Origin of the sequence: Sporosarcina sp. FSL K6-5500 (genome assembly GCF_038005665.1) — a bacterium.
Classification (GTDB): domain Bacteria; phylum Bacillota; class Bacilli; order Bacillales_A; family Planococcaceae; genus Sporosarcina; species Sporosarcina psychrophila.
The window spans coordinates 1,702,672-1,818,014 of the sequence record NZ_JBBOTP010000001.1 but is presented as its reverse complement, the minus strand read 5'-3'; the positions used below and the strand labels follow the sequence as shown (position 1 = coordinate 1,818,014).

Below are 115,343 nucleotides of genomic sequence, written 5' to 3'. Positions count from 1 at the left end.
AAAATTTTGGAGGAGATTATAATGGCTTTGAAACTCACAGGAGAAAAGAAATGGTTGAAACTTGGTGCAGCAACAATCCTGTCTGTCGGGATGCTTGCAGCGTGCGGCGACGGTGAAGACGACGTCGACGTGGATGTTAATAACCCTGTAGAAGATGTCGATCCTAATGACGGTACAGATACAAATGTGGATGTAGATACTGACGATGGTACGGATGCGGATGTGGACGTAGATACTGACGAGGGCACAGATACCGACGCAGATACGGATGCGGATGTGGACGTAGATACTGACGAAGGTACGGATACTGATGCCGGCACAGATGGTTAATAGCAAAACCACTAAGCGCTGAGCTTATAAAAGGACTGAATGGCCAATGTGCCATTCAGTCCTTTTTTCTATTCAGAATATAATTTTCAAATGAACATCACTACGATTGTAGAACGCTCAACAATCATGGCAGACTTTAATCCAATTTAGTAAAAAACGATTTACATCCAGATCTCACTATTTTGACTGAATAGATGAGTCCAGGCAAACAAGTTTAAATTTGCTTGCGCTCTTCTAATAAAATCACAAAAACTTTTTTCACAACATTGTCCCCTAAACCTCAATTCCCTTCTATATAAAGAATAAAGGGGATATTCTTTATGACAACTTACCTAACGGAATACGCACACTTCACAAACAAACACGATTTAGACGCAGCGACAAGACAACACGTACTCACGAATTGGAACGACATGAATCAAACAGAGCGGGCTGTTCTCGATATGATTCGTCGTTACTCCGTTAAATACGGTGCTGCACATTTGAAACACGAAACAATCGAAAAGGCTATCAAGAAATCCAATGCAACTGTTCGACGCGCCATCCGTAAATTAGAAAAGCTAGAAATCATCGAAAGGATTCACTATATCCGCCCTGTTATGAGCGGTCTAGGCGCTAACATTTACGTCATTAAACCTACTAATGACCAGTCGAAATTGAACACCCCGAAGGATGACGAAAAGCCTTCTAGCAGTAAGTTTGAACCCGCTAATCTACAAACCGAAGCTTTTCTTTCTAAAGCGATAAAACCTAAAGACCTTAAAAGAACGTCTCCTACGGAAATTGTGCCTACTACACTTTTCGGTAAAATGAAATCTCTTCTTTCTTCAACAATCGGAGAAAGTAAATTAGCACGCAATTTTTACGGCGTCTACCGGAAACAGTCCCTGCAAATGCTAAAGTTCAGCATTCACGAAGACAAAGGAGAACTGTTCGAGCAATTAGCCATGCACGCCCTTCGTATTGCGGTTCAAACAACCAAACAGAAAAAAATCCGGAATCTGCCCGGCTATTATTCAGGCGTCTTGCGCGAACTCATCGGCAAGGCCTTATTCAGCGAGGCTTTCATGGATTATGACGTGCCAGTTGAGGGGTTTTTCTGCCGGTAGTTGTAAATCGATTGGAAAAATAATTGGGATTACTTATTTCCCCATGTTTTCACTTAGGTTTATGCATTGTTGTGTTGCGGGTAACGTTCTCGTAGTCTAATAAACATAAAAGCGCACTCCGAGAAGTGCGCTCAATGCAATTCCTTATTTGAAGTACCAGCATACAGCTACTCTTTCAGACGTTCCTGTTCTTCTAAATGCTTGCGAAGCCGGATTAAATAATCCGGTGCATCCATCGAGTCAGTGACAATCATTTCAATCATGCACAGCTGGCTCGTTTGCGCTTGTTCCGCTGCGGAAATTGCCTCATCCAACTCTTGGTTTGTGCGCACTTCAACCGTGAACGCCTTTCCGCCAAAGGCTTCAGCTAGCTGCGTATAATGCCAGTTTGGAATCTCGTTGTACTGCTGGTTAGACGTCTTGATATTTAAGTATCTTTCAATTGTGTAGCCGCTATTATTGAGGATGAACAGAATGGGTCGGCAGCCATTATCCAGCATCGTACTGATTTCTTGAACCGTCACCTGCAGCGAACCTTCCCCAGTAAACAGCAGCACACGTCTGTCCGGTTCCGCGATGCATGCCCCAAATGCAGCCGGCGTTGCATAACCGATGCTCTGCCAACCTTGCTGGCTAATATATTCGGCTCCTGCCGGCAGTCGCACTTGTGACATCCCATACCCAAAGGTTCCAGTCTCAACCACAACAATGTCTTTGTCCTTCAACATCCGCTGGAAGCGTGGATAATAAGATGCTGCTCGAATTGGCTGCTCCGGCTCACCAGATAGTTCATCATAAGGGAAGGAAACTTGAGGTAAAGCCCCGCTTTGGGTCCACCCGCACGTGTTTAAGGCAGCGACGAGATCTGCCGCCATCACCTGCTCGTACATGGATTCTCCGACCCGTACAAACTCAGGCTGAATGTCGATGAGACGAAACCGATGAAGCATTGCCGTTTCCTTCGCAGAATTCGTGTCGTTCCAAATCATACCAATCGCAATCACGTAGTCCGCGCTTTCAACGATTGTTCTGACCTGTTCACTTCCTAATGATCCGCCATACACACCGATATAATTCGGGTGCTGTTCGTCGAAGCTACTCTTGCCCATCATAAGCGAAGCAGCCGGTACGTTAAAATTCGATGCCAGCTGGTGAACGCTATCTCTAAGTCCATAGCGGAGCGACAGCATATCCGATAAAAGAACTACATTGTTCGTACCGTTCAACAATCTCGTTATATGCTGAATCGCAGCCTCAAGCGCTGGTTTGTATGTCGTGACTTTAGTGACTTCCGGAATACCCCGCTGAACGATGGGCTTCGTGACCAAATCCATAGCTACCATCAAATAGACCGGCTTGCGTTTTTGTTTAGCTATGCGGATTGCTGCTGAAATCTCCTGTTCGGCATTTTCCGGCGTAACGATTGCTGTATAGGCGCACAGATGCGTAGACACTTGCCGGAATACGTCAAAATCGCCGTCCAGTAGGGAATGGTGCGCTAATTTATGCGCCTGCTGATCCATTGATTTGGGAGCTCCGACGATATGTATGAGTGGCACATATTCACTGTTCGCACCCGCGATAGGATTGCAGGCACTCATCTCGCCAACACCAAAAGTTGTAATGAACGCTGACAAGCCATGAAGTCGTCCGTAGCCATCAGTTGCATATCCCGCCCCTAGCTCGTTGCGTGCATTTATGAAACAAATTCCATCATATTGCTCCAACGTATCCAGAAGGGTGAAATTATAATCGCCTGGAACGCCAAAAACTTCGGTAATACCCTCCGCTTTTAGACTGTCGAAAAGATATTGCCCGAGTGTGGGCGGGTGTGTTGGTATCGGCTGTTGCATTTTATCCATTTTAGTCTATTCCTCCTTTGCGTTTTTCAAAGGTTAGCTGTTTCCGAAACAATGGAGCGTTTCGGTAGCTACTCTATTATCTGAATTACCCCATCTCCCCCTACTTACTCCTAATTATTCGCCAGGTATTTCCGTTCATACGAAAGAAACACTACAGCAAGTCACTGTAGTGTTTCTTTCGTAATTTATCCCATGCTGTTTTTCATCCTATTTGAAGGGAAACACTAAACTAGGTACGTAAAACGAGGACTGTTTCTCCCCAAAAGCTTTACGAAACCTGTGGGGGTGATTGCCTCATTTTAATGATCTTTCACAATCCCATTGGCTTCGTTTAATTGCCCCTTTATCAAATCTAGCTGTTCTTTGTTTTGCTGGACTGAATTTGCTGGCTCATCCTGCTGTTCTGCATGTAAGCGTGCCTTGTCAGCCCGTGCTATCGAATTGAAAGCATGCTCAACTGCAATCTCTTCTGGGTGCGTCATGGCTTGCTTCACTGCACGATCCGCCTTTTGAACAGAGTTGCTTAAAAATGTGTTTGGATTATCCTTCTTCCAACTTGTTTCAGAACGCTTAGCCATTTATACCTCTTCCCTTCCTACAAATAAAATAAGTTACAGCGCACTTAGTATTGTGAAATATTCTAAAAGTATGCACGGCAGAGGCTATATCAATATAAAAGTAAGGAATTTATTTATCCTAAAAACAATGCATGCATGCCTTCCTCCGTCTCGCTAATACTACCTTCGAATAGGAGGGTACTAAATGGATGAAATAACTTATTCAGAAGCCGTATTACAGGAATACAAAGTTGGAATGGGCAGTTTCTCAGAAAAATTGCCGGAGGTGGCTAGGGCGTTTCATGCATTCACTGAGTCGTGTTTCGAAGACGGCAAATTGAATCTGAAAGACAAACAGCTAATCGCTCTCGCCATTAGCGTGCACGCAAATAACGAATATTGCATCCTCTATCATACAAAGGGTTGCCTGGATGCGGGTGGCACTGAGGAAGAAATGATGGAGGCAATTGGGGTGGCTGCGGCTCTAGGCGGCGGTTCCGCAATGAGCCAAGGTGTAACCATTTGGCAGGATGCACTCGAAGACTTTATAGGAATAGTTCAATAACATGGAACAGCCACCTGAATCAGGTGGCTGTTTTCTTGTTGCACTCAATCTATATCATCCATATTTCATACAAATCCCCGTAAAGCCCCGGTCTACCTGGGCCCTTATGCTTTTTTGGTGGCTCAAGTAAAATACTCCAACTTCGCATTCGGAAAGTACTTTTCCATGTAGCCGTATAAATATGATTTGATTTCATCCTCTTCGTCCTTTTGGTAAATATACTTACCGATTCCATACTTGCCCCACTTGTAGCGCCTTTTATCTTCATCTAACTCCAATTTTGTCTTCGGGTAGTTCTTTTCAATTACTTTTTTCGCAGGCTTCGTAAATCGGTGTTGAATGAATTCAAAAGTAATATCCTCTCTTGCATCTTGCGGCAATTCCTCGTCAAGTCGCTCAAACAAGTAGCGGTAGCCTTCCTCCCAGCCCTCATGAAGGTAAATGGGAGCAACTATAAAGCCTAGTGGGTAACCAGCTCTCGCGACTTTCCCTGCAGCCTCGATTCTTTTATCCAGAGGAGAAGTGCCGGGCTCGAAGTTCTTGATAACATAATCAGCGTTTACGCTAAATCTGAATCGCGTATTGCCATTATGCTTAGCATCCAATAGATGGTCTACAAAATGGAATTTCGTCACAAAACGCAGCCTACCTAATTCTGTTTGACCAATATGTTCAATTGCTCTTTTTAATGAATGTGTCAAATGGTCAATTCCTACAATATCGGATGTACACGCAGCTTCGAATCGGGTAATTTCAGGCGCACGTTCTTCGATGTAGCGATCAGCCGCTTCTAAAATCTCCTCCACGTTAACGTAAGTTCGAATATAGGGTTTGCTGCCCATCGTCGTTTGCAAATAACAATAATGACAATGCCCCATACACCCTGTCGCAAGCGGGATTGCATATTCGGCTGATGGTTTCGACGTCTCAAATTTTAACGTTTTCCGAATGCCTACGACCAAGGTAGATTTCGCGATACGGTATTTTTGAGCGTCCGTATCACCCGGCAAGTCCCGAATCTGATTATGTGAGGTCGTAAAGCGCGTTTCAATCCCCATTTTCTCGAACTTTTCCTTTAATTCTTTTCCAAGCGGATATTCAAGTGCATTAGGCTCAAAATAGACAAGCTGTGGTGTGAAGGGTTTATTCATACTGCGAACTACCTAATCCATAATTAATATCCATTTAATCACCTTTCTCCTTTTATATAGCTTGTCTTAAAAGCGAGAAATTATGAAAATGGAATTAATTTCAAAAAGGTACCCGATACTAATACAATTCGGAATTGCATCTGAACCAGGTACCTTAAATTACAGTGAATGAAGGTAATTCACCAATTGCAAGAAGCGTCAAGGAAATCGAGGAATACTGAATAAATCTCTTTTATTATTTTACCAATAATCTATTTGCTAGCTGGCGGTCTTCTTTATCTTTTGTCGTAATTGCAATATTTTTAATGCTTTTCTGCAAAGCAGGCTGTTGGGAAATCGATGGAGACCACCTTTCTAGCACACTGAGTGCATGGTATTGCAAACTCCCATTATCTGATGCAAGAGCAGCTTGAATCAGTGGTAATCCCACTCCTTCATACCCATACAAATCTTGAACAATGCATTGCAGACAATGTTGTTCTTCATTTGACAGACTTGATAACGATAAATGCGTTTCTGCAAATATGCAGATGTCTTCGATATACTTATGATTTTTTGTATCCATAACCACTACATATAGTTCCCTGTTTTCGGGATCTTTCTCTAGCATATCAAACAAATTCTGTGTAACGTCTACTTGATAAAAGAGAGCGATTTTAAGTGCTTTCATATTGTTTTCTTGCTGTAGTGCTTCCAATACAAGCTGTGACCATTTAGGTTCATTTATAATAGGTTGAATCGCTTGCTGAATGGAAGCGTACTCTTGTTGTTTCCACTGATCGTTAAACCGTTCTTCCCAAACCTCACTATCGGCATTTAAAAATTCACTTATTTTCATTAACGGATAAAAATCCTCAAGTGTTTTACAGTGAGTACGTGCATGGTAAACGAAGCGTGAAAGAACCGCGCTTGCATATGGATAATCTTCGATACTTTCTGGAGCACGCTCATTAAGAAGGGCTTGGATGATAAGACCTGCTCCATCATATAGCTCTTTCGAAATCGTTTCTTCATATAGAGCTACGTCAAGCTCTCCTTTTACGGCACAACTATAGGCTAAATACTCATCCATAACTTTATTTCTGCAGCCCTTTGTCAGTAACCATTGTTTTATTTCTGGCGTTGTTGCTTCCAGTTGGCCAACAGCCGCAATCTTCCCCCAACCATGAACGGATTGAGCAAGTTGCCAAACTTGGTTGTTTGCCCGCATTGTACCATTCTTCAATGCAAATAGGACATAGGGTGTAAACTCTTCATGCATACCCAATGTGAATAATAGCTCTTTATATTTTTCACAATCCGTACATCCAAGTACGGTGATTGAAAATTTTACAACCTCCCTATGTGCTGCATGCTCTAGAAGCCATAATGCCTCTTGTTGTACACGGGATTCGTCAAATTCGGCTTGCTTGAATCGTTCAATGAATTCATCACTGTAGTTGGCCATATTGTCAAAAATGATTTTTTCATATGTACCTTTTCGTGTTTTGGTAGAAGGACGATTTAGCTGCTCTTCAAAAAGCTTCAGTAGTTTTTTCACGTAAAATGGTGTAGGTATATCATCTGCAACATTATCGAACATACCTGAAGCCATTCGTGGATGATTTTCATCATACAAATATTCTTCATCTGGTAAATGATCATCTACTATTTTGTTGTGCGTTTGAATTTGTTGTTGAATAAAGGCCACAATTTTTTCTTTATTATCCCACGGAAGAAAATCTAACTTCAGGGAGTCGTCTAAAACCGTTTCATTATCTATTTTCACAATACAATTAAGTTTTACATAACCACCGAGTTTAACGGAAATGACATGCTTTCTGCCATCTTGCAGATCAAGTATGCCTGATAACTTGGAATACGGGATAATATGAGAAAGTAAAGATTTTCGTTTATTTCGATCAACTGTTACACCATCAATGATAAGTAACTCTTCTTTCATCTGGTTTATAACTTCAATCCGATGCCCTTTGTAATCCATCTCCCAGGTTTTATGTACTTCTTTTTCTACGTCTTTCTTTATGTTACGCATCTCACGTTTAAAATCGTCTTTAAAGCCCATAAAGTCCTCCTTGAAATAGGAATGGAATACAGTATAATTTGTACTCGTTTCCGATTCCTTTTTGCAATTCTATATTTATAAAGTTATGAAAGGTGCTAATGCAATCGCGAATTGTATCAGAACCAGGCACCTGAAGTTTAATACTATTACATGCAGTTTCCAGATGAATTGACTCCCTCGGCAGATTCATAGTCAACATGTGATTACATTGAAAAGACTCTCCATAATGGTACAAAGTGAGGTTATTTCAATGTAATAAGTAGTTCCTTCATAATTAAAAACATCACTCACTTTATAATTCCTATAAAATGTTTCAAAATCCTAGCCGTTAAACCCCAAATTGTATAGTTTTCATAATCAAAAAACCATTCTTCCATTGAACGAGCTCTCCATTGATACTGCGTACCATTCATTATTTTTTCATAGGGAAAGCTTGGCAAAGGCACTGGTTCAACGGATACTACATGCATATAAGGCTCATAATTCAATAGCCATTTAACGGGTATTGTAAATACCTCTTCAACTTCTTCTTTGTTATACGAATGAATAATTTGATTGTAATCAATGGTTGCTACAAATGGATAGATAACAAATGAAGAGGAAGCAATATAAGGACTTAATGTCCCTACGATCGTAACCGTTTTTGGGTCGACCCCTAATTCTTCATGCGTTTCTCGTAAAGCAGCAGCCATTGGGGATGGGTCTGTGGAGTCGATTCGACCACCAGGAAAACTAATATCACCGGGCTGTTTTCTCATAGTGAATGAACGTACTTCGAAAAGGATATGCCATTCTTCATCCACTTGTACTAGCGGTATTAGAACCGCTGAACGTAAAGCTGTTTCCTCCCCTATAAACAGGGGCTGATTTTCATTTAACTGGTTTTTTAGTTGATCTAGGAACATGAAATCCCCCTCTCCATAGTTGGTTATATTCTTTTTATCGTACCATGTAAAGATTGACAATTAAAGAATCCCATAGAATCTGCTGTGGTTCTCGATAATGAGAGAGTTGTAATTCGGGGTGTGGATTGCAGAACGTTTGGCACTTTGGGGATGCCTCAATCACGCCTCATATAATCGCAGTACGTTTTATGTACATTATCAAGATAAAATTCAATTGGCAGAAGACTTACTTGAATCGATGCTGAAAGGCTTAGAAAATTCAGTAGGAAAGCCATATATACCTGGTCAAAAATTTTATACAACAAAGCTAAATACACCATCTTTTAATATCATTTCTTACATATATGAAAACCGGAATTTTTTTGAGCTGATCAAATATGATGAGCCTTTACCTGGATTGCTTACAAGATTTCCTCAAACAATTTTAAAAATTTATCAAGAACAATTCATTTTCCAAACGATTAACAATATCCCTGTAAACTTGGATTATTTTAAACGTTATACTGCCTTTGGATTTTACGGACTTATTCTGAATTGGATTAACAGTGACTTCAAAGAATCTCAAGAAGAATTTATCGAAGAAGTTATTGCGTCAACGAAAACTCACATATTTCCAATTGAATATATTGGGGAATAATCGAACCACTACCCTATCAACTTCTTTAAAATATCATGCTTAAATTTTAGTACTTACCCCGATGCGATTACAAGTTGATACCAAATAAACATGTTACAATCAATGCATGAAAAACAGTTGGAGTGACGAAAATGAGTAAACGAGAACAACAAAAACAGCAACGTCGTCAAAACATCATCCAAATTGCAAAGGATTTATTTTTGGAAGAAGGTGTGCAAACTATACAAATGCAAGATGTTGCGACTTCTGCTGGTATTGGGATTGCAACGTTATTCCGCTATTTCCCTAAAAAAGAGTATTTAATGATTGCGGCGACGAATGCGATTACAGATGAAATGGCCACGGATATCGGGCAGATTGTCGAGCAGCCGGTGACGGCATATGAAAAAACCGAACAAATTTTGGAGTATTATATGGGCATAACGAAGGATCTACAACTGCGTTTAGCAAAATATTTCGAGTCCTTTAATTTATATGAAAAAATAGCAGAAGAATCGCCTGAAGACTATGCTGAATACTTATCTGTACGGAGCAAATTAGCTCGTATTTTATTAACAGTAAGTGAACAGGGCAAGCGAGACGGTTCGTTAAGATCGGATGTTGATTTGGATCTATTTATCATGACAATGGTACAAAATTTCAGCTTATTCACTTATAAATCAAGCCTAACAAAGCATGATACCAATCTTTCGACATTGCTTACTTCGGACAAGCAGCTGGCGATGATGAAGGATGTATTTTTACGCTATATTCAGCCATAAAATTAGGGCCATATGAATTGACATTCGCATGAGAAAGCTGTTTACTAGTAAGTATAAAAGTGATAGTCGGCTATCACCTTTTGCGAATCTATTCTAGGAGGAATTTTATATGAGTCGGTTATCAGGTAAAGTAGCGATTATTACAGGAGCAGCACAAGGTATGGGTGCATCACATGCAAAATTATTCATTGAGCACGGTGCAAAGGTTGTTTTAACAGATTTAAATGAGGAAAAAGGAAATGCATTCGCAGCTGAATTAGGTGAAAATGCACTTTTCATTAAACAAAATGTAGCATCTGAAGAAGATTGGGCGACAGTTATTGCGAAAACAGAAGAAACTTTCGGTCCAGTAAACGTATTAGTAAATAACGCCGGTATTACAATGGCGAAAAATATGCTTGATATTACAGTAGAAGAATACCGTCGTATCGTGGACATTAACCAAGTGTCAGTATTCTTGGGCATGAAGACTGTAGCAGCTTCAATGATAAAAGCTGGCGGTGGTTCAATCGTCAATATTTCTTCTATGAACGGCTTGGTTGCTGGCGCTGTAGGTTACACTGATACAAAATTTGCAGTACGTGGTATGACGAAAGCAGCTGCCATCAACTTAGCGCCAATGGGTATTCGTGTAAACTCTGTACACCCAGGCGTAATCGCCACACCAATGGTGGTTCAGGAAGATACAAAAGCAGCTGTAGAAGCATTCTCTAAACATATTCCACTAAAACGCGTAGCACAACCAGAAGAAGTATCTAACATGGTACTATTCTTAGCTTCTGATGAGTCTAGCTATTCAACAGGTTCAGAATTCGTTATCGATGGTGGATTAACTGCACAATAATATTAGTACATGAAAAATCCATATAAGGTTTGTAAAGGTCGATTTTCTATTAACATAGAAAATCGACCTTTGTTTTTCCGTAAATAAATAACCTCATTACTTATGATACGGTTCCCCGTAATGCACCTACATTAGTTACTTTTATTTTAACTTTCTTTATAGCCTTCAATTTTATCTTGAATCCATCTTTTATGCCTCAAAAGTTTAATTCCAGTTTAGCCCTTATTCATTATGGAAGTCACAGACAGGTTAGTTGCATGAGTTTTATTTGTAATGAGGAATGTTTTATATTTTGTCTAATTCATACTATAACAACAATAATATCGCTAAAGTTAATAAATATTTATTGATAAACAATAAATTATGCGTTAAAATGAAACATACAATATATATATGAATTGCTTTTCATGAAACCAGAAATGATTTAACGATATGCGGTGTAATCAATAGATAACCTTGCTATATTGAAAATATGGAAAGGCAAAACCCATTCGATTGTTAACTCTAGAGGCGATTCGTAAGGCTTTAGAATGTCACCTGGAGATATTTCAGAATACAAAAGTGACGAAGACATTTAAGTTTGTTTATATGCATCGTGGAGGAAAGTAGGACTTGTATGACAATTATTAGAGGAGGTATAACCGTGGAAATCGACAATTCGATTAGTAAAAATATTGCTAATCCACGTGAGCTGGAGAGAATGTATAGAGAAGACCCCAAAGCTTTTAAAAAGTCATTCTCACACGCCTGGGAACAAAACCCTGATTCGCCGGTTCTTGCTGCTTGGTATGAAAGATTGAATTTCAAGGAGGCGGCACATACAGAAAAAACTTCCTTGCTTCAGAAAGGTTTCTTGTTCATGGGCATTTTAGCCATTCTGGCGGGGATAAGCACCAGGATCATTTTCCATTTTGTCGAACAGGAAGCAATTGCCCCAATTAACCTTGCTTTTGGGATTCTTCCCTTCATTGCAGCTTATTTTGTATACAAAAATAACCCCCCAAAAAAGGTTCTTTACACCCTTGCATTGATGTTCCTACTCTCTGGGTTGTATCTTAATATGCTGCCATCAAATCATAATGACAGTATTATCCTTGCTTATTTACACCTTCCCATATTTTTATGGGGATTGATTGGGCTTGCATTTATAGGAAATGAATATGGTATGGGCAGCACAAGATTAGCCTATCTTAAATTTAATTTGGAATTTTGCATACTCTACGCCAGCATGGCAATTAGCGGAATGTTGCTAGCAGCATTAACCATGCAGTTATTTAGTTTTGTCGGTTTGGATATAGAAGACTTCTATTTTAGAAATGTCGTTTTATTCGGTGCTGCCGCTCTCGCTATTGTGGCTACATACCTGGTATCGATGAATCTTAAACTTGCTAAGAATATTACACCCTATATCGCTAAAATTTTTAGTCCTCTTGTTCTGGCCACATTGTTGGTCTATCTTATAACGGTTATTTGGGTCGGAAAAAATCCATTCTTGGATCGCAATTTCCTGCTAGTCTTCAACGGGATACTCTTTAGTGTATTGGCCGTTACCATATTTTCCATTACCGAAAGCGGTACAGACAAGAAAAAGAACATTTCTGATTATATAAGCTTCGCCCTAATTATTCTTGCTCTTATCATTGACAGTGTGGCTTTGTCAGCCATAGTGTTCAGACTTTCTTCTTATGGGATTACACCCAACAGAATTGCTGTTTTAGGCGTAAACATACTTATCTGGGGAAATCTAATCTGGATCATGGTCTCCTATATGCGTTTTCTACAAAACAAAACCGGGCCTTCAACCATCCAAGATGCGGTTACTAAGTATTTGCCGGTCTACGTACTTTGGGCAGCTTTCGTTACATTTACTTTTCCTTTAATTTTTAATTAGAAAGGCTTTACTATTGTAACGGATGCTGATCTTCCTTATAAATGCCAAAAATGAGCAAGGTTCTATTCATAACTTGTTCATTTTTGGCTTTTTATTTTTCTGAAAAAACCGCATTTACTTCTGATACGGTTCTCCGTGATGTAACTAAGTGAAGTTTTTTGTATAAAAATAATTTAAGTTCACTTAGCTTTATTAATAAGCTCGATATATTGCGAATCTCCGTATCCTATTGTGGGAAAAAGATCAAATAACCTATTAACTAATTCCGCTGTTGAAAGATCTTTATTTTTGGAAATATATTTTACTACTTCATTATTTTCTTTTAACATATCTAAAAATATATCTATTGCCTGATACATTACTGGGAGTAATTCAATCGATGGCTTTCTATGGTTTATCAATACTTCTTTGTATACAGATTCATAATCTCCTAATTGAAGCTCAGTTTGGCTGACTTTAAATTCATCCTCTCTAAAGCTATTTAATAATACTTTTCCTTTGTATCCGGACTGTTCAAAGTAAGTAAGAATTGTAAGAAGATTCATCTGACAAAACATGTCTTCACCAAACCATAGAACGATATATTTATACTCCTCCTTAAAAATAGTATTGAAGGGATAAATAACCTTCCTGATGTAGTTTTCTACTGACACATGATGTCCTAATGCTCTTGTTTGAATAAACTCGTCGTCAAAAACTTGTGCCGTCGTCGCATGTACACACATCGCCTCATTGAATGGTACATAATCAGAATCCCCCATCAGTTTTTCTGCTTTAAACTCTTCATACATAACTTGACCATTCAATACGTTAAGTACGTCTTTGTCAAACAGTTCTCTCTTCACTTTTTGTAACTGTTCAACCTCATTTTTTCTAGACATATACACGCTATCCCCATCCTCGCTTTGATCGACAGTAAGTTTAACAAATGACTGTACAGGCAACTTATTTAGTTGAAATTCTCTTGGAGTTACACCAAAAACCTTTTTAAAGGCTCTACTATAAGCCTCTTGAGATGAATAGCCATATTCAAAAGCTATTTCAATTACCTTCTGATTGCTCGACAAATCTGCTGTAGATAAATATAGCCTTCTTAAAAGAACATAGCGCCTAATACTGATCCCTGTTACCTGATGAAATTTAAAAGAACAGTAATAAGGGGAATAACCCAAGTAATTAGCCAATTCATCTAGTGAAAACTCTTTGTTTAAATGTTCTTCAACCCAATCTATCATAAGCTGTATATACTCATTCATTTGTCTCACTCCTGAATAAAATTATAAGTGATATCCTTTTCTTTCTTATGATAGTTCTTGTGATGTGAAAATCACTTTTCCATGTAAGCGTAAAATATTATTCGGTATTACTCTTTAATTCTTATTCTAAATATTAAATAGGAGAAATATCATGTATTAACACTAGTAAAGGGGGGACACATTTGAAAGGTTTTTTGAAAGCTATACCATTATCCTTACAGCATTTGTTTGCAATGTTTGGTGCGACAGTTTTAGTTCCAGCACTAACTGGTCTTGATCCAGGGAGTGCACTTGTTGCCAGTGGTGTAGGAACGTTAATTTTCCATCTTATTACACGAGGAAAAGTTCCTACTTATTTAGGTTCATCTTTCGCTTTCATTGCTCCTCTAGCATTGTATGTAGGTGAGTTAAATTCACCCGGTCAGGCGGTTGCAGGTCTTATCGGTGTTTCCATTGTTTATGCCATTGTATCTATTATCATTTCATATGTCGGTTTTGAAAAAGTTCGTAGAGCAATTCCTCCAGTTGTTGTTGGACCAGTAGTCAGTATCATCGGTCTTGCACTAGCAAGCACTGCGGTGAACAACATGGCTGCTGTCAATTGGGATGTAGCTATCGTCAGCCTTCTTGCAGCAATCTTTGCTACGCTTGCAGGTACTAAGATGATCCGCCTTTTCCCACTCCTCATTGGTCTTGGAGTAGGTTATGTCTATGCTGCGGTGCGTGGATTAGTTGATTTTGGTACCATTGCCAATGCACCAGTGTTTGCCCTTCCACAGTTCGTAATGCCAGAATTCACATGGGTCGTCATCTTGGGGATGGCGCCGATTGCCTTGGTTACCATCATCGAAGACCTTGGACATATGATGGTACTAAAAGAGATTACAGGTAAAGACGTAACAAAGGATCCTGGGTTTTCAAGAATCCTATGGGGGAATGGTCTTGCAACATTAGTCTCCGGTTTCATCGGCGGGCCTGCACAAACGACTTATGCGGAAAACCTCGGCGTTTTAGCCATCACACGCCAATTTTCCAGTAGAATCATTCAAGGTGCTGCTGTTATTGCGATTATTCTAGGTCTGTTCGGTAAAGTTGGAGCTGCTATCCAATCCATTCCAGTTGCCGTGATGGGCGGCATCTGTATCTTGTTATTCGGTATGATTGCAGGCATGGGGATCCGTCACATCATTGAGGAAAAAGTTAATCTGGCGAATATGAAAAACTTGGTCATTGTCGCAGTTATCTTTATCATCGGAGTTGGATATGCTCATGGTATCGCCTACGCGACGATCGCTGGATTGCTCATTTATTGGCTCGTCCCTGATTTTACGACAAAGAATGAAAGTTAATATGAAAAGGCTGCTCCACTCAACACTTTTGAGTGGAACAGCCTTTTACTTTTAAGTAAGCTAGCGGGCAAAGGCAAGCCATTTAAAACCTCATTTACTTATGGTACTAAGTGAGGTTTATTAATTTTCATAATCGGCGCTTCTTCAAGATTACAAGTTTCACTCACTTTATAATTCCTATAAAATGTTTCAAAATCCTAGCCGTTAAACCCCAAATTGTATAGTTTTCATAATCAAAAAACCATTCTTCCATTGAACGAGCTCTCCATTGATACTGCGTACCATTCATTATTTTTTCATAGGGAAAGCTTGGCAAAGGCACTGGTTCAACGGATACTACATGCATATAAGGCTCATAATCCAATAGCCATTTAATGGGTATTGTAAATACCTCTTCAACTTCTTCTTTGTTATACGAATGAATAATTTGATTGTAATCAATGGTTGCTACAAATGGATAAATAACAAATGAAGATGAGGCAACATAAGGGCTTAATGTCCCTACAATCGTAACCATCTTTGGGTCGACACCTAATTCTTCATGCGTTTCTCGTAAAGCGGCAGCCATTGGGGATGGGTCTGTGGAGTCGATTCGACCACCAGGAAAACTAATATCACCGGGCTGTTTTCTCATAGTGAATGAACGTACTTCGAAAAGGATATGCCATTCTTCATCCACTTGAACAAGTGGTATTAAAACCGCTGAACGAAGAGCTGTTTCCTCCCCTATAAACAGGGGCTGATTTTCATTTAACTGGTTTTTTAGTTGATCTAAGAACATGAAATCCCCCTCACCATAGTGGGTTATACTCTTTTTATAGTATCATTAGTGATCAAAACGGAAAACAATTCATCGCAGTCACTATTTATAAGGACCCCTTTACCTACTCATAAAATCAGACTATCCCTACGAATTGTTCCTGTACGGCAGACACTCTTTTCCTTGCCGAATGGTTGCTGTACCATTCGTTGTTGTATAAGGTGGGGTTTCCGGCAAAACGTTCATGACAAGGAGCCGAATCGAATGATCTTTATAAAATAGTTCATCAAATGAAGGAATAATATGTGGATCTGTATTTTCAAATACCCTTTTTTCTAATTCTTTTATGTCTACATCAAATGGGATCCCTATCAAAACATTGTCTATTCCCCGCACTTTGTCGGCCACGCCGAAAACAACGCTACCCCCGCCGCCATTCGCCATGCAAACAGCATATTTAATCATTTTATTGACATTTTCCTCCTCAGCACTATAATTCCATTGTTTAAAGTCTAGGTCCTGCGCTTCAAAATCATCTGCAATATGATGATCCAATTGCTGAATAATCGTCATGATTTCGCTTTTATTCTTCACTCGAATATCCTCCTTTCCAGCAAAATTAATCTATATCACATGTAATTACGTTAACCAATGCTTATACAAAAAAGGCAGTCCCTTATCACAAATGTACTTGTGGGAACTACCCCTTATTGTATCTATATGTTTGTTCCGTCATGGCTGTTTATTAAAACCTTTTAAAATTGCACGCTGGCTCCATACTTGCAGAAAGCCCTCCGTGGTTCATTGATCCATTCAATCGGCTTCATCATGCATTTGTCAGCACATATAATTCCCGAATTCCGCTAAACTGGTACCTAAAATAAGGTACCTTAGCTTGGTTAATACAGATATTCATTTGTTCAACGTATATTTTTGAAACTTCGCCTGCTTACTAAGCGCACTTTCACTATCAAGAGCTGATCTCTTCAGGTGCTTCCTTGCACCTAGGCTTTACTGTAGTTTATACAACATTACTCGCTTTTATCGATTGCAATCCTTTAAAATCCATTGCCTTTTTTCTAAAATAAAAAATGACGGCCATTAAACACGCAAGAATAAAGGTACATAATACAAGTGACCATAGGGTAACACTGATTGGGTATCGATCTATCAGTTCGCCAACAATTCTTGGCAGGAATGCACCGCCTAATCCCCCCATTGCCATCAGTATGCTTGTTGTCCATTCCTCTAATCCTTTAGACGTTTCATTAATAATCAAGAGACCAATTGAGAAAACCCCTCCCATTAATAAACCCGTTAAAAATATGGAGATAAAGCTAAACATGACGGTAGTTGAATAAGCAAACATCAAGAGGGTAAAAAACTGACCCACACAGCAAATAATAAAGAGCTTGCTGTAGCCTATTCTATCTATAATACCAGTCATACTGATACGTCCAAGTGTCATGGCTGCCCAAAAGACCGTAATGCTTAAGGCCAGCGTGGACGCATCTAAATTCGTTGTTTTGCTCATGATTGTCGGCAAGTAGTTTGGCAAAACCATTTCCGTTCCCACATACATAAAGAAAAACAACGCACCCGTCGCAATAATCGGTAATTGCCTTTTGGAGTAACGTTTTCTTTCAGGTTTATTCCCGTCTTCAGGTAAAGCCTTCACCTGTCTTTTTAAAATCGGATCCAATTCTCCAAACGAAAGAAATAACCAGAGTAGCATAATGACCGAGGCAAACACGGCTACAAATGTAAACGAAAAGTTCCATACACCCGTCATAATCAAAAATGCAGAAATGACTGGAATCGCCAATGCGCCTACCCCAAAAAAGATTTCAACTATAACAAGTGTCGTAGCCTTCTTTTCTTTTAAATGGCCAATAATAAGGGAAGCAACAATTGTTTCAGCAATCCCTATTCCCGCCCCACCAAATGGAGCAATAGCTAACATCACAGTCCAATTGGGTAAGACGCTAAACACAAACTGGGAAAGCGCAAAAATGAGTAAGGCAAGAAAAATCGTCATTCTCCGCCCAATTCGATTGACGATAAGCGGCGCGATCATTACTCCACCTAAAAAACCTAAAAATTGATTCATAATCAACTGTCCGCCATCCTTGTAATGAATCCCATACGAATCCACCATAGGTTCTAAAACGGTCCCAATAATAATATGACCAAACCCATTCAAACAATAAATTAAAGAAGCAATCCATACAAATTTCTTCATTTTATTCTCCATATCTGCATTATTTCGCGTTATTTGAAAGTAGTCTTACTTTTCTCATAGTATCAATAATGGGCAGGGGCGTCTATATGGAGTGGGGATTATGTTGCTGGAGATTACGTGGAAATCATAAGTTCAACATATATATTTTTTTACCATTACAATGTGGTGGACCAAAGGGAATAATCCCGGTTCTCGACAAGTAAGTGTTGTTGAGAACCGGGCACCTTATGCTAGTTGATTCAATTCCCGAATTAAAATCATTACCTATTATGATTAGACATCCTCTTTTTCAAATCCCACAAACTTTTTAAACCATTCTAACTACTTCGCAATTTGATACAATGGTTACAAAGTACTTTCAAATTAAATTTCCAACTAAAAGTTTACTAGTTGAATGTTAAAGGAGCTGCAACTTTGGATATTAAACAAAAAGGAATTGTGGAAGAGATTTATCTCTCAGAAAAAGAATACCCTCCATCCAACTTAATTCAAAAGTTATCCGTAGATGAGTATGTAGAAACTTTAACCATGCACGCTGCAAATATCATTGGTGATAAATTAAAAGGTTTAGCAGATGAAGATAAATTTGACGAGATTTTCAAGTTGATTGACCGAGTGCATGATATTGCAGGACAAGACGAGAGGGAATTTAGTCAGCCATTATCAATGATTACTTATAGCGAGGGACCAGACACGTTAACTATCAAGGAAGACCTATTTTTAACCAGAGTAGATGTTCTATATAACGACTCCCATAAGATTAAAAACTTCTTTAAAACACTCGCATATGAAATGCAGACTTCCGATGAAATTTTCTTTCTCGTGAGCTTTATTAGAATGTCTGGTGCTCAATTATTAACTAGGGAACTATTGGAATTAGAAAAAAGAAATGTCCCCATTAAAATTTTGACAACTACCTATTTGAATATTACTGAAGCGAAAGCTATTCGGCATTTATTAAAGTTCAAAAATGTGGAAGTGAAAATACTTCCCTTAAAAAATGAGTCCTTCCATACAAAAGCTTACTTATTTAAGCGTAATTCCAACCAAAACACAGTGATTATTGGATCCTCAAACATTTCTCATTCCGCTCTTATTAATGGTCATGAGCTCAATGTAAAAATTCCGCATACACAGCACATGCCTGCTTATGAACAAACAATGGACTTTTTCAATAAAATGTGGACTCATGAAAAAGCAGTCTTCCCTACCGAAGATTTTCTAACTAAATATGAACAACATCAGAAAACAGAAGCTGCCTTAATGCCTTCCTTTACTTATGAAACTAGCGCAGCGTATTCAGTAAGTACTGGTGTTCAACCTAATGAGATGCAAAAAGAAGCATTAAAAAACTTACTTTTCACTAGAAAAAATGGACATACAAAAGGTGTCATAATTGCCGCTACCGGGACTGGGAAAACCTATTTATCCGCATTTGACGTTCAGCAATTCCAACCCAATAGATTGCTATTTATCGCACATCGTGAAGAATTATTAGACAGTGCAATAAGAACTTTTAGCTCACTTTTCCAAGACGAATTCCTGTGCGGAAAAATTACCGGGACAGCCAAAGAATATGATAAACGGTTTATTTTCAGTACAATTCAATCCCTATCAAAAGATGGAACATTAATGAACTTTAAGAAGGATGCATTTGATTACATCATCATTGACGAATTTCATCACGCAGAGGCCCCTACATATAAAAAAGTAATTGAGTACTTCGAGCCTAAATTTCTTTTGGGATTAACCGCTACTCCTGAAAGAATGGATGGAAGAAATGTATTGGAGCTATGCGATAACAATATTGTTTATGAAATTCGCTTACGCGATGCCCTTGAAGCAGATTTATTAGCTCCATTTCACTATTTCGGGCTATCAGACCAAACTATTGATTATGAACACGTCGATATCGTGAATGGACATTATGAAGAACTGTCCCTTGTTAGAGCCCTTTCTACATTTTCAAGGGTTGAATTTATTATCGATAAAGTAGAAACCTATGGATACGATGGCAACTCACTACACGGACTAGGTTTTTGCGTAAATATTGATCATGCAAAATTTATGCGGGAGGAATTCAACAAGCGAGGATATGTTACGGAATGTTTAACAGGAGAAGATTCAGTTGAATATCGTGCTGAAATAATAAAGAAATTAGAAGATCCAAAGAACAAGCTTTCAATTATCTTTACGGTTAATATCTTCAATGAGGGAATAGATATTCCAAAGGTCAATCTCATGTTGTTTTTAAGGCCTACAGAATCGTCTACTGTTTTTATTCAGCAATTGGGACGTGGACTACGTAAGACAGACAACAAGGAATATGTGACAGTTCTAGACTTCATAGGAAACTATAAAAAGTCGTTTATCATCCCTTTAGCTCTCTCCGGACAATATAATGCAAAGGCCTTTGATGCCGATTCATTACGTGTGGCTGTTTCTCACGAGTTTGCGGATGCTCCGGGTGGATCTGTCGTGCAACTGGACCCTATTGCGCAAAGGGAAATCTTAGAGCGACTTGAAAATATTCGACTTAACCCAAAAGAAGTTCTAAAGGAGATGTATTTTCAGTTTAAGCGTGAACTTGGCAGATCACCTGAATTGGAGGATTTTTTGTATATTGAGGAGGCACCTAGCTTAACATTCTTTTTGTACAACCATAAATCATGGGTTAAGACAAAAAAATATATGAAGGACCTGAGTAAATTTGATGAGTGGATTTTAGCAGATGACTTTAGATACGAGGTTATTGAAAGAATCGAGAATGCTCTACCTATTAAGTGGCCTTATGAGTACGCGATTTTGTATCTTGCCAAATTTAATACTGAAGTATCCGTAGATAATATTGTAGATTGGTTGGTAAGAAGATTTGATTTTGAGATTAAGCGCGAGCAACATAACACACTAATTTTGCGTGCTATGGATCGATTATCAAAAATATTTAAAAAACAAACGTGGAGTTTTGGAGAGTTAATAAAAGAAACTTTATTTGTAAATCCCGAAATCATCAAGCTGTTTAATGATGCTAAATACTTTGCTTACATTAAAGAACGATTAGAATATGGTTTAATCGATTTCAGAAGAACATTCCGTATGGAACTTATTTTGGATCAAGAGAAAAAACTAGCACTTTATCGGAACTACTCTAGAAATGAACTAATGTTTATTTTCGAGGCTAAAGTACCTGAAGGTTCTTGGCGGGAAGGCATTAGTAAAGTAGATAATCACTATTTATTATTTATAAACCTTAATAAAGCTGACGACGTAGAAGTACATTTACAATACAAGGATTTTTTCAAAGATCCTACTACTTTTCATTGGCAAAGCCAAAATAAAACATCACATACTTCTGCACAAGGACAAGAGTATGTGAATCATGAAGAACGAGATATCCATGTCCATTTATTCGTCCGGAAGTTTCCGAAAATGCATAAGATGACATTACCATTCATGTATTTAGGAGAACTTGATTATGTAAGTAGTCATGGGGACAAACCGATGACGATCCTTTGGAAATTACATCAGTCTGTCCCTGAAGATTTATATCACGATCTCATTAGATAATAGCTTTTCGATAGCAGGAATATCCGCGGGTGCCCAATTGAGAGTCGATAGCTCTTTTCTGGGTACCCATTTTATTTGCGCATGCTCAGTTGCAATAGGAGTACCGGATACAATTTTAGCCATAAACGTCTCTAATCTCACAATGACTTTTTCATATTCGTATGTCGTATCTTCGACATGATCAAATATTGCAATCGTGCAGCCTAGTTCCTCCTGAATTTCTCTTTTTAACGCATCTTCCTTCGATTCGCCTTTCTCAATCTTCCCCCCTGGGAATTCCCAGTAGTTCGGTAACGTCATTTCTGGTCCTCGTAGCGCACAGAAAACTTCCTTCTTTTCATTTTCAATAATTGCACCTACAACATGTACTGTTTTTTTAATTTCCCTCACCTTTTCTTTTGTATTGTATTGTTTTAAAGTGTTTTTCACGGTTCCTAGCCATGTATTCCTTCTGCCGTTCATATAAATTTATTTTAACACAACTTTTTAGGTTCATATTAAACTTAATCATTTGGGCATTTACTGCACTAATTATGTCATAGTCATTCGGCTCAAATGGGATGTATCCTCTATCAAAAAACTATTCATTACAACCCCATGAGTTCCCTTTGAACTTTCAATCGGAAATCTTCACTTCCAAGTAACTTCGATTCGAATGAATTCATGTTTTTTCTGATGAGCATTCCTTGCCAGAAGTTCAGGTCGTCTATCAGGAAGACGATTTCGATTTTATCCCCATTGTTATTTTCTGCATACAATGCGTCGTTCAGTATGAATGCGGTCGATCCTCCCTTTGCGCCTAGGTGGACAAAGCGGTCATGATTGCTCTCGTTTAGCTGCATTGGCCATTCAAGTAAATCTCTTATGGTTTCAGCAGCTGTCGTCGGAAGTTGGTCGTTCGAAATTACCGTTAGTAACTTCCCGTAGTCGCTGGCGGATGCACCTATTAAGCGATCTGACCATACTTTTTGTACGCCACTAGACGAATCAAATGTTATATCTTCAACTTTGATGATTCCCTCTTTCATTTGTTTGCTTAGTTCTTCAGCTAATGTTCGATATTCTTCAATCGACATGTCTTCGAGATTTTGGATTAATTGCTTCTCACTCATCGATTTACTTTTGATATGATCCGGAATTAAAAGAGCGCTAACAATTGGATAGACGTCCTCATGCTGTGTTAGTCCGAGGGCTTTTGCTCGCTCATTGATGGCAGATATTCCGAGCAGGTCAATTAGGTAGTCGGTGTTAGCGTTGGAGCTATAGGTGGCCATCCCTTTTGCGACATCATGCAATGTCACTTCGTTATTTTTGATTTTGTCTTCACTTTGCATCGCTTTTAACCACTCTTCATGAGCCCTGCCATCTGAGTTTTTTAAGTAGTAGCGGTTTAAATCCGCAAGCGGTACGGAACTGTCTTTGTTCAGCTGGCCTGCATCGATTTGCATAGCGTATTCGGCAGCAATCAGTATCTTCACGGTACTTGCCAGCGGTCGTACTACATCCGATTGGTACGTGATTAATGCCACACCGTTTTCAGCTAGGTACAGGGATGTCGTTTGTGGATTGTCCTTCAGATGGTTTAAGACATACTCCGGATTGTCTCTCAATATGGCGAAACCCGCGATTCCTATAACTAAAATAATTGATCCATAGATAATTAAGCGCTTTTTTGTATACGTTTTTTTATCGAATACAATCATTGCAAAGAAACCGACTATCAATGCAAGTAAGTAATTAACGCCGAAAACTAATACGGTGATAATGATGCCGAGTACAATTGCTACCGTTACTATTGCTTTCCGCATCTCCTCTTTTGTTCTGTTCTCTTTTTTGACTAATGGCAAGAGTGTAAGAATCACGATTCCTACCATCCCAATCCACGAAAGAGTATTCACACAACAACTCCCTTTCTTACAATCTTAGTTTTTCACATACATTAAGTGTGAGCAAATAGCTAACTTAATACTTTCTTTTTAATACCGATAGGATAATTGCTTGAAGAATTAATAATCCTGTGATTAAAAACCAAATTGCCCATTTGTACGCATCATAATCCAAGGCGCTAATGAATCGATTATACAATTCGAGGAAAAGCCACCCGAGAGGCAATAGTGGAAATACTATACTATATGATTTATTCGAAATACTTTTTCCACGTTCGTCTTTGTATTCTTCACCCCATTCAAATTTCAAAGAAATAAATATTGCAATAAAGAAAATTACTACATAGACAAGATTAAACACAGCAAATAAAATATCCATAATTTCTTACTCCTCCTCGACTTCATATTGAAAAACTTCGTGTAAATCTACCCCAAACATCAGTGAGATGTCATATGCTAATTTTAAAGATGGATTGTACCTATTTTTTTCCAGAGAAATAATTGTTTGCCTGCTCACCCCCAATTTATCAGCCACTTCTCTTTGTGATAAGCCTCTTTCGGCCCTTAGTACAACAATTCTGTTTCGTATCTTTCTTTCATTAGTTAAAGTCATTTCATCACCTCTTATAAACAGAGTGTAATATATTTCATTCCTAAAGTAAAGTTTTTTTAACACATGGTATGAAATATATTACCAACCTTATATTAATATACTAGAAAAGAGCACCCATGAATTAGGGGATTTAATTAGCCTATTTAGTCCTGGTTTCCGCACACCAAGCTACATTACAACCATGGTGCTACGAGTGTATGGACCGTTGTTAGTAGCACATCCATAGTCATCCTCTTCATAGTTCTTAAAAACCTTCCGTTTACACTTCCACTAACAAGGTAATAGATAGACAAGGAGGGTGAACAATGAAGAAATTTGATGCAATCATTATTGGGTTTGGTAAAGGTGGAAAGACACTGGCGGCAATGCTGGCTAAAGAGGGTCAGAACGTTGCAATGATTGAAAAGTCGGCAGAAATGTATGGTGGAACGTGCATCAACATTGCTTGTATTCCAACGAAATCACTCGTTTTTCAATCTAATAATCGTAAATACTCAGAAGTACCGAAAATGAAATTTTATAAAGAAGCGATTGAAGAAAAAGATCATTTAACTTCATTTCTGCGCGATAAGAATTTTCATATGCTAGATGACCTTGAAAAGGTTACGGTCTTTACAGGAGTCGCTTCCTTTTTAGACGATGATAAGATTCAAGTGAAAACTGACAACGAACAATTCGAGTTAACAGCGGATAAATTCTTTATTAACACAGGATCTTCCCCTATCACTCCGCCAATTGAGGGATTAGAGGGGGCTGATTTCATTTATAATTCGACTACTCTTCAACAATTAGATACTCTTCCTGAAAAGTTGGTCATCATTGGTGGAGGTTATATTGGTCTGGAGTTTGCTTCGATTTATGCGAGCTTTGGTTCAGAGGTGACGGTTATTGACCATTCACCTGAGTTTTTACGGAATGATGATCGTGATATTGCAGAAGAAGTGAAAAAAGTGCTTGAGGCAAAAAATATCACGTTTGTAGTAGACAGCAGCGTTGAGTCAATTGAAAATCTTGATGGTGGTGTGGTTGTTTCTTATAAGACGGGTGACGCTGATCATGCGGAAGCTTACGGAAATGCAATTTTACTGGCTACAGGAAGAAAGCCAAACACTGCAGGATTAGGTCTCGAAAACACTTCTGTAGAAGTAAATGATAGAGGCGCAATTGTGGTTGACGATTCATTAAAAACAAACGCTAAAAACATTTGGGCATTGGGTGATGTGAATGGTGGACCACAGTTTACTTATATTTCACTAGATGATTTCCGTATTATCAAAGACCAATTAGTTGGCGATGGTAACTACACGAGGAAAGCCCGAAGCAACGTACCCTACTCTGTTTTCATCGATCCGGTTTTATCGCAGGTAGGGTTGAATGAAAAAACGGCTAAAGAAAAAGGGATTGCCTACAAAGTGGTCACACTTCCGGCAGCCGCGATTCCTCGTGCCCGTATCGTGAAACAAACGGACGGATTATTGAAAGCCCTTGTAGATCCAGACACCAAAGAGATTTTAGGTTGCACACTATTTTGTGCTGAATCCAGTGAGATGATCAATACAGTACGGATTGCGATGGAAGCAAAATTGCCGTATACATTTTTGCGGGATGCCATTTTCACACATCCCTCGATGAGTGAGGCGCTGAATAATTTGTTTTCTAAAGTGGAATAGCATGAGAAATAGAGAAGATACCCATCACGGATATCTTCTCTTTTTGATAGCTGAAATTGAGCAGTTGTACGGGGAAATTACCTTTTGAGGACTGGGTTTACTTACTGTGAGGAATTTCTCAGTCGTTTTAATTAGGGTATAGGTTGGTACCCATATCCATCGATAAGCTTGTCCCACATAGCCAAAAGTTCCAGTTAAGTTACTGTTACTAACTCTACTGCTTCTATAACCAATGGAGTTCCAGCAGATATACTGCCGGTGACAGTATTAAAGGTCAATTCTGTTGCAGAAATTGTATACGAATCGCCCTCTTGTAACACACCATTTAAATAAAAATTATAGTAGCCATTTGTTACTACAGGAAAAGCCGTTGCAGCCGTTCCACTGTCATCCAAAAAAGTAGTTGCAGCGACAGTAGTACCATCTTCGACAACTAAAGGTGCTGCCAATACATTAAAAAACCTCGTCGAAGTACCTGAAACGTTCACGTTAATATTAATAAGGGTAAGCGCCATTTAATTCACCTCCTTTCGTCTATAGTATAGTAAATGCGAAATTCGATAAAATGACAGGGCTGTCCATCTAAAAAGCTAAACTAATTTCATTAAATTAGTTTAGTCGAAAAAGACAGCAATTCAACAATAATGGGCGTACGCGCATAAATTATGGCATTAGCCGGGCTAATCGTTAGGCTATTCGTACTCACTTCATACATTCCACCTTCTTGCATTAATGCATTGATGTATAAATTAGCATAGCCATTTGGGCTGAAATTCATAAATTCAATCGTTGGACTCCCATCATCGTTATAAAATAGATTTGCCTGAATAGTTACCCCGTTAGTCACATTAATATTAGCTACTGGGATATAAAAATATCTTTTCACAGTCGGTATGATACTAAATTCAGTGTTATTTGTTGGGATAACTTCTATAGGTGTCTGGCATACAATCTTTTTGCTATAGTTTTTGTAATCAATCATTCTTACTATTTTTTTACACTTTTTATGTCTCTCCATGATCTTATTGCCCCCCTACCATACTATATGACGATAGGTAGTTAGCCGACTGACCGTTTCGCCCTGTACGGCAGACAATTATTATTGGCTACTTTGACGTACTATTTTTATTGTCGCTCAAAATTTAAAATCCCCCTTAGCTGTGGGTTTATGATCCTTTTTGTTCCCAATCGGTAGGACGTTCATGTCCATTCTGAATTGTTCTTCAAGACGTTTTTGATTGGCCCTACAGGGTACTCATAGAGTAGAAGACAAAATTACAGAGGAGGATTTTGATGCGCCCGTTGAAAGCACTAATTTTGAATGCGTCGTTGAAAAGTTCGGGGGAGGAATCGAATACGGAGGCACTTGCGAAGAAGGTCTGCCAAATTTATGACAATGAAAATATCGTGGCAGAGGTCGTTAGACTGGCAGATTACGCGATCTCCTACGGAATGAGTCCTGATATGGGAGATGGCGATGAGTGGCCACAAGTATTTGAAAAGGTCAAAGAAGCCGATATTCTTATTATTGGTACACCGCTTTGGCTTGGAGAAAAAAGTAGTATAGCAACGCTTGCCATTGAAAGATTGTATGGAAGTAGCGGAGAGACAAATGATAAAGGACAAGCCATTTATTATAATAAAGTAGGCGGTGTTGTTGTAACAGGTAACGAAGACGGAGCAAAGCATGCCGCCGCTTCCATTCTTTATGGGTTATCGCATATTGGGTTTGTCATTCCACCGAATGTCGATACATATTGGGTTGGAGAAGCAGGACCGGGACCATCTTATATCGCCGCAGGTCAAACAAACGATTTCACAAAAAAGCATGTTGAATTGCTTGCTTATAATACGATCCATCTAGCTAGAATGCTGAAAGAACATCCAATTCCGGCACAAGGGAATTTGCTTGAAAGCTGATGCACAAGAAAGCACCCTTGATGGGTGCTTTCTTTTTGATATTAAGACAATGGCTATGTAGGAATACCTTTATATTCCCTAACAATCAAAAACCCCACTTTACAGCGAGGTTCACAATCGTTCTATTCCCTATTGACTGGCATCGAGCAACACCTAAAAGAGCCACCGGATTTAATGATTTCATCGAATTCGACTTCAATAACTTCGAATCCGTGCGCACGTATTTGTGCATTGACTTGTTTGTTTTGAGGAAGGCTGAATACTTTTTTATCGCCGATTGACAAGACATTGGTGCCCATTGTGAATTGTTCTTCTTCGGAAACCTCAATGAGCTTGTATGTTGCTGTCAGCATATCGACAATGCTTGGATCAAATGCTTTCGAAAAAATAAGTCCTACTTCGGGTGATAAGATGTTAAATACGCAGTCTAGATGCAGGTATTTTTCATCGAAAGGAACAGGAATAATCGTGTAATCTGGAAGATCATCTTTTAACTTTTCAGCGGCTTCTATGGATGTCCGGCTACTAATGCCAACAAACAATGTGCCGCGATCGACGATGACGTCTCCACCCTCTACATGATCAGTTGTGGTTTGGAATGAAATATCCTCGTCTTCAAGCCATTCCTCGAGTGCTTCTTCTTCCCCTTTACGAATATCGCTTGCCATTTCGGAGACAAAAATGTCATCTCCTACAGTAAATCCGATATCCCTTGTGAAGACTTGTTCCGGGAATTTTTTGGATGATGGCAGTTTGATGACTTCAACTCCGTGTTCTTTAAGGAGTTCTTCAAATTGTTTATGTTGTTTCATTGCCAATTCAACATTTATATTTTCATCTTCGTATTCTTTCTGTACGTCGTTAATCACTTCTTCAATAGCCATAAACCTAGGCTGGCATAGGATTACACGGCGTAGCGTATCATACTCTGTATTGCATTTTGTAGTGTCTGAATTTTCTATAGGGGAATTCATGCTGGATCCTCCAATTATTTTTTGTCTTCTTTACACTTCCCCATCAAATTCTATTTAAACATTTTAATGGTTTTGTCCCCCGCCTAAGGGGAATGAGTATATATAGAGATTGAGATAAATGGAGGGGAAACAATGATTCTGAAAGATAAGTTTTTATTGACAAAAGAGGATTTTACAGAGCGTACCGATCTGCCTAATTGGCTGTTGAAGGAATACCAAACGTTCCATGAGACGGTGACGGATAAGACGTTTCCTTGTTATTTCGGTATGGGAGGAGAGCTCAAGGGCGAATTACGCTATGGATATGTGACACAGAATGACTGGTCCAATTTGCCGGAAACGTTGAAGTCGTTTTTGGCGCTTTTCGACAACCCCGCGCATAAGCGGCATGGATTATTCGTGTTTGTTGAGCCATTTGAAACAGAAGGTTCTTTGGATGAGTATCGGCAGCAGTTCTGGGAAATGTTGCAGTACTTGCACGGAGTGGATGAAATTGAATGGCCTGCCGATAGTCCCCACGATCCTGCTCATCATCTATGGGATTTCCGTTTTCATGGCGAGCCGATTTTTGTGTTTGGCAATGCACCGGCCTACAAGCAACGGAAGACGCGGAATCTTGGCAATGCAATGGTACTCGGTTTTCAGCCTCGTCGCATATTCGAGGGATTGAAAGGAACGGAAAAAGGCGGGGTCATGTCGCGGGAAAAAGTTCGTGAACGCGTCGAAGTGTGGGATCAGTTACCAAAGCATCCGGATATTAGCCATTTCGGAGATCCAGAGCATAACGAATGGAAACAGTTTTTCATTGGGGATGATGTGGAACCGATTCAAGGACAATGTCCATTTTCACATAAAGAGAAGATGAGCTAGTTGGTACCCAATAAAGACAAAAAACCTCACACAAGTGTGAGGTTTTTTATTATTCGCAATTATTCCCCAACTTAATGTCGATTTCCCGGGAAATAACGGGATTATTTCCCGCCCATATCATAATACGAATTCATCTCTGCTTCAGGCACCATACTGCCACCTGTTGCCCAGACAAGATGGGTAGCTTTTGCTGAATTAGCATCCTTCACATTTCCATGGATAGCTTGTACTGGACCAGTCATCCCCGCGAGTGCGGACGGCTCGAGTCGAATATTTTCTGTGTCTGCGATCAGTTTCAATAACTTGAACATCGTTTCGTCCGCAATCGTATAACAGCCGGATAATAACGGTTCCATTGTCTTGCCAACGAAACCAGATGCTGTACCAACTGCGAGTCCGTCTGCAACGGTTTTATTGTCTAGACCGAAGTCTTGAACTGAAATCTTGTCGTGAAGACCAGTCATCATGCCGAGCATCATGCACGGGGAATGCGTCGGCTCCGCGAAGAAACAGCTGACTGCATCGCCGAATGCGAGCTTCAGTCCAAATGCTACACCTCCAGGGCCGCCACCGACACCGCAAGGCAGATAAACGAACAGCGGGTTGTCTTCGTTAACGATTGTGCCACGCGCTTTCAACTGTGCTGCAACACGTTCCCCCGCCACTGCATAACCTAAAAATAAGTCGAGTGAGTTTTCATCATCAACGAAATGACAAGAAGGATCTGCATCCGCTTGGCGACGCCCTTCTTCAACAGCTTTGCTGTAGTCGTCGGCGTATTCAACAACTGTGACGCCTTTTTCACGCAGCATATCCTTTTTCCATTGTTTCGCATCTGCAGACATATGGACAGTGACATCGAAACCGAGCTTGGCGCTCATGATGCCGATGCTTAGGCCCAGGTTTCCTGTCGAGCCGACAGCGATTTTATGTTTCGAGAACAGGTTGTGGAATTCCGGCTCTGCAAATTTAGTATAGTTGTCAGCAATTGTGATCAATCCGTGCTCAATCGCAAGTGTTTCGGCATGTTTTAAGATTTCGTAAATGCCACCGCGCGCTTTGATTGAACCTGAAATTGGCAGTGCGTTGTCTTCTTTCAGGAGAAGTTCACCTGAAATAGCTGCTTTGTATTGATTGGAAAGCGCTTCTTTCATGTTTGGAATAGCAGTAATCGGTGATTCGATAATACCGTTCGAAACTTTTGTTTCCGGGAAGACACGCTCGATATATGGCGCGAAACGTTTTAAACGGTCTGATGCATCTTTGACGTTTTCTGCAGTCACACCTGTTTTTTGAATACCAGTTGATGTTGATTCAACTAAGGGATTGAGCCAGAGCACTTCTTCACGTGCTGTCATCTGTCCGATGAGCGGAAGCTTCTCTTTCCATTCATTTACTTGTGTTTTTTCCATCATTTTTATCGCCTCATTTTTTTGAATGTTGTATGAACAGTATAACATGTGAGGTGATTTAGAATCATATTCCTCGTCGTATCCCTTCATGAATACCTCTAATAATTAAATACAGCCCTACCAAGAGTATCGGTAAGGCTACACTTTTTTCATTGTATTTGATTGATGATAGCATGTACTTTTTCTTCGGGCATTTTCATAACCCTCGTAATCATTTCAACTGAAAACCCTTCTGCATGCATGCTGAGAACAGTTTCTTTTTCACCTTCCTCTTTACCTTCCCTCCTAGCTTGCTCCCTTCTCGTCGCTTGGTCCGATAGCCATTTATCGCGTGCTATTGCACGTTCACGCATTACTTCATCTTCACTAATCCGATGCAATTCATCATAGGCCTTTTCGATTCCCATGTCAGTCATCGCAACCTCCTCCTTTGTTTTATCATCTCCAGACAGAAATAACATCCACTTGGTTAATAGATCTTCATCAGTCAATTCTTCAGTCATCTGCACTTTGGGCAGCTCCAAAACGTGAATTTCTAAGTGGTCTGTAAATTTGATAAGCTTTTCTTTTTCCATTAAATGAAACGTACTATGAAAATGGTCATTTTGCAAGAACTTGAAATTTGTAATAGATATTTGAATTGTTTTGTTAAGTTTTTCATAAGCCTCACCAGACTTTAATTGTCCAAGATACATTCTTGCCCAATACAACAGCATACGATTTTCAAAACCGCTATGATACTCCAATTGCATCTCGATATCAATTTCTACATTTTCAGTTGTTCGAACCCGAATATCCAAAATCGAATATTTCTCGTCCACATATTCTGCCCCGAGGTATGAATTTAGGAACATAATCTCTTCTACTTCTTCAGTCAATATTGCATTCAGCAAAAGAATAAGAAGACTCTTATTTTTTTCCTTCCCAAAAATTGCTTTAAACACAAGATCATTCCTTACGTCTAATAACCTACCTGAATACTTCTCCGGCTCTTCCCTTACAAGTGCGACCATTTAAGCGCCTCCTGTTTTAGTATTCCCTTCATTATAGAACGTAGGTTATATGTGTTCAAATATTTAGTTAATTTATATTCCACTTTAAGCACATATCTATTAATTCAACACAAATCGTTCAATCAGCTCTCTCGTCAAATCAAATCGAGGAGTTGCGGTATCTCCGCCCTCTGCTGCAACATCTATGACAACTGAAATAATGCGTCGGCCATCAAAGACTCCAGTACTAGCGAAGCAGGAACCCGCCTGATCTGTGAAGCCGGTTTTCAATCCGTCGATTCCCGCCAATGCTTGAGGCATACCCGCCAACATCAAGTTGGTGCTCCATAACGTAGTGCCATTACCCGTTTTGAAGCTCGGCAACTTTGTATAGTCGAGCACTTCGGGATGCTTGGCAATGAGCTTTTGTGCAATTACTGACACATCACTTGCAGAGGCATGATTCGTTTGCTCATACCCTTTGCCAATATAATCGCCGTCAAGTCCGCTGGCATTGAAGAAAGTCGTCTCTTTCAGACCGAAACTTTTCGCCTGTTTATTCATCAATTCCACAAACGCTTCTTCCGTTCCGCTAACCATTTCGGCAAGCGCCATCGCCGCGTCATTTGCAGAGTTGACCGTCATCGCAGTAAACAATTCTTTCAATGTATAAACGTTTCCCGCTGTCATTCCTAGTTTGACGGCAGCTGATTGTCCTGTAATTTGTTGTAGCGCCTCACTTGGCTTGTATGTGTTTTCCCATGCTAAATTACCGCTGTTGACGGCGTTCAGCACGAGATACTGCGTCATCAATTTGGACATACTTGCGATTGGTAATGGTTCTGCACTATTTTCTTCGTAAATTACTTTACCCGTATCCGCATCGATAAGAATGATCGCTTTTGCAGCAGTTGCTAAATCTACTGTCTCCAAGGTTTTTTCTTTGTTATTCATCACAACTGTAACGCTCAATATAATGATCACTAGTATAAAGATCAATTTCTTCATGTTTTCCACACCTTTGCAGTAATAAGAGTTCATTACCTTAATTATGAATGATAATAATGAAGAATCGCCTAGTATAAACATGAAGAATTTCTTAAGTTTTAGTACACGGGTTACTTATAAAAACGATTAATTAACCAAACTATTATTAAAACTGCACCGAACACAAACCAAATACGTGCAAGCAATTTTTCCCTCTTCTGCTTATCTTCCATATTTCTCGTCAGAAAACGTACAAATAACTCTACCGCAATTGCCAAGATAATAATTAGTATCCAACGCATGTTTATTCCCCCATTTCTACTGTAATCATGATCCCCGATTATTAAATCCAATGCGCTAATTCTATCATTGATTGCAGGCGTCTGCCCATAATTTGGAACGCACACACAACCCCCGTCCTTCCGGAATATGCTACTATAACAACTCAGTAATGGTGGTGCTTATTAATGGAATTAACAATGAGTCCACCTATCGATGATTGGTAATTTCATTCACAAACATCGATAGGAAAACATAAATTCAAGCACATAGTTCGCTTACTGGATATTTCAAGGTTGTGGCAATGAACCACAGCGGTTCGCGGAGGGGAACTACTGTCGACGGGCAATCAGTTCGACAGGTTTATTGCTGGCACACTTGCCTCCAATTAGTGAACAAGAAAATTAGATTTGAAGTTGTTATAAATACAATACTAAAACTCCGCCAACTATATTTGTTGGCGGAGTTTCTAGGGCTATTTTTTTGATCATCATTCTTTGCTTGATTATAACTTCGTCCGAACATCCCATAACTCCGGAAAGAACTGATGATCAAGGACAGACTTCAAATAATTCACACCTGACGAACCGCCCGTCCCCATTTTAAAGCCGATAATCCGTTCAACAGTTTTCATATGACGGAAGCGCCACTGCTGATGACTGTCTTCGATATCGACAAGCTTCTCCGCCAGCTGATATAAATTCCAGTGATCATCGACGTTGCGGTATACTTCTAGCCACGCATCCGCCACTGTCGTATCCCCTTTGTATGTAACTGAGAAATCGCGTTCGAGTAGTTCTGGGTTTATCGCGAAGCCGGCACGTGACAGCGCACGTATTGCCACATCGTAAATCCCCGGTGAACGGAATGCGGCCTCTAAATCACTTGCGAGCTCGGGATCTTTCTCGTAAATCTTCAAAATATGCGGTTGCTTATAACCAAGCGCGAACTCAATAAGCCTGTTTTGGTAGGATTGAAAGCCAGATGCACGACCTAAACTGTCCCGGAACTCCATATATTCAGCAGGCGTCAATGTCGACAGCACATCCCACGCCTGGATAATTTGTGTCTGTGTTTTTGACACGCGTGCCAGCATTTTGAATGCTTCCGGCAATTCATCTTTTTCGATTAAGTCGATGGCTGTATTGAGCTCATGCAAAATGAGTTTCATCCATAACTCACTCACTTGATGAATGACGATGAACAGCATCTCATCATGATGGCCGGACAAGCGCTGCTGGCTCGATAGCAATTTGTCGAGATTCAAATACTCGCTGTATGTCATATTATCTTTAAAATCTGTGTGAATTCCTTTTTCAGTCATGATTGATATGCCCCCCTGCCATTGATCGCAATACGGCACGAACTGGGCTACCGTCGCCGTCTTTTAGCGGAAGCGGTAATGCAATCAGTTCATAATCGCCTGGTTCCACTGCGCTGAGGACGATGTTTTCTAAAATCATCACGCCGTTTTCATTGAGGGAATGATGGGTACTGACTGTTTTGCTTGTTTCAGGGTCAACAGATGGCGCGTCAATACCGATGAGCCGAACCCCTCTCTCTTTCAATAAAGGACCGATATCCTCACGCAAATACGTAAAGTTTTCCGGAAATACATTCGGATCAGGACGGCTGCCAGTTTTCAATAAAATCCGTTCTGCCCCACCGAAATCAAGGTCCTCTAGATCAGCCCTTCCAATACTCTCTTTTCCTGAAACATCGAGTACACGCGCCCGTCCGATGTATAAATCAATGGGTAAATCGAGCACTTTTAATCCGTTATCATCGAAGTGAAACGGTGCGTCGATATGCGTTCCCATATGCGTACTTGTCGTTAACTTACCAATATTGACTGAACCTGTTTCTGCTTTGGAGTATGCAACTTCATATGAAAATGGTGTGTCACCAGGCCATTCGGCAATATTATTTTGCAGCGGTTGTGAAATATCAATCCATTTCCCCGTCATGCGACGACACCTCTTTTATTCTCAAATTTTTCATAGCGTTTTTCATCCATAATCTGTTTTAGTTTCTGCACAGTATGCCAGACGTCTTCGAATGAATTGTATAACGCAACCGGTGCAAGGCGAACACCGTTTGGCGCACGGAAGTCCGGGATGACGCCGTCTTCTTTCAACGCCTTGCAAATACGTGCAGCCTCGACATGTTCAAGCAAGATATGGCCCCCACGTGATTCGTCTACTGGGTTGCCAATTGTGAAGTCGTGGTCAGACAGTTCCTGTTGAATTAACGCTAGCATATAGTCCGTCAGCTGAAGTGACTTTTCACGTACTTTTTTAATGCCTACTTCTTCAAACAATTCCAGCGCACCGATCACCGGCGCTAAACTGAGTACGTGAGGCGTCCCAATTTGATAGGCAGCGACGTCCAGTGCCGGATCCATTGTATGATCCATATCGAATTGCGATTCCTTTTTCGAACCGAACCACCCTGCCAAACCTGGCGTTGTGCCGAAATGCTTGTCATGGACGAACAGTCCTGCGACGGACCCTGGCCCCCCGTTCAAATGCTTATATGTACACCAGAAAGCGAAATCCGCGCCCCAATCATGCAAGGCGTGTTCAACTGCACCAATCGAATGACATAAATCAAAGCCAATCGGGATACTTTTTTCATTCGCAGCTTTCGAAAGTTTCTCCATATCGAGGATTTGCCCACTCCTGTATAAAACAGCTGGCAAAACGATGAGTGCGATGTCTTCTGTCATCGCTTCGATGATATCGTCTTCATTTAAAAATCGACCATCCCTGCTTTTCACCTGGACAAGATGTTCATCTGGATTAAAACCTTTCAGTGCTAACTGGCTTTTTAGCGCATAAATGTCCGAAGGGAAATTGAGTTCATCGGCGAGAATCTTTGTTTTAGTCCCTGATGGGTTGTAGAATGTTGCGGCAAGCTGATGCAAGTTCGTCGTTGTCGAGCCCGTTGCAATGACCTCACTTTTTGTTCCCCCAACAAGTGGCGCCATCTTTTCTCCGACCGACTCAGATAGGTAAAACCACGGATTATCACCTTCTGTCCAGCCGTCGATGCCCAGTGTTTTCCATGAATCGAGTAAATTATGCAGCGTCCGCTCCGCTCGTTTTGACAGTAATCCGAGTGAATTACCATCCATATAGATGGTGTTTTCGAGTAGATAAAACTCGTCTTTATATTTTGCGAGATTGTCTTTCTCGTCGAGTTTTCTTGCGTAATCAATGCCAAACATGTTCGGTTCCCCCTTGCGTGAACTTTCCGTCTTTAGTGAAAGTGTAACATATTTGGGGTGTGCTCGTAACGAGGTTTATCGCTGGAATAAGGGTGGGGTTATGATTGGTTTGGGGTGGGATATGATCGAGATGGCGGTTATATGCTCGGGGGCCAGCGGATATGATCAAGTTGACGGTTTTATGCTTGGGTGCAGGCAAGATATGATCGGGTCAGTGGTTTTATGCTTGGGGGCCGGCGGGATATGATCGGGTCAACGGTTTTATGCTCGGGGGCCGGCGGGATATGATCGGGGTGGCGGGGATATGCTCGATTGCAAGCGAATATGATCGGTTCGACGAATTTATGCTCGATTGCCAGCGGGATATGATCGGTTCGACGAATTTATGCTCGATTGCAGGCGAGATATGATCGGGTCAACGAGTTTATGCTCGATTGCCAGTGGGATATGATCGGTTCGACGAATTTATGCTCGGTATACATACTTCAACCCCACTACACCAACCCCAGACGACAAAAAACCGACATCACTGTCGGCTTACCGTCTTCTTATATACTCAATTCACTTAAACCAGCCCTTCTCCTTAAACCGGGATATCGCTTCAATCCGGTTCCCAACGCCGAGCTTATCTAAAATCGTGGAGATGTAATTTCGCACTGTACCAGGCGTCAAATACAACTCGCCAGCGATTTCTTTCGTGGTCTTCCCTTCAGCAATAAGTCCGAGCACTTGGCTTTCACGCTCCGTCAGCGGATTTACCGTCTCATCCCCGTCCCCGTAGGCAATGTCAACGAGTTCTGGCGCGTAAATCCGTCTGCCGTCCATTATCGTTCGGATTGAACTGACAAGCTCTTCAATCGGACTGTCTTTCAATAAATAACCACGTACGCCTGCTTTCCTCGCACGTTCGAAGTAACCTGTTCTGGCAAATGTCGTCAGGATAATGATCTTACAAGGTTCATCATGCAGCGCTTCTGCTGCGTCAAGCCCAGTCATAACCGGCATTTCAATGTCCATGATGCAGACATCCGGCTGATGTTCTTTCACCAGCGCAACCGCTTCTTCCCCGTTTTTTGCTTTTCCGACGACTTCCATATCATCTTCCATATTCAATAATGATCCAAGTGCTCCAAGCATCATCCCTTGGTCTTCCGCTATGACAATACGTATCACATCAATCACTCTCCATAATATGTTGTATGACCGCAGGAACACGAATCGATAATTTCGTTCCTTCGCCACCTTCGACTCGAAGGCTTCCATTAACAAATTCAAGTCGCTCGCGCATGCCAGTCAAGCCATTGCCAGGTGACGTTTCTCCGCCCCTAGTAATGCCGATTCCGTCGTCTATCACATTGATGACAAATTCATTCGGTAGTTGTTCAAACGACACGCAGCAAGTCTTGCCAAAACTATGCTTCACAACGTTTGTCACGGCTTCTTTCAAACACATACTTAGCACGCTTTCAACGATGGCCGGGATGTTGGTGAACGATGGATTCCCCTTAATGGTGTACTCCATTTCAGCTGCCTTCAACATCTGCTTAATGCGAATCACTTCATCTTCCAATTTCGTTGCCCGCATGCCCGCCACTAACTCCCGAACTTCCTTCAGCGCTGTGCTGGCCGTCTGTCTTATATCCTGTAACTCTCTTTCGGCAGCTCTAGGATCACGAGACACTAGCTTGCCAGCTAAATCACTCTTTAAGCCAATCAATGATAGCTTTTGGCCAAGTGTATCATGTAAATCACGAGAAATCCGTTCCCGCTCCTCCACTATAATTAACTCCGAAATCCGTTCGTTGGCATGTTCCAATTGACCTACCAAGTTTTCACGCTTATTTCGGTTGTATAAATTGAATGGCAATAATACGATACCAATCACCGAGATGAGGATGAAATGAACTTGCGGAAGAAATAACTCGAGTTCGATGAAAAAACCTGCGACAATCGCAATGATTGTAATGGCAATATGTAGCCCGTATATAATGAAGAATCCAACTTGATTGCGAATATTGCCTATAAAAAACGCAGTGAATATGGATAAATACACATAGCCGAATAACAGTGTCATAACGACGTTAATCACAATTTCAAAACTGATCCACATATAAACAAGTCCGCTTTTCGATTTGAATGAAAATCGATACGACAGGAAGAATAAGAATAACAATGAAATTCCAATGGAAATTTCAATGGGCGACGATGATCTGAATATGAAAAAGAATGGCAGAAAACAAAATACTGCCCACGCATAAATACTAAGCCAAGGGTTTTTCGGGAAAATACTATACCAACTTTGCATATCTTTGTTTCACCGTCCTGTCTATACTTTCCATTGTACCAAATAGTGAGACGAAAAAAACAGCCATCCTCTGAAGAGATGGCTGTTTTAAGTATTATTCTGCGTCGAAACTTGTGCGTTTCGGTTTCAAATCGATTGAAGAACTTGCTGATTTCAGCATATGCTTCACGTCTTTAAACGCAATAAACCTTTTTTTCTCAGGATCATATAAACGGTAACGGATTGACGACAAACTTTCTTTAATCGTAATCGTTGTTGCTTGGTGAAGAGGTGGTGTCGATTCATGTGCTATTTCCAAGTTGTAATTCGGAACACGTGGTGACAAGTGATGGACATGATGGAAACCGATGTTTCCTGTCGCCCACTGCAACACACGCGGTAACTTGTAGTATGAACTGCCATCAATAGCAGCTTTCACATAATCCCACTCAGATTCCTCTTCAAAATACGAGTCTTCAAATGTATGTTGAATGTAGAATAACCAGATACCTAGTGCTCCTGCAACGAACATGGTTGTTCCTTGTATAAGAACGAATGCCTGCCAGCCGATAAGTAAAATCATACCTGTGTAAAGGGCAACAAGTATTGCGTTCGTCAAATACGTATTGTTACGCTCTTTCTTACGTGCATCTTTACGGTTGAAACGGCTTGAGATAAGTACAAGGAAAAGCGGTCCGAAACCAAACATAACGATTGGGTTACGGTATAAACGGTAAGCAAAACGCTGCCATTTTGATGCTTCAACGTACTCTTCAACCGTCATGACCCAAATGTCACCTGTACCGCGCTTGTCGAGATTCGAACTTGTTGCATGGTGAATCGAGTGTTCACGTTTCCATTTTTCATAGGCAAACAGTGTAAGAACACCAGTAATGGTACCGACAATATCATTTGTTTTTTTGTTTTTAAAGAATGAACCGTGCGTGCAATCATGGAAGATGATGAATGTCCGAATGACAAATCCTGCTGCAATAACACAAAGTCCAAGCGTTAACCAAATTGACACCGACAAACTTTGGTACGCCAAGAACCATAGGACTATAAACGGTATAACAGTATTGATAAGCTGCATTATACTTTTCTTTTTATCTGACTTAGCAAAAGGGGCAACGTCTTTGTGTAGCTGTTTTGTTTTTTCTTTAGACATGTTGTATTATCCTCCTTCAATCTTATGTTCTTTTTCTGATTCGCTATCTTGAATCTAATGATAAAGAACTTTCGGACTTCACAGAAGACATAACTGTCATGATTTTCGATATGACAGGTGTCACTTATTGTGAATTAATTCACAAGGATAGATTTTCGATACAAAAAGGGCTTAACTTAGATTTCCGGGTTAAGCCCTTCTTACATTGTCCTTATTTAACTACCATCTTCAGCAGTCACACGATTACGTCCTGTCCGTTTTGAGTCGAACAATAAGTCATCTGCATATGTATGACCCTTTTCGATGCTTGTATGATCTGTAAAACGCTTGTAGAAAAGTCCGAACGAAGCAGTATATGATATATGTTGTGGCTCGCCTTTGAACTCAGCTTTTACAAAACTTCTTTCCACTTCCAGACGCAAACTTTCAACAAGTTCCTTTACCCCGTCATAGTTACGATTGCGTATAAAGAGCGTGAATTCTTCACCACCCGTCCGAAACAGGCAATCATCTTTTTCTAAATGATTCTGCAGCAGCTTTGCAAAATGGATGATTACAGTATCACCGACCGCGTGGTTAAACGTATCATTCACCTTTTTGAACTGATCGATATCACATACGACTACCCCGAATGGTGCATCGTACAATTTAGGCCGTCCCATTTGTTTATCCATAAACGCCCGATTTCTAGCCCCTGTCAGAAAATCTGTGTATGCCATTTCTTCAAATTGGTTGCGCTCCAATTTGTCTTGCATATTTTGCGACTTCAATACAAACGAACGACTGACGATGTAATTCAGCATGAACAGTGCGATGAGTGATTCCCATCGTCCTTCTATCAGAAAAACGAATAGCAGGGCATTTGTAAAACCCGTTTTCCAAAGATCAAGTATACTCCGATCCTTTAGGAACGCCCATGCAGCTTGACGGGTTTGAATACTTTTTTCCAAGTACAGCAAAATTAATAACGTCAAATCCGATATATACATCGTTATGCCATTGAGTAAAAGGATGAGCAACCAGAAGCCAAATGGGAACGGGGTAAAATAAGGGATGAATGCATAAAACAAATAATACCCTGCCACATTCGACAACGTGAACGCCCCGATATTGTACAGTGTATCAATGACTGAATCTGAGCGTTTTTCATTCTTTATTTTCCTTAGCAGATAGACAGACGTCCTGTATACGACCTGATAGAGAAATACACCATATGGACCAGCAAAAAGAACGAATGCCAAGCCATAACTGATGCCATATTCAATATTAAGTTTCCCTGTTTTCGTCCAGGTTTGTAAATGATTATACAATATCGAAAATAACCAAAATAAGAAAAGGCCGAAGTAGAAATGCTGCGCTTCAATCTCCACTTTTTCCGCGGTGAGAGACAAAGCAGCTGCAGCTAGAAAAAGGGATAGGTTGAAAATAGCATTCGGTTTCACGCCCCATCTCTTTTTCTTCACCGTCATTTCAACATACCACCATCTACTTCTAGGACGGTCCCGTTTATAAAATCAGATTCATCGGAAGCTAAAAACAGATAAGCATTCGCTACGTCTTCTGGCGTACCAAGTCGAGTATACGGCGTCATCATCTTAATTTGCCCTAAGATCTTTTCTGGAATCGTATCAATCATATCTGTTTCGATGAAACCGGGAGCGACAGCGTTTACATTGATGCCCTGTCGACCAAATTCCTTCGCCCACGTTCTTGTCATACCAATGACGCCCGCTTTTGCTGCGGCATAATTCGTTTGACCGATGTTACCACCCGTTCCCGCAATCGAAGACGTATTAATGATTTTCCCTTTCCCTTGGCTAAGCATTGTCGGAAGGAACGCTTGCGTACAATTAAAAACACCCGTCAAGTTCACGTCAATCACTCGCTTAAAGTCATCCACTTCAAGCTTCAGCATCATCGCATCTTTTGTAATACCAGCATTGTTAATGAGGATATCCACTTTGCCAAACTGTTCAATCACTTTTGTGGCCATCTCTTTGACATTTTCACTATCGGACACATCCGCCTGGAAGAAAGCGGCCTCGATTCCCAATTCATGCAGTTGTTGCGCTTTCGCCTCTCCAGCCTTTTTATCAAAATCAACGATAGCAATCTGTGCTCCATTTTTCCCAAAAAGCTTGGCAGCGACTGCACCAATTCCATTTGCTCCACCTGTTATGACCACTGTTTTATATTGTAAACGCATGTAAAGAACCTACTTTCGCTTATGATTTAATAGACTATTTTAATAACTCTTATATTACCATATTTATTAGCACGCCATAAGGAAATTTCCAAGAACATAAGCGCAAGCGTTTGTTCAACCCTATCTAATAGTAAGGATGCAGCTCAATCTCTCCTGGAAAGCCTCATACAGGACGAGATTGTATAATTTCCTAGACAATAAAAAACAGATACCCCTCGAATGGAGTACCTGTTCCACATTATTAACTTCCGTAGTTTTCCACTGCTTTTTTAATCTGAGGGCCGCTAATCGAGTAATGAGTCGCCTGCCAGACTGCTGCACCGTCTTTCAATAAAAACAGTTGCGGCGATTGGTGTTCAACGTGCAGATTACTTTCGATTTCATTGGAAACGGGCCGACTTTCCTGTACTTTAAGAAAGTATTTCGGTACCTCCTCTGCGGATGACTCAAATGCATTGTAGGCTGCTGCACTAACTGGACATGTCGTACTATGTTTTAAAACAAACAAAGGATTCTCTTTCGATTGTTCCAATACGTCATACCACTCATTAACAGTGCGTAATTCTTTCATGATCATCAGCTCCTTCTATTTAATATGTTTTCCCGTTAGAGTTAGTCGTAAACACTTGCTCATCTACGGATGTTAAACAAGAGAGCAGTTCAAGCATTCTGTTTAACTCTTTTTCCGCTACATTGTTCATACATGAAATTTGAAGCCAATTTCTTTCGCGTAAATAAGCGCTCTCGTAATGAACATTGAAACCATTCAAAAACAGGTTATCCCCCAGCTGCATTGCGGATAAACCTTTCGGTAAAGCAATCGTAACAATTGCATCTGCAGCATATTTCTCCGACGCCAAAATTGTCAAACCTGCCTGTTCAACGGCGTTCCTGACTTTACGCGCACGGTTTGAAATAGCCGCAAAGACTTCTGCCGGATGCTCAAATGTCAGTAAAGCCGTGTCGAGCGCAGATACCAAGTTGGATGACTGGGTATATGGAATCCCTCGTGCTGCTGCATAAGTACCTAAGTCCAAATAGCGCGGCAAGTTATCATTTTCGGCGATTTCTTCATTATGAAATACGAAAGATAGACCTGTATAACTTAATAGTCCTTTGCCACTGACACCTGTTGCATAAGCAACTCCAGTGAGATCAACTGCTGTTGTCCCAATCGCACTCACACAATCCACAGCGAGTGTAATACCGAATTGTGAACAGAACTTTTTGAATGAATTCAAATCGTTCAGCACACCCGTCGACGTTTCGCAATGGACAACCCATAACCAACTGTAGCGACCCGAGCATAATGCAGCTTCAATTTCATCGGCATCGAAAGGGGTCCCCCACTCGATTTCCATTGTGTCAAACCCCATTCCAAAACGCTGGGCATGATCAGTGAGTCTAAAGCCAAATTCCCCGTTCACAAGTATAAGACCTTTACCACTGTGCATACTTAACTGAGCCGCAACAACGTCATTCGCAAGCGTACCTGTCCCTTGAAGGAGTTGGACGTACTTTGCACCAGTCAGCGCGGTCAGCTTGTCTTTCACGCGTTGCAAAACACTTTCAAATTCAGATGAACGATGTGAGAATGGTTCTGTCATCACGGCCTTTTTTACGTCTTCAGAAATTGTTGCAGGACCTGGTAGGAAATTGACGAGTGGTTTTGAAATCCTTCCCGCAACGCCCGCTTTAAATGTTTCTTTCGTCAAATACATCGGCTGGAAGGCGGCTTCCGCTGTCCCCGTCAATTGTGCAAATGGTAAAAACCCTAGTTGTCCATATAATTTCTGTTCTCGAACCGTTCCCGAGATGAGCGCAGCATCATAGCCCGCTTTAAGGCAATATTGGACTAACGCCTGGGTAAGGCCAAGAAATGCCCTGCCATTCCGATAGTCCTGTTCAATCGCAAGAAGCCTGATTTCTACAGGGTTTTTGGATTGAAACGGTAAGTGATGTTCAACTGGACCAATTTTTCCATCGAGCGAGAATGGACGTTCACTTCGTATCGCGATCATTCCGACGACCCGATTATCTTTCTTGCAAATTATATATGTATTTTCATCATGAAATTTGTCGACAAGCTTTCTTGATTCGTTTTGGTCATGCTGCGGAATCTCCTCTGCAAACGTACGGTAATTCAACTCATGAATCTGTTCGAATTCCAAAGCCGTTTCTGCAATTTTATAAATAAAACTCATTCTATCAACCCTTTTCTGGCATAAGTTTCTGCTTCAAGTCAGCTCGATGTGTAAATAAAAGAAGTAGCGATAACAAGCAGGCTGCAATGAATACAGGAATTCCATATGAAAATGCTAGTACTAAAATCGGCATCAATAGGACTGCAGTTAGTCCGGCTAATGTGAAGCTTTTTAGGAACGGGTAGAACACGAAGAATAAGCCCACAAAAACAGCAAACAGTAGTGGATTGAATGCAAGCATACCGCCTATGAAAGTGGATACTCCCATCCCGCCGCGAAACTTCAAGAATAGTGGATACACATGTCCCAAAGTCACAGCGAATAGCGCACAAAGTTCTACGGCCACTCCGAATCCAAGCCACTTGGCAACGAAAATAGCCAGTGCCCCCTTCAATGCGTCTCCGATGAATGTCGCAACGAATGCTTTTTTGCCAAGCACCCTCCCGGCATTACGCGCTCCAGGATTTCCGCTTCCTTCTATTCGTATATTCTTCTTAAAAAAGAAATTACTAATAATCGAGCCTGTCAGCACATTTCCCAATATGTACGAGCCAACTACTAAAAGTATGAGTGTCATAATCGATCCTTTATGGTAAATGATAGGTTCTTTCTAGTGTAGCATCTTTCTTGAACTTTTATAAAAACTTTTCAACTTGTCCGTCTTGATTATTCTTTGTCGTTTTCACTTAGAAGTAGTATACAATTATAGTTAATTGAAAGGAGTGCATTCAGTGCGGGAACTATCATTTCGTCTTCTAGTAGCATTTGTTCTTTGCATCTTCTTCGGTATAGCTTTTGGATATATCGCTGACGCTGTAGGGAATGAATCGATTGTACATTTCGATACTGCTGTTATTGGATTTTTCCAAGGACTGGAAGCACCATGGCTGACATCTATTATGAAAGTGTTTACGTGGATTGGTTCAGGTTACGTCGTTGCTCCAATTGCCTTGATCGGATTTATCGTCTTATACTTTGTACTGCGCTACCGTCATCAGGCGTTTCTACTGATTGCTGTGATTGCCGGAACCGTCTTGTTAAACGGCGCGCTCAAAATTTATTTCAAGCGAGAACGACCGGAAATCCATCGTATAATGGACGCGAATGGCTTTAGTTTTCCGAGTGGTCATTCGATGATGGCATTCGCTCTTTACGCAATTATTGCGTATATCGCTTGGCGTAATGTAAAAACAACAACGAGCCGTGTTGTTCTTGTTTTATTCACTGCCGTTATGATCATCATGATCGGCACGAGTCGTATTTACCTTGGCGTCCACTATCCAAGCGATATTGTTGGAGGATACGCAGTAAGTGCACTTTGGGTAACGATTGCCATTTCAGCGTACGCGTATTTTCAGAACAAACTTAAGAAGACCGTTTCACGTCGATGAATGACGTGAAGCTGTCTATTTAAGCTGCACGACTAGTCAGTTGAAGAGACTGGCCTTTTTTAATTCATTTCCTGGGAAATCCCCATAAGGCGTTACTATGCTCCAAAACCACCAACGCCAACTATGAAAATCAGCAATACATAGCCTATAATAATTAGCGAAATAATTCCCATTCCAATATATTTTAAGGAACCAAACTACAATCTATCCAAAATACCTGATTGTTTCTTCCTCTGTAAGTATTTTTGGCGTAAGTCCTCCAAGTTCAATGTACTCTGTGCGCCCATTTATTTTTATAATGAAAACATTACTGGTTTTCGTAGGCGATATCGAGTCGGCCCAGATGTTTTTAGTCGAATAATAACCTTTTATTTCCTGCGCGATGGATAAAGGGATTGACGCGTTAGCAACAATGAGCGAGTTATCTTCCTTAGACTGTAACGCCTGCGCTTTCGGGTCATTCTGGTCATGAATCTTTTGCAATAAATCAATGACCTCCCCGAAACCGATGATTAGAATTCCACAAATAGAATATATGAAAATGGGATACAGAAAACTACCTATCCCGATTCCATTCGAAAATACCCCACCGAACGTCATGATAAATATAAATCCCTGAATAATGCCCCATGCAATCACAGCCAGCCCGACAACTTTTAACGCAAACCCAATACCTGTGCGCTTTGCGAATAATTCGTCCATCCAAGTCAATCCCTTCCATTTTCGAACTCTTCTATTGTAACTATACGTACGTTAATGGAATTAGTTTCATTCGGATTTTGGTACAATGAAATAACGCGAGGAGGCTGTTGTTTATGAATTTATTCACAGAACGTGTCATCAGAATCATCCAAGGTATACCTGCTGGCCATGTCATGACGTACGGCCAAGTTGCAGCTGCAGCTGGAAGTCCACGCGGTGCTAGACAAGTCGTACGGGTATTGCATTCAATGAGTAAAAAATATGAGTTACCTTGGCATCGGATCATCAATGTGCAAGGCGGTATTTCAGCTCCCGCTAATGCGGAAAGCAAAGGGTATGACCAACGGGGATTACTCGAGATGGAAGGAATTAAATTTAATGAGGATGGAAAGGTAGATTTAACTGTATATCGCTGGTTTCCTCTTGACGGCGAAGAGGGTTAAAGAGGGATTGGTACATTCTCAGCATCCCTTTTTGTAAATCTGTAATCGATATGATAGGATGTGTTAGGGAACTTTCGTTTATCTACATTAAAGTTCTATGGAACTAACTTATACTGTTTCCATAGAGGGTATTAACGTTTTACAGCTTACCCGTGTTATGAAATTATGAATAGATAGGGAATGAAAAATATGCTAAAAGACTTTAAAGAATTCGCACTCAGAGGAAACGTATTCGACCTCGCCATTGCGGTTGTAATTGGTGCTGCATTCGGTAAAATTGTATCCTCACTCGTTGAAAATATTATTACTCCGCTTATAGGAGTAATTTCTGGTGGTATTGACTTTTCAGGTATGCATCAGAAAATCGGAGAAGCAGATGTTACATACGGCGTTTTCCTCCAATCGATTTTCGATTTTCTCATCGTCGCATTTGTCATTTTTATGGTAATTCGTCTGATGGCGAAGTTTAAACGTAAGGAAGAACCTCTAGTTGAAGAAGCAGTACCTGAAGTGGACCCTAAAGAAGCGCTACTCATAGAAATCCGCGACTTGCTGAAAGAAGGAAAAACACTTTAAGATTTATTTTGAAAAAGGACAACCCCGACGGCGGGATTGTCCTTTTTTGATTATAGTGAGAGATAGTGTTCTACGATTCCAATTATCAAAAGCAAAAAAATCTTCCTCCATACAACAGATTGTCAGGCATTTGATCGGTTTGAGGTTATTTATGATCGGTTGGCAGATGGATATGATCGGTTGGAGTCAGATATGATCGATTTGATAAATTTATGATTGGTCTAGCAATAGATATGATCGGCGGGAGCTGGATATGATCGGTTTGATAAATATATGATTGGTCTAGCAACGGATATGCTCGGTTGGAGTCGGATATGATTGATTGGCTAAATATATGATTGGTTTAGCAATGGATATGATCGATTGGCTAAATATATGATTAGTCTAGCAACAGATATGATCGGTTAGAGCCAGATATGATTGATTGGCTAAATATATGATTGGTCTAGCAATGGATATGCTCGGTTAGAGCCAGATATGATTGATTGGCTAAATATATGATTGGTCTAGCAATGGATATGATCGATTGGCTAAATATATGATTAGTCTAGCAATAGATATGATCGGTTAGAGCCGGATATGATCGATTGGCTAAATATATGATTGGTCTAGCATGGATATGATCGGTTGGAGTCAGATATGATCGATTCGTTAAATATATGATTGGTTTAGCATGGATATGCTCGGTCAAGGTAGATAATATAATCACTCACCAAGCAGGAACAGATTTAATCCAACAACCAATCCGCCACAATTGGCAACACTACGCCCTAGATAACATTGCCTGTCAATCTCAGTGGTGGTATAATGGAAACAGGATTTATTGTCTAAAAGGAGTGATAGTCAATGTGGTTCATATACATCATGTTCGCACTGTTTGCATTCGTACTCGTTGGTAATATCGCAGGTCTAATTCGTACATTCAGCAGCCATAAATAAGTACATGAAAAAAGCCCTCCATTATCGGAGGGCTTTTTTTTGCATGTTACGCGGTTATATCGCGTTTGATGAATGTTGTATAACTGATAACGAGGAAAATCACGATATAAACTGCAAGAACGGCGAGTGAAAACGACATCGTAATGCCTTCTACAATCCGAAAGTCCGTTTCATAGATTGTCAAATCCATATGCGTAAAGACAATGTATTTCACGACTTCATATTTTGCCAGCAGCATAACCAATGTCGAGCCCATAAAGTAGATGAATAATGATAGCCCGATTGCAAGTGAGCTGGAACGGAAGACGCTACCAATCATGAATGCAAACGTTGCAGTCACAAAAACATTTCCGAATGACAGGAGCAATATATAGAGCCCTTTCCCCCAAACAGATACTTCAACAACTTCTTTACCATTCCAAACAAGTTCTTGCCCTTGGCCGGATTGGAAGAAGAGATATGCGCCAAGTATAGATACAATGAACCCGATGAGCATAAGTAGAATACCGAACAAGATGACTGTCACATACTTCGACGTTAATATTTTCCATCTCTTTACAGGACGGGATAATAACATCTTAATCGTTCCTTGCGTAAATTCAGAAGCGACAATCCCCGCAGCAACAATAACCGTCAGTAAAACAGCGATGGAGCCGATACCACTTGAATTCATAATCATACTTTCCCGACTATTGCCGTTCAGCGGTTCTATTGAATTCGCAAGGCGGTATTCAAGAACTTTCTCTTTGTCTTCTAGACGTTCCCGTTCGCTGTCCACAAGTGTTGTGGTTCCGAGCTGCTCTTTTGTAATGGTCAATTCGCCTTGCACAGATGTTTTCCAATCTGGTTCATCGTAATTAGACATCGTGTCGATCCATTTCGTCAGACCTAACATTCCTAAAATCGCAACAACGAGTAGACCGGTCATAATCCAAGTTGCTTTTTTACTCCATAGTTTCATCCATTCATTTTGTATGAGCTTCAGCAATCTGGCCACCTCCAGTCATTTCTAGGAATTGATCTTCGAGCGTCTTGCGGTGTGGCTGAACTGCAAACAATTGCATCTCATGTGCCGCAATCTGCTGGATGAGCCCTGGAATTTGTGTTTTCTCTGCATTGATGATAAATCCTTCTTTATGCGCTTCCACATTGAACCCTTCAGCTTTTAGCATACTTTCCGCTGTTTCCGCTGGGAATGCTTCAATATAATAATGCGATTCCTGTTCCTCTGTCATATCGCGAATATCAATTAGTTTGCCATTCTGAATGACCGCAATCCGGTCACACATAAGTTCAATTTCCGACAGCATATGGCTCGAAACAAAAACAGAAACACCTTCTTCTTCCGCAATCATTTTGAGATACGTCCGGAACTCGCGAATTCCCGCAGGATCCAGTCCGTTCGTCGGCTCATCGAGGATCAGAAACTTCGGACGGTGCAAAAGTGCCTGCGCAAGCCCCAGTCGTTGCCTCATCCCAAGTGAATACGTCGAGACCTTTTCATGGATACGGTTCTGCATGCCCACTTGGTTAATAACTTCTTCGATTCGTGCCTTCGTAACGCCATCGTGCATACGTGCAAAATGCAATAAGTTTTTATAGCCGGACATGAACTTATACATTTCTGGGTTTTCAACGATAACGCCGACTTTGGAAAGCCCCTCTTCAAAATCATCAGCAAGTAATTTTCCGTCGATGATGATATCCCCGCCCGTCGGCTCCATCAGTCCAACCATCATACGAATTGTCGTCGTTTTCCCCGCCCCGTTTGGACCGAGGAATCCTGTAATTTGTCCCGGATACAGTGACAAACTCAAGTTGTCGATAATTTTTTTCTTGCCAATCGTTTTCGATAAATTCTTCAATTCGACTATCGGTTTCATTTCCATGTCAACTTCCCTCCCTAAACAGTGACACCATCCATGAGGTGGCATCTTTCCCGTACGTATCGCGGATTACGTCAACCGCTTCGTGCGCGATTATTCGTCCCCCTCTTAGTACTACGATTTCATCGAGCAATGGTTCCACTTCTTTTAATTCATGCGTCGACAAAAGGACGGTTTGTCGCTCCGGATCAGTAAAACGGATAAGCCCTTTCGCGATATCATCACGCACCATCGGATCCAGGCCGGAGAACGGTTCATCTAGCAAATAGTAATCAGCTTCACGCCCAAGAGTCACTGCAATTTTGACACGTCCACGGTTCCCTTTTGACAAATTTTTTATTTTCGAATCCAGAGATAAATTCAAAAACTGCGCAATTTCTTTTGCTTTCGCCAGATTAAAATCAACGAACTGAGATTCATAAAACTCAATAAGCTGACCTACCGTAAAATACGGATAGAATAGATCCGCGTCTGGCATATAAGCAATATTGCTTGCCACTTTGCGCGTAATGCGACTTCCGCTGAACGTTGCCCTTCCCGAATCCGGCGTCACTAACCCAGAAATCAGTTTCAACAGCGTCGTTTTTCCACTACCATTCTCTCCGACAAGGCCGATGATTTTTCCTTGCGGCAAGGAAAGCGTAAGGTCTTCAAGCGCTTTCCTCCGGCCGTACTTTTTCGTTATATTCTTCAGTTCAATCATCTTTTCCACCCCGTTCTTGTAGGTGCTGCAGCATTTCAGTCGTCGTAAAACCCAGCGCTTCAACACTTTGAATGAATGACGTCACAAGCTGTTCCTTCATTTCATTACGAAGCATAGCGATCTTCAATTCGTCTTCCGTCACAAAAGATCCCTGGCCCCTCTTCGTGTCGGTGATTTCCATCTGCTCCAGCTCCTTATAGACGCGTTGCATCGTATTGGCATTCACACCGGCTTCAACAGCATAATCACGAACGGATGGCAATTTCTCCCCAGGATTCAGCGTTCCACGAATAATATCGCCCGTAATCAGGTCGATGAGCTGCTGATAAATTGGTTTGTCTGGAAGAAAATCTATGCCCATCATTACAACCTCACTTTCTTTTCAAACAACATTGCTCCAGCAACGAAATAGAGTACCGTCAACAAACCGTAGAGGATAAGACTGCCGATTGTTAAAATCGATCCGCTCGGGACAATATAATTGTTAAACATTAAGAAATCTACCGTTTTAATCGGGCCGTGCATTGGCCCCATTTCCATCACTAGTTGGAGTATTTCCATAAACCAGACATATCCCCAACCAATGATCCATATGTTGACCAAGGCAATAATCACGATGATTGAGAACAAGCCAATATGGGAACGAAACACTTGGTATATCGACCAGAAGAAAAAAACGATTGCCATTACATAAATAGCGTTCAACAAAATGACAACACCCACACTAAGATATAAAAACAGATCATCTACAAGAGGAACCGCCCCATCGCGTGCGTAATTGGAGATAGCTGCAATCGTCCCGCACAACAAAAGCGAACAGCCAACAGTTAGGACAATGAGTGAGAACTTTGCGTAAACAAGCTGCCGTATTGATGCTGGGGAATGAAGCCAAATGTCTAGACGCCCCATTTCCTTTCCAAGGCTATCGAAAAATAACGATACCGCCATAATCAAATGGAGCATGAAACAAAGGGCAATCATCGGTTGAATTGAAGCGTAAAAGTCTTCCGGCAACCCATAAGCTATGCGATTTACTCCCAAGTATTGAATCACACTAGTGATTAATACAAAGATAACAAGTCTCCATTTCATTTGCGCCCATTCTTTTCGCAATAATCCTTTCCATTTTTTCATATGGTCTACAACCTCACTTTCTTCTCAAAAAGGACAGCTGCAATGATGAACATTATGAACGTGAAGAAAATATCGAATACTATTTCACCCGTGTAAAAAAAAGTTTCAGCATGCTCGAGGTAAATAAAATCCACATTAATTTTCGGATTTTTGATTTTCATTAAATCAATAGGGCCTATTAGAATTAGTTTCTCATATAGTTCGGAGAGGACAAATAAACTATATAGCCGAGAAGCAACAAGGAATATAATAATCGTAGCAACAATTGAAAATCCCTTTAAATATGGCTTCATAAGTCGGTCTATGACCCAGAAGAAAAACCCGATACTCATGAATATTATCGATACTGCAAAAATCATGACTATAAAAATACTTCCAAAGAAAAACAAATCATCAAATGTAGCCATTGTAGAGCTGAATAATACGTGTTGAACGGCAAGAACCAGTGTTGGAATTAACAATCCCACAGCACCAATAAGGGATGCAAAAAATGCTTTCGCTCCAACCAATTTAAAAATGGACGCCGTCGAATGAAACCACACATCCGGACGTTTTATTTCCCTTTCCAACATAATAAACAATGCAATAACCGGTGCTAATACACTTGCACCCGCCCAAATAAAACAGATAACAAGCACCACTTCAAAAACATGTACTTCAAGACCAAAAATGTTGGCTATTAGATGTGGAACAAACGACATTACAATAATCCCAAGCAATGCACTAACGAGTAACGGCCACTTCAACGTCACCCATTCTTTTTTCAACAATCCATTCCACTGCTTCATCAGCGTTCCCCCTCTACATGTCGGTGTATTAGTTAAATAGTACACTATATGCAAGGATGTTGTAAAGGGATTTGTTGGGATAAATTCACCCATTCAAAAAACACCTCTTCCTTTCAAGCGGATGAGGTGTTTTAGTTAAAGAAAACTATTGACGATAAGCTGGATGATCAACGCTATCGTGATAATGCGCAATAATATTTTAACGTGATCCGGATTCAACCTTTCAGCAAGTCGCACACCGATTTGTGCGCCCGATAAGGAACCGGCCATGAGTACAAAGGCAATTGGCCAAATAATCTTACCCATGGCAATATAGCTGATGGCTGCACCAAATCCACTTGAAAACGTTGCAAGACGGCCAAAGCCAATTGCCCGAATGTACGCAATTCGTAAGTGACCGAACAAATACAGTAGTAGAGTGCCTTGCCCCGGTCCAAACATCCCATCATATATTCCAATGCCGAGTAAACCAGGAATCGCTACTTTCGTCGGCCTTAAGCTTTCTTCCCCTGAGAAGTCTACTTTGGAAAGGAATGATGTAAGAAAAGCAATGATAAGAAGAATAACCGCTATAATGTACATTGTACTTTCCGTCAAGCGTGTTGCTATGAAACCACCTGTAAATCCACCGAAAAGTGATATAGGTATAATCCAAAATGATTCTTTAAATGTAACCTGCTTTTTCAGTAGGACTGTTATAAAAGTAGAAAACGAACTAACTGTTGTTGAAATCTTCCCAGCCCCAAGGACAGAGTGAATTGGGATACCCATGAGCAACATAGCCGGGACCGTAATCAGGCCACCCCCACCTGCAAGCGTTCCAAGTGTCATCGCAGCCATTCCAATGAAAAATATAAGTATGTAATCCATTCCCCACACTTCCTTCATTTATAGTATACGATTATTTAACCAATTGGGAAAATCAATCACTTTCATTCAAGCTGATAAGGATTCCTTATGTACTAGTCTCGGAAAATGGTATTAGTGAAACAGCTGAATGGAGATTATACTGAAGGTATTACGTTCAGAGGAGTGTTGAGCAATGAGCAAGTTTCTAACAGGAATTGATCATATCCAAATTGCAGCGCCGCCCGAGTCTGAAGATAAAGCACGGAAGTTTTACGGGGAATTGCTCGGTATGGAGGAGATTCCAAAACCAGAAAACTTGAAGGGGCGCGGGGGTTGCTGGTTCCTTTGTGGCTCACAAGAAGTGCATATCGGTATTCAGCAGGATTTCATGCCTGCGAAAAAAGCGCATCCCGGTTTTACAGTGAATGCACTGGAGCAATTGAAATTACGGTTGGAAGAAGCTAATTATCCGTTTAGTGAAGAACTTCCAATCGAAGGGCGATCACGCTTTTTTACACATGATCCTTTTGGCAACCGAATTGAGTTTTTGGAATTTGAATGAAGCAATACGGAAGTTGCTCAAAATTCGTTTCATAGCGCAGCAGGATGCATAAGCTGCGTCCTGCTGTTTCAAGAATGAGGTGGTTTTCACTTATAGTTTTAGTGCTTGCCATGACTGTTTGTTGGATTGTCCTTACAGTTTCTTCGATTGCCATGACAGTTTGACGCGTTGTCCTCACAGTTTGCGGTTGCCATGGCAGTTCCATGAGTTGTCCTCACAGTTTCATCGGTTGCCATGACATTTTGACGCATTGCCCTCACAGTTTCATCGGTTACCATGACAGTTTGACGCGTTGTCCTCACAGTTTGTGCTTGCCATGACAGTTCCATGGATTGTCCTCACAGTTTGACACGTTGCCCTCACAGTTAGCGGTTGCCATGACTGTTCCACGGGTTGCCCTCACAGTTTCTTCGATTGCCATGACAATCGTCCTAATTACCTTTACAATCCATTACGCTTCAATAATTTCTCGCTCCTGTACATCTAGCCTCTCTAGTTCATGCATCAATTCATCACGCTTTCTCGCAAGTCGGTCTTGAACCTTGCGCACATCTTGAAGCACATCGTTCAACTTACTTTTCGCGTCTGTAATGCGGGAATGAATCATCCAGTCCGAAAAAATATTATCGAAAAACAGATCTGTAAATGTAAAGATGTCACTTTTGTTCACCGTGAATGATTCAGTCGCGGCATTTTGGACATCCATCAGTTCCGTCTCGAAATGGCGGAGGGCACGTTGCGCGCGATGGACAAGATCATCGGAGCTATTAATTTCGGAGTATTTAAGAGCCGATACTAGCAAGCCACCGCCAAGGAACGTATCCCATACCGACAATCCTTCTGCCGCCCCAAGCTTCTCCAGCGCCGCATCGAGTGCCCGATTTGCCTTGTTACCTGCATCGCAGGCTTCGTCAATTTCACGCAGCATTGAACGCAGTCTTACTCTATCATCTGCTATTTTTTGTAACGTCCCATTCGCAATTGTGTCATTGAATCGAATCCACGTCTCTTTCTCCTTCAGAAAATCCGCCCACTCTTCCTCGATATAGTCGAAGTCTGGATTTTTAATCTCTTCATGTAATCGGACCGCTTCCGCTTCCAAGTCCGTCACTACTTTTTCTGCTTCATTATAATGGAGCTCCGCATCCGCTGCTTCTGAAATCTCCTTCTCCATTTTTTCATCCCACTTGCCTGTCCACTCACTTATCTTATTCATAAAAGAAAACTTGCCAAGCTTCACTACATCCTGTTGTTCTTTTGTCAGTTTTTCATGCAAGTTATCACGTTGTATAATTGCGTCTTTAAGTTTTACCTCCGTGCCTTCAAGACGCCTTTTCACTCGGTTGCGCTCAGTACGTATCATCGTCAATTCCATTTGTCGTTCTTGTATTTCCTGTCTCATTGACTCCACCCCTTTCTCTGTTATACGAAAATAAGTGGATGAAGTTTCATTTACACATTATATTTTACCCACATGTGGATAACACTCAATGAATTTTCATGGGAATTAACTTATCCACAGCTATTTATTGCTATCAATCAAGGTTTATCCACCCTTAAAGGTATATGCTAGAAGTGGAGGTGTTTCCATCATGAATAAACTGCTGTCAATTGCAATCGTTCTTATACTCCCCCTCTCCGCCTGCGGGAAAGAACCCGCAGTTTCTACACTGCCCGATCCCGTGCCTGACCAGGAAATGTTTTCATCAGAAGAAGGTTTATCACTTGTATTGGACGAAGATTCATTCGTCGGTTCGCCATCCATCATTAAGACGCTTGTTCGAAATAATAGCTCATCCGATTACCAGTTGGGCGAATTTTATCATATAGAAGTAAATACAGATGGCCAGTGGTATATTATTACATATTCAGATGCCGTATTCTTAAAGAACCCATCCTTTAAAGACTTTGGAAATGTGTTGTCAGCCGGCAGCGAAGCACGGCAGACCTTTTCGGTCGACGCGCTCGGCGTGACACTGATTCCAGGTGAATACCGTCTTGTGAAAACATTTATTTCAACAGGCGCGCCAATGCACGAATTATCCGTTGCTGTGCCATTTTCAGTGGAATAAGAAATAAACCGGAACAAAGCATATGAGCCTTGTTCCGGTTTATCAGTTTAACCCCAAACTTCCTTTGCCACGTCCACAATGAATTTCAACTTTTCCCATTGTTGCTCTTCTGTTAGCTTATTGCCGTGATGCGTTGAAGCGAATCCGCATTGCGGACTTAAGCATAGTTGTTCAAGTGGCACGTATTGTGCGGCTTCTTGAATACGCGCAATGACCGCATCCTTGTCTTCCATTTCTCCATTTTTCGAAGTAACAACACCAAGGACAACCTTCGCTCCGCCGTTTGGCACATGATCCAACGGTTTAAAGTCTCCTGAACGCTCGTCATCATATTCAAGGAAGAAGCCATCCACTTTTTCTTTTGCAAGAAGTGTGGGTGCAATCAGTGCGTAGCTTCCCTCAAACGCCCACGTCGATTGGTAATTTCCACGACATAGGTGTGTTGTTACGAAAAGATCTTCAGGTTTGTCTTCCAAAACGCCATTAATGACGCGTAGTGCCAAGTCGATTAGTTGTTCTCTTGAATAGGCTCCGTCGTTAAATGGGATATTCGGTGCAGAAAGCCCCGCAATATAAACATCATCCAACTGCAAGTAGCGTACACCAGCTTCGTAAAATGCTTTCAAAGCATCTTTGTATGCTTGAATAACATCGTTGGTAAATTCTTCAATGTCAGGGTAAATCGTTTCATCACGAATTCCGATATTAAAGAGCTGATTCGGACTTGGAATCGTTTGTTTTGCAACGGCACGGCCGCCTACGATTTCATTAAACTCAACAAAGTCTTGAATGAATGGATGATTAGGGTCAAACGAAATCTTGCCTGTGTTTCGAACGTTATATCGTTCTGTTTCAATACCATCAAATACGTAGCCAGTCTCTGGCACATATCCTTCAATTCCGTTCAAATGCTCCAAGAAGTCTAAATGCCACCACGTACGTCTAAATTCACCGTCTGTTACAGGTTCCAAACCAACTTCAATTTGCTTATCAACAACCCGTTTAATTTCCTGTGTTTCTACTTCTCGTAATTGTTGTGCAGTAACTACGCCTTCTTTGAAGTCTTTGCGCGCTTTATGCAAATTATCTGGTCGTAGTAAACTTCCAACGTGATCCGCTCTGAATGGTGCTTGCGTTAGTGTTGTCGATTGATTTGTCATGGTATATTCCTTCTTTCTGTTTTAGGAGTAAATTACGGTTTTATTAGGTCAGGAGTGCAAATGAGCAGATCCTCTTTCTTTTCTTATGGCAGGATCGCGAATGAGCAGATCCTCTTGTTTTCTTACGGTAGGAACGCAAATGAGCGGGCCCTTTTCTTACGGCAGGATCGCGAATGAGCGTACTGGGAATCCCGATGCTTTTTCCGGCTTCGGAACGATGTTAAAAATGACCGCGCCTTTTGAGGGCACTTTATCTAAGTTCGTTAATAGCTCGATTTGGTAGGTATCTTGTTCAAGAACATAATATTCGCCTAGCAGAGCTTGGTTCTTTTGAAAATCAATGGCTGAATCCGTATCGAATGTTTCATGACCGACAGCCTTTACTTTTCTTTCATCAAATAAAAACTTCAAAGCAGCAAGGCCCCAACCCGGTATACGGTTATTCCCATCGGCATCTTTATTGCAAAATGCCTCATTATCCGGCCAGCGTTTGCTCCAATCTGTGCGTAATGCCACAAATGTACCTGCCTCAATTTGCCCGTGCTGAGCTTCAAACTTTAGAATGTCTTCAACAGTTAATGTAAAATCATGGTTTGCATCAGATTCTTTCGATTTATCGATGACCACCAGCGGTAATACCAATTCTTTCAAACCCAATTCATCCAAGTATCTTGTATCACGAACGAAGTGAATGGGTGCATCAATATGTGTGCCGTACTGTCCCGCAAATTTAAAGCTCTGTGCGAAAAATCCATCATCGTGATCAAATAATGTTGTAAACTCTGCTGCATCAAATGCTGAAAAACGGGGTGAGTCAGGCCCGAAAGTATGTGTTAAATCAACCCATTCTTTCTTTTTTAATAAAGCAATTGCATTGATTAATTCATTTGACACAATAATTCTCCCTTCATTTTTTGAAGGTAACTTTAGTCTCCAGAAGTAACAAAAGCGAAGGGCGCCCGCTTAGATGCGTCAGGCATAAGATGAAGATGCGTAGCGGCGTTCTTTGCCGCAGAGCAGCTTTAACTTATGACCCAAGCATCTGGCGCCCGGAGCCTAGACGAAACAAAAAACCTCTTCTAAATTTCAAGAAGAGGTTTTGGCGAATTCGCTATTTGCTCTTCTCATCTCCAAGCAGTAAGCATTACACTTACGCTTCTGGAATTAGCACAGTACTTTTACAAGTCTGTTGCTGAGGTATCATCGGGCCAGTCCCTACACCTCTCTGGATAAGAAAGTTACGTATTTAGTTGTTAATGAGTACAATACAGTCTTCCGAATAGATTGTCAATACACAAAACATGAATTATTTAGATTATACTAGTTTTTACAATGAAACATTTTATGTGAAAAGTAGAAATGGCATTGAAATGATACGCGACACAACGGAAAAAAACCCACAACTTGCCGTGGGCTTTTTCCATAACAAATTATTTAATGTTTCATCTCACTCCGCAATTTCCGATGTTCACGGCGTGCGGGGCCTGTTTCAAATAGACTCTTTTCAGCCTCTGTTTCCGGATAAATGCCCGGCACAGGAGTAGGCTTGTTATTTTCATCCATGGCAACCATCGTTAGGAAGGATTCGGTTGTTAGTTTTGTTTCGCCTGTAAGCAGGTTCATTGAATGGACCGATACAAATACTTCCATCGATGTACGGCCAGTTGACGTAACAATTGCCTCAAGTTCAAGTACATCTCCAACACGCGCCGACGATACAAAATCGACTGAATCGATTGAAGCAGTTACAACCGCTGTTTTTGAATGTTTCATTGCCGTGATATCAGCGATTTCATCTATATACGCGAGAACTTTTCCGCCGAAAATTGTCTGCAGATGATTGGTATCTGGCGGCAATACTAGCTTCGTCTGGATTGTTCGTGATTGGCCCATTGGTCTTTTTTCTTGCATACGACAAACTCCTTTGTAGTAGAACATATTCAATTTGTGATAAAAGGAAACTTTTCCATCAATCATTCCGTATATATAGTATACACATACTGGGGGAAGATTAATGCTGAAATTTATTGATAAATACTATGAAAAAATCACCTGGTCGATTATATTACTTGGACTTATTTTATTGTTTGTAGCAAATGACTATCTATCACTCGTTTTATTTTTATATCTACTTATAAGAGCTTTAAAATCTAGGGATACCATCCGTAAGACACTTCGGACAACGCCTCTGAGTACTATGGTTATTTATGTGCTCGGTATGATTATACTCATTATAGCACTGGTTTTCATCATGCTTTATTCAGGGGATTTCATAAAGAAGTATAACATTCCAGTTTTCTTGCAATACATTTACATCGCTGTTGTCCTAGTCGGTTCGATGTTTCTCTATACCTGGTTGATGGATTTTTTAATAAAAAAATGGGATAAAAAAAGGGTATCGAAGTGATGTAAAACTTCAAACCCAAAGAGGACACCCCTCATTGGAGTGTCCTCTTAAACTATTTCAGCCAACAACGCGTATACACGCTTCATCTCTTCCTGCATCGTCCACTGATCAACGGCAAGCCATCTGCAATGGATTGCATTTCCTTCAAGCCTTGTCATACCAGCTTTTAAACCTTCTTCGACCCGCAATGTTTCTTGTATTGCGCGGACGTCTACATCTGCGGCTTTCGGCGATACGAGCCAGATTGAACCGATATACATTGCAGTTTCCAGTACACCGATATCACCAAGTGCCGTTTCTTTTGGTGAGAAATGCAGAGAGTCAAAAGCAATTAATTCATCCTCGACAAAAATTTTGAAATTCGTATTAAATGATTGATAATCAAATATCTCGCCACGCTTTTCACGTCCTGGGGCAACGATTTCACCCCATAATATGGTTGCATCGCGTGCGATTCGAAGTGTCGTGTCACCTCGAAATTTTGCATCTACAAACGGAATAATTACTTCTGGCATCCATTCAAGGCGTGCCCCTTCTCCGAGTTCGATGTTAATGGTCTGTACACAAGTGTCTCCGGTATACGATGGATAGATCTTTAAAGCGGACTGCTGAACCAACCTTACGCTACTATCTGGAGCAAGCTTCACTGTAATGTCATTTCGATCCCCGGCGACCATGCCTCCAGAGGACTCCATTATGTAGACAGTCGCTGTCGGGTTTTTCCCTTCGTACAGTTCACGACTCGCCTTCAATGGAGGCTGTTGGAAAACATGAGGCATCCGTGTGTAGCCTCTTCTTGGCTCAAATTCCAAGTCAAGTTTTCCGTGGTGGATGGCGCGAGACGGCTTAAGCATTTGAACCAGCGGATCCCGCACCTTCTAATAGCATATTGTGCTTGATCCAAGCGACAACTTGGTCAACATTTTTCTGTGTTCTTACATCTGTAAAAATGTATGGACGTCCGTTACGCATTTTTTTTGCGTCGCTATCCATTAGTTCAAGATCAACGCCAACGTATGGAGCAAGATCCGTTTTATTGATCAATAAAAGATCAGAACGCGTCAAAGCAGGTCCGCCTTTTCTCGGAATATCCTGACCTTCTGCAACGTCGATAACATAAATATAGCCGTCGACAAGCTCTGGGCTAAATGTAGCGGACAAGTTGTCTCCGCCGCTTTCCACGAAAATAATATCGAGGTCTTCAAAACGACTTTTCAGTTCATCAATTGCTGCGAAGTTCATAGAAGCATCTTCGCGGATAGCCGTATGTGGGCAACCTCCCGTTTCAACACCTAAAATGCGATCCGCTTCAAGTACACCGCTATTTATTAAAAATTGAGCGTCTTCACGCGTGTAAATATCGTTCGTAATGACCGCTACATTATATTCTTTGTGCATCGCACGTGTAAGTTGGTCGACGAGCGATGTTTTGCCTGATCCAACTGGTCCACCTATGCCAATACGTACTGGTTTCATTTATAAAAACTCCTTTCAATCCATCATGAAATAAATAATCTTGAGAACAAATACTCATGCTTCATAGAAGCAAGTTCAATACCTAACGCGTTATTACTAATATCGGCTTCTGTCAACGTAGCAACTAATTTAGCCGCTTCCGTCACATGTCCGATCAATTCATACGTTACTTGGACGCCAGTTGTTTGACCGAACGGCACAGCACGGACCGCATTTTGGACGAGTCCGTTAAGCGATGCAAACAAATACGTCATGACCGCATGATGCGCACTGACGCCTGTCGTCGCACTGTAAATACCATAAAGAATGGCGTAATGACCTTTAATCTCTTTTGCATCAATACGGGCTTTCCAGTCCGCAAGGAAATCATCTGTTCCGAGTGGAGACACAGTTTTAATAAACTGCCTTCCAAGTTTCACACTTGCCTCACGTGATTCCTTCGCAAGTTTGATTGCCCCGCATAATTGCTCCAAATAGAGAAGTCGCTCGATATCCTGTTCCCGAGCCGCAGCATACGCTTCTTGAATTAAAATCGCATCCCCACGCACCAGGTTTTGAAAAAGAAACGACGTACAATAAGCGACCAAATCCTCTTTCGTCCGGATCACATCTTCCTGAATATACGTCTCCATGCCATACGTCTGCGTAAAGGACCCAATCGGAAACGCGGAATCATGAATTTGAATTAATCGTAAAAGGGCAAGATCAGTGAGAGTGTCCTCGGTATTTGAATGGTTGTTTGAATCGTCTTTCAGTTGTTTCATATGCGACACCCACTTCATCTAGCAATTTATTCAACGTATGATCTGCACGCACGATGACTTCGTTTTCCTCGATTAATGCCGGTGTATGGCGGTTTCCAAGTTCGAAAGCCGTTTTACCCATTTCCGTCATGTTTTTCGGGCTAATCACGATAACCGGCTCCATTTTTGTGCGAACGGCAATACGACGTGAGTCATCCTCGAATAAGATATCGCCATATTGTAACGGCTGGTGTTCATGATGATGATGATCGTCGTGGTCATGATGTTCGTGGTCCTCATGGTGCTCTTGTTGTTCAAGTGACAACGCGACATCTGTACCTTGATCTGTTTCTTTGCGTAGAATGCGTTTACTCAATTCTTCCCAGTCAAGTTCAATCCACTCTGTCTGTTTACCAGCAATTTCTTCTTCCGTTCCAATGTTACCAATGACTTTAGTTATAAGCATTTGGCATCCTCCTTTATCGGCATGTTCAATAGGATGAGGCCGAAATGGCTGTAAAATATCTTTTCAACCATTTCGAGCTTTCCCCTTCATTATTTTTAGTAATTAAAACAGGAAGTAACGTTGTGCCATCGGGAGAACGCTTACTGGTTCACACGTAGCAAGTACACCGTCAATTTTCACTTCATATGTTTCTGGATTGACGTCAATTTCTGGTGTTTCACTGTTATGTTTCATGTCTGCTTTACCAATGTTACGGCAGTTTTTAACAGTACCAATCATTTTCTTAAGACCCAATTTTTCAGGTAGGCCTTCTTCTACTGCAATTTTAGGAAGGAACGTCATTGCCGCGTGTTGTGGTGCTTGACCGTGGAAACCAAACATACGGCGTCCCATCATCGGTTGCGGAGTTGGAATAGACGCGTTTGGATCACCAGTCATTGCGTAAACAGCAATTCCGCCTTTAATAACAACTTCTGCTTTCACACCGAAAAACGCAGGCTCCCAAAGGACAATATCCGCCAGTTTCCCTTCTTCGAGTGAACCGACTTCATGGCTAATTCCGTGTGCAATCGCTGGGTTAATATTTAGTTTTGAAATATAACGTTTTACACGGAAGTTATCATTGTCTTTTCCCTCGTCTTGCGGAAGTGGACCACGTTGCATTTTCATTTTGTTTGCTGTTTGGAACGTACGCATTGTAACTTCACCTACACGTCCCATTGCTTGTGAATCGGATGACATAATACTAAGAATACCTAGATCTTGCATAATGTCTTCTGCAGCGATTGTTTCAGGACGAATACGTGAATCTGCAAACGCTACATCTTCAGGTACATCGTGTTTCAAATGGTGACATACCATAAGCATGTCTAAATGTTCATCGATTGTATTTGTCGTAAATGGTTTTGTCGGATTCGTCGATGCCGGCAAAATATTTGGGTATGCAGCCAATTTCAGTTGGTCTGGCGCGTGTCCGCCGCCTGCTCCTTCTGTATGGAAAATATGGATAACACGCCCGTCAATTGCCTCAATCGTATTTTCAACAAATCCAGCTTCATTGAGCGTATCGGAGTGAAGCGCGACTTGGATATCGAATTCATCTGCAACGATAAGACTCTGATTAAGAGCATCTGGAGTCGCACCCCAGTCTTCATGAATTTTCATACCGATTGCACCTGCACGGACTTGTTCAATAATTGGTTCCGTTGTAGATGCGCTCCCTTTTCCAAGTAACCCAACGTTGATTGGTAAATCTTCAACTGCTTGTAACATTCTATGAAGATGCCACTCGCCCGCCGTCAAACTCGTCGCTTTCGAACCTGCGGCCGGGCCTGTCCCACCACCGATAAATGTAGTTGTACCAGCGTTAAGTGCAGTTTCGACTTGCTGAGGACTAATGAAGTGAATATGCGTGTCGACAGCACCCGCTGTTGCAATCAATCCTTCACCCGCATACACTTCTGTTCCCACGCCGATGATCATATCCTGATCTACACCATCCATCGAAAGCGGATTTCCTGCTTTTCCGACTCCGATGATACGGCCATCTTTAATACCAATATCTGCTTTCACAATACCTGTATGGTCAATAATCATTACGTTGGTAATGACTGTGTCGAGAACACCTTCAGCGCGAACATTTTTACCATTTTGGCCCATCGATACGCGAAGTGATTTTCCTCCACCGAAAACACCTTCATCACCGTATGATGTATAATCTTTTTCAATTTCAATCCAAAGATCCGTGTCAGCAAGACGCACTTTATCGCCTACTGTCGGTCCGAACATTTTCGCATATTGTTCGTGTGTTACTTTCATTTATCCTCGGCTCCTTTAAATCCTGCTTCTGCTGCTCTATCTAAAATTTCGTCCTTATTATGCGTCGAACCTTCCGTCAAATTATTCAGTCCGAACACGTGACGTTTTCCGCCGAACTCAACTAATTCAACTTCCTTCTCTTCGCCGGGTTCAAAACGCACAGCGGTACCAGATGGGATATTTAAATGCATTCCAACTGCCTGTTCACGGTCAAATTCAAGAAATTTATTAACCTCAATGAAATGGAAATGAGATCCGACTTGTATCGGACGATCGCCAGTGTTTGCAACGCGTACCGCTTTCACGGGGCGTCCGGCATTTATTTCAATCAAGCCTTCAGCTGTTCTAATTTCTCCTGGAATCATTGTTAAAGCCTCCTATTATTGAATTGGACGGTGGACCGTCACGAGTTTTGTTCCGTCTGGGAATGTACATTCAATCTGCACATCACTAATCATATCGCCGACGCCTTCCATTACATCCTCAACCGTAAGCACTTGTTTCCCTTCGCTCATCAGTTGTGCAACAGTCTTTCCGTCACGCGCACCTTCCATAATGTAGTGACAAATTAGTGCGATAGCTTCCGGATAATTCAACTTAACTCCGCGTTCCTTACGCTTAATTGCCAGTTCTCCTGCAACATGCAACAGCAATTTTTCCTGTTCGACCGGTGATAATTTCAATTCAAAGCACCTCTTTTTTTAATTAATAAAAAAACCAAATCTTGTACGATTCAGAAAATTAATTGAATTAATGTTCTCTGTTACTTTTTTAAACTTAGTTTGCATGAATATGCCATTTTGGACAACCGTCCAGTGGATTGGGGCCCTTCTAAATCGGGCTTTTGCGGAATGTGTCGAAGAATGTCGATGACTAAACTATTATAATGGTTTATGGCTTTTTTTTCAACTTAATGACTTAAAAAGGCATAGGAAAATGGAATTGTTTTTTTACAATTCTACTGGAAACTTTACTTTTAACTATCACAAATAAATACTTGTATTTTCAGCTTCATTACTTGGTTCCGCTCTCCTATATGATACCCAAAAGCATTATTGCCCAAACACATAGAGCCGCCTCAATTTAGCGGCAAATCTCCATGTGATTGAATTGCGTAAACCGCTTTCGTATCTAACTTCACTCGACGCCAGGTAATATCGTCAGCGTCTTGTTATCAGCATCGAGCTTTGCACCGACACCAAGTGGTATGGCAAAGTGCGGCTGACAATGGCCAATTTTGAATCCTTTGACAACCGGTATTCCAAGATTAGCCGTGTAATCTGCGAATACTTCATCAAGAGTTAGTGTTTCTTTTCGTTTTTTGGGTTCCGCATCCGAGAAGTCGCCTATGACAATTCCCACTGCATCTTTAAGTTTTCCAGCCATGCGTAATTGATTGAGAAGACCATCGACTTTGTATGGCTCTTCTCCGACATCTTCTATAAAGAGAAGCTTACCTTTCGTGTCCACTTCAAACTTAGTGCCGATTCCACTGGCGAGCAACGACAGATTCCCACCAACAAGTTCACCTTGTGCGACGCCCGCTGTAATGGTTTCAAGGGGTGAAATTGCTTCCGTGTAATGAAGTTCCATGGGCTCAAATAACTGCTGGAACATTTTCGCAGACAATTCGTGGAACGTGTCTTTCCCAACACATGATGCAAGCATCGGGCCATGGAATGTGACAAGGTTGGAATACAGACCCATCGCTGTATGAAGGAATGTGATATCACTGAATCCCCAAAGGACTTTCGGATTCTCTTTCATAAGCTGCAGATCGATTTTATCCGTATAGCGAGCTGAGCCGTATCCTCCGCCCGCACAGATGATTCCTTTAATAGTAGGATCGGCAAACATGTCATGCAAATCTTGAAGTCGTTCTTCGTCCGTCCCTGCCAGATATCCGTGCACATTCAAGACATGTTGCCCAAACTTCCATTTCAATCCTAGCTGTTCAAGAAACGCGAGTGAGCGCTCTAAGTTTTCCTGATTAGGCGGACTCGACGGTGCAATAATGCCAATTGTGTCTCCTTTTTGGAGACGCTGTGGTCTTATTTTCATATTGCTAACTTCCTTTCATTAAGAAGCTGTTACGCCTATTTTTAATGTCCTTATAAGCTTATCATATTCCGCTATCCAATCATGTTTTCCTGTTCAGATTCAGGTTACTTTCAAGTGTATTCACACTTTCTTTTAACAATAAAAAAACTTGTAGAAGAAAAATGACTCTTTTCCTCTACAAGTTACAGATATGCGTTTTAACTTACTTTTTCGCAGGGATAGACTTATCTTGCGTTACTGCGATATCACTCTTATACATTTCCGTTCCATCACCAATTGCATAGTTTAGCACACGGTTGTTAACTGGTACCAATTGTGCACGATACAATGTTGGGAATACAGGAACTTCATCTGTCATCAGTTGTTGCCACTCATTGTATATTTCTTTACGCTTTTCAACGTCGAATGCATCTTCAGAGATACCTTCAGCTAACAGGCGCTCATTGTCTGCATTTTCCCAACGCGCGAAGTTGTATAATACGTTTTTAGCGTATAGACCACTAGGATCTACGTCGATACCTACACCCCAAGCAGCTGAATAAATATCAATTTCAGGATTGTCATCTCCATTTTGGCCAACGCCTTCATAAAATGTATTAAATTCTTGTAAGCGACCATCTAACAGTGCTACTTTCAAGCCAACAGCTTCCCACGCTTGAATATAATATTGTGCCAATGGTTCAGCGATGTCATCGCCTGACATAGAAGCATAATTGATAACCAATGGTTTTCCTTCTTTGTCTTCACGGATACCATCACCATCAACATCTTTAAATCCAGCTTCTTCAAGCAATTGTTTCGCTTTTTCAGGGTCATACGGTGTACCAGGATTTGTAGCATCATGATATTCTGGGTGTGATGGTGGAATCAATGTTGTTGCAGCCCAACGTAGGCCGTGATAGAACTTCTCACCTACCGTATTATTATCAACCGCATGCCACATAGCTTTACGTAAATTCACATCCCCCATCTTCGCATCGGGATTAGGTTTCACTGCTTTCTTTTCTTTATCCCAAGTACCAAGTTTAAAGCCAACATACGAATAAGCGCGATCTACATCGCCTAAAAATTCGACGTTTGACATCTCAGCATTATCAGGGTACTGAGGTACTGGGAAATCACTTACTGTATCTACATCACCTTTTTCAAGTGATTGAACAACGACGTTTGGATTGATTACTTTTAAAGTAACTGTGTCGAGCTTTGGTGCCCCGCGCCAATAGTCTTCGTTTTTAGTAAACGTAACTGATTCACCAGGTACGATTGTGTCAACTTTAAACGGACCAAAACCGATTGGTTTCTGACGTACTTCCGGTGAAGATGAGATATCTTTAACAGGCATATCGCCAAAGATATGCTTAGCAAGTGGGTATGTCCAAATACCACCTGTGATAAGTGACGGCGTTGCCTCTTTATATGTGATTTTTAATTCTTTATCACTTACTATTTCAATACCGGAAATTGTTTCCGATGTACCTGCTTGGAATTCATCCATACCTACAATGTTAAGTACATCTCCTGCACGCGGACCATCATAGTCAGCATGACCAAGGATTTCATGTGCAAATGCCCAGTCTTCAGCTGTAACTGGCTTACCATCATGCCAATTTACATTGTCACGAATCGTAAACGTGAATGTTCTTCCATCTTCAGATGATTTATATGTTGCAGCACCATCCTGTGTATACACAAAACTTGAATCCCATGTCAACATGCCTTCGTCAAACCAATCAAGAACATATGCATCAGGCTTGCCTGAATAGAAGTTCCAGTTCAACGTTCCTTCAAAGGCTGTATCTGAAACAAGTCCGTATGTAAACGAACCCCCTTCAATTGCCTCACCTTCATTTGTTTTAATCTTACTAAAATCATCGATCGAATAGAGTCCATCATCTGCGACTTCTTCTTTCTTGGTCTCTTCCTTCTTACCTTCTTCTTTCTTAGTTCCAGAATCTGCTGGTTCCGCGTCTTCTGCTTTATTACAAGCGGCTAACGCAAGTAATAGAACAAGCATCATTGCGAATAGAACTTTTCTTAGACTTTTCTTCCCTACCATATAAATTTCTCCCCCTTCTTATCCTCTTCTTTGTCGTGCATCAGTCGCACGTTTTAACGCTTGACCGACATTATTTATACTCAACATCAGCACTAAAATCAGCAGTGATGCAGGTAACCAGATCCACCATCTATACTCCAAAGTTTGTGGGTTTCTTGCATAACTGACAAGTGTCCCAAGGCTTGGCGTACTTTCCGGAAAACCAAAGCCTAAAAATGACAGCCCGGATTCCAAACCAATGTTTGCAGCTAAGCTCAATGTCATCGAAACGATAATAATTGAACTTAAATTCGGTAACACCTGAGTAAACATAATTTTCAGATTAGAGGAGCCGAGCGTCTTCGAAGCCTGCACATAATCTAGTTCTGTTTCTTGCAATGTTTTCGACCGGATTAACCGTGCTTTTCCCATCCACAAAAAGGCTGTCATAATCAAGGAAAATGTCAAAATGGTATATTTAGGCGAAACTGATACAAACACAATGACAATCATCAGAAACGGTAAAATCATGAAAAAGTCAACAATCCGCATGGCTATATTATCAATTTTCCCACCAAAATAACCTGAAACTAAGCCAACAGTAATTCCAATGACGCCTGTCATTACTGTTACAAGAATCCCAATCGAAAGTGAATTCCGTGTCCCGATAATCAGCTGCCCAAAAACATCTCGTCCCCCATAATCTGTGCCTAACCAAAACTCCGCGGACGGAGGTTTATGAATAGAAAACAAGTCTACTGTCACAATTTCTTTCTGATCTAAAAACAGGGATACACCATATACAAATACCATAATGAGTGTAAGAAAAACTAATGATATAAAAGCTAGTTTATCTCGAACAATTTCGCGCCAGATAATACTCCAACCGGATGGGCTTCTATCTGCATCCAGTGTACTGTCGGGTAAATGGACATTTTTCATTTCCAACCTTAACCACCTCAAAGTCTATCGAGTTCTTATTTTATACGAATACGTGGGTCAACAATACTTAATATAATATCTGAAAGTAATGCACCTAAAATCGCTGCAATCCCAAATATTAGAACAACTGATGTCACCACACTGAAGTCACGTAGTGAAATTGATTCTAGGAACAGCTGACCCATTCCTGGATATCCAAAGATGCTTTCAATAAAAATAGTTCCTCCGATTAATCCCGTAATTTCATACCCGAAAAATGCGGCAACTGGCAACAATGAATTCCTTAAAATATGACGGTTATAGACCCTTGACTCAGATGCACCCTTCGCCCGTGCTGTCACCACAAATTCCTTCTGTTTTGTATCAATAATCTCACTTCGCAAATACTGAACGGTCGAAACCGTTGCGATGAGAGCCATTGATAATGAAGGGAGCAATAAATGATTTATTTTACTTAGTACATATTCGAACGAACCTGGACTAAGCCCTGGAGTTACACTACCACCAGTAGGGAACCAACCAAATTGGAAACCAAAGACCCAAACCATAACAAGAGCAAAGATAAATAATGGGGCCGCGAATCCTACGTACGTATAACCAGTTATTAATCGGTCGGCCCATGAATCGTTATACCGTCCACTTGTTATGCCAAGAGGAATCGCGATTAAATAAGTCAAAATTAACGTAACTAGAGACAGCCAAAATGTATTAACAAGTCGTTGAGAAATTAATTCGGTGACTGGCATTTTAAAGCGGAAGGATTGTCCTAAATCTCCTTGAAACAACGCTTTAACCCAGTCCAGGTATTGAATATACCAAGGATTATCTAGGCCCAATCTTTGTCTCATCGCTTCAATCGTAGCTGGATCAATATTCGGATCGATCAAACCACTTAACGCATCACCAGGCATCATTTTTGCCATGATAAATATCAAAATACTGAGTAATGCAATTTGCGGAATCATTATTCCAATTCGACGTACAGTGAATTTCCACATACCATTCACCCTTTCCCAGGCAAAGCCACTAAATGTGTGTCCGATACAGGCTGTAATTTATAGGCCAAGCCCAAGTCATCGAAATAATTGTCGTACGACTGCTCATATTCTTCTTTTACCGCTTGGCGGAATTGTACCTGTTGCTCACGTTTTCTAGGATCAATATCAGGGATTGCAGCAACCAGCCGTTTTGAGTAAATATGCTGTGGATTTTTAAAGATATCTTCCGGAGTCCCTTCCTCCACATAACGTCCTTTATACATAATCCCAATTCGATCACACATATGCTTGATAATTCCAAGATCGTGGCTGATAAAAAGATAAGTAAGACCCAATTCTTTCTGAATCTCTTGCATAAAGTTCAAGACTTGTGCTTGAACGGAAACATCAAGCGCTGACACAGGTTCATCAGCAATAATTAGCTTTGGCTTTAGAGCAATTGCTCGAGCAATCCCAATCCGTTGGCGTTGTCCACCTGAGAATTCATGCGGGTATTTATGTATACTTTCTGGACTTAAACCGACAAGCTCTAATAGTTCTCCGACACGCTTCTTTTCTTCACTTCTTGAAAAATTTTCGTAATTACGAAGCGGTTCGGATACAATATCAAGTACTCGTTTTTTTGGATTCAATGTGGAATAGGGATCTTGAAAAATCATCTGTATATCCCTACGTGCACCCACTTTTGAACGGCTCATATCAGTTATGTCCTGTCCGTCAAAAGTAACTTTTCCAGAAGCAATTTTATTTAAACCGATGATTGCCCGTCCAGTTGTTGTTTTACCGGACCCAGATTCACCAACAAGCCCATATGTTTTCCCTTTTTCAATCGAAAATGAGACACCATCAACTGCTCTGACATGGTCAATAGTCCTACCAAATACGCCACCTTGAATCGGAAAATGGACTTTTAAATCTTCTACTTCAAGAAACGCCATGGTACTGATCCTCCTTGCTTTTATCAGGGAAGCTAAACTGTCGGTAACAGGTACAGCGTACGAAGTGACCCGGGGTTACTTCGTGCAATACCGGATTCTCCTCATGAGCTGACTCATCCACCCAAGGAATTCTAGGGCTAAACCGACAACCATTACGGACCAACTTCTGCAAGGACGGGACAATACCCTCAATTACATGAAGTTCAGATTGCTCTTCATTTGAATTCGGAACTGAGTTCAGTAACGACCTTGTATAAGGATGCAAAGGGTTTTCGAATAACGTATAAACATCTGCAATCTCAACAATTTGACCTGCGTACATGACAGCAACTCGGTCCGCCATTTCAGCAACAACCGCTAAATCATGGGTAATCAAAATAATCCCCGCGTGAATCTCTTCTTTGAGCTTTTTTATTAAATCAAGTATTTGAGATTGAATGGTCACATCCAGGGCGGTCGTCGGCTCGTCGGCGATCAATAGCTCCGGTTCATTGGCAATCGCCATCGCGATCACTACCCGCTGCCTCATTCCACCTGATAATTCATGGGGGTATTGATCGTAAGTAAATGCTGGATTGACAATTCCAACCTTATTCAGCAAATCAATGACTCTCTCTTTCCGTTCCTTTTTCGGTAGCTTATTGTTATGGATATATATAATCTCATCAATTTGATCGCCAATAGTCATTAATGGATTCAATGCGGAAAGCGAGTCTTGAAAAATCATCCCCATTTTATTCCCACGCAATTCATTTAGCTTAGCTGGAGACATATTCACTATATTCTGATCCTTAAAGTAAATATTCCCTTCCACTTTTGCTTGACTATGCAGACCCATTATTGAAAAAGCAAATGCACTCTTCCCACAACCCGATTCTCCTACGATGGCTAGCAGTTCATTTTTTTCAACAGTCAATGATACATCATCAACTGCTGCATAGTAGTTATCTTTAATTCGAAACGATGTGCGGAGATTTTTAATTTCCAATACCGGGTTTCCCAAGAAAACTTCCTCCCTACATTACTTAAACTCCCAAACTATTAATAGTAAATTTTCTGATATTGAATCACTTGCACCAATATACTATACAAATTTATGGATGACAACACTATTTTTCCAGAATACCAAATACATAAAAAACTCCGCGTGTGACAATTAGGTTACAAATAGGTTACAAACGTTGACCTGAAAGCATTTCCTGACCCGAAATACTTTTAGCTTTTTAAAAATAAAAATTTGTCATTTTATTTATAAAACGCAAAAAAGATTCCATTTCCGATTTGGAATGAAATCTTTTTTTGTATTCAACAGGACGTGTTCATCATAAAAAAATTTTTAGGTGTTACCAGTTCATCGACGAGGTACACGGAGTTGAAATCGAGTTTTGGAGGTCTACTTTCCCCACGATGGAAAAGCCAATCGAAACTGGATGGGAATTAAGCGAATCACAATCAATTATTTGCTGAATTTGCTGACGTAGACGCAACCATCGCTGCAATCGTCGCAGCCATCACCGCTTGCTGTGCTTGTATAATCAATTCCACTGACGTCGCAAGACTAACACTTTCTGCTTCTGCACTTTCAGTCAATTTATGCATAATGTACCCAATCGCAATAGACAACGCCATTTCCCGATTCCATTTAAAAGGTTTAGATTCCTCCAATGAATGCGTAAGTTCGACAATATTCTGCAGTTCTATATCATCTATTCCAAATACGGTAAGAAATCCAATCATCGGATAATGCACAGGTCTTACTTTCGTATTGCGCTTGAAATGATTTAGTACTTCCGCAGCCCTGGTTATGAGACTTGGATCAAACTTGATCTGTATGTAAGTCATCACTTGTGACAGCCATTGTAGTTCATTTCCCGAACGGAATCCCTCGGTTCGCAATGAGTCATAATACGCACGCATCGACTTCGCATGCTCCATTGGATCAGCGCCCCTTTTCCCTAACAATACTGCATATGCGTAATCATCGTCTGACGTCAGGAAAAAATGCCGTTTCTTAATCGCATCATATAGTTTTTTAGCTTGACGCGCCTCGTTTTCATAGAGCTCTGTATCGTTGGTCAACAGGAGCGCAGCCAAATATGAATGGATTGTATTGCGGAAGCCTATACCTTTTAAGACTTGTTGCTTCGCGAATAAACGATTCACCTCTTTGTCGATATCTGTCCCAGGCTTATCTAGAAATGCAGCCATCATCGGAAGTAGATTGCCGCGTAGCGGAGAAAGCCAGCTGGATTTACTTTTTAGTGCATCCATTACTCGACTCAAACTTTCCGCGTCAAACTCCCTTTCAGATGTGACATAGTACGATGTAATTGTCAGCACGACGTTTTTATCCACCGTCCAACCTGCCAACGACTTCACTTTTTCATATGTCGTTTCAACTTCCTGTCTAATCACATTCGCATCCATTGAACACATCTCCTTTTATATATGTACGCTCGTCCGCAAGAAAGGTTTCATAAAACTTGGCAAAACCTTTCTTGCTTGCTATGCTTTTCGAAAATATCTATAGAATTGAGTGATCCACATGACCGAATTTGAAACGATTCTCGATACCCATTCATTCCAATCGAAAGAGACACTAAAAGAGCAGCTTAACTTACTTGGTGTTAAATCGGGTGATCATATTATTGTCCATTCATCCCTTAAATTGATGGGGTGGATTGCAGGTGGTGCACAAGCCGTCGTCGAAGCGCTGATGGAAACAGTGACGTTAAACGGGACAATCATCATGCCCGCGCAGTCTGCCGACAATTCGGAACCATCTTACTGGATGCTTCCCCCTGTCCCAGAAGCGTGGCATGAACCTATACGTCAATCTATTCCCGCTTACGACCCGAACTTAACCCATCTACGTGGAATGGGGAAAATCGCTGACTGCTTCCATCGCCATCCAAAAACAATTCGAAGTTCTCACCCCGCCCATTCGTTCATGGCGTGGGGCCGCCACGCAGATGACTGGATGAGTGAACATCCGCTCGATGATTCATTCGGAACGAGTTCTCCACTCGGAAAAATGTTGAATGTGGATGTGAAGGTCATTATGATTGGAGTCAGTTATGAATCATGCACCGCACTTCATTTAGCTGAATACCTAGCTCCTGAATATACAGTCTCTCCTCAAGGTGCAGCCATCATGCAAGACGGTGAACGAATTTGGGCCACTTTTGATATGGTCGATGTCGATTCGGATATTTTCCCCGAATTGGGTACCGCGTTCGAGGAAATGAACCCCGGCATTGCTATCGACGGCAAGTTAGGACAAGCCCTTTGCAAAGTCGTTCCGATGAAACCGCTTGTTGAGTTTGGGACTGTATGGATAACTGAAAAAAGAATGTCAGAAGTGGTCGTTGACTAAAAATAGAAACTGTACAACCCTATTCTAGCACTATACGACAAAGCAGCATCACTGTATAAGAAACGCCCCTCCTCGTGTGATTTCTCACGCAAGGAAGGGCGTTTTTCTTAACTATAAATGTTAAATTAAAGAATCCCATTGAATCTGCTGTGGTACTCAATAATGAGAGAGTTGTAATTCGGGGTGTGCATTGTAGAACACTTGGCGCTTTGGGGATGCCTTTCACCGTAAGCCTGGATTAGCGCTTCGCATCCAGTCTTACGGCTTCGGCGACCCCTTTGCCGCGCCTTCGCTAGGTTGTATATTTTCGAGAAAAATGTAATTTCGAGATGTATATGGCGAGATTGTAAGGTGATTACTAGTTGATACTATATAAATGAATCCCATTGAACTGCTACGGCGCTAGGGGATGCCTCCCGCCATAAGCCAGATGAGGTATTCTTTAACCAATCTGGAATAACCTCTTGGCATTAACTGTATAATTTTTGCAAAGAACGCAGAAATTATACAAACCGAACTCTTCGTTGTTCGGTTGGCTACCCCTGTTAAGGCGCCTTCGCTCAGTATATATACCGGATTCAACATATATAACTATATTCAAGAATGGCGCACTCCAGGTTGCAGATTTCATCACAGATTATGAAGTGCGCTATCTCAAATAGACCATCCAGCGAAGACGCGACTTCGTGGTAGCCGGAGCGATAAGACTGAAAGCGGCCTCCTTTCTGGCTTATCGCGGGAGGCATCCACAAAGCGTCGAAGCGGTATTAGCAGGAACTCCAATTCACTCCAAGTATTAGGGCTTTTCAGTGGTCTCCCAAAAGCCCCTTTAAAGCGCATACGCCGTATTCATTTGTTCAACATATATATTTCTTTTTTCGACATTTTTACTAATGCCTCGACTGACGTCAAGTCATTTCTATGAAAAGCAGCAACAATCGCACTTCCAACAATGACTCCGTCTGCAAGTGCACCAATTGACCGGACCTGTTCAGGTGTTGAAATACCGAACCCTGCTAGTACAGGGACAGGACTTACCGCTTTCAGCTGCTCCAAATGGGCAGCAAGATCAGCGCCAAATCCATCCCGCACCCCTGTAATACCGTTTACCGTCACTGCGTACACAAAGCCTTCAGCTGCCGCTGTTATTGTCTTAATCCGTTCTGGTGGGCTCGTTAGCGAGACTAGTGGAATGAGTGCAATCTCGGATTTTGTAAGAGAATTCTGCAATAGTCCACTTTCTTCGTGTGGCAAGTCAGGCACAATAAGTCCACTGATACCGCTGTTCTGGCAATCCTTCGCAAATTGATCAATGCCATAGCTCAAAATCGGATTCAAATAAGTCATGATTACAAGCGGAACAGTGACTTCATCCTTGAATAAAGTGAGTTCTTTCAATACCTTACGAAGTGTTACCCCTTTAGCAAGTGCTCGTTCTCCCGCTTGTTCAATCACTGGGCCATCTGCGACCGGATCCGAAAAAGGAATACCCAGTTCGATTGCAGTCACACCTGTTTGTTGGAGAAATAATATGTTTTTCTTAATCGTTTCAAGACCGCCGTCGCCCGCCATTATGTAGGGCACAAATGCTTTATCGCCTCGGGTTACACAATCAGTAATCGCGTTAGTTAAGTCTTGCTTAGTCATTCAAGCCACCTCCTAAAGCATCGCGTACCGTTTGGACATCTTTATCGCCACGTCCTGAAAGGCAAATAACGAGAATTTCTTCCTCCCCCATCGTACCTGCCAATTCGACTGCATAGTGAACCGCATGTGCACTTTCAAGGGCAGGGATGATACCTTCCACTTTCGCCAATAACTGCAATCCTTCCAATGCACCCGCATCCGTGACAGACGAGTATGTAACGCGCCCGATATCATGTAAATGGCTATGTTCCGGACCAACTGCGGGGTAATCGAGACCCGCTGAAATGGAATGCGCCTCCTGGATGAATCCATCATCGTCTTGCAATACATACATATACGCTCCGTGCAGAACGCCTTCTTTGCCGTCCGCAATTGCAGCTGCGTGAAGTCCTGTTTCAATACCGCTTCCCGCCGCCTCAACACCATACAAAGCAACGTCTTCATCATCAATAAAAGGATGGAACATGCCGATTGCATTACTCCCACCGCCGATGCACGCCACAATCGCATCCGGCAGACGCCCTTCTTTCTCCAGAATTTGTCGTCTCGTTTCCACACCGATTACACGTTGGAAATCACGAACAATTCTAGGGAATGGATGCGGACCAAGCGCAGATCCTAATATATAATGCGTGTCTTCCACATTTGCCACCCAGTAACGCAGCGCCTCATTGACTGCATCTTTCAGTGTGCCTGATCCTTTATCGACTGAAACGACTTTTGCTCCAAGTAACTCCATGCGGAAAACATTCAATTCCTGCCTGCGAATATCTTCTTTCCCCATGTAAATAACGCATTCGAGATTAAACAAAGCACATACTGTTGCTGTCGCTACTCCGTGCTGACCCGCTCCGGTTTCCGCAACGATTTTCTTTTTGCCCATGCGCATCGCAAGGAGTGCCTGCCCAACCGTATTATTAATTTTATGTGCGCCGGTATGGTTTAAATCTTCCCGTTTGAGATAAATCTTCGCACCGCCCGCTTCTTTAGTAAGTCTTTCTGCAAAGTACAGCGGCGTCTCCCGTCCGACAAAATCCTTTAAGTAATAATTTACTTTGTCCGTGAAAGCCGGATCGGCAATCGCATCATCATAAGCAGCCTCCAGTTCGATAAGTGCTGTCATTAATGTTTCAGGAACAAACTGCCCACCAAATCGTCCATATCGTCCTGCCTGTGTAGTTTGAGTTGCACCCAATTCTTGTACCATCGCTTATCTCTCCTCATCTTTTACTGCTTTAATGAATGCGCGAATCAACTTGTCATCTTTTCTTCTCATAACTTCTACTCCGCTTGAAACGTCCACCATATATGGATGTACCATCCTGATTGCTTGTGCAACATTATCCGCGTTCAGTCCACCTGCCAGAATAACTTTGTCCGATTGTACACCAGCATCTTTCATTAGTTGCCAATCAAAAGTTTTTCCACTTCCACCTTTAAAGTCCGTTCCAGGTGTATCAAACAAAAAGTAGTCTGTTTCATAGTGTGCAAATCGCTTTGCATCTTCATCACTGTAAACTGATAACACTTTAATGGAAGGAAGTCCGACTTTTTCGATGAAATCTGAACTTTCATCACCATGAAATTGAACAAAATCTAGCGGTACTTCTCGGTAGGTTTGCTCAATTTCATCTTGTGATGCATCAACAAATACCCCAATCTTCAGCACTCCAGGTGGAATATTCTTTGCCAACTCTTGCGCTTTGGCAATTGTCACTTGTCGTCGGCTTGGAGCAAAGACAAAGCCGATTGCATCTACTCCAGCATCGACTGCCGTTTTCACGTGTTGTGATTCCATAAGTCCACAAATTTTCACCTTCGTCATCGGACTACCCTCGGTAATGCGACTTGCAGTGATTGGATAGCTGCAGCGACTTCACCACTTCGCATCAACGATTCCCCAACGAGTACTGCACTTGCGCCAGCATCTGCTACAAATAACGCATCTTCCGATTCCCAGATACCACTTTCGCTGATGAGGACACGTTCTTCATCGAACGGAAACAGGGCTGCAATCTCTTCTGTTCTCTTTAAATCCACTTTAAATGTGCGGAGATCACGATTATTTACACCAATTAATTTTGCGTTGATGGCGATAGCGCGTTTCAGTTCAGCCTCATCATGTACTTCTACCAATACTTCCAAGCCAGATTGCAGCGCGTAGGCATGAAATTCAGCGAGTTCATCATCAGTAAGTGCAGCAACAATCAACAGGATGACAGAGGCTCCGGCCCTTTTTGCTCGGTCAATCTGTACAGGATGGATGATAAAATCCTTACATAGCAACGGAATAGGAACATTGTCCGCTACAGCTGCTAGGTCTTCGAATGACCCCTTGAAAAAGTGACTATCCGTCAATACAGAGATGCACGCTGCACCTGCGCGATGGTAAGAAATTGCCTGTGCAACGGGATCAGCGCCTTCCGCGATAAGCCCCTTCGAAGGAGATGCGCGCTTCATTTCCGCGATGACTTGCAAATGCTCTGTTTTATATAGCTTGTTGAATAAAGATGGACGCGCTGGACGTGCTTCTTGTCGTACATCCTGCTCTGCCAACATGTCTTGTACTTCACGCCGTTTCTCGTGTAAAATCTTGTCTAAAATCGTCATCTTGCCACCGCCTTTGCACCGATTTTCTGACTGAATGCTACGACAGCGTTAAGCTTTTGCAATGCTTTGCCAGATAAAATACTTTCAGTCGCCTGTTTGACGCCCTCTTGAATTGTCCCTGCTCGCCCATTTGCAAATAATCCGATGCCTGCATTGAAAACGACTGTATCGAAATGAGGACCGCGTCGTCCATTGAAAATCGCCCGAATTGTTGCTGCATTTTCCTTTGCGTCGCCTCCACGTATGGCTGAAATCGGAGCGTATGCAAGCCCCACATCATCTGCTGTCAGCGAAAATGGGATCAAATCGCCTTTATCAAGAAGGACAAATGCATTTTGTCCCGCAAGTGACGCTTCGTCCATTCCCCCCGCGCCCGATACGACAATTGCCCGCTCTCTGCCAAGCATGCGCAATACGGATGCGTATTCCATCGTGAAATCCGGTCTATTAATACCCGTGAACTGTGTTTTCAATGGGATTGGATTGGTCAAAGGACCTACTAGATTAAAGATAGTCGGCTTGCCAATTTGCTGCCGGATTGCACCAATTCGTTTCATTTTCGGGTGAACATTTGGCGCATATAAGAAGGTGATTCCTTCCTGTTGAAGAAGTTCGATGGTTTCATCTAAGCTGAAGTCTATATGAATGCCAAGGGCTTCCAATACATCAGAACTTCCCGCGGCACTCGAAACTTTCCGATTACCATGCTTAGCGATGGATGCGCCGGCTCCTGCCAATACGAACGCGGATGCTGTACTAATATTGAACGTATTTGAGCCGTCTCCGCCTGTTCCGCAGTTATCCATAAATGTTTCCCGTGGAACATTTACCCGAAGTGCGAACGATTTCATTACCGAAGCAAGAGCCGCTACTTCATGGGCCGTTTCTTCTTTTCGTGACAACGCCACAAGGAAATCAACTATGTCCTGCGATGCGGTTTGTTCATTAAACATCAACTTAGAAGCTTCCACCATTTCTTCATACATCAAATGCTCGCCCAACTCTACTCTTCTAACAAAACTTCTCATCTCAATCTCTCCTCTGCTCTGCTCTTTCTCATAATCAATTCATCATCGATTTAGTTAATGACTTCCAACAAGGACTTGGCTTTATTGGCCGTTTCCATAAATTCTGCTGTTGGATCTGACGCTTGCACAATTCCTGCTCCTGCCTGAACATATGCTTTACCGTCTTTCACAACCATCGTGCGAATCGTCAACGCAAAATCCATATTCCCGTTGAAACCGATATACCCAATTGCCCCGCCGTAAATACCCCGGTCCATTTTCTCCAATTCATCAATCAATTCCATTGCTCGTTTTTTCGGTGTACCTGTTACCGTACCCGCCGGAAGGCATGCCGTTAACGCGTCCAATGAATGTAGCACTGGCGACAATGTTCCCTCTGCTTCCGATACAATGTGCATAACATGCTCGTAACGAACGACTTCCATATAACTTGTGACTTGCACCGAATCTGGAAGGCATACTTTCTTCAAATCATTCCGTCCAAGCTCAACCAACATATCGTGCTCCGCTAGTTCTTTTGGATCCGCCAACAACTCTTTTTCTAGTGCTAGATCTTCTGCTTTATCTACACCACGTCGGCGTGTCCCTGCAATTGGATTCGTCATCACTTTGCCATTCGCTACACTTACGATACTTTCTGGGGACGTACCTAAAACAACGTGATCATCGAATTCCATATAATACATATAAGGTGAAGGATTACGCTTTCTTAGCTTTCGGTATAATGAAAATGGATCACCGTTAAAGTCCGCCACTAAACGCCTAGACAGTACGATTTGCTCAGCCTCTCCTTGCTCGATATACCCTTTTGCTTCGCGTACCAACTCTTCAAATTGTTGTTGTGTGACAGAACAGCTATAATCCGAGAGCGCAAAAGCCAACTCTTCTTTTTCCGGTCCGGATAACATACTTTCTGCCAGTGCGTCCAAATCAGGAGCACTTTGTTCCGGATTAATTTCCGTATGCAGCAATGTCACTTCATTCAACACATGGTCGAAAATAATAATGGTTTCGTAAATATTAAAATTAACATCCGGAAATCCCATATCGTCATGGGAACGCGTCACACTGTCGGAACCCGCTCCGTAACCAACGTAGCCGACCGCTCCGCCTGTGAAAGGAAAATCGATATCATCCGTAATTCGCGGCATCAATCGTTTCAACAGCACAAACAAATCGCCCTCGTGTACATATTTCTTGCCAGTAGCATAAACATGTTCTTCAAGTTTTCCGTCGCGTCCGCTATAAGACTTCAGTGGATCCATCCCAAGGAAGGAGTAGCGCCCTGATCCCTCATGTTTCGAAGAACTTTCTAATAAAAACTTTCGCTGCCCCTGCATTCTTCTGAAAATCAATATGGGTGTTAATGAATCCCCATTTAACTTCTTCATTGTCGTCCGTAAACTCGTCTGTTCTCTACTCATCTCAGCTCAACTCTCCTCTTTTTAGGTATAAAAAAAGTCCTCTGCAAAAGGACAGATTAGTCCGATTGCAGAGGACGGAATAGACCGCGTTGCCACCTCTAATTGAAGCATTGCTGCTTCCACTTAGCGTGCCCATAAGACACATCCCGTAACGTGGGATCTCACGTCCTACTTGAAAAACGATTCAAGTAGACTCTCATAAGTCCATTCACACCGGCCGCGAATCAGTTTTCACCACCCACTGACTCTCTACAATCGCGCTCCTGTGCTACTCTTCTTATTCATCAATTTCTCAGCTATGCTCTTCTCAACTCGTCTATCGTGGGCGGCACCGCTCCCGGTACCTTCTGCCCGTCTTTGGTAAAATGTTATTCCCATCGTATTACAAGGCGCGTTAGTTGTCAATCTTTTCTGTTTCATTCGCGTCTGATTTAAAATCGGGGCATCTTCTTTTGCGTGATTGCAACTTTCGAATTCTAATTGCAACTTTTTGGTTTTAATTGCAACTTCGAACTTCTAATATCAACTTCTTGATTCTAATGGCAACTCCGCACTTCTAATACCAACTCCATGGTTTTGAACATTTTCCGTAGACGCGCTACAATAGAAGAAAGAACTTTCTTAGATAGGATGACATACATGAGAATTAATAAGTATTTAAGCGAAGCCGGGATTGTTTCCCGTCGTGGCGCGGATAAATGGATAGAAGATGGACGCATTACGATTAACGGGCAACTTGCCGAGCTCGGCAGTAAAGTCGAAGATGGCGACGAAGTCCATGCTGATGGAAAACTAGTGAAGACGGAAGAGCAACTCGTTTATCTTGCGCTCAATAAACCCGTTGGCATTACTAGCACGACGGAACGCCATATTAAAGGTAATGTCGTCGACTTCGTCAATCATCCGCTACGTGTTTTCCATATCGGTCGACTCGACAAAGACTCAGATGGACTTCTTCTTCTGACAAATGACGGCGATATCGTCAATGAAATCTTGCGCGAAGAAAATGGCCATGAAAAAGAATATATCGTCACTGTCGACCAACCAATCACGAAGGAATTCATCAGACAGATGGAGTCAGGCGTCCCGATTTTAGATACGGTAACAAAACCATGTAAAGTAAAACAACTAGGACCACGTAAATTCAACATGACATTGACGCAAGGCTTAAACCGCCAAATCCGCCGCATGTGTTCCGCACTTGGTTATAATGTTCGAAAATTACAACGTACGCGCATTATGAACATCCATCTTGGTGACTTGCCGAATGGTCAGTGGCGTGACTTGACCGACGAGGAACTGTCGGAAATGTTCAAGATGTTGAATTATGAACCGAAACGCTAATATAAAAAAGATATCCCGCACCTACTAACACCGGTGTTGGATATCTTTTTTATTCACTGCCTTATACGTCAACCATCTCTAAAAATTGGCGTGTCCGTTCGTTGGTCGAATGGTTGAAAAATGTATGCGGATCTGTATTTTCAATGATACAGCCTTCGTCCAGCATAACAATTCGGTCGGCAACTTCTTTTGCAAACTTCATTTCATGGGTGACAACGACCATCGTCATACCCTCATTGGCGAGATCCTGCATTACTTGAAGTACTTCCCCGACAAGTTCTGGGTCAAGAGCTGATGTCGGTTCGTCGAACAAGAGCGCTTTGGGTTCCATTGCGAGTGCCCGAGCAATAGCAACACGCTGTTTTTGCCCGCCTGATAGTTTACCTGGATAGACGTCTGCTTTATCAGATAAGCCGACTTTTTCCAAGATAATACGCGCCTCTTTCTCTGCGCGTTCCTTCTTCATCTTTTTGACAATGATTGGTGCCTCCGTGATGTTTTCAAGCACTGTCTTATGTGGGAAAAGGTTAAAATGCTGGAACACCATTCCTACTTCGGCACGCACATTCGACAAGTCATCTTTCTTCAGATCGACTTGTCGTCCATCAATTATAATTTCACCTTCATTCGGCATTTCAAGGAAGTTCAAACAGCGAAGCAACGTACTTTTACCCGATCCGCTGACTCCGATAAGCACAACAACTTCTCCGGTCTCCACATCTAGATCGATTCCTTTCAGCACGTCAAGATCGCCGAATGACTTGTGGAGGTTTTTTGTTTTAATCATTTAATTTCCTCCTCATATACTGTCAACATCCAGCTTTTTCTCATACCATTTCAGCAGTGCCGAGAAGATTAGTACAAGTACGAGATAATAAACCCCGACGACTAGGAATGTTTCGAATGGTTGGAATGATGCTGCCGCTTCCCTGTTTGCCAGTCCGAACATTTCCGAAACACCAATAACGTACACAAGTGATGAATCTTTCATGGTAATTATGAACTGGTTTCCAAGTGGCGGAATCGCACGGCGAAGCGCTTGCGGAAAAATAATTCTCCGCATTGCTTGCCGGCGGTTCATACCAACCGCAAGACTTGCTTCTTCTTGCCCGCGATCGATTCCCTGTATGGCGCCCCGGAAAATTTCCGCAATATAAGCACCATTATGAATACCTAGCGCGATTGCACCGGCCCAGAAATTCGAAAGGACGACGATATTCGTAATTCCGTAATAGAGAAACATGATTTGGACAATCAGCGGAGTCCCCCGGATTAAAGTAATATACAGGTTTGCGATTGTCTGTAAAATTTTTGATTTGGATATCTTCATTAATGCAAAAACTATACCTAGTGCAGTACCTAACACGAGTGCAATTGCTGTAATTTCCAACGTGATAAGTGCAGCTTTTAAAAATCCTGGGTACGTTCGTATGAATACCTCATAAAGTGTTATAAATATCTCTGGCACTAGTTATACCCTCTTTCTGTAGTCAAGTCTGTGGAGTCATTCATTCTAAAAGCTCCACACCTTCCAGATCAAGGTCTAGTAGATTTCGATCAAACCATTTCTTTGAAATTTCATCATACGTACCATCTTCAATTATTTCTTTCAGCGCTTTGTCAATGTCTTCCCTTAATGCATCATTGTCAGGTCGTACAGCGATGGATGGCTGCTCTACCCATAGCGGCTTTCCGACTTCCTTAATTTTAAAATCATTATCAATCGCTTCATAGCCTACGATATCGGCTGTGATAACTGCATCGAGACGGCCTTCTATAGTCAAATCTTTTAGTGCAACTACATCACTGCTATAATACTGGATATTGTCCGAAAGGGTTTGTGCGGGTTTTTCATATGTAGATTGGGCCACGACACCGATTTTTTTACCTTTCAAATCATCCTCAGACTTAATATCCTTATTATCTTCGGATACAAAAATCATTCCGCCCGAGTAATAGTAAGGTTCAGTAAAGTTCACCTGCTTTGCACGCTCTTTCGTATAAGCCATTGATCCAATGATTGCATCGAACTTCTTACCGATTAGCCCCTGCATAATTGTTTCAAAGGGATTTGTCACTGGGTTCGCCTCTAGCCCCATCTTGTCAGCAATTGCCTCACCAATCTCTATATCAAAACCAGTTAATTTCCCTTTTTCTTCAAAATTAAATGGCTTATAAACACCACTCGCGGCAAAAGTCAGACTCCCTTTTTTCATAAGTTCATAGCTTCCATCGCCGTCACTTTTTTCTGCTCCGGCATCCTTCTTTGTCCCGCATGCCGATAACACCAACACCGAAACAGTTAACAATAGAAATAGTACTTTCAACTTCCCCATAGTAAAAGTTCTCCCCTTTTTATCATCCCGGATGTTTTTCCGGTTTTTACCTTACTCTCTATCTCGTTCCCTATTCTTTTTCTGCTAAACATAAATATGCACGAAATATGCATTTTATTGCATATCAAATTGCTCACTTTGACTGATAGTTCGCAAGTGTAATAGCGATTTTGTCTAGTATTTCAGGCGTCGTGTCATTCAAATAGTTATTAATCATAATAGAAAAAGTAAGTATTTCTCCATCTTTTGTTGTAACGTAGCCAGACAACGCGGTGACTCCGTTCAATGCGCCCGTTTTCGCTTGGACGTTGCCTGCTGCCGTTGTCCCTGTCATACGATTGCGCAATGTTCCTCCAACAAACCGTTCTCCATTCCCTGCTACAGGAAGCGCATTCAAAAATGCTGGATACCATGGTTTTGTCTGTGCTGTGTAAAGCAGTTTTGTCACTTCATTCGCCGTGACAAGGTTTTTATGGGACATACCTGATCCATCGCGAAGCAGCATATTTTTTGTATCAAGTCCTAGAGTAGAGAGTGTTGCTTCTATGATCGAAAGCCCCTTATCCCAACTGCCCTCGCCACCTATAGTACGCCCCATCTCTTTAACTAGTACTTCAGCATGTCCGTTATTACTTAATTTCATGAAGGGAATGAACAATTCATGTAGCGGCATTGAATTTTTTGACGTCAGTAAAGTAGCCCCTTTAGTCACTTTTTTGCGCTCGACTTTCGGAGCTGTCGAAAACGTAATGCCCAGTTCTTCAATTGTTTTTTTGAAGATGCTAATCGTGTAGTTTGTCGGTTCCCAGACAGATGCCCAAGTGCGTGTTTTTGTTGAGCCTTCTGGAATCGTTCCGGATACGATAAACGTATTTGTACCGTGTTGCCTTTCAACCGTAATACTTTTCTTGCCTTTTTTAGCTACCGTTTGAGTCTTGTTGACGACTGTCAGGTAGTTATTTGCTGGTACCATGGCGACTTGTCCCGCCTGTCCTGATTTCTTGGCAGGATTCACTTCGACAATGACCGTACCTGCGTCATAGTCGTCATTTGGAGATAACGTCAGTGCGGACACCTGGGAACCTGTATAGTAGGGTTCATCAGACCAGTTTAGGTCTTGGGAAAGTCTAATGTCATCGTACCAAGTATCATCCCCGTAGACGTTTCCTGCGATGGAGCTGATTCCCTTCGCTTTTAATTCGGATACGAATGCCTTCAGGTCGTTCTTCGTCAGTGTCGGATCGCCTCTTCCTCTTAAATAGAGATTGCCGTGCAGCACGCCGCTCTCTATTCGCCCATCCATATACAACTCAGTCTTGAACGTATGCCCTTCTCCAAGTGTTTCAAATGCCGCAGCGCCTGTCAGTAATTTCATGACGGATGCGGGGTGGACTCGCGTATCTCCTAGATGGGAATAGACAACTTCGCCGGTTGCTGCCTCACGAATACTTACCACAGTCGTCGCACCTTGTAATCTCGGGTCTTTCAAAATTTCGTCAATGTCATGAAATCCATACGTTTTTTGCGGTTTATCGACTGGTTTATCAACTTTAGCAACTGATACTGTCGTATTGTCCGGGGCGGTGGTATGGTTATCCTTACCGTTAAATCCGTTTATCAGCAAGACAATCATTACAATTACTAGTAGTACGCTTATCAACTTCAATTGCTGGCTCTTTTTCAATCGATCTTCGCCTCCCACCCAGTTAAGTAAATTATTCCTTTTAATAAACAAACAATATGGTTTTCCGATGAATGAAATAGGGCATAAAGCTATAGAGAGAGAAACGGCAGCACTCTGATCCATCTCTCACCATTTTTTTAGAGAGGTGTATATTTTGGTTCATAAAGACCCTGAGAATGGAATCGCAACTGCGCTAATCCATATATTAAAAGAAGGAAAAAGAGAGACATTCCATGAAATCATGAAGGAATTGAAACCTTTCGATATTGCAAACCAATATGAAAATTTACCAGTGAAACATCGGCCGTTATTTTTAGAATTCCTTACGTTAGATGAATTAACCGGGTTATTACGTCATTTATCACAGGATGATCAGCTCCGTGCTTTGCGAACAATCGGTCCTGCCCGCTCCACGGATATATTGGATCTTATGAAAAATGATGACCTTGCTTTCCTGTTATCGGGACTTCCCCAAAAAGAAGCCGATGCATTAATTGCCGAAATGAAACAAGAAGAAATGGACATCATCCGGCAGATCATGAATTATCCGCCAAAAACGGCCGGAAGAGCGATGACGAACCGCTTCGTATGGATTCATAAATCATATTCTGTCGAGCGGGCAGTAAAGAAACTAAAGAGTTACGCTGCACTTGCGGAGTATCTAAACTATCTGTACGTTCTAGATGATGACAAAAAAGTTATCGGTGTCGCATCGTACAGAGACCTGTTGCTCGCAGAACCCGAAGCTCAAATAGAAGACATCATGTCACGGAATATCGTAAAGGTAGGTGTGATGACCAAACAAGAAGAAGTTGCTAAGATTATTGGCCGTTACGATTTCGTTTCAATGCCTGTCACTGATGATGAAGGTGTTCTGCTCGGTATCATCACGGTGGATGACGTCCTTGATATTGTCGTCCGGGAAGCGAATGAAGATATTGAAATGCTACTGGCCTCCGGAAAAGCGATTGACTTCAGAACGAAGCCGTTAGTTGCCGCCAGAAGACGTTTACCATGGCTAATTTTACTGCTGTTCATTGGACTTGTTTCTGGAAGTATCATATCCCGTTTCGAAGCGACGCTTGAAGCCGTTGTCGCGCTCGCCTTCTTCATGCCTATGATTGCCGGAATGACCGGGAATACTGGAACACAATCACTCGCCGTCGTTGTCCGCGGTCTTGTATCCGAGGATCTTGATACGAAAAAAATGCTGAAACTTATTTTTCGGGAGCTGTTAGTCGGGATTATTATCGGTATTGTCTGTTCCATCGTCATTTCAATTATTGCTTATATTTGGCAAGGTAGTTTTGTACTCGGACTTGTCGTTGGCGTCTCTTTACTTATCACACTTATTATCGGAACGCTGGCGGGTACAATCATCCCGCTCGTCTTGCACAAATTCAATGTGGATCCTGCAGTTGCATCGGGTCCGCTTATTACTACCATCAATGATATATTGTCGCTTTTGATTTATTTCGGAATCGCGACAATGTTCATTTCAAAATTGATGTAAATCAAAGAGGATGCGATTTTACTCGATCGGGTGAAGTCGCTCCTTTTCTACTTGTCATGAAAGTCGATAAACTATTTACAATACCGTACAAGCCAGCCATCCGTACTTCCTGAAATCCCAGTCCCTCGCCATCCTTCTTCAAGCAGTTTTTGCTGAGCTTTTGTATCTTGCATCGGAATGAATTGCTCCACTTCCCATTCGTCCCCCTCTTTATGAAGATGTTTCACAAAAACGTAACGCAACACCCCGTCATATTTCTTTTTCAGCGCGGCAATTTCCATCTGCTGTGAAAACTTGTCCTTGAGACTTGCGATGTTAAACGGAGCAACCGTTGCGCAAACGTACTTATAGTCTGCCACTTTCAACTGCTCCATTAAGACGTCTGCCATAATCTTTTGCAGACGGTAGCCACGATAGCGTGGCGAAACAGTCGATATCTCCTGATAAATAACAGACTCAAATTCCGTCGAATCAAGCCCAACGTCTGAACCGAGATGCTCTTCATCTGCTCCAGGGACAAGTAATGCACGGAATGCGACGAGCCGTTCATCTGCAAACACCCCTACCATCTTACCGCCGTCAGCCAAAATATATTCGTACTCTTTTTGGGATAATGAAGATAACGAACTTGGATTATCAAGTACATAAACCACCTCATTCTGTACATGTATAATTTCATGAAGGTCTTTCAGGTACAGTCGTCGAATATAAAACGGATGATTATCTTTTAACAAACCACTATAAAGAATATCCATCTTCTTGTCCCTCCGCTTCGTTGGATAAAACTGGTATGCTATACTAAATGAAAAGATTACTGAATAGGGGATTACTTTTGTGACAAGTTTAAAAAGTATCGGCCAAATTGGGATTCCTGCAAAAGATATTAATCGAGCTATTTTATTTTATAAAGATTTACTTGAACTACCGCTTTTATTCAACACTGACACAATGGCTTTCTTCGACTGCGACGGTATCCGCCTTATGCTTAGTCTTCCCGAAAAGGAACAATTCACAAACGCAAGTTCCGTCCTTTATTTCCAAGTAGATGACATCACAGCAAGCTATAGTCAGATGAAAGAAAAAGGAGTTTCATTTATCGATAAACCGCATGTCGTCGCAAAAATGGACTCCACAGAAACGTGGATGGTGTTTTTCAATGATACCGAGGGGAATACGCATGCGCTGATGAGTGAAGTAGCCGTATAACTATTTAATGAAATATACTACTCACTTATTCATGTTAAAAAAAGAGTTGCTTCACTCATTATGAGTAAAGCAACTCCTTTTCTTGTCATCAAGCGTAATTCACTAATAAAGCATCGCTCGTTCTACGGCATCTTCGCATTAACCAACGATCCCATTCGTACTAAAATTTTATTTCAATGTACTTTGCGACAACCAAATCATATTTGGGTCCTTTGTAAAATTAGCAACATTGTATAAAAATAATACTTCAGAGATGTTTTGATCATTCAAATACATAAGGACATCCGAATGATAATATCGAAGATCTAGTACATGTATTTCCTCAAAGTGATTCGCTAAAAAGGGGATAAATGCATGAGCATAGGAATCTTTAACAATCGCCAACTTACGGCCATTTCCGACCCCTGTTTTAATTTTTACAAGTGTATGATTACCATCCAAGAATAGCGAATACTTATCCTTTTTCTCAAGATAATCCCATTCGTATAATGATTCAGATTGTCGTCCGTCTTCATAGGTCACTGTTTGAGTAGTTTCAAACTTTGGCAAATAAACTTCAATCTTGTCCGGCTCAACACCGATCGCATTCGTCTTGGAATGGAGTGTTCCGAAAAAATTTTCAGCTACCGTTTTAATACGAAAGTCGTCTTCTTCATATGGCTTTATCCCCAACGCTCTTGCTGAATCTCTGTAAGCTAGATATGCCCCCCGCATCGTCCAATGGTGATCTGTTTTAAAATAGATTTGATCGTTACTTTGCGATTTGAGCGCATCGTATACATCAATTACCTCCATTATGGAATCCAACTTTTCTTTCGCGGTTTCAAATGCTTCTCTTTCGCTGGAAGTTTGAGCAAAAAGGGGCAGTTTATCCTCATATAGCGCTATCGAAGTTGGTGCAAGTAATACATACGACTGAATACCTTTTGCATTTGCAGCAAACCTTTTCACATACTCAATGTTTTTATCAAACTGTTCGCCAGGTTTTTCAAATGGTTCAATAAGGAATCCATCTTTGCCAAAGAAAACCCCGTTATTTTCTTTTTTCAATGAAGCCCTTTCCGACATCGCCTTCAGCCTCACCCAACCGTCTTTCCAAATAAACTGATCAGACATATACGTTTCATAACGCGCCGTTAACTTTCCAGAATAAAAATTTGGCAAAGTCCATTCAGGCATTTGAGCTAATGGACGGTTTTCTCTCTCAGAGAAAGCACGGTCGCTAGCTACCACATTGAATAACCCTATTCCAAAAATGAATACCAAAAATACACCTACAAAACACTTTTTATGAACAGACAATGTGTCACCTCCTAGAAGCGAAAATAAAGAAATGGGTTATATGAATCATCCGCTAAGTAAGCGGTCGACAAGACGAGAATAAGTAAACAAAATACAGGAATTAAAATTTCGTCAATCACTTTATGCCAACGTGTCATTTTATTCCTCAACGTTTTCAAAATTGGAACCGAGCCAATAAAAGCTAACAGAAAGAGAATAGCATTTGTATACGCATCGTACATGAATCGCTCATTTACCAATGCTTGTCCCGAAAACCCAAACATAATTTCCAAATAGGTAAAACTCATGGAGAGGTCTTCAAAAACGAATAGTACCCAACTAATCATGATGATAACAAACGCGTAAATGTGTTGGAAAATCGGGTGCATTTTTTCGAGTAGCACCAGTAACCCTGCCTTTTCAATCGCAATCAATACACCAAAGTAAAGACCCCAAGCCACGAAATTCCATGCAGCCCCATGCCATAATCCGGTCAGACCCCAAACGATGAATAAATTTAGATAGAGCCTGTATTTACCTTTTCTACTCCCGCCTAGTGGTATATACACATAGTCCCGGAACCAACCGCCAAGCGTCATATGCCACCTTCGCCAAAAATCAGAGATACTGCGGGAAACAAACGGATAATTGAAGTTTTGCGGAAAATTAAAACCGAACATTTTTCCGAGGCCAATGGCCATATCAGAATAACCGCTAAAATCGAAATACAGTTGCAAACCAAATGCTGCAATCCCCATCCAAGCCGACAATACCGACAATTCAGCAGGACTTTGCTGCTGAATTTCACTCCATAAAAATCCTATGTTATTGGCGAGCAACACCTTCTTACCAAGCCCGATAAGAAAAATCTTCACACCTTCTGAAAATTGATTAAGCGTAACACGTCTGTTTTTAAGTTCATGTTCAATAATTTCGTATCGTACGATAGGTCCTGCAATAAGCTGCGGAAACAAACAAACATATAGCGCAAGCGTCAACGGATTTTGTTGTGCTTTCACCCGTCCACGATACACGTCGATTGCATACGACATCGTTTGAAATGTGTAAAAAGATAAGCCAATCGGTAATGGAAGGTCCAAGGCATTTACATTCATGCCGAATAAATTATTGATGTTTTCAATTAGGAAGTCTGCATATTTGAAAAAAGACAATAAACTTAGATTAATAACAATAGATGAAAGTAATCCGAGCTTCGCTTTAAGCGGCGCAGTTAACCTGTATTTTTGAATAAATAACCCGTGAAAATAATCTGTAATAGCCGAAAAAATCATTAAAAATATATAAACAGGTTCTCCCCATGCATAAAAGATAAGACTAACGATAAGGAGAATGCCATTTTTCATCTTTCTAGAACCGCAAAAATAAAGGAGTAATGTAGTTGGTAAAAAGAAAAATAGAAATAATAAGCTACTGAATACCACACAATCACTCTCCTAGCTTTTGCTATGTAGAAAGACGCTTATTCAGCGCCCTTCAAATACGCCTCGGCGTGTGTTTTAGTCCGAATCTTGAATTGAGCATGTGCCTGCAGGATACAGGCATGCAAACATTGACGCAGGACGCGGCAAACTTAGATTCCTTCAAAATCCGTGACATCCGCTAGAGGCTTCTAAAGTCGCGAAATAAGCAACTTTAGAATTCACTTTACTTTTTCATCAAAAATCTGCTCTACTGCATCTACATTGCCATACGTAACGTATAGAACAAAATCACCTGTCGTTTTTAACACATTGTTTTTCACTTTTTCATATTGATCAGGAAGATATTGTTCCCATGTTTGTATTTGTGCATCTAATTCTTTTTGCAACGAGGCTTTCAATGATTCTGCGTCCTTCTCATTCTTCGCTTTCAAGACAATTATTTCATCCGAGTTGATATTAAACATAGAGTTGAACATCAAACCTTCTGCTAGTAACTCTTTATCAAGTTCTGTTCGCTCCATAAATATTTGTGTCATTGAATCGTCTGTTTTAGCATTTACTAAATTCGTCTCCACATAATTTTGAAGAATTTCCTCATCAGTTTGTCCATCGTCGAATCCTGCATCTTTTATATCTTGTACAACTTGCCCCTTAATACTTTCCATTATGTCTTTGACGGAAACTTCGTCCTTTATACTGTCATTTAATCCTGATCCCGAACAACCCACCATCGTAAAGATAACCATTGCACATATAAGCATTCCAAACTTTTTTTTCATAAAAAATTCCTCCCCAACCTTTCAACTAGCAGTTACTTTGGCTGCTAACTGATTTGACGGATGATCTTTATTTTCGTTTCAGGCATTTTTTGGAATTCCTTTATAAAGTGAAAATTCAATCGGGATGGGGGTTCTGCCCGTTACTATGGGGTTAACAACGCAGTGTTTCACATGAAACATTGTTACTATGGTGGCCAGCAAAGTAACTTTTTATTTTCCAAATAAAAAGCATCACTCCATAAAAGAGTGATGCTTTTCCGTACAAAAATAGCACTGTCAACGACAGTACTACTCTGTTTACTAATATGAAATTCCTACACGAAACCCGATATTATCGCCTTGCAGTAGTTCGCCGTAAGCAAAAGCAGCTGTGTCACCAACGGATATTTGTTTACCTTCCTCTGGCAACAAATCGCGCTCAGTTCTGTAGTCACCCACCGCAACACCATCCGGCAAATAAGTAGGACAGACAATTGTCCATTCAAGCCTCGATTGACGCAGCCTGTCATACACTTTATGGTGCTCCTCCGCTGCAAAAGTTAGTCGACGATTTGTATCTCCAGCTTCATAACGCAGTTTTTCGGGATCAATCTTACTTTGCAAGATGCCTGCTGTCCCAATTGTGACTAGCCGATTAATTCCTGTATCCTCCATCGCTCTTATCATATGAGGAACTGCCTCAGTCAACGTTGTTGTTTGGTCTGTACCTAGCGAACTGAATACAACGTCCATTCCAGCAACGGCAGTCGAAACTGCTGCAACATCACGGACATCACCTTGGATAATCGTCAACCTATCATGTGGCGCCAATTTCTCAGGTGAACGGACAAGTACCGTCACTTCATGCCCTTCTGCTAATGCTAAATTTAGGACTTCCCCACCTACGCGCCCTGTTGCCCCAAACAATGCGATTTTCATAAGAAACATCTCCATTCTATAAATTACTTTCTCATTTTATTAATAAATAAACGCCCGTAAATAGTAAAATACCATATGTGAAGATCCGAAAGGTCTTTTGACTGATATGACGGAATAGTAGTTGTCCTAGATACAATCCAGCAAATACTAGCGGCAGTGCCATTCCGATTGAGGTCCAGATACCTTTATTTGTACCAACAAAAAGCACTTGAATGAGTAGACTAACGGAATAGATGAATAAATAAAACGCGAGTGTCGTTGCACGTAATGTTTCTTTTTGCATAGCCGTTCCTGCAAAGTAGAGCAAAAGCGGCGGACCTGGCATGCCAATTCCTGTCGTCAATGTACCGGATAATCCGCCAACAACAAGGTCCCCACGTTTAGTTCTCTTAATTCGAAGGTTCAGGACAAGCAGCAGTGTTAGCAAAAGAAGAACAATGCCTATGCCCGTTTTCAATTTGTTGATATCCGCCGAAATGAACAAAATGATACCAATTGGCAGTCCAGATAAGCTCCCGATTATCAACTTTTTTAATAGGTCTGTATCCACATCTTTACGTATTTTAGCAATAAGTGCGCTCGAAATAACAAGCGACAAAACTAGGTTAATCTGAATGGCCTCCATCGGATTGAAAATCATGAGTAGAAAAGGTGTCGCCATGATCGAAAAACCAAATCCTGTACTTGTCTGTAAAATGGACGCAAAAAGTATAATGCTAATAAATATAAAAATTGTCATTCTCACACCGCTTTCTCTATCACTTTAAGTGTATCAGAATTCTGAAATTGTTTACGACTATTAGTAATCTGAATTATTTTACTTTAGTAAATTCATTGACTTTACCTAATTTGCACACTAGAGTTAGATTCAATTCTTGCAACAATCGAATAGCACTACATCACTTTCTTATCCAGAGAGATCGAGGGACAGGCCCTATGACATCTCGGCAACAGGTTCATGACCAATGAACACTGTGCCAACTCCTACAGACGCGTATGCGTTTGGAAGATGAGAACGAGATGGCTTCTTTTATTAGAATCCTTCTTTTTCTTATCTATTTTAAGAAAAAGAGGGATTTTTTTCGTTCTTACAACTATCTAGCTTCAGCGGCCAGATGCTCGGGGTCACAAGTCATTTTGCTAGTTGCATCCGTTGTCCGCACAGAATTAACGAAGTACTTAGGGGGTCAATACATGATTGAATTTAAAAATGCATCCAAGACGTTCGCCCTTGGGAAGCGTGAGGTACATGCGGTAAAAGATGTTTCTCTTTTCGTTGAAAAAGGTGAAATTTTCGGCATCATCGGTTTTAGCGGCGCTGGAAAAAGCACATTGCTACGGTTAGTAAATATGCTTGAACGCCCGACTTCAGGCTCTGTTTTCATTCGAGACATCGACGTCAGTACATTATCCTCAAAAGATTTACGGACGCAACGTCGCAACATCGGCATGATTTTTCAGAACTTCAACTTGCTGAACTCACGGACAGTTGCAGGAAACATCGCGTATCCTTTGAAACTTGGCGGAATGCAAAAAAAAGCAATTGCGGAACGCGTCGAGGAATTATTGGACTTCGTTGGCCTGGCCGATAAAGCTAAAGATTATCCGGACCAACTATCAGGAGGGCAAAAGCAACGCGTAGGTATAGCCAGAGCACTCGCCACTTCACCAGACATCCTAATCTGTGATGAAGCCACATCTGCACTAGATCCTGATACGACCGCCGATATACTGCGGTTGTTGAAAAAGGTGAATAAGGATTTGGGTATTACAATCCTCCTTATCACACATGAAATGCATGTTATTCAAACAATTTGCGACAAAGTAGCGGTCATGGAAAATGGAGAAGTAATCGAAACAGGTGATGTTTTTGAAACATTTACTGATCCTCAACATTCGACAACACAACGATTCATCCAATCCGTGCAGCAGGATCTACCTTCAGAAAAATTGATTAATGAGTGGCAATCAAAAGGTGGTACCAAGTTATATCGAGTTATTTTCAAAGGAGATATTGCAAGTGATCCTGTTCTTTCAAAAGTTACACGTAAACATGATGTTGATTTCAACATCGTTTACGGTTCAGTTCGAGAATTACAGGAACGATTTTTTGGCAATCTACTTGTTTCATTTGAAGGAGAAACGGATGCTGTAAGCCATGTATTAAAAGAACTTGAATTAATTGTAGACATAGAGGAGGTCCTACAAGATGAACGTTGATTGGCTTACATTTTGGCCCCGGATTGTAGAAGCAACCGGCGAAACACTGATCATGGTAATCGCCACTCTCGTTTTTGGTTCCATTTTTGGAATTGCAATTGGCCTGCTATTATTTGTCACTAGGCAAAATAACATTTTGGAAAACAAACTTGTTTCTCAAATATTAAATATAGTCATTAACATCGTTCGGCCTGTTCCGTTCATCATCTTCTTAGTAGCCATTTCACAACTGACAAGATTAGTTGTCGGGACAACAATCGGAACCGCAGCAGCCATTTTTCCGATGACAATTGTTGCAACATTCGTCATTGCCCGAGTTGTTGAAAATAACTTGGTCAGCATTGATCCTGGCGTTATTGAAGCAGCACAGGCAATGGGTGCAAGCCCTCTTCGGATTATCTTCACGGTTTTGATACCAGAAGCATTGGGTCCACTTATTTTAGGACTTACCTTCGTTTCCGTCAGTCTTATCGATTTCTCGGCAGTTGCCGGAACAGTTGGCGGCGGAGGTCTTGGACATGTCGCGATGACATACGGTTATCAACGGTTCGACGGTAGTGTCATGCTCGTTACGGTCGTCATTTTAATCATCATGGTGCAATTGGCACAATGGCTTGGCAATACACTTTCTAAAAAAATCATGCGGCGGTAATCTGGGGAAAGTGCAAGATGCCTGGAGCTAGACACTGTACCAGGTCAAAGAATCTTATACTTAATAATCTTTTAAAAATACAATCATTCAACTAAAAGGAGACGAATTAAATGAGGAAATTATGGTTAGTAAGTTTAGCAGTATTAACTGCTATTGTACTCGCTGCTTGCGGCGGTAAAGAAAGCGGAAATAGTGATACAGTCAAAGTGAAAATTGGTGTCAACGGTGCAGATGGTGTCCAATGGCCATTGCTGAAAGAAAAAGCGGCAAAAGAAGGCATTGAAATCGAACTTGTCGAATTCGCAGATTATACATTGCCAAATAATGCACTTGCACAAGGCGATATCGACTTAAATGCATTCCAACATTTCTCGTTCCTATCCCAATATGTAAAAGAAAGTAAAAATGAACTTGTTCCAATTGGCTCGACGATGTTTGCACCACTTGGCGTTTACTCTGAAAAAATTAAGGATATTTCTGAAATCAAAGAAGGCGACAAAATTGCGATTCCAGATGACCCTTCAAACCAAGCACGTGCGCTACGCCTACTAGAAAGTGCTGATTTAATTTCACTTTCAGATGACTTTGGATTGTTTGGTGATCCGACAAAAATCACTGAAAATCCATTGAACCTAGAAATCATTCCTATGGTTGCTCAACAAACACCTCGGATATTGCCAGATGTGACTGCCGCGATTATTAACAACGGAATTGCTGGACAAGCAGGATTTTCACCAGGAGAGGATCCACTCTTTAGAGAATCAAGTGACGATGAGAGTATTTACCCATATGTGAATTTAATCGTAGCAAGCGGGAAAGAAAAAAACAATAAAACATTCAAACGGATCGTTGAGTTATATCAAGAAGAAGATATTGAAAAAGCTATCGAAGAAGATACAAAAGGCGGATCATATCTTATTAAGTTAACACCGGAAGAGATTGATACCGTCTTTGAAGACCTTAAAAAATAATTGAACTGGGGGCATTCATAATGAGCATTGTAAATGAAAAGACGAACATATTATTCCATTCAATTGAACAGAACCATGACTTATATATTCAAACGAGTCAGGAAATTCATGCAAACCCGGAAATCGGAAACGAAGAAGTGTATGCAAGTGCCAAACATGTTGCGCTGTTGGAAGATGCAGGGTTTGAAGTAAAAACAGCGGTTGCTGGTCATGAAACATCGTTTTATGCTGTGAAAGACAGTGGAAAAGAAGGTCCGACAATCGCTTACCTTGCTGAATATGATGCACTTCCTGGGTTAGGACATGCATGCGGACATAATATTATTGGAACAACAAGTGTTGCAGCGGGGATTGCACTTGCCGAAGCGCTTCCTGAAACGGGCGGCCGCGTTGTCGTTTTAGGCACACCAGCTGAAGAAGGCGGTCCGAATGGCAGCGCAAAAGGCAGCTTCGTTAGACACGGTTATTTAAAGGACGTAGATGTTGCGCTCATGATCCATCCATCTGGAAAGACAGCTACAACAGGTGAATCACTCGCTGTGGACCCACTCGATTTTCATTTTTACGGAAAACCAGCTCACGCATCAGGTTCTCCTGAACAAGGTATCAATGCGCTGGACGCTGTCATCCAACTGTTCAACGGCATTAACGCCCTGCGTCAGCAGCTGCCTTCTGAGGTCCGCATCCACGGTATTATTACACACGGCGGCGATGCACCCAATATTATTCCCGAATACGCATCTGCACGTTTTTATATCCGTGCGGAATCTTGGCAGAAAACAGTCGAGACTTCTGACAGAGTCCGGAATATTGCTGAAGGCGCCGCCCTTGCAACGGGTGCAACCGTTAAAATTGAACGTTTCCAAAACGAAGTGAAAGACCTCGTTCTGAACTCCGTATTGGATGAAACGTTACACGTGGAACTTGAAACACTTGGTGAAGTCGTCCATACCGAAAAACGGAAAGGCAAAGGTTCGACGGATGCGGGCAACATTAGCTATGTAGTTCCGACTGCACATCCATACATTAAAATCGGGCCAGATGACTTGATTGCCCATACGGTTGAATTCAGGGAAGCTGCAAAATCGGAGCTTGGCAACCAAGCATTGATTACAGGAGCGAAAGCACTTGCGTCTACGGGGTATAGGCTGCTAACGGATGCCGAACTTCTTCATCGCGTGAAAGAGGAATTTGAAAGAGCACTTGCAGCAAAAGTATAACAGCAGTGTGATGAATTGATCCGTTCGCGGAGGTTATATGGTTCGGTCTCTCATGCTATTATGATTGGTCAGCTAGTTTATTTGCTCGGGTCGCATGATATATGATTGGGTGGCAAGCTTATATGATCGGGGCGCACGCTATATGATCGGATGGCAAGCCTATATGCTCGGTCTCTCACTCTATATGATTGGGTAGCTAGCTTATTTGCTCGGTTCGTACGATATTTGATTGGTTGGCAAGCTTATATGCTCGGGTCGCATGCTATTTGATCGGGTAGCAAGCTTATATGCTCGGTTCCTACGCTATATGATCGGGTAGCAAGCCTTTATGCTCGGGTCGCATGCTATTTGATCGGATAGCTAGCCTTTATGCTCGGTTCGCATGCTATTTGATCGGATAGCTAGACTTTATGCTCGGGTCGCACGCTATTTGATCGGGTGGCAAGCTTCATGCTATCAAATAACCCCTCACCATAAAAACAGAAAAAGGGTTACCTCAATCAGGTAACCCTTTTTCTATTTGTTTATTATACCAACTCTTCAACATGCTCTCGCATTGTTCCGTTCTTCGCCAAATTCGCATGCCATGAGAATGCTTTTTCCAAGACATGTGGCGTATGACCGCCTCTTTCAAGCGCCTCTTCGTAATAAGCGCGAAGTTGCTCGCGGTACATCGGGTGTGCGCAACGTTCGATTATGAGCTCCACACGTTCCCTTGGGGCAAGTCCGCGTAAATCTGCATAGCCTTGCTCTGTAACAATAATGTCGACATCATGCTCTGTGTGGTCCACATGTGAAACGAACGGGACGATACTTGAAATGTTACCGCCTTTTGCCGTTGACTTCGTAACGAAAATAGCAAGGCGTGCATTGCGGGCAAAATCACCTGATCCGCCGATACCGTTCATCATCTTCGTCCCTGAAACATGCGTCGAATTGACGTTGCCGTAGATATCGAGTTCAAGTGCTGTATTTATGGATATTAAGCCGAGACGACGGATAATTTCCGGATGGTTCGAAATTTCCTGCGGACGCATGATAAGCTTGTCTCGATACTTTTCAAAGTTATTAAAGACCTGATCCATCTTCTCTTCAGATAATGTAATTGATGCACAAGATGCGAAACGTACTTTTCCTGCATCAATCAAATCAAACACGGAATCCTGCAGTACTTCTGAATATACTTCTAAATCCTTGAATTCTGAGTTGATCATTCCGTGAAGAACTGCATTCGCTACCGATCCAATTCCTGACTGTAATGGTGCTAGACGTTCAGTTAACCGACCTGCTTGAATCTCAGTACGAAGGAACGTTAATAAATGCTCTGCCATAATTTCTGTTTCTTGATCAGGCGCTACAATCGTAGAAGGAGAATCCAGTTGGTCTGTGAAGACGATTCCTTTTACCTTTTTCATGTCAATAGGAATGCCAATCGTACCAATCCGGTCATCTACTTTCATTAACTGAATCGGCGACCTTTCACCCTGTTTACCCGGATCGTATAAATCATGCAGCCCTTCCAATTTTGTAGACTGCGCCATATTAATTTCTATAATAATTGCTTTTGCATGTTGCGCGAACGTCAATGAGTTACCAACCGAGGTCGTTGGAATAATCATTCCGTCTTCCGTTATTGAAACCGCTTCCAAAATTGCAAAGTCAATTGGCTCGACAACTTCAGCACGAATAAGTTCCGCGGTATGCGACAAATGATGATCCACAAATAGAAGATCGCCGTTATTAATCTTTTTCCGCATCGTTGGATCTGCTTGGAATGGTAATCTTTTATGTATAATATCAGCTTCAGCAAACAGTCGATCGATATCAGACCCTAACGATGCGCCCGTAAACACATTCACTTTGAACGTTTCGGTTTCCGCACGTTTCACCAATGCCAGTGGAACCGCTTTTGCGTCACCCGCACGTGTAAATCCACTTAACCCTAGCGTCATACCGTCTTCAATCCAAGACGCCGCCTCTGTCGGTGAGACAACAACGTCTCTCAATTGAACATTTTTAATTCGATCCATATGATTTTCCATCCATAGACGCCTCAATTCATAACTTTTAGTTAATTTTAACTTAAGCACTTACATGAATGAGGAATTAGGCGTTGGACAAGGAATTATCCGGTGAAGCACTAAAATACATGATTAAAGCAGCACGAATCAAGTTAAAACCCTAAAAGTTTACGAAAGTAACTGGAATAGGATTGGCTAACTGGAATTCTTGTTCCATTATCCATTTCCAAGACAAAAGTCGAGTGCGTATCAGGGTAAATCCCCTTGATGTGATGAACATTAACGATAAAGGAGCGATGACATCGTACAAATGACTCTCGCGGCAATAGATATTCAAACTCTTGTAACGTATTTTTATGAGTTCCTGAAAAACCCTCCGCCATCACATATGTTTTCCGGTCTTTCACCTCAACATATTTTACGCTTGCGAAAGGAACAGGAATCCATCCATCATGTGTCTTTACGGTAACGACAGATTTCCCATCCGTATACACGGGGTATATTGCAGTTACACACCCCTCTAGTTCCCCGTCATGATAAAACGGAACCGCCATCCCATGATAAGGGACACCAAACACATCACGGTTGATGAACTCCGACACTTTTTGTTTCTGGGAAATAGCCTTCTGTGCGATCGTGCCTTCCTTCACGGGATCCCCCGGCCTAATTTTTAAATCAACCCGCTTGCTGGGCAGATAATAGAGGTACTCCTCCGTATTCGACACCACTATAGAGATTTCATCTGAAAACACTTCCCCAATGACATCTAACAGTGCACTGAGACTTAAATTCTCCATTTTTATTACCCCTTTTACTCATTTCACGATTTATTCTTTTGCGTTCTTTCTATTATACTAGAAGTTCGTGCAATTGATTGGCAAAAAATATGGAACCCCTTTGGAAGCCACTGAAAAAGTTTTTTTATATAGTAAGAACTAGTTGATTGTAGTGAAGAGCGGCGACTCCAGCGGGAACAGCACGAGCTGAAGACCCCGCAGGAACGCGAGGGAATGATGCCTTAATTTCTGCCAAGAACGCAGAAATACGGCAAATCGAACCCTTTGCTGTTCGATTGGCTGAAGCCGTGCCCGCGGAAAGCGTCCGCTCGGAACGGAAATCAACGGGATTGAAAGATATCGTACTTTTTCAGTGCCCCCCTTTGGAGTCTATGTATACTGGGATTAACAAGATTTGTTGTATAATTAATTGTACAACTTCCTATATCTTGATTATAATAAATACTATCATAGACTAAAAATTGTGATAATAACAAAAATGAAATAACGAGGAGGAACAAGCATGCATGTAAGAGACCTACTTTTAGAGCGACTTGACGTTGCCACAGTGAAGATCGATCAAACCGTGAGAGAAGTGCTGGATCAAATCAATGCGAGTGGATATAGATGTATTCCCGTTGTTGACAGCGAAGACTTCTATAAAGGTATGATTTATAAAGTTCACTTGATAGAATATCTGTACGAAGACAATGGGGATGAGAATTCAAAAATCGACCATTTGTTGAAGCATCAAGATACATTCATAACAGAACGTTCCTCTTTTTTAAGTGCACTCATCGAAATTAAGTCACTACCTTTTTTAAGCGTTGTAGAAAACGAGAAACTCGTTGGGATATTAACGCATAATAGTGTTGAAAGTGTGTTGGAAGATGCATTCGGATTAAAAACGGGGGGCATCAATCTTACGCTATCTTCGACTGAAGCTAAAGGTATGATTGAAAAACTGACGAAAACGTTACGCGGTGAAAACATTGAAGGCATGTTCACGCTGGATAATGGTTCCGTTCTTGCTCGAAGAGTAGTTATCACACTTGAAAGCGGAAAGACTGATGCAGAAATCGATAAACTAACCGAAAAACTTGAAAAAGGCGGTTTCAGAATTCTGCAAGTCGATAAAATCGATAAAGTTGATTGAGAGATAAATCGAAAAGCGTTGCACACATCCTACAATGTGTGCAACGCTTTTCAATTTTATTATGTCGTTGTTATCTTTACATCTGGTTCAGGAACACGTGAGAGAATAATGATTCCGATAATGAACAGGATTATCAGGCTGAATACCCCGTATGCAGAGCTTCCAGTCATCTGGGCAGTCACTGCTACCAGTAAAGGCCCCATGACGGACGCAAATTTACCGAAAATATTATAGAAGCCGAAAAACTCATTCGACTTTTCTTTTGGTACAAGCCTTGCAAAATATGAACGACTCAATGCTTGAATGCCGCCTTGTGACGTTGCAACGAGCATCGCCAAGACCCAGAAGTCCATCGTTGTTTTCATGAAAAACGCATAAATACACACAATGATATAAACACAGATTCCCACGTATAACATCTTTTTCCCGGTAAACTTCTGCGCCAATTTGCCGTAAAGAATTGCGAATGGCGCCGCCACAACCTGCGTGACAAACAAGATAATAAGAAGGTTTTCTGCGCTAATCCCTAAATCCGATCCGTAAGCCGTGGACATTGAAATAATTGTTCCAACTCCGTCTATATAAAAGAAATAAGCCAATAAAAATAAAAAAACTGTCCGGTATTTGCGGATTTCTTTAAATGTACCGCCAAGACGTCTGAAACTACTTGCCAATAAATTTGGTTCACGCTTAATACCATGGATCTGATGAACATTTTTGACCATCGGAATTGTGAACACAAACCACCAAATCGCTGTAATGACAAAGGCTATCCTACTTGCGGTTGACGTCGTAAGTGGAATAATCTCTTTACCTGCTAAAAGAATAATAGCAATACTGATAATGAACGGAATTGTGCTCCCGATATAGCCCAACCCGAAGCCCCTTGCCGATATCTTGTTCATTCGCTCCTCTGGTGTAACGTCCACTAAAAATGCATCGTAAAATATATTTGCCCCATGAAAACCAACGGCTGTAATGGTGTAGATGATCAATAACCATAACCAGTTACCGCCCGGTACGAATGCCAATGAAAGTGTCGCGGCAGTCCCCATCAGGAAAAAGAATAGAAAGAACTTCTTCTTTAATCCTTCATAATCGGCAATCGTTCCTAAAAGAGGTCCAATCATCGCCAGTATGAATGTTGCAATAGCAACTGTATACCCCAAATAAGCAGTTGAATTCGACATACTCACGCCTGCATCTGTCGCCACCGCCTTATAATAAAGCGGAAACACCGCAGTCGTGATAATAATCGAATATGCCGAGTTTGCCCAGTCATAGAAAATCCAACTGTTCTCCTCTTTACTGTACTTTTTCACGCCCTCATTCCCCCTCTCACTCCCTACTTACAGTGTACAATAAGGGGTGTTGAAAAATAATGAAAAATCAAAACTTTACAATCGTACAACTTCACTATTCTGCGATAAATACGTAGGTTGACATCGGTTTAATCGCATGATTATTTTGCGCTTCTTCTAACAAAATCACTTCAGATTGAATTAGTGATTTTAGTTTTCCAGGCAGATCAACAAGGTTATTAATCTCCTCTTTGTAATCAGCTACGGTCATCGCAATTTCCCATTCCGCATCTTGTAGCTTAGGAGAATAAACGGATTGCTCATTTACAATTGTCCAGCCTGCATTTTCGACAACACGCTTTATATCCATTGGTGTAAATAAGGTACGTACATTTGAAAGACTGCTTTCTTTGAAGCACTCATACTGGGATTGAATAAGCACGGCCAAGAAATGAGGGTATTGCTCAATCATTTGAATTCTTGAATCCCATTCAGCAAAACATAAGGTCTTGCCCCATTTTCTAACCTTCTTTAAAATCCCCTCAAGTTCCTCAAATGATTTTAAGTACCAGGAACAATGTGAGAAAACAATATAGTCAAAACTTTTTTCAGGAAAATCTACCTCTGCTGATAAAACATCAACGTTAAATTCCATTTTAAGCTGCTTTCCTAACTTAGACCGCTGTAAATAACGAGCAGAATCACCTACAGTTATCGGGGCTCCGTAATCTGGAGATGCAATATCTATCCCGTGAACAAATCCTTGTTCTCCGACGATATAAGCTAACGCAGCCGTCGTATCCCCCTGTCCACAACCGATTTCTAAAACACTACTTCCTTCTTTTATTCCCCAGGACTCAACGAGCTTAAGGCGATGCTCCGTCTGAATTCGTTGAACCTCTTCACTGGAAGCCATACATTCTACAATGTTTGTAATCACGTGATCTTTCATATACACACCTCATTTTATGTAAGTATTTGAGCCCACAATCCCCACCCAAATACCTTTCTAAAACTTCTTTTCGCCAAAACCCCCTATTTCCCCTTTTTTATGCAAGTACCAAGTACCCAAACAAGGTTACTTACTTTTATTATGCAATTCAAATGACTCTTCAAGGTCACCCCATTTTACATTTACTTGTATAACTTCATCTTCGTTTATTTTTGTTCCGCCTTCTGAAGCCCCGCTAGCTGTAAATAATAGCTCTTCAGGGGGCCCATCAAATTCTTTCGTCGTTTCCCCGCCACTAGAATTTGTTTTATGAGCGTATTCAAGTTTCCTTATTGAAGACAATTCTTCTAAAAACCCTTTGTATTTCAATAAAAGTTGATAGCTATCTTCGTTGGAGTACGTTCTATCGCCGTTATCTTTCTTCCACACTTCCGTTCCCCTATATACATATTCGGCTTCCCAGTGTTCACTTTCTCCTTTAAATTTGTAATCATTGCTAACCCTTTTTGCACAAGCTGTTAAAACCAGTATTACTATTAATAACATGATTATTTTCTTCAAAGTAACTTCCTCCCTCAAAGTTATTGAATTAAACTTTTCCACTTTCATCGTTTAAATCCTTTTAAGATGCCCTCGCTTTCTTTATGCAGGTATACATTTGTTCAACATATAGAGTGCATAAAAGATCGAGTAAGTTTATTTCTTATGTTTTCAATCAATTTCCCATTACCCAAATTTTAACACTAAAAGTAACTGTTGGTTAGTTTTTCACTTAACCAAATACACCATTAACAAGAAATGAAGGATGCATCATGTGCCTGTTGTACTTTCATTCAAATCTTGGATCATAGTAAAATAACTTCTCAAACTTTGATTATCCTATTTTTATAACGTATTACCAAAATAAAAAAGAGTCCCTATAGCCCAAAAATTGTATTCACATTCCCCTTCTAAATGATAGAGTTGCTATAGGACAGTTCCCTCTGTTAGGGATGATTAGCTATTTTATAGAGCAAAGAGGCAGGCGATTGATATCCAACAGTTAATTTTATTGCAGCATGTAATCGATTATGTGGAGGACCATATTAAAGAGGACATTAAACCTGAGGAACTAGCTAAACTGGTTGGTTATTCTCCTTATCATTTTTATAGAATTTTTAATAACCATGTTGGTTATACAATTATGGACTATGTTTTAAAAAGAAAACTGCAATACGCGTTATATGAATTAGTAAAAGGCGAAAAAATAATTCAAATTGCATTAGACTATGGATTTGAAACGCATTCTGGCTTTACAAAGGCTTTCAAGAAATATTTTGGCAGTCCACCAAGCTTATATAGGCTCCACTGTCCGCTATCATTGCCTCAAAAAATTGACCTTTTGAGCCTTAGGCAAAAAAAAGTAGGTGGCATTGTTATGCAACCGAAAATTGTTCAGAAACCAGCTTTTACTATTGCCGGTAAAACATTTGAGAGTGTTATCGAAAATGTCTTTTACACAAGAGATGCACCTGCCTTTTGGGACCAAAGAATTTCCCCGGATGAATCAATCGAAAGCACTCTGTACGAAGCACTATCTCCAAAAAAACATGGAGAATATTGTATCAATCTTAGTAGCGTCGAAATAGAAGATAGATTTACTTATTTATTCGCGGTAAATTATGATCGAGATGTTCAACTACCTGCTGGACTGACAAAACTGCAAATTCCAGATGCTACTTATGCAGTTTTTAGGACTCCACTTGTTGAAGTCGAACAGTTTGTCTCTTCCATCAAGGGAACTTGGCTCTATATTTTAGAAGATTGGCTACCTCAATCTCTTTATGAAGTCGATGAAACAAGCTATGACTTTGAATATTACGATGAACACTGTCATGACTGGGATTATGAAAAAATATATATGGAAATTTACTTGCCGATCAAAGAAAGAAATAGAGAGTGATCGATTCACTCTCTAGACTTGTTTAAGACAACTTTATATAAAAGTAATACAGGAGTTAACAAAATGGCACTAACAATGATAGCAATTTTTATCGTAAAGCTCGATGCTATAATCCCAATTACCGGACCACCTCCAATTTGACCAATAGCGTCCACTTGTCCCTTAACCGAAAAGAATGTTGCACGTACAGAGGAATCAGAAATAATTTTATTAAGCCAAATATCCTCTAATGGATACATGACTTGCCTTGTCACTTGAATGATTACATAAAAAATCAGCAAGCTGATCATATACGTTGAGAACGCAAAGCCAATTAATGAAATGACGATGAAGAAGCTGGCCACAAAAAGAACAACATAAATCTGCCTTAGATTTTGGTGGATAGCACTTCGATTCAGAAAATGGAGTGCTGCAAAGGAAATAAGCACGACAATGAACTGAATTCCCCCCATTATCACAACTAACTTCTCAATCGTTAACGAAGATATATTTGAGACCTCCAAAAAATGAGCGATCCATAATCGGTCAAAACCTTCACTATAAAACCCAATAAATAAAGCAATGAGAAATAGCATCCTTATGATGAAGCTCGCTTTGGAATAGGAAATAATATTGCCCATATTCTCCTTCATACTTCCCAGCGTAGATATTCTTCCTTCTTTATCTAACGGTTTGAAGTTTTCTTCTTTCATAAAAATCATTAAATAGACGGCTAATCCAATCATACATAGCCCGCCGATAATGATTGGTAGGTTAATCATAAAATAGCCCATTAAAATACTGAGCGGAATAGCTATAATTTGGCCAAGATTACCGGCCTTTGCCCCTTTTATAAATGCCAGTGAAGCACGTTCCTCCCCTATTTCATCTGCAATCCAGGCTTGCTGAGAGCCGCTAGTAAAGGTATAGCCAATCCCCCATGCAATTTGAGCCACTAGCACTGTTACAAAATAGGGAAATACCCCTTCAATTAAAAAACCGATTCCTATTAATATATACCCAATTATTAAAGATAACTTCCGACTTTTCAAATCCGAAACAACCCCAGTTGGAATCTCAAAAAGAAAAACGGAAAGCTCCAAAACGGTCCCAATTAACACAAGTTGAAGCGGATCAAGCTTTACAGTTTGCACATGGTACAACAAGTTCACCGTAAATATAAATGTGAAAAATAATTGTGATAAGAAGCATGTAGAAATGTAAACTCGATATGGATCTTTTGTTTTTATTTTATTCATTTTCTATCCCCCCAGCTTGATTATAGTAAGAGGGATAGACATTTTCTTGTCCAAATTTGCGGTAATGGGCCATTAATGAACCCCTTGTTTAGCAATCGTGTTAAGTCAGACAATATGTATGTTATAGTAAAAGCACAACTGAATAACGTGTAGAAATTAGGTGCTTTTTTACGTTTGTATAAAAGCTTAAAAGGGAAGTTCGGTGAAAAACCGACGCTGTCCCGCAACTGTAAATGGGAGTACTCTTTTCAAATCCACTGTTCGTTACGAATGGGAAGGGAAAAGAACGCGATGATCATGAGCCAGGAGACCTGCCTATTTCAGTACACACCAATTCCCTACGCGGATAGGAGGTGTTAAGTGCGGCTATGATCGAGCAATTTCTTGTAAAAGCCGCCGTACGAAAGAACGTAATACAAAAGAAACATAAGAGGACTCAATACCTCTTATTTCACTGTGCAGTCAATAGTGTACTTCTGTTTACGAACCATTCGTTACGGCAACAAGCGACCATACAAATTTACGCATACTAGCATCTTCCTTACGTTTAACTAGGAAGATGCTTTTTTATTTCCATAAAAGAAAGGGATTTTAGCCAATGAAACTTGGAACAAAAGAATATTATCTGGACGCATTCAAACATGTCTTAATGACAAATCTCATCATAAGCGAATCACAATCACTGTCTTCAACCTATTCTTATTACGAAGAACAGATTGGAAAAACAACGTCTATAAACGAAGAGGTAAAAAAACTTTATTCACGTAACCTCCAAAAAGCATTCGATGAAATCAAACACGAAGTAATCGGTTCACCAGAAGATTAAGCTTAAAAAAACAACCAGTAAATAACTGAATCCAACACTATATATGTTGAACAAATGAATACGGCGTATATGCTTTACAAGGGCTTTTGAGAGGCCACTGAAAAAGCCCCAATACTTAGAGCAAATTAGAATTCCTGCCAATACCGCTTCGACGCTTTGTGGATGCCTCCCGCGATAAGCCAGAAAGGAGACCGCTTTCAGTCTTATCGCTCCGGCTACCACGAAGACGCGCCTGCGCTGGGTGGTCTATGTGAGATAACGCATTTCATTATCTGGGATGAAATCTGCAACCTGGATTGTGGATTTCTTGACTATAATTATATATGTTGAATCCGGTATATATACTGAGCGAAGGCGCCTTAACAGGGGTAGCCAACCGAACAACGAAGAGTTCGGTTTGTATAATTTCTGCGTTCTTTGCAGAAATTATACAGTTAATGCCAAGAGGTTATTCCAGATAGGTTAAAGAATACCTCATCTGGCTTATGGCGGGAGGCATCTCCTAGCGCCGTAGCGGTTCAATGGAATTCTTTATTTCAATTTATATAATATCAACTAGTAATCACCTTACAATCTCGCCATATACATCTCAAAATTACATTTCTCTCGAAAATATACAACCTAGCGAAGGCGCGGCAAAGGCATCCCCAAAGCGCCAAGCGATCTACAATCCACAACCCGAATAACAGCTCTCTCATTATTGAGCACCACAACTGATTCAATAGGATTCTTTAATTCAACATATATAGCCGCTTCTTGTACAATTACTTTGGATTGCTTTGAATTGAACGACCTCTATATGATTACCGAGATGTCTTGATGTGTAGGGATGCGACAGGATTATCTAGGAGCAATGAACTGCAATTCCTAGCCACACTTGCCCATCGGTAAAGATGTTATAAATAGTTCGCCGAAAGCGGACTGGAAATGATCCAGTGAAAAAGGCATCAAAAAAAACGTGGCAGTCATAATAGACTTTCCACGCTTTTAATGTACTTACAGTTCCTGATAATTCCTCTGATGCGTACCACCGTCTTTTACATCCGCATGATACAACGCTTTCAAAGCAAAACTCTTCTCTAAGTCAAGCTCTGCCATTATCTGTTTCAGACGTTTTGACAGCTCTTTATCATTCTTTACAAGCTGTTCCATTTTCGTTCTTGAATATTTCAAAATCTGATTCCTCCTTCACATTCAGTTTGTCTTTACAGTATAACACCTATTTAAGGTCATTCGCCCAATTCAGATTTGCTATACTACTGGTAGTAGCAAGAATCGGACAGGAGTGACATCATGTATAAAACAATTGGCATACTTGCACATGTAGATGCAGGAAAAACAACTTTTTCTGAACAACTGCTTTATCATACAAAAAGCATTAAACAAAGAGGGCGCGTGGACCATAAAGACGCCTTCCTCGATAGCCATACAATTGAGAAAGAAAGAGGTATTACGGTTTTTGCAGACCAGGCATCCATTTCCTATAACGGATCTACCTACTACATTATCGATACACCTGGACACGTCGATTTTTCTCCTGAAATGGAACGCGCTATTCAAGTAATGGATTATGCCATTATTATCATTAGCGCAAGCGATGGCGTGGAAGGTCATACGGAAACCGTGTGGCAACTGCTCCGCAAACATCAGGTACCTACATTCTTTTTCATCAATAAAACGGACCGTGAAGGAACCGACATTGCAAGTGTACTCCATGAAATTCGCACCAATCTATCGGAAGACATCTGTGACCTTACATCCTCTTTCAATGAAGGAATTATGGAAGATGAACTCATTGAATTTATCGCAGAACGTGATGAAGCACTTCTTGAGACCTATTTGGAATCAGGTTACGACAACGATTTGTGGCTTGCAACATTAAAGAAAATGATTAGCGACAATAAAATCTTCGCCCTCTCCAGCGGTTCTGCACTCAAGGACATTGGTGTCATGGCGTTTTTCGAGAAGCTCGATTTATTGACAACAACTTCTTACGATGATGATAGTGATTTCGCTGCACAGGTCTATAAAATCCGCCATGATGACAGTGGTAACAGGGTCACTTTCCTTAAATCACTAAGCGGTACGCTAAGCGTCAGGGATGGAGTGAATTACGGAGATTACACGGAGAAAGTGACACAGATACGCGTTTATAACGGTAATAAGTTCAAAGCAATCGATCATGTTCATGCCGGTGAACTGTTCGCCGTTACTGGATTAACGCAAGCGGCCATTGGTGATGGCGTTGGAGCACTAGAAGAAAAAGCGACCTTTGACATGATGCCTACCCTTAAGTCAAAAGTTATTTTCGACGCTGCCATCCATGTGAAAGAAGTACTTCGATGTTTTAACCTACTCGATGCGGAGGATCCTTCTTTGCGCGTCTTCTGGGATGAACATTTTCAAGAAATTCATGTTCACGTTATGGGCGTCATCCAGCTCGAAGTACTCCAACAAATTGTTAACGAGCGTTTTTCGATTCAAGTCTCCTTCGGTGAACCTAAAATCCTGTATAAGGAAACCATTGAAACATCCGTAACGGGTTATGGTCATTTTGAACCTTTAAGGCATTACGCGGAAGTACATCTTTTAATTGAACCAACCGAAAGGAATAGTGGCATACAGTTCGACAACGTCTGCCATGCAAACGATTTACTTATTGGTCACCAAAACGTAGTACGCGGCCATTTATTCGAACGAGAGCATCATGGGTTATTAACCGGCTCAGCTCTTACAGATGTCAAAGTAACGTTACTGACAGGACGAAGTCATAACGAGTACACATCTGGAGGTGACTTTAGAGAGGCTACTTTCCGGGCTCTGCGACAAGGTTTAGAACAAGTACCCAATACGTTGCTCGAACCCTACTACGATTTCAAAATAAAAGTGGACTTGGATAATATGGGAAGAGTGCTGTCAGACATTCAACAAGCACATGGCAGCTTTGACGCACCAGAAACAATTGGCGAAAAAGTTATTGTAAAAGGGCGTGTGCCAGTTGCTACTTTTATGAATTACAGCACCGTCTTTGCTTCATTCACCCACGGTAAAGGAACGCTTAGCCTGTTATTCGGGGGCTATGACCGCTGTCATAACCAGGAACAAGTCATTGAAGAAATCGGTTATAACAAAGAAGCGGATCCCGAATACTCATCCACTTCCATTTTCTTGACCAAAGGAAAAGGCTATTCCGTCCCGTGGGATGAAGCCGAGAAGGCAATGCATTGTTTATAAATAAAACCCATTGTCATGTCTGTTGATTAACCAAAGTAACCAGTGAGTAACGTGATCACCTACTGGGCGCTATGTGTATAGTTGACTTTGGACTGCTTTGGATAGAGTGACTTCTATACGATTACCGGGACGTCTAGATATGTAGGAATGCGACATGCAACTATTCGCAACAGGATTACTGAAAAAAGTGTGGCTAGAAGTGACGGAGTCACTTCTAGCCACACTTGCCTCACGGTAAATATGTCGTGATTAATTCGCCGAAAGCGAACCGGAAATGATCCAGTGAAAAAGGATTATTTTAAGCCCTGCTCACCAGTATTTTATTCGAATAAATGGTTAATCAACAGACGTGACCCATTGTTGTTTTATTCATGCAGCATAGACCGCCTGTACTTTTAGACTATTTTAAATAAATCGCGATTGACTTTAATTTCAAATGAATATACGATTACTACTATTATTAATTCTATGAAAAACTTCTTAGAAGAGCGGCCAGCTAGTAAAACTTATTTCAAAGATTCAAGTGTTTTTTATTAAAAGAAAGCCAATTTCCTTATGAAGGGTATGAATCGATTTGACTTTAACTAGAAACAACGACTTACTATTACAAAACATCACACCTGATGAATCATTTCCGGTTTCATTCAAAGAATTGGAAGCGGCTGCTAAAGAAAAGATGCCCGCTGGTGCATTCGGCTATATCCAATCTGGGGCGGGTGGTGAAGAGACGTTGCGAAAAAACGTCTCCTCTTTTTCAAAATATTCCATTGTCCCCCGATTTCTAAATGATGTTTCTACATTGGACACGTCTGTAAAATTATTCGGCCATACATATCCTTCTCCTCTATTAATTGCACCTGTGGGCATGCAAAAAATCGCACATGAAGAGGGCGAGATTGCTACTGCTAAAGCAGCAGCCACGCTTGGCATTCCATTCATTCAAAGTACAGTATCTGGCTTTTCAATTGAGGAGGTTGCAGAAGCTACTGGCGACAGTCCAAAATGGTTTCAGCTCTACTGGTCAAGCACTAACGATGAAATTGGTTATAGCATGGTCAAGAGAGCCGAGGAAGCTGGTTTTGAGGCCATTGTCTTAACAGTTGACACAGTGATGATGGGATGGCGTGAAGAGGACGTACGCAATCAATATTCCCCTTTGAAACTAGGATTCGGCAAAGCGAACTATGAAACAGATCCGGTATTTTTGTCCTCCATTCCAACTAACGATTTTGACTCCATCATTCAAGGGATACTGGATAATGTTTACCACCCTACACTTAGTTGGGCCAAAGTCATGGAGTTAAAGAAAAGAACGTCCTTGCCAATCCTCTTAAAAGGGATTTTACATCCGGCAGATGCAAAGCTCGCTATCGAAAACGGCATTGATGGCATTATCGTTTCAAACCACGGCGGGCGTCAGCTTGACGGGGTTATTACTAGTATTGATGCTCTACCAGCAATCGTAGAAGCGGTAGGAGGTGAAATTCCTGTACTATTAGATAGCGGAGTTCGTCGAGGCACAGATGTTGTCAAAGCAATTGCACTGGGGGCTGATGCAGTTTTAATCGGCAGGCCATTCGTGTACGGATTAGCGGTAGATGGACAAAAAGGCGTTGAAAAAGTATTGGAGAATATCCTTCAAGAAATGAAAGTTTCCATTTCATTATCGAGCGTTTCTGCTTTAAAAGATCTTCGCAACTTACTAACAACGAATACTCCTAAAGCTTTTTAAAAATAACGAAATACTTCATCTATAAGAGAAAAGTAAAGCCACGTTCCGCCTGGAACGTGGCTTTACTTTTTGTCGGATTAATCTCCAAGTCGAAACACCAAAAAAAGTTCGTTGGGGTCTTTTTCATGCATGCTGGACACCTTTACTCCCTTTATCAGCTCAAAAGGAGTGCTCGTTTCAAGGAACTCAATATAATCACTTGTTGGATAGTAAAGGATAATATCTACAGATCGCTTGTGCTGGTCGACTGACCGTAGAACGTTAGCAATAACCGTCATGAAAATCTGGATTGAAAAAGGATTGAAGAAATAAAACCGGTTATCCTCCGCCTCCACTTCATATTCCTCTGCCAGACAGCATTCAAAGCTGATGAACGTGTTTGACCGTTTGACTTTTTGCATATAACTTGCTTGGTTTTCAAGTGCTTCCTGATACAGTTGCCCACTCATTTCAATGCCTGTAACCGAAACACCACATCGATTATGTATATAAAATGGCAGCCTGCCTTTGCCACACCCAAAATCCACTAATCTGTCGGTTTTCTTTAATTCATAGACCTCAAAAAAATCATCCAATGCCTTATAGGGTGTCGCTTCGTAGCGGTTATAATGAGAGGACTGATGCAGCCATTCACGCACTCCAACAGTATTAATGCGCAGTAACCGATCGCATTCTTTATCATACATAGCCATTTCTCCCAACTTGTTTATACCCATTGTATCAAAACACCCGAAAAAAACTTGGACATTTTGAAAACATGCCCAAGTTTTTTATTCTAGATAAGTTGAAATAAAGATTCCCTTTAAATCCGCTACAGCGCTCGGGGATGCCTCCCGCCCTAAGCCAAGTAGCTTCGCCGCCAGTCCTGGGGCATCGGCTACTC

General features: G+C 41.2%; 113 protein-coding genes, 1 pseudogene, 3 riboswitches and 1 other annotated feature. Of the genes and pseudogenes, 32 read left to right on the top strand and 82 right to left on the bottom strand.

What is annotated here, in order from left to right; genetic code table 11:
* The first annotated feature begins 21 nt into the window (after window positions 1–21).
* Window positions 22–330 carry a hypothetical protein gene (locus tag MKX62_RS08425; RefSeq protein WP_067204488.1) on the top strand — a complete coding sequence of 103 codons (309 nt, stop codon included), beginning with the start codon at window positions 22–24 and terminating at the stop codon, window positions 328–330.
* A 320-nt stretch (window positions 331–650) separates the two neighbouring features.
* A complete protein-coding gene (locus MKX62_RS08420; RefSeq protein WP_340741206.1) occupies window positions 651–1,439 on the top strand; it encodes a helix-turn-helix domain-containing protein in 789 nt (262 codons plus the stop codon).
* Between the two features lie 167 nt (window positions 1,440–1,606).
* Here the strand turns inward: MKX62_RS08420 and MKX62_RS08415 are convergent, their stop codons facing one another.
* Together MKX62_RS08415 and MKX62_RS08410 are read right to left on the bottom strand one after the other, a co-directional pair.
* Window positions 1,607–3,301, bottom strand: a complete 1,695-nt coding sequence (locus MKX62_RS08415) for an alpha-keto acid decarboxylase family protein (RefSeq protein WP_340741205.1) — start codon at window positions 3,299–3,301, stop codon at window positions 1,607–1,609.
* A gap of 299 nt (window positions 3,302–3,600) precedes the next feature.
* A complete protein-coding gene (locus tag MKX62_RS08410) occupies window positions 3,601–3,879 on the bottom strand; it encodes a hypothetical protein (RefSeq protein ID WP_340741204.1) in 279 nt (92 codons plus the stop codon).
* Between the two features lie 184 nt (window positions 3,880–4,063).
* Here MKX62_RS08410 and MKX62_RS08405 point away from each other — a divergent pair, with 184 nt between their 5' ends.
* Window positions 4,064–4,423 carry a carboxymuconolactone decarboxylase family protein gene (locus tag MKX62_RS08405; RefSeq protein ID WP_067204481.1) on the top strand — a complete coding sequence of 120 codons (360 nt, stop codon included), beginning with the start codon at window positions 4,064–4,066 and terminating at the stop codon, window positions 4,421–4,423.
* A 122-nt stretch (window positions 4,424–4,545) separates the two neighbouring features.
* Here MKX62_RS08405 and splB read toward each other — a convergent pair whose 3' ends face one another.
* The 3 genes from splB to MKX62_RS08390 form a co-directional block, all read right to left on the bottom strand.
* Window positions 4,546–5,574: a spore photoproduct lyase gene (gene splB, locus MKX62_RS08400; protein WP_338654161.1), complete on the bottom strand. Its 1,029-nt coding sequence runs from the start codon at window positions 5,572–5,574 to the stop codon at window positions 4,546–4,548.
* A 235-nt stretch (window positions 5,575–5,809) separates the two neighbouring features.
* Window positions 5,810–7,636: a hypothetical protein gene (locus tag MKX62_RS08395; RefSeq protein WP_340741203.1), complete on the bottom strand. Its 1,827-nt coding sequence runs from the start codon at window positions 7,634–7,636 to the stop codon at window positions 5,810–5,812.
* A 287-nt stretch (window positions 7,637–7,923) separates the two neighbouring features.
* Window positions 7,924–8,541, bottom strand: coding sequence for an NUDIX hydrolase (locus tag MKX62_RS08390; RefSeq protein ID WP_340741202.1), 618 nt, complete (start codon window positions 8,539–8,541; stop codon window positions 7,924–7,926).
* Window positions 8,542–8,659: 118 nt separating this feature from the next.
* On the opposite strand from MKX62_RS08390, the gene MKX62_RS08385 reads away from it, so the two are divergent.
* The 5 genes and pseudogenes from MKX62_RS08385 (at window position 8,660) to MKX62_RS08370 (ending at window position 12,674) form a co-directional block, all read left to right on the top strand.
* Window positions 8,660–9,178: a TetR-like C-terminal domain-containing protein gene (locus MKX62_RS08385; RefSeq protein ID WP_340741201.1), complete on the top strand. Its 519-nt coding sequence runs from the start codon at window positions 8,660–8,662 to the stop codon at window positions 9,176–9,178.
* Between the two features lie 131 nt (window positions 9,179–9,309).
* Window positions 9,310–9,939, top strand: a complete 630-nt coding sequence (locus tag MKX62_RS08380) for a TetR/AcrR family transcriptional regulator (RefSeq protein WP_340741200.1) — start codon at window positions 9,310–9,312, stop codon at window positions 9,937–9,939.
* Between the two features lie 109 nt (window positions 9,940–10,048).
* The gene (locus MKX62_RS08375; RefSeq protein WP_187046389.1) at window positions 10,049–10,783 is read left to right on the top strand and encodes a glucose 1-dehydrogenase; all 735 of its coding nucleotides are present in this window, start codon (window positions 10,049–10,051) and stop codon (window positions 10,781–10,783) included.
* A gap of 468 nt (window positions 10,784–11,251) precedes the next feature.
* Window positions 11,252–11,361 (top strand): annotated as a pseudogene (locus tag MKX62_RS24420) (helix-turn-helix domain-containing protein); the annotation flags it as partial.
* A 65-nt stretch (window positions 11,362–11,426) separates the two neighbouring features.
* Entirely contained in the window at window positions 11,427–12,674 is a 1,248-nt protein-coding gene (locus MKX62_RS08370) for a DUF4153 domain-containing protein (protein ID WP_187046388.1), read from the top strand.
* A 179-nt stretch (window positions 12,675–12,853) separates the two neighbouring features.
* Here MKX62_RS08370 and MKX62_RS08365 read toward each other — a convergent pair whose 3' ends face one another.
* Window positions 12,854–13,930 carry a helix-turn-helix transcriptional regulator gene (locus MKX62_RS08365; RefSeq protein ID WP_340741199.1) on the bottom strand — a complete coding sequence of 359 codons (1,077 nt, stop codon included), beginning with the start codon at window positions 13,928–13,930 and terminating at the stop codon, window positions 12,854–12,856.
* 182 nt (window positions 13,931–14,112) lie between these two features.
* Between MKX62_RS08365 and MKX62_RS08360 the strand changes: the two genes are divergently transcribed.
* On the top strand, window positions 14,113–15,279 hold the full coding sequence (locus tag MKX62_RS08360; RefSeq protein WP_082786452.1) for a solute carrier family 23 protein: 1,167 nt from the start codon (window positions 14,113–14,115) through the stop codon (window positions 15,277–15,279).
* Window positions 15,280–15,442: 163 nt separating this feature from the next.
* On the opposite strand, the gene MKX62_RS08355 is transcribed toward MKX62_RS08360, so the two are convergent.
* The 3 genes from MKX62_RS08355 to MKX62_RS08345 form a co-directional block, all read right to left on the bottom strand.
* Window positions 15,443–16,060, bottom strand: coding sequence for an NUDIX hydrolase (locus MKX62_RS08355; RefSeq protein ID WP_340741198.1), 618 nt, complete (start codon window positions 16,058–16,060; stop codon window positions 15,443–15,445).
* 126 nt (window positions 16,061–16,186) lie between these two features.
* Complete coding sequence (locus MKX62_RS08350; RefSeq protein ID WP_187046385.1) at window positions 16,187–16,633, bottom strand: ATP-binding protein; 447 nt, start codon at window positions 16,631–16,633, stop codon at window positions 16,187–16,189.
* A 427-nt stretch (window positions 16,634–17,060) separates the two neighbouring features.
* Entirely contained in the window at window positions 17,061–18,281 is a 1,221-nt protein-coding gene (locus MKX62_RS08345; protein WP_338654178.1) for an MFS transporter, read from the bottom strand.
* Between the two features lie 420 nt (window positions 18,282–18,701).
* On the opposite strand from MKX62_RS08345, the gene MKX62_RS08340 reads away from it, so the two are divergent.
* Entirely contained in the window at window positions 18,702–21,848 is a 3,147-nt protein-coding gene (locus MKX62_RS08340) for a DUF3427 domain-containing protein (protein WP_340742565.1), read from the top strand.
* On the opposite strand, the gene MKX62_RS08335 is transcribed toward MKX62_RS08340, so the two are convergent.
* From MKX62_RS08335 to MKX62_RS08320, 4 genes are all read right to left on the bottom strand, one after another.
* The gene (locus MKX62_RS08335) at window positions 21,825–22,229 is read right to left on the bottom strand and encodes a (deoxy)nucleoside triphosphate pyrophosphohydrolase (RefSeq protein ID WP_340742564.1); all 405 of its coding nucleotides are present in this window, start codon (window positions 22,227–22,229) and stop codon (window positions 21,825–21,827) included. The genes MKX62_RS08340 and MKX62_RS08335 overlap by 24 nt on opposite strands.
* A gap of 206 nt (window positions 22,230–22,435) precedes the next feature.
* Entirely contained in the window at window positions 22,436–23,746 is a 1,311-nt protein-coding gene (locus MKX62_RS08330; RefSeq protein ID WP_340741197.1) for a serine hydrolase, read from the bottom strand.
* 64 nt (window positions 23,747–23,810) lie between these two features.
* Window positions 23,811–24,113, bottom strand: a complete 303-nt coding sequence (locus MKX62_RS08325) for a hypothetical protein (protein WP_340741196.1) — start codon at window positions 24,111–24,113, stop codon at window positions 23,811–23,813.
* Between the two features lie 6 nt (window positions 24,114–24,119).
* Window positions 24,120–24,347: a helix-turn-helix transcriptional regulator gene (locus MKX62_RS08320; protein ID WP_149581802.1), complete on the bottom strand. Its 228-nt coding sequence runs from the start codon at window positions 24,345–24,347 to the stop codon at window positions 24,120–24,122.
* Between the two features lie 305 nt (window positions 24,348–24,652).
* Between MKX62_RS08320 and MKX62_RS08315 the strand changes: the two genes are divergently transcribed.
* Entirely contained in the window at window positions 24,653–26,017 is a 1,365-nt protein-coding gene (locus tag MKX62_RS08315; protein ID WP_340741195.1) for an FAD-dependent oxidoreductase, read from the top strand.
* A 194-nt stretch (window positions 26,018–26,211) separates the two neighbouring features.
* Here the strand turns inward: MKX62_RS08315 and MKX62_RS08310 are convergent, their stop codons facing one another.
* On the bottom strand, window positions 26,212–26,532 hold the full coding sequence (locus MKX62_RS08310; protein ID WP_067204413.1) for a DUF4183 domain-containing protein: 321 nt from the start codon (window positions 26,530–26,532) through the stop codon (window positions 26,212–26,214).
* Window positions 26,533–26,621: 89 nt separating this feature from the next.
* Window positions 26,622–27,035, bottom strand: coding sequence for a DUF4183 domain-containing protein (locus MKX62_RS08305; RefSeq protein WP_340741194.1), 414 nt, complete (start codon window positions 27,033–27,035; stop codon window positions 26,622–26,624).
* 275 nt (window positions 27,036–27,310) lie between these two features.
* Between MKX62_RS08305 and MKX62_RS08300 the strand changes: the two genes are divergently transcribed.
* On the top strand, window positions 27,311–27,937 hold the full coding sequence (locus tag MKX62_RS08300; RefSeq protein ID WP_340741193.1) for a flavodoxin family protein: 627 nt from the start codon (window positions 27,311–27,313) through the stop codon (window positions 27,935–27,937).
* Between the two features lie 122 nt (window positions 27,938–28,059).
* Here MKX62_RS08300 and MKX62_RS08295 read toward each other — a convergent pair whose 3' ends face one another.
* Window positions 28,060–28,911: a dimethylarginine dimethylaminohydrolase family protein gene (locus MKX62_RS08295; protein ID WP_338654227.1), complete on the bottom strand. Its 852-nt coding sequence runs from the start codon at window positions 28,909–28,911 to the stop codon at window positions 28,060–28,062.
* A gap of 132 nt (window positions 28,912–29,043) precedes the next feature.
* Between MKX62_RS08295 and MKX62_RS08290 the strand changes: the two genes are divergently transcribed.
* Entirely contained in the window at window positions 29,044–29,781 is a 738-nt protein-coding gene (locus MKX62_RS08290) for a YqcI/YcgG family protein (RefSeq protein WP_187046364.1), read from the top strand.
* 101 nt (window positions 29,782–29,882) lie between these two features.
* Here MKX62_RS08290 and MKX62_RS08285 read toward each other — a convergent pair whose 3' ends face one another.
* The 15 genes from MKX62_RS08285 to MKX62_RS08215 form a co-directional block, all read right to left on the bottom strand.
* The gene (locus tag MKX62_RS08285; protein WP_445683547.1) at window positions 29,883–31,193 is read right to left on the bottom strand and encodes a D-serine ammonia-lyase; all 1,311 of its coding nucleotides are present in this window, start codon (window positions 31,191–31,193) and stop codon (window positions 29,883–29,885) included.
* A gap of 149 nt (window positions 31,194–31,342) precedes the next feature.
* The gene (locus tag MKX62_RS08280) at window positions 31,343–32,206 is read right to left on the bottom strand and encodes an Rpn family recombination-promoting nuclease/putative transposase (protein WP_187046362.1); all 864 of its coding nucleotides are present in this window, start codon (window positions 32,204–32,206) and stop codon (window positions 31,343–31,345) included.
* A 99-nt stretch (window positions 32,207–32,305) separates the two neighbouring features.
* Entirely contained in the window at window positions 32,306–33,193 is an 888-nt protein-coding gene (locus MKX62_RS08275; RefSeq protein ID WP_340741191.1) for a D-alanyl-D-alanine carboxypeptidase family protein, read from the bottom strand.
* 110 nt (window positions 33,194–33,303) lie between these two features.
* A complete protein-coding gene (locus tag MKX62_RS08270) occupies window positions 33,304–33,474 on the bottom strand; it encodes a hypothetical protein (RefSeq protein ID WP_338654237.1) in 171 nt (56 codons plus the stop codon).
* A 482-nt stretch (window positions 33,475–33,956) separates the two neighbouring features.
* Window positions 33,957–34,775, bottom strand: coding sequence for a tryptophan 2,3-dioxygenase (gene kynA / locus MKX62_RS08265; RefSeq protein WP_187046360.1), 819 nt, complete (start codon window positions 34,773–34,775; stop codon window positions 33,957–33,959).
* Window positions 34,768–35,418 (bottom strand): arylformamidase, encoded by a 651-nt coding sequence (gene kynB, locus MKX62_RS08260; protein ID WP_340741190.1) that lies wholly within the window; start codon window positions 35,416–35,418, stop codon window positions 34,768–34,770. The genes kynA and kynB overlap by 8 nt, the downstream gene beginning before the upstream one ends.
* Window positions 35,415–36,680 carry a kynureninase gene (gene kynU, locus MKX62_RS08255; protein ID WP_340741189.1) on the bottom strand — a complete coding sequence of 422 codons (1,266 nt, stop codon included), beginning with the start codon at window positions 36,678–36,680 and terminating at the stop codon, window positions 35,415–35,417. The genes kynB and kynU overlap by 4 nt, the downstream gene beginning before the upstream one ends.
* A 561-nt stretch (window positions 36,681–37,241) precedes the next feature.
* Entirely contained in the window at window positions 37,242–37,853 is a 612-nt protein-coding gene (locus tag MKX62_RS08250) for a response regulator transcription factor (RefSeq protein ID WP_067204387.1), read from the bottom strand.
* Window position 37,854: 1 nt separating this feature from the next.
* Entirely contained in the window at window positions 37,855–38,985 is a 1,131-nt protein-coding gene (locus tag MKX62_RS08245) for a sensor histidine kinase (protein WP_187046357.1), read from the bottom strand.
* Window positions 38,986–39,079: 94 nt separating this feature from the next.
* A complete protein-coding gene (locus MKX62_RS08240) occupies window positions 39,080–40,132 on the bottom strand; it encodes a fatty acid desaturase (RefSeq protein WP_187046356.1) in 1,053 nt (350 codons plus the stop codon).
* 215 nt (window positions 40,133–40,347) lie between these two features.
* On the bottom strand, window positions 40,348–41,601 hold the full coding sequence (locus MKX62_RS08235) for a GGDEF domain-containing protein (RefSeq protein WP_340741188.1): 1,254 nt from the start codon (window positions 41,599–41,601) through the stop codon (window positions 40,348–40,350).
* Window positions 41,598–42,338, bottom strand: coding sequence for a 3-oxoacyl-ACP reductase FabG (fabG, locus tag MKX62_RS08230; RefSeq protein WP_187046355.1), 741 nt, complete (start codon window positions 42,336–42,338; stop codon window positions 41,598–41,600). The genes MKX62_RS08235 and fabG overlap by 4 nt, the downstream gene beginning before the upstream one ends.
* 241 nt (window positions 42,339–42,579) lie before the next feature.
* A complete protein-coding gene (ytxJ, locus tag MKX62_RS08225) occupies window positions 42,580–42,909 on the bottom strand; it encodes a bacillithiol system redox-active protein YtxJ (protein WP_187046354.1) in 330 nt (109 codons plus the stop codon).
* A 19-nt stretch (window positions 42,910–42,928) separates the two neighbouring features.
* Entirely contained in the window at window positions 42,929–44,542 is a 1,614-nt protein-coding gene (locus tag MKX62_RS08220; protein ID WP_340741187.1) for an aminotransferase class V-fold PLP-dependent enzyme, read from the bottom strand.
* A gap of 4 nt (window positions 44,543–44,546) precedes the next feature.
* Window positions 44,547–45,119 carry a glycerol-3-phosphate acyltransferase gene (locus tag MKX62_RS08215; RefSeq protein ID WP_067204371.1) on the bottom strand — a complete coding sequence of 191 codons (573 nt, stop codon included), beginning with the start codon at window positions 45,117–45,119 and terminating at the stop codon, window positions 44,547–44,549.
* Window positions 45,120–45,273: 154 nt separating this feature from the next.
* On the opposite strand from MKX62_RS08215, the gene MKX62_RS08210 reads away from it, so the two are divergent.
* Window positions 45,274–45,933 (top strand): phosphatase PAP2 family protein, encoded by a 660-nt coding sequence (locus tag MKX62_RS08210; protein ID WP_340741186.1) that lies wholly within the window; start codon window positions 45,274–45,276, stop codon window positions 45,931–45,933.
* A gap of 204 nt (window positions 45,934–46,137) precedes the next feature.
* On the opposite strand, the gene MKX62_RS08205 is transcribed toward MKX62_RS08210, so the two are convergent.
* Window positions 46,138–46,635: a hypothetical protein gene (locus MKX62_RS08205; RefSeq protein ID WP_340741185.1), complete on the bottom strand. Its 498-nt coding sequence runs from the start codon at window positions 46,633–46,635 to the stop codon at window positions 46,138–46,140.
* 113 nt (window positions 46,636–46,748) lie between these two features.
* Between MKX62_RS08205 and MKX62_RS08200 the strand changes: the two genes are divergently transcribed.
* Both MKX62_RS08200 and mscL read left to right on the top strand, forming a co-directional pair.
* Window positions 46,749–47,078 (top strand): MGMT family protein, encoded by a 330-nt coding sequence (locus tag MKX62_RS08200; RefSeq protein ID WP_340741184.1) that lies wholly within the window; start codon window positions 46,749–46,751, stop codon window positions 47,076–47,078.
* A 189-nt stretch (window positions 47,079–47,267) separates the two neighbouring features.
* On the top strand, window positions 47,268–47,654 hold the full coding sequence (mscL, locus tag MKX62_RS08195; protein WP_340741183.1) for a large conductance mechanosensitive channel protein MscL: 387 nt from the start codon (window positions 47,268–47,270) through the stop codon (window positions 47,652–47,654).
* A 985-nt stretch (window positions 47,655–48,639) separates the two neighbouring features.
* On the opposite strand, the gene MKX62_RS08190 is transcribed toward mscL, so the two are convergent.
* The 7 genes from MKX62_RS08190 to MKX62_RS08160 all read right to left on the bottom strand — a co-directional run bounded on the left by MKX62_RS08190 (window position 48,640) and on the right by MKX62_RS08160 (window position 53,974).
* Window positions 48,640–49,590, bottom strand: a complete 951-nt coding sequence (locus MKX62_RS08190; protein WP_340741182.1) for an ABC transporter permease — start codon at window positions 49,588–49,590, stop codon at window positions 48,640–48,642.
* The gene (locus tag MKX62_RS08185; RefSeq protein ID WP_340741181.1) at window positions 49,559–50,482 is read right to left on the bottom strand and encodes an ABC transporter ATP-binding protein; all 924 of its coding nucleotides are present in this window, start codon (window positions 50,480–50,482) and stop codon (window positions 49,559–49,561) included. The genes MKX62_RS08190 and MKX62_RS08185 overlap by 32 nt, the downstream gene beginning before the upstream one ends.
* A 1-nt stretch (window position 50,483) precedes the next feature.
* The gene (locus tag MKX62_RS08180; RefSeq protein WP_340741180.1) at window positions 50,484–51,182 is read right to left on the bottom strand and encodes an ABC transporter ATP-binding protein; all 699 of its coding nucleotides are present in this window, start codon (window positions 51,180–51,182) and stop codon (window positions 50,484–50,486) included.
* A complete protein-coding gene (locus tag MKX62_RS08175) occupies window positions 51,175–51,543 on the bottom strand; it encodes a GntR family transcriptional regulator (RefSeq protein WP_067204348.1) in 369 nt (122 codons plus the stop codon). Before MKX62_RS08175 ends, MKX62_RS08180 begins: the two co-directional genes overlap by 8 nt.
* A 2-nt stretch (window positions 51,544–51,545) precedes the next feature.
* Complete coding sequence (locus MKX62_RS08170) at window positions 51,546–52,316, bottom strand: hypothetical protein (protein WP_340741179.1); 771 nt, start codon at window positions 52,314–52,316, stop codon at window positions 51,546–51,548.
* Window positions 52,317–52,321: 5 nt separating this feature from the next.
* On the bottom strand, window positions 52,322–53,104 hold the full coding sequence (locus MKX62_RS08165; RefSeq protein WP_187046344.1) for a hypothetical protein: 783 nt from the start codon (window positions 53,102–53,104) through the stop codon (window positions 52,322–52,324).
* Window positions 53,105–53,239: 135 nt separating this feature from the next.
* Window positions 53,240–53,974, bottom strand: coding sequence for a sulfite exporter TauE/SafE family protein (locus tag MKX62_RS08160; RefSeq protein WP_067204339.1), 735 nt, complete (start codon window positions 53,972–53,974; stop codon window positions 53,240–53,242).
* Window positions 53,975–54,146: 172 nt separating this feature from the next.
* Between MKX62_RS08160 and MKX62_RS08155 the strand changes: the two genes are divergently transcribed.
* Window positions 54,147–54,515: a VOC family protein gene (locus MKX62_RS08155; protein WP_067204336.1), complete on the top strand. Its 369-nt coding sequence runs from the start codon at window positions 54,147–54,149 to the stop codon at window positions 54,513–54,515.
* Between the two features lie 98 nt (window positions 54,516–54,613).
* On the opposite strand, the gene MKX62_RS08150 is transcribed toward MKX62_RS08155, so the two are convergent.
* Together MKX62_RS08150 and MKX62_RS08145 are read right to left on the bottom strand one after the other, a co-directional pair.
* On the bottom strand, window positions 54,614–54,844 hold the full coding sequence (locus MKX62_RS08150) for a hypothetical protein (RefSeq protein WP_340741178.1): 231 nt from the start codon (window positions 54,842–54,844) through the stop codon (window positions 54,614–54,616).
* A gap of 122 nt (window positions 54,845–54,966) precedes the next feature.
* On the bottom strand, window positions 54,967–55,917 hold the full coding sequence (locus tag MKX62_RS08145) for a hypothetical protein (protein WP_340741177.1): 951 nt from the start codon (window positions 55,915–55,917) through the stop codon (window positions 54,967–54,969).
* 190 nt (window positions 55,918–56,107) lie between these two features.
* Between MKX62_RS08145 and MKX62_RS08140 the strand changes: the two genes are divergently transcribed.
* Complete coding sequence (locus tag MKX62_RS08140) at window positions 56,108–56,587, top strand: immunoglobulin-like domain-containing protein (protein ID WP_340741176.1); 480 nt, start codon at window positions 56,108–56,110, stop codon at window positions 56,585–56,587.
* 47 nt (window positions 56,588–56,634) lie between these two features.
* On the opposite strand, the gene MKX62_RS08135 is transcribed toward MKX62_RS08140, so the two are convergent.
* From MKX62_RS08135 to MKX62_RS08125, 3 genes are all read right to left on the bottom strand, one after another.
* The gene (locus MKX62_RS08135) at window positions 56,635–57,747 is read right to left on the bottom strand and encodes a 5-methyltetrahydropteroyltriglutamate--homocysteine S-methyltransferase (protein WP_340741175.1); all 1,113 of its coding nucleotides are present in this window, start codon (window positions 57,745–57,747) and stop codon (window positions 56,635–56,637) included.
* Window positions 57,748–57,903: 156 nt separating this feature from the next.
* Entirely contained in the window at window positions 57,904–58,641 is a 738-nt protein-coding gene (locus MKX62_RS08130; RefSeq protein ID WP_187046339.1) for a cyclase family protein, read from the bottom strand.
* A 227-nt stretch (window positions 58,642–58,868) separates the two neighbouring features.
* A riboswitch (SAM riboswitch) is annotated at window positions 58,869–58,983 on the bottom strand.
* Between the two features lie 198 nt (window positions 58,984–59,181).
* The gene (locus tag MKX62_RS08125; protein WP_067204320.1) at window positions 59,182–59,658 is read right to left on the bottom strand and encodes an acyl-CoA thioesterase; all 477 of its coding nucleotides are present in this window, start codon (window positions 59,656–59,658) and stop codon (window positions 59,182–59,184) included.
* A gap of 103 nt (window positions 59,659–59,761) precedes the next feature.
* Here MKX62_RS08125 and MKX62_RS08120 point away from each other — a divergent pair, with 103 nt between their 5' ends.
* Window positions 59,762–60,154: a hypothetical protein gene (locus MKX62_RS08120; RefSeq protein ID WP_340741174.1), complete on the top strand. Its 393-nt coding sequence runs from the start codon at window positions 59,762–59,764 to the stop codon at window positions 60,152–60,154.
* A gap of 47 nt (window positions 60,155–60,201) precedes the next feature.
* Here MKX62_RS08120 and MKX62_RS08115 read toward each other — a convergent pair whose 3' ends face one another.
* The 14 genes from MKX62_RS08115 to MKX62_RS08050 form a co-directional block, all read right to left on the bottom strand.
* Window positions 60,202–60,933 carry an urease accessory protein UreD gene (locus tag MKX62_RS08115; RefSeq protein ID WP_340741173.1) on the bottom strand — a complete coding sequence of 244 codons (732 nt, stop codon included), beginning with the start codon at window positions 60,931–60,933 and terminating at the stop codon, window positions 60,202–60,204.
* Between the two features lie 67 nt (window positions 60,934–61,000).
* On the bottom strand, window positions 61,001–61,630 hold the full coding sequence (ureG, locus tag MKX62_RS08110; protein WP_067204312.1) for an urease accessory protein UreG: 630 nt from the start codon (window positions 61,628–61,630) through the stop codon (window positions 61,001–61,003).
* A 23-nt stretch (window positions 61,631–61,653) separates the two neighbouring features.
* Complete coding sequence (locus MKX62_RS08105; protein WP_255428544.1) at window positions 61,654–62,394, bottom strand: urease accessory protein UreF; 741 nt, start codon at window positions 62,392–62,394, stop codon at window positions 61,654–61,656.
* Complete coding sequence (locus MKX62_RS08100; RefSeq protein WP_067204309.1) at window positions 62,336–62,839, bottom strand: urease accessory protein UreE; 504 nt, start codon at window positions 62,837–62,839, stop codon at window positions 62,336–62,338. Before MKX62_RS08100 ends, MKX62_RS08105 begins: the two co-directional genes overlap by 59 nt.
* A gap of 102 nt (window positions 62,840–62,941) precedes the next feature.
* The gene (gene ureC, locus MKX62_RS08095) at window positions 62,942–64,657 is read right to left on the bottom strand and encodes an urease subunit alpha (protein ID WP_187046337.1); all 1,716 of its coding nucleotides are present in this window, start codon (window positions 64,655–64,657) and stop codon (window positions 62,942–62,944) included.
* Window positions 64,654–65,022 (bottom strand): urease subunit beta, encoded by a 369-nt coding sequence (locus tag MKX62_RS08090; protein ID WP_187046336.1) that lies wholly within the window; start codon window positions 65,020–65,022, stop codon window positions 64,654–64,656. Before MKX62_RS08090 ends, ureC begins: the two co-directional genes overlap by 4 nt.
* A gap of 15 nt (window positions 65,023–65,037) precedes the next feature.
* On the bottom strand, window positions 65,038–65,340 hold the full coding sequence (gene ureA, locus MKX62_RS08085) for an urease subunit gamma (protein ID WP_067204300.1): 303 nt from the start codon (window positions 65,338–65,340) through the stop codon (window positions 65,038–65,040).
* Between the two features lie 454 nt (window positions 65,341–65,794).
* The gene (locus tag MKX62_RS08080) at window positions 65,795–66,718 is read right to left on the bottom strand and encodes a S66 peptidase family protein (protein WP_187046335.1); all 924 of its coding nucleotides are present in this window, start codon (window positions 66,716–66,718) and stop codon (window positions 65,795–65,797) included.
* A 202-nt stretch (window positions 66,719–66,920) separates the two neighbouring features.
* Window positions 66,921–68,774, bottom strand: coding sequence for an oligopeptide ABC transporter substrate-binding protein (gene opp4A / locus MKX62_RS08075; protein WP_340741172.1), 1,854 nt, complete (start codon window positions 68,772–68,774; stop codon window positions 66,921–66,923).
* Between the two features lie 18 nt (window positions 68,775–68,792).
* Window positions 68,793–69,695, bottom strand: coding sequence for an ABC transporter permease (locus tag MKX62_RS08070; protein WP_340742563.1), 903 nt, complete (start codon window positions 69,693–69,695; stop codon window positions 68,793–68,795).
* 35 nt (window positions 69,696–69,730) lie between these two features.
* A complete protein-coding gene (gene opp4B, locus MKX62_RS08065; protein WP_340741171.1) occupies window positions 69,731–70,693 on the bottom strand; it encodes an oligopeptide ABC transporter permease in 963 nt (320 codons plus the stop codon).
* Window positions 70,694–70,698: 5 nt separating this feature from the next.
* Entirely contained in the window at window positions 70,699–71,631 is a 933-nt protein-coding gene (locus MKX62_RS08060; protein ID WP_340741170.1) for an ABC transporter ATP-binding protein, read from the bottom strand.
* On the bottom strand, window positions 71,618–72,634 hold the full coding sequence (locus tag MKX62_RS08055; RefSeq protein ID WP_067204287.1) for an ABC transporter ATP-binding protein: 1,017 nt from the start codon (window positions 72,632–72,634) through the stop codon (window positions 71,618–71,620). Before MKX62_RS08055 ends, MKX62_RS08060 begins: the two co-directional genes overlap by 14 nt.
* A 449-nt stretch (window positions 72,635–73,083) precedes the next feature.
* Entirely contained in the window at window positions 73,084–74,058 is a 975-nt protein-coding gene (locus MKX62_RS08050) for a DUF4003 family protein (RefSeq protein ID WP_340741169.1), read from the bottom strand.
* A gap of 118 nt (window positions 74,059–74,176) precedes the next feature.
* Here MKX62_RS08050 and MKX62_RS08045 point away from each other — a divergent pair, with 118 nt between their 5' ends.
* Entirely contained in the window at window positions 74,177–75,007 is an 831-nt protein-coding gene (locus tag MKX62_RS08045; RefSeq protein ID WP_067204281.1) for an aminoglycoside N(3)-acetyltransferase, read from the top strand.
* A gap of 849 nt (window positions 75,008–75,856) precedes the next feature.
* Here MKX62_RS08045 and trpA read toward each other — a convergent pair.
* Genes trpA through MKX62_RS08015 form a run of 6 tightly spaced genes read right to left on the bottom strand, consistent with a single transcriptional unit; the run spans window position 75,857 to window position 81,716 of the window.
* Window positions 75,857–76,654, bottom strand: coding sequence for a tryptophan synthase subunit alpha (gene trpA / locus MKX62_RS08040; protein WP_338654305.1), 798 nt, complete (start codon window positions 76,652–76,654; stop codon window positions 75,857–75,859).
* Window positions 76,647–77,861 carry a tryptophan synthase subunit beta gene (gene trpB / locus MKX62_RS08035; protein ID WP_340741168.1) on the bottom strand — a complete coding sequence of 405 codons (1,215 nt, stop codon included), beginning with the start codon at window positions 77,859–77,861 and terminating at the stop codon, window positions 76,647–76,649. Before trpB ends, trpA begins: the two co-directional genes overlap by 8 nt.
* Window positions 77,862–77,864: 3 nt before the next feature.
* Complete coding sequence (locus MKX62_RS08030) at window positions 77,865–78,479, bottom strand: phosphoribosylanthranilate isomerase (protein WP_340741167.1); 615 nt, start codon at window positions 78,477–78,479, stop codon at window positions 77,865–77,867.
* Window positions 78,476–79,264: an indole-3-glycerol phosphate synthase TrpC gene (gene trpC / locus MKX62_RS08025; RefSeq protein WP_340741166.1), complete on the bottom strand. Its 789-nt coding sequence runs from the start codon at window positions 79,262–79,264 to the stop codon at window positions 78,476–78,478. Before trpC ends, MKX62_RS08030 begins: the two co-directional genes overlap by 4 nt.
* Window positions 79,261–80,292: an anthranilate phosphoribosyltransferase gene (gene trpD, locus MKX62_RS08020; protein WP_340741165.1), complete on the bottom strand. Its 1,032-nt coding sequence runs from the start codon at window positions 80,290–80,292 to the stop codon at window positions 79,261–79,263. Before trpD ends, trpC begins: the two co-directional genes overlap by 4 nt.
* A 50-nt stretch (window positions 80,293–80,342) precedes the next feature.
* A complete protein-coding gene (locus MKX62_RS08015; protein ID WP_338654314.1) occupies window positions 80,343–81,716 on the bottom strand; it encodes an anthranilate synthase component I family protein in 1,374 nt (457 codons plus the stop codon).
* A gap of 67 nt (window positions 81,717–81,783) precedes the next feature.
* Window positions 81,784–82,010 (bottom strand) — a binding site (T-box leader).
* Between the two features lie 345 nt (window positions 82,011–82,355).
* Here MKX62_RS08015 and rluF point away from each other — a divergent pair.
* Entirely contained in the window at window positions 82,356–83,060 is a 705-nt protein-coding gene (gene rluF, locus MKX62_RS08010; RefSeq protein WP_067204263.1) for a 23S rRNA pseudouridine(2604) synthase RluF, read from the top strand.
* Window positions 83,061–83,121: 61 nt separating this feature from the next.
* Here rluF and MKX62_RS08005 read toward each other — a convergent pair whose 3' ends face one another.
* The 4 genes from MKX62_RS08005 to dacB form a co-directional block, all read right to left on the bottom strand.
* The gene (locus tag MKX62_RS08005; protein ID WP_340741164.1) at window positions 83,122–83,847 is read right to left on the bottom strand and encodes an amino acid ABC transporter ATP-binding protein; all 726 of its coding nucleotides are present in this window, start codon (window positions 83,845–83,847) and stop codon (window positions 83,122–83,124) included.
* A 12-nt stretch (window positions 83,848–83,859) separates the two neighbouring features.
* Complete coding sequence (locus MKX62_RS08000) at window positions 83,860–84,528, bottom strand: amino acid ABC transporter permease (protein ID WP_067204259.1); 669 nt, start codon at window positions 84,526–84,528, stop codon at window positions 83,860–83,862.
* A gap of 40 nt (window positions 84,529–84,568) precedes the next feature.
* Window positions 84,569–85,396: a transporter substrate-binding domain-containing protein gene (locus MKX62_RS07995; protein WP_187046322.1), complete on the bottom strand. Its 828-nt coding sequence runs from the start codon at window positions 85,394–85,396 to the stop codon at window positions 84,569–84,571.
* Between the two features lie 133 nt (window positions 85,397–85,529).
* Entirely contained in the window at window positions 85,530–87,080 is a 1,551-nt protein-coding gene (gene dacB / locus MKX62_RS07990; RefSeq protein ID WP_340741163.1) for a D-alanyl-D-alanine carboxypeptidase/D-alanyl-D-alanine endopeptidase, read from the bottom strand.
* A gap of 154 nt (window positions 87,081–87,234) precedes the next feature.
* Here dacB and mgtE point away from each other — a divergent pair, with 154 nt between their 5' ends.
* Complete coding sequence (mgtE, locus tag MKX62_RS07985; protein WP_156475934.1) at window positions 87,235–88,593, top strand: magnesium transporter; 1,359 nt, start codon at window positions 87,235–87,237, stop codon at window positions 88,591–88,593.
* A 71-nt stretch (window positions 88,594–88,664) separates the two neighbouring features.
* Here mgtE and MKX62_RS07980 read toward each other — a convergent pair whose 3' ends face one another.
* Window positions 88,665–89,348: a GNAT family N-acetyltransferase gene (locus MKX62_RS07980; protein WP_340741162.1), complete on the bottom strand. Its 684-nt coding sequence runs from the start codon at window positions 89,346–89,348 to the stop codon at window positions 88,665–88,667.
* Between the two features lie 79 nt (window positions 89,349–89,427).
* On the opposite strand from MKX62_RS07980, the gene MKX62_RS07975 reads away from it, so the two are divergent.
* Window positions 89,428–89,799, top strand: a complete 372-nt coding sequence (locus MKX62_RS07975) for a VOC family protein (RefSeq protein ID WP_340741161.1) — start codon at window positions 89,428–89,430, stop codon at window positions 89,797–89,799.
* A gap of 168 nt (window positions 89,800–89,967) precedes the next feature.
* Here MKX62_RS07975 and MKX62_RS07970 read toward each other — a convergent pair whose 3' ends face one another.
* From MKX62_RS07970 to MKX62_RS07950, 5 genes are all read right to left on the bottom strand, one after another.
* Window positions 89,968–91,101 carry a DHHW family protein gene (locus tag MKX62_RS07970; protein WP_340741160.1) on the bottom strand — a complete coding sequence of 378 codons (1,134 nt, stop codon included), beginning with the start codon at window positions 91,099–91,101 and terminating at the stop codon, window positions 89,968–89,970.
* A gap of 11 nt (window positions 91,102–91,112) precedes the next feature.
* Complete coding sequence (locus MKX62_RS07965; protein ID WP_340741159.1) at window positions 91,113–92,522, bottom strand: MBOAT family O-acyltransferase; 1,410 nt, start codon at window positions 92,520–92,522, stop codon at window positions 91,113–91,115.
* Between the two features lie 218 nt (window positions 92,523–92,740).
* Entirely contained in the window at window positions 92,741–93,301 is a 561-nt protein-coding gene (locus tag MKX62_RS07960; protein WP_340741158.1) for a DUF4358 domain-containing protein, read from the bottom strand.
* A 300-nt stretch (window positions 93,302–93,601) separates the two neighbouring features.
* Window positions 93,602–94,219: an NAD(P)-dependent oxidoreductase gene (locus MKX62_RS07955; protein WP_340741157.1), complete on the bottom strand. Its 618-nt coding sequence runs from the start codon at window positions 94,217–94,219 to the stop codon at window positions 93,602–93,604.
* 31 nt (window positions 94,220–94,250) lie between these two features.
* A complete protein-coding gene (locus tag MKX62_RS07950; protein ID WP_340741156.1) occupies window positions 94,251–94,958 on the bottom strand; it encodes a sulfite exporter TauE/SafE family protein in 708 nt (235 codons plus the stop codon).
* 165 nt (window positions 94,959–95,123) lie between these two features.
* Window positions 95,124–95,235: riboswitch (SAM riboswitch) on the top strand.
* A 178-nt stretch (window positions 95,236–95,413) separates the two neighbouring features.
* On the opposite strand from MKX62_RS07950, the gene MKX62_RS07945 reads away from it, so the two are divergent.
* From MKX62_RS07945 to MKX62_RS07930, 4 genes are all read left to right on the top strand, one after another.
* Complete coding sequence (locus tag MKX62_RS07945) at window positions 95,414–96,439, top strand: methionine ABC transporter ATP-binding protein (RefSeq protein ID WP_187046314.1); 1,026 nt, start codon at window positions 95,414–95,416, stop codon at window positions 96,437–96,439.
* On the top strand, window positions 96,429–97,091 hold the full coding sequence (locus MKX62_RS07940; RefSeq protein ID WP_067204226.1) for a methionine ABC transporter permease: 663 nt from the start codon (window positions 96,429–96,431) through the stop codon (window positions 97,089–97,091). The genes MKX62_RS07945 and MKX62_RS07940 overlap by 11 nt, the downstream gene beginning before the upstream one ends.
* A 110-nt stretch (window positions 97,092–97,201) precedes the next feature.
* Window positions 97,202–98,062: a MetQ/NlpA family ABC transporter substrate-binding protein gene (locus MKX62_RS07935; RefSeq protein WP_067204224.1), complete on the top strand. Its 861-nt coding sequence runs from the start codon at window positions 97,202–97,204 to the stop codon at window positions 98,060–98,062.
* Window positions 98,063–98,082: 20 nt separating this feature from the next.
* A complete protein-coding gene (locus MKX62_RS07930; RefSeq protein WP_340741155.1) occupies window positions 98,083–99,282 on the top strand; it encodes a M20 family metallopeptidase in 1,200 nt (399 codons plus the stop codon).
* Window positions 99,283–99,809: 527 nt separating this feature from the next.
* On the opposite strand, the gene MKX62_RS07925 is transcribed toward MKX62_RS07930, so the two are convergent.
* On the bottom strand, window positions 99,810–101,324 hold the full coding sequence (locus tag MKX62_RS07925) for an acetyl-CoA hydrolase/transferase family protein (protein ID WP_340741154.1): 1,515 nt from the start codon (window positions 101,322–101,324) through the stop codon (window positions 99,810–99,812).
* 131 nt (window positions 101,325–101,455) lie between these two features.
* Entirely contained in the window at window positions 101,456–102,100 is a 645-nt protein-coding gene (locus MKX62_RS07920; protein ID WP_067204215.1) for a LytTR family DNA-binding domain-containing protein, read from the bottom strand.
* 502 nt (window positions 102,101–102,602) lie between these two features.
* Here MKX62_RS07920 and MKX62_RS07915 point away from each other — a divergent pair.
* The gene (locus MKX62_RS07915; RefSeq protein ID WP_340741153.1) at window positions 102,603–103,235 is read left to right on the top strand and encodes a CBS domain-containing protein; all 633 of its coding nucleotides are present in this window, start codon (window positions 102,603–102,605) and stop codon (window positions 103,233–103,235) included.
* A 59-nt stretch (window positions 103,236–103,294) separates the two neighbouring features.
* Here the strand turns inward: MKX62_RS07915 and MKX62_RS07910 are convergent, their stop codons facing one another.
* From MKX62_RS07910 to MKX62_RS07900, 3 genes are all read right to left on the bottom strand, one after another.
* Complete coding sequence (locus tag MKX62_RS07910; protein WP_067204208.1) at window positions 103,295–104,557, bottom strand: MFS transporter; 1,263 nt, start codon at window positions 104,555–104,557, stop codon at window positions 103,295–103,297.
* Between the two features lie 94 nt (window positions 104,558–104,651).
* The gene (locus MKX62_RS07905; protein WP_340741152.1) at window positions 104,652–105,488 is read right to left on the bottom strand and encodes a class I SAM-dependent methyltransferase; all 837 of its coding nucleotides are present in this window, start codon (window positions 105,486–105,488) and stop codon (window positions 104,652–104,654) included.
* Between the two features lie 126 nt (window positions 105,489–105,614).
* The gene (locus tag MKX62_RS07900; RefSeq protein ID WP_340741151.1) at window positions 105,615–106,097 is read right to left on the bottom strand and encodes a hypothetical protein; all 483 of its coding nucleotides are present in this window, start codon (window positions 106,095–106,097) and stop codon (window positions 105,615–105,617) included.
* A gap of 442 nt (window positions 106,098–106,539) precedes the next feature.
* Between MKX62_RS07900 and MKX62_RS07895 the strand changes: the two genes are divergently transcribed.
* The gene (locus MKX62_RS07895; protein ID WP_340741150.1) at window positions 106,540–107,430 is read left to right on the top strand and encodes an AraC family transcriptional regulator; all 891 of its coding nucleotides are present in this window, start codon (window positions 106,540–106,542) and stop codon (window positions 107,428–107,430) included.
* Between the two features lie 5 nt (window positions 107,431–107,435).
* Here the strand turns inward: MKX62_RS07895 and MKX62_RS07890 are convergent, their stop codons facing one another.
* A complete protein-coding gene (locus tag MKX62_RS07890) occupies window positions 107,436–108,668 on the bottom strand; it encodes an MFS transporter (protein WP_340741149.1) in 1,233 nt (410 codons plus the stop codon).
* Between the two features lie 141 nt (window positions 108,669–108,809).
* Window positions 108,810–109,001: riboswitch (cobalamin riboswitch) on the top strand.
* A 265-nt stretch (window positions 109,002–109,266) separates the two neighbouring features.
* Between MKX62_RS07890 and MKX62_RS07885 the strand changes: the two genes are divergently transcribed.
* Window positions 109,267–109,494 (top strand): hypothetical protein, encoded by a 228-nt coding sequence (locus MKX62_RS07885; protein ID WP_067204199.1) that lies wholly within the window; start codon window positions 109,267–109,269, stop codon window positions 109,492–109,494.
* Between the two features lie 996 nt (window positions 109,495–110,490).
* On the opposite strand, the gene MKX62_RS07880 is transcribed toward MKX62_RS07885, so the two are convergent.
* Window positions 110,491–110,667 (bottom strand): hypothetical protein, encoded by a 177-nt coding sequence (locus MKX62_RS07880; protein WP_187046304.1) that lies wholly within the window; start codon window positions 110,665–110,667, stop codon window positions 110,491–110,493.
* A gap of 120 nt (window positions 110,668–110,787) precedes the next feature.
* Here MKX62_RS07880 and MKX62_RS07875 point away from each other — a divergent pair, with 120 nt between their 5' ends.
* A complete protein-coding gene (locus MKX62_RS07875; protein ID WP_340741148.1) occupies window positions 110,788–112,728 on the top strand; it encodes a translation factor GTPase family protein in 1,941 nt (646 codons plus the stop codon).
* A 574-nt stretch (window positions 112,729–113,302) separates the two neighbouring features.
* Window positions 113,303–114,460, top strand: a complete 1,158-nt coding sequence (locus MKX62_RS07870) for an alpha-hydroxy-acid oxidizing protein (protein ID WP_340741147.1) — start codon at window positions 113,303–113,305, stop codon at window positions 114,458–114,460.
* 77 nt (window positions 114,461–114,537) lie between these two features.
* On the opposite strand, the gene MKX62_RS07865 is transcribed toward MKX62_RS07870, so the two are convergent.
* Entirely contained in the window at window positions 114,538–115,146 is a 609-nt protein-coding gene (locus MKX62_RS07865) for a class I SAM-dependent methyltransferase (RefSeq protein WP_187046301.1), read from the bottom strand.
* Window positions 115,147–115,343: the final 197 nt, after the last annotated feature.

Bases quoted from the DNA above. Each gene is read 5' to 3' on its own strand.
- MKX62_RS08145 (WP_340741177.1), bottom strand. From the start codon at position 55,917: ATGAGACAGGAAATACAAGAACGACAAATGGAATTGACGATGATACGT.
- MKX62_RS07945 (WP_187046314.1), top strand. From the start codon at position 95,414: ATGATTGAATTTAAAAATGCATCCAAGACGTTCGCCCTTGGGAAGCGT.
- MKX62_RS08150 (WP_340741178.1), bottom strand. From the start codon at position 54,844: ATGGAACTGTCATGGCAAGCACAAACTGTGAGGACAACGCGTCAAACT.
- kynB (WP_340741190.1), bottom strand. From the start codon at position 35,418: ATGACGGGGAAATGGATTGATATTTCACAACCGCTGCAAAATAATATT.
- MKX62_RS07925 (WP_340741154.1), bottom strand. From the start codon at position 101,324: ATGGAAAATCATATGGATCGAATTAAAAATGTTCAATTGAGAGACGTT.
- MKX62_RS08200 (WP_340741184.1), top strand. From the start codon at position 46,749: ATGAATTTATTCACAGAACGTGTCATCAGAATCATCCAAGGTATACCT.
- opp4B (WP_340741171.1), bottom strand. From the start codon at position 70,693: ATGTGGAAATTCACTGTACGTCGAATTGGAATAATGATTCCGCAAATT.
- MKX62_RS08175 (WP_067204348.1), bottom strand. From the start codon at position 51,543: ATGGGCATAGATTTTCTTCCAGACAAACCAATTTATCAGCAGCTCATC.
- MKX62_RS08275 (WP_340741191.1), bottom strand. From the start codon at position 33,193: ATGAAGAAATTGATCTTTATACTAGTGATCATTATATTGAGCGTTACA.
- MKX62_RS08160 (WP_067204339.1), bottom strand. From the start codon at position 53,974: ATGGATTACATACTTATATTTTTCATTGGAATGGCTGCGATGACACTT.
- trpC (WP_340741166.1), bottom strand. From the start codon at position 79,264: ATGACGATTTTAGACAAGATTTTACACGAGAAACGGCGTGAAGTACAA.
- MKX62_RS08220 (WP_340741187.1), bottom strand. From the start codon at position 44,542: ATGAGTTTTATTTATAAAATTGCAGAAACGGCTTTGGAATTCGAACAG.
- MKX62_RS08345 (WP_338654178.1), bottom strand. From the start codon at position 18,281: ATGAAGAAATTTGTATGGATTGCTTCTTTAATTTATTGTTTGAATGGG.
- MKX62_RS08410 (WP_340741204.1), bottom strand. From the start codon at position 3,879: ATGGCTAAGCGTTCTGAAACAAGTTGGAAGAAGGATAATCCAAACACA.
- MKX62_RS07960 (WP_340741158.1), bottom strand. From the start codon at position 93,301: ATGAAAAAAAAGTTTGGAATGCTTATATGTGCAATGGTTATCTTTACG.
- MKX62_RS07890 (WP_340741149.1), bottom strand. From the start codon at position 108,668: ATGAATAAAATAAAAACAAAAGATCCATATCGAGTTTACATTTCTACA.
- MKX62_RS08115 (WP_340741173.1), bottom strand. From the start codon at position 60,933: ATGCCTCATGTTTTCCAACAGCCTCCATTGAAGGCGAGTCGTGAACTG.
- MKX62_RS08045 (WP_067204281.1), top strand. From the start codon at position 74,177: ATGACCGAATTTGAAACGATTCTCGATACCCATTCATTCCAATCGAAA.
- MKX62_RS08310 (WP_067204413.1), bottom strand. From the start codon at position 26,532: ATGGCGCTTACCCTTATTAATATTAACGTGAACGTTTCAGGTACTTCG.
- MKX62_RS08245 (WP_187046357.1), bottom strand. From the start codon at position 38,985: ATGCAAAGTTGGTATAGTATTTTCCCGAAAAACCCTTGGCTTAGTATT.
- fabG (WP_187046355.1), bottom strand. From the start codon at position 42,338: ATGCGTTTACAATATAAAACAGTGGTCATAACAGGTGGAGCAAATGGA.
- kynA (WP_187046360.1), bottom strand. From the start codon at position 34,775: ATGACTGAAAAAGGAATTCACACAGATTTTAAAGATAATATGACATAC.
- MKX62_RS08165 (WP_187046344.1), bottom strand. From the start codon at position 53,104: ATGAAGCAGTGGAATGGATTGTTGAAAAAAGAATGGGTGACGTTGAAG.
- ureG (WP_067204312.1), bottom strand. From the start codon at position 61,630: ATGAAACCAGTACGTATTGGCATAGGTGGACCAGTTGGATCAGGCAAA.
- splB (WP_338654161.1), bottom strand. From the start codon at position 5,574: ATGAATAAACCCTTCACACCACAGCTTGTCTATTTTGAGCCTAATGCA.
- MKX62_RS08215 (WP_067204371.1), bottom strand. From the start codon at position 45,119: ATGACACTCATACTTTTAGTAGTTGGCTCGTACATATTGGGAAATGTG.
- trpB (WP_340741168.1), bottom strand. From the start codon at position 77,861: ATGGTACAAGAATTGGGTGCAACTCAAACTACACAGGCAGGACGATAT.
- MKX62_RS08425 (WP_067204488.1), top strand. From the start codon at position 22: ATGGCTTTGAAACTCACAGGAGAAAAGAAATGGTTGAAACTTGGTGCA.
- MKX62_RS08315 (WP_340741195.1), top strand. From the start codon at position 24,653: ATGAAGAAATTTGATGCAATCATTATTGGGTTTGGTAAAGGTGGAAAG.
- MKX62_RS08090 (WP_187046336.1), bottom strand. From the start codon at position 65,022: ATGATTCCAGGAGAAATTAGAACAGCTGAAGGCTTGATTGAAATAAAT.
- MKX62_RS08405 (WP_067204481.1), top strand. From the start codon at position 4,064: ATGGATGAAATAACTTATTCAGAAGCCGTATTACAGGAATACAAAGTT.
- mscL (WP_340741183.1), top strand. From the start codon at position 47,268: ATGCTAAAAGACTTTAAAGAATTCGCACTCAGAGGAAACGTATTCGAC.
- MKX62_RS08100 (WP_067204309.1), bottom strand. From the start codon at position 62,839: ATGCTTATAACTAAAGTCATTGGTAACATTGGAACGGAAGAAGAAATT.
- MKX62_RS08420 (WP_340741206.1), top strand. From the start codon at position 651: ATGACAACTTACCTAACGGAATACGCACACTTCACAAACAAACACGAT.
- opp4A (WP_340741172.1), bottom strand. From the start codon at position 68,774: ATGGTAGGGAAGAAAAGTCTAAGAAAAGTTCTATTCGCAATGATGCTT.
- MKX62_RS08125 (WP_067204320.1), bottom strand. From the start codon at position 59,658: ATGCAAGAAAAAAGACCAATGGGCCAATCACGAACAATCCAGACGAAG.
- MKX62_RS07915 (WP_340741153.1), top strand. From the start codon at position 102,603: ATGCATGTAAGAGACCTACTTTTAGAGCGACTTGACGTTGCCACAGTG.
- MKX62_RS08030 (WP_340741167.1), bottom strand. From the start codon at position 78,479: ATGACGAAGGTGAAAATTTGTGGACTTATGGAATCACAACACGTGAAA.
- MKX62_RS08290 (WP_187046364.1), top strand. From the start codon at position 29,044: ATGATTCTGAAAGATAAGTTTTTATTGACAAAAGAGGATTTTACAGAG.
- MKX62_RS08380 (WP_340741200.1), top strand. From the start codon at position 9,310: ATGAGTAAACGAGAACAACAAAAACAGCAACGTCGTCAAAACATCATC.
- MKX62_RS08205 (WP_340741185.1), bottom strand. From the start codon at position 46,635: ATGGACGAATTATTCGCAAAGCGCACAGGTATTGGGTTTGCGTTAAAA.
- MKX62_RS07875 (WP_340741148.1), top strand. From the start codon at position 110,788: ATGTATAAAACAATTGGCATACTTGCACATGTAGATGCAGGAAAAACA.
- kynU (WP_340741189.1), bottom strand. From the start codon at position 36,680: ATGTTTGGCATTGATTACGCAAGAAAACTCGACGAGAAAGACAATCTC.
- MKX62_RS08295 (WP_338654227.1), bottom strand. From the start codon at position 28,911: ATGAATTCCCCTATAGAAAATTCAGACACTACAAAATGCAATACAGAG.
- MKX62_RS08235 (WP_340741188.1), bottom strand. From the start codon at position 41,601: ATGACGGTGAAGAAAAAGAGATGGGGCGTGAAACCGAATGCTATTTTC.
- MKX62_RS08170 (WP_340741179.1), bottom strand. From the start codon at position 52,316: ATGAAAAAATGGAAAGGATTATTGCGAAAAGAATGGGCGCAAATGAAA.
- MKX62_RS08120 (WP_340741174.1), top strand. From the start codon at position 59,762: ATGCTGAAATTTATTGATAAATACTATGAAAAAATCACCTGGTCGATT.
- MKX62_RS07865 (WP_187046301.1), bottom strand. From the start codon at position 115,146: ATGTATGATAAAGAATGCGATCGGTTACTGCGCATTAATACTGTTGGA.
- MKX62_RS07935 (WP_067204224.1), top strand. From the start codon at position 97,202: ATGAGGAAATTATGGTTAGTAAGTTTAGCAGTATTAACTGCTATTGTA.
- MKX62_RS07930 (WP_340741155.1), top strand. From the start codon at position 98,083: ATGAGCATTGTAAATGAAAAGACGAACATATTATTCCATTCAATTGAA.
- MKX62_RS08280 (WP_187046362.1), bottom strand. From the start codon at position 32,206: ATGGTCGCACTTGTAAGGGAAGAGCCGGAGAAGTATTCAGGTAGGTTA.
- MKX62_RS08050 (WP_340741169.1), bottom strand. From the start codon at position 74,058: ATGGATGCGAATGTGATTAGACAGGAAGTTGAAACGACATATGAAAAA.
- MKX62_RS08305 (WP_340741194.1), bottom strand. From the start codon at position 27,035: ATGGAGAGACATAAAAAGTGTAAAAAAATAGTAAGAATGATTGATTAC.
- MKX62_RS08005 (WP_340741164.1), bottom strand. From the start codon at position 83,847: ATGATTAAAACAAAAAACCTCCACAAGTCATTCGGCGATCTTGACGTG.
- MKX62_RS08015 (WP_338654314.1), bottom strand. From the start codon at position 81,716: ATGAGTAGAGAACAGACGAGTTTACGGACGACAATGAAGAAGTTAAAT.
- MKX62_RS08240 (WP_187046356.1), bottom strand. From the start codon at position 40,132: ATGTCTAAAGAAAAAACAAAACAGCTACACAAAGACGTTGCCCCTTTT.
- MKX62_RS08140 (WP_340741176.1), top strand. From the start codon at position 56,108: ATGAATAAACTGCTGTCAATTGCAATCGTTCTTATACTCCCCCTCTCC.
- MKX62_RS07980 (WP_340741162.1), bottom strand. From the start codon at position 89,348: ATGGATATTCTTTATAGTGGTTTGTTAAAAGATAATCATCCGTTTTAT.
- MKX62_RS08365 (WP_340741199.1), bottom strand. From the start codon at position 13,930: ATGAATGAGTATATACAGCTTATGATAGATTGGGTTGAAGAACATTTA.
- MKX62_RS08105 (WP_255428544.1), bottom strand. From the start codon at position 62,394: ATGAAACAACTGAAAGACGATTCAAACAACCATTCAAATACCGAGGAC.
- MKX62_RS08080 (WP_187046335.1), bottom strand. From the start codon at position 66,718: ATGAAAATAAGACCACAGCGTCTCCAAAAAGGAGACACAATTGGCATT.
- MKX62_RS08180 (WP_340741180.1), bottom strand. From the start codon at position 51,182: ATGATTGAACTGAAGAATATAACGAAAAAGTACGGCCGGAGGAAAGCG.
- MKX62_RS07995 (WP_187046322.1), bottom strand. From the start codon at position 85,396: ATGGGGAAGTTGAAAGTACTATTTCTATTGTTAACTGTTTCGGTGTTG.
- MKX62_RS08390 (WP_340741202.1), bottom strand. From the start codon at position 8,541: ATGTTCCTAGATCAACTAAAAAACCAGTTAAATGAAAATCAGCCCCTG.
- ytxJ (WP_187046354.1), bottom strand. From the start codon at position 42,909: ATGAAAGAATTACGCACTGTTAATGAGTGGTATGACGTATTGGAACAA.
- MKX62_RS08325 (WP_340741196.1), bottom strand. From the start codon at position 24,113: ATGGATATTTTATTTGCTGTGTTTAATCTTGTCTATGTAGTAATTTTC.
- MKX62_RS08270 (WP_338654237.1), bottom strand. From the start codon at position 33,474: ATGCGTTGGATACTAATTATTATCTTGGCAATTGCGGTAGAGTTATTT.
- MKX62_RS07950 (WP_340741156.1), bottom strand. From the start codon at position 94,958: ATGACAATTTTTATATTTATTAGCATTATACTTTTTGCGTCCATTTTA.
- MKX62_RS08285 (WP_445683547.1), bottom strand. From the start codon at position 31,193: ATGGAAAAAACACAAGTAAATGAATGGAAAGAGAAGCTTCCGCTCATC.
- rluF (WP_067204263.1), top strand. From the start codon at position 82,356: ATGAGAATTAATAAGTATTTAAGCGAAGCCGGGATTGTTTCCCGTCGT.
- MKX62_RS08375 (WP_187046389.1), top strand. From the start codon at position 10,049: ATGAGTCGGTTATCAGGTAAAGTAGCGATTATTACAGGAGCAGCACAA.
- MKX62_RS08185 (WP_340741181.1), bottom strand. From the start codon at position 50,482: ATGGAAATGAAACCGATAGTCGAATTGAAGAATTTATCGAAAACGATT.
- MKX62_RS07955 (WP_340741157.1), bottom strand. From the start codon at position 94,219: ATGAAAATCGCATTGTTTGGGGCAACAGGGCGCGTAGGTGGGGAAGTC.
- MKX62_RS07920 (WP_067204215.1), bottom strand. From the start codon at position 102,100: ATGGAGAATTTAAGTCTCAGTGCACTGTTAGATGTCATTGGGGAAGTG.
- ureC (WP_187046337.1), bottom strand. From the start codon at position 64,657: ATGAAAGTAACACACGAACAATATGCGAAAATGTTCGGACCGACAGTA.
- MKX62_RS08135 (WP_340741175.1), bottom strand. From the start codon at position 57,747: ATGACAAATCAATCGACAACACTAACGCAAGCACCATTCAGAGCGGAT.
- trpA (WP_338654305.1), bottom strand. From the start codon at position 76,654: ATGACTAAGCAAGACTTAACTAACGCGATTACTGATTGTGTAACCCGA.
- MKX62_RS08355 (WP_340741198.1), bottom strand. From the start codon at position 16,060: ATGTTCTTAGATCAACTAAAAAACCAGTTAAATGAAAATCAGCCCCTG.
- trpD (WP_340741165.1), bottom strand. From the start codon at position 80,292: ATGAGAAGTTTTGTTAGAAGAGTAGAGTTGGGCGAGCATTTGATGTAT.
- MKX62_RS08070 (WP_340742563.1), bottom strand. From the start codon at position 69,695: ATGAAAAATGTCCATTTACCCGACAGTACACTGGATGCAGATAGAAGC.
- MKX62_RS08155 (WP_067204336.1), top strand. From the start codon at position 54,147: ATGAGCAAGTTTCTAACAGGAATTGATCATATCCAAATTGCAGCGCCG.
- MKX62_RS08415 (WP_340741205.1), bottom strand. From the start codon at position 3,301: ATGGATAAAATGCAACAGCCGATACCAACACACCCGCCCACACTCGGG.
- MKX62_RS08300 (WP_340741193.1), top strand. From the start codon at position 27,311: ATGCGCCCGTTGAAAGCACTAATTTTGAATGCGTCGTTGAAAAGTTCG.
- MKX62_RS07905 (WP_340741152.1), bottom strand. From the start codon at position 105,488: ATGAAAGATCACGTGATTACAAACATTGTAGAATGTATGGCTTCCAGT.
- MKX62_RS07900 (WP_340741151.1), bottom strand. From the start codon at position 106,097: ATGAAAGTGGAAAAGTTTAATTCAATAACTTTGAGGGAGGAAGTTACT.
- MKX62_RS08320 (WP_149581802.1), bottom strand. From the start codon at position 24,347: ATGACTTTAACTAATGAAAGAAAGATACGAAACAGAATTGTTGTACTA.
- MKX62_RS07885 (WP_067204199.1), top strand. From the start codon at position 109,267: ATGAAACTTGGAACAAAAGAATATTATCTGGACGCATTCAAACATGTC.
- MKX62_RS08395 (WP_340741203.1), bottom strand. From the start codon at position 7,636: ATGGGCTTTAAAGACGATTTTAAACGTGAGATGCGTAACATAAAGAAA.
- MKX62_RS08060 (WP_340741170.1), bottom strand. From the start codon at position 71,631: ATGGCGTTTCTTGAAGTAGAAGATTTAAAAGTCCATTTTCCGATTCAA.
- MKX62_RS07940 (WP_067204226.1), top strand. From the start codon at position 96,429: ATGAACGTTGATTGGCTTACATTTTGGCCCCGGATTGTAGAAGCAACC.